The following is a 115,343-nucleotide window of genomic DNA, read 5'->3' on the forward strand; positions in this document are numbered from 1 at the left end:
AACCGATTCTCACGGTTAGCAAAGGGCTGGAAAATATTGCCCAAGGTGAAGGAGACCTAACCCAGCGGTTAGAGATAACAGGTAAGGATGAAACGGGGGCGCTCGCAGCCAATTTTAATGAGTTTCTAAACTCCATTTCAGAACTCGTAAATCAAATAAACGACACGGCTAACTCAGTAAATGAAGCAGCGGCACACTCAGTGTCGCTGTCTAGCAATTTAAACAGCAATACCGACCAGCAACAGCAGGCACTAAGCATGGCTGCAACTGCCATCAATGAAATGGCCGCCACAGCCAATGAGGTGGCGCAAAGCTGTGCAAATGCTGCAGATATCGCGCAGCAAACAAAAGATGCTTCGGAGCAGGGCGAGCTGGTGGTGACAAAAGCGGTGGCCAGTGTCACAGAGTTATCTGAGGCCATTACTTCAGCAGCGAGTGACATAGCGCAGCTGGCAAATGAAAGTGAAAATATCACGTCAATTTTGGATGTGATTAGAGCCATTGCAGAGCAAACAAATTTGCTCGCCCTCAATGCCGCCATCGAGGCAGCTAGAGCGGGTGAGCACGGACGTGGGTTTTCTGTCGTTGCCGATGAGGTCAGGGCATTGTCTCAGCGAACTTCTCAGTCTACGGAAGAAATTGCCAAGCAGTTGGATAAACTGCGCGCGATGAGTGAGCGAGTCGCTCAGGAAATGAATCAGAGTTTATCTCGCAGTGAACAAACCGTGTCACAAGCTAATGCGGCGCAACAACAGTTTGTTGGCATTAATCAATCGGTCATGACCATTAGTGACTTAAACACACAAATTGCGACTGCAGCAGAAGAGCAGCAACATGTAGCAGAAGATATCAATCGTAACGTGGTGGATATCAAAAATGCAGCGGATGAAGTCAATGAAGTCGCCACACAAACAGATGCAAGCGGACAACAACTAGAGGGTTTATCAAGACAATTATCAGGGTTAGTAGGGCGATTTAAAACACGCTGAAACGGTTGAGTAACACGCTGAAAATGAGATGAATTATTTTCGTGATAGGTTTACTTTTACCGCTCAATTTCGGTAAGGTGAGGCTGCATCTTTTCTATCAGTTAAGGATCTAAACATGCAGCTTTCCGAGAGTGTTTCTATTGCTCATTGTGATTCAGGGCTTGAGTACATCAATGTCGATTCGTCTCTGTGTCAGGCGCGTATTTTTTTGCAAGGCGCTCAACTCACTCAATACACTCCTGCTGGTGGAAAACCACTCATCTGGGTTTCTCAAGAAGAAGATTTTCAAGTTGGAAAAAGCATTCGTGGAGGGATCCCTATTTGTTGGCCATGGTTTGGTGTACACCAAAATCCAGAGTGGCCGATTCATGGTGTTGCGCGCGTATCATTATGGCGTGCGCAAGAAGTGAAAGAATCACATGATGAAATCCGCATTAGTTTATCCTTGCCTATGGCTCAAGTGGATGACACCTACTGGCCGCACAAAACGTCGTTGCAGGTAGAATATGTGCTGACGGCTAAGCAACTTGAAGTGCGCCTAACGAACACCAACCTGGACGCACAAGAAGTGCAATTGACACAGGCATTGCACACCTATTTCCCTACTCCAGATATCACACAAACTGAAGTAGATGGCCTACAAGGTGCGCAGTTTATCGAATTTGGCGAAGGTCCATTTGAGCAAACTGACGTGGTCAAGTTTGGCCGAGAGACAGATATGGTATACAGCGGCGCGAGTGAACTGCAGCGCATACGCACGCCCGATGGCACCATTGAAGTAGGCCGTGAAAATTCACGTTCATGCGTTCTGTGGAATCCATGGGTTGATAAATCAAAGCGCCTTTCAAACTTTGCTGATGACGAGTATCACACGATGTTGTGTCTTGAAGCCGCTAATGTACTGGATGATAAGGTAACGATTGCGCCAGGTGAGAGCCATACTCTGGCTACTATTGTTCGCTGGGGCTAGAGACGCGAAGTGAATACATTCAGTAATGAACAAATTACCGAGATGCCACACTATCAAAGCGTGGTGTTTCAGTCTTTGGAAAAAGAAGCGCTCTATCACCGCCTAGCAAGTGCCACCATTTGGTTACTCATACTGGCCTCAATTTGTGTGGCATTGGCATTTTTTAATGGCGAGTTATTTGCTTATGTGGCGCCCTATTTGCCGTTTTTGTTCCCAGCTTACGCAGTGATCTATGTGCTTTGGCAATACGTGAGTTTTCGCCGCACCGGGTTTGCGATTCGTCAACAAGATATTCTTTATCGTCGAGGTGTCTTTTGGCAGACCACGACCATCTTGCCGTTTTCTCGAATTCAACACAGCGAGATTCATCATGGACCGCTGCAGCGCTTATGGCAACTGAGCACTTTGCAGTTATTCACTGCGGGGGGTCATGGCGCTGATTTGGCGATAAATGGCTTTACTCAGGATCAAAGTCAGTCGTTAAGGGATGTTATTGGACAAGCCAATCGTGACCATAACCAACAATGAATTGCGCCAAGATACTTGGCATAGATTGAGCCCTTGGGCGATCGTCTATTTTATACTTATTTTTGGATATCGCTTTATTTTCAAGGGGCTACTAAATTTATTGCCTGTTGTGGTGGTCTTCATTGTTAACGTAGAACGTAAGCTTTTTTGGGGGTCGTTGGCGATTGCTGCAGGACTCATTTTTTTGGTTGGCTTTGGTGTTGCTTATTATCTCACGTTTCGTTTTCGTATCAGCAGCGATGGGCGTTTGCATGTACACAAAGGCGTCTTCACAAAAGAGCGTTTAGTGCTGCCCTTTGGTCGTATTCAGAACATTAACTTAACCACGCCGATTTATTTCGCACCATTTGCCCGTACCAACTGTCAAGTAGACGCGGCGGGCAGCTCCGGCAATGAAATTGTGTTGCCTGCTCTAGCAAAAGAAACTGCGCAGCAAATGCGCAGTTATATTCTTGCAGCAAAAGATGACCACGTTGAACCAGAACAAGAACTCGATAACGCAGCTGAATTTGATAATAGCCCTCACCTGACATTAAGTAACAGTGAAGTCGCTAAATTTGGATTGATGTCGAACATGGCACTACTAGCCTTGGCGACCATGATGCCGATTATCAATATGTTGGATGACGTATTTTCCGCCTATATGGTAGAACCCCTTGAAGCATTTTTTAAAGATTAAGCCGCGTTAGCTGCTCAAGCCAGCATGCTGACTATTGCAGTACTTGTTTTTGCAGCGATTTTTGTCACAGTTGGCGCATCGGTAATCATGGCCCTGTTGCGCTTTTTCAATTTTGAGTTTTATGTTGAAGCTGAGCGCTTCCGTCGTGTTGCAGGTTTGCTCGAGCGCCAACAACTCACCATGCGTTTCAATAAAGTACAAACCCTTACTCTCAAGCAAAACTGGGTGGGCGTATTACTCAAACGTTTTACCTTGGAAATTGCGCAGGTAGCGACCAATAAAGTGCCGCAAAAAGCGAGTAAAGATAAACAGTCTCTGCTGTTACCTGTGCTGACACAAGCGCAAGCAGATGATGTGATGCATACACTATACCCTTGGTTTGACTTCGAAAAACTAACATTCAATGGTGTGTCAAAACGCTATTTCTGGCATCGAATTTGGCTTCTTGGATTACTTCCAATTGGTGTGATTACGAGTGTATTAGTGACCATAAATGGCTGGCAATTTGCAGCGATATTACTTGGTTTAGTACCTTTGAGTTGCTATCACTATTACGTTTATAAGCGCTTAGGTTGGCAAATAGTCGAGTACGACGGGCGAGTATTCTTATGGCATCGTCAAGGACTTGCTGGTTGTCGCTACAGCGTGTGCGAACTGTATAAAGGTCAACAAGTGCACGTAACGCAAACGCTATTGATGGCGCGTGCCAACGTCGCGACCATCAGTATTCAAATGGCTTCAAAATCCTTGCACTTACCCTTTGTGCCTTTGGCTGACGCAACCTTGTTGGCTGACCGCATGATCTACCAAATAGAGCGCAACCGGCAGGCTTGGTTCTAGCCGGTGACGGCGCTCGCTCTCACTGAGCTTCGTTAGTGTGCTCAGTGAGATTGGAGCTTTTGCAACGCTTGATATTTAGCTTGATAACGCTCCCTGGTTTCATGCGCTCCTGATTTTTCAATCGCCACTTCCATTTCCCTCAATGCGTTATTGATATTACCTTGTTGATACTTTAGCAGCGCCATGTCTGCGTGCGTTTGTGGCAGATAAGGGGCTATTTCACGTGCCCGTAGAATATAGTTGGATGCTCTGTGATAGTGACCTTTTTGCGCTGAATTACGTGCTAATTGCAGCAAGTGAAACGGGTCTTTTGAGTCAAGAGAGTCAAGCCTACGTTGCAAGCTAGCCGCTAACGCATCATCACCCCTATTTCTCGCGAGTACCGCATAGTTGCTGATGGCGATGGCATGAGTTGGGTCTTGACCGAGGATATATTCATACAGCGCTTGGGCTGTTTCGTTGTCACCTGCACGCCTGTGTAATACGGCTGCGATGTTCAGTACCTCCAGACTATAAGGTGTGAAGCGCAGTGCTGCGTTCACGTAATTGAAGCTGGTATTAAGATCGTTAGCTATCAACGCTTGCGCGGCATGATTCGAGTAGTATTTGGCAATCAAATCATCGCGACTGGCACTGCCAGAGACGATTCCTGAGCTGGAAGGGAAGTAATCTACCAATGTGCCGGCACGTAAGGCATAAGTATTCTCAGGGAGATCGACTTTAGGTGCAAACAGCTTGGTACGAAAGTGACTGGCAAGTAGCACGACATCATTTTGTCCTGCAAAAACAGGTTCCTCGGTGATGACTTGGTAGCTCGTATCAACATCAATTAAATCGGCGTAAGCCTGAACAAGTAGGGCTAATGATATACAGTTACCTTCCTCGTGTTGCAGTGATTCTGACGCTGTGTATGTGGCTCCATCATAACGAAAATCACTCAATAAACTCTCTACGAAGTTGTAGACAATTTTGTCGTCGCGCATGCCCTGTTCCTTAGCATGCTGCACATAGGCATAAAAGGCAGTCTGTTGCTCCATATTTAACACAAACAACTGCGCATGAGGCTCAATATCGATAGGTTGAAATAAGCTGTGGTTGGAGGCTGGAGGGGGAAGTTTAACCGCGACGACTTTCTTATCGGTACTCGTGCACGCGCCAATCAAAGCGCACATAACCATTACTAGAAACCGCATATATTCTCCTTTTCCTTTATTCACACAGTGGAACGTTGCGTTGTAACCCAGTGTACATATTTTGGGTTCTCCGTATATGAATATTTACAGCTGATGACCAAGTTGATCACTTTTCACTCTTGCTATTTCAGGGGGTAAATATAAAATGCGCGCCCTAATTTTAAGCCTTTAAAATCAATAGTTTACATATTTTAAATTGGTTTTTAACGGGTTTGTTTACACATTAACGTTTTAATTACTAAAAGAGGTTGTTTTGGCTGAGTTATTGCCCATCTTGTCGTGTTTTATATTAGCTTTTAGCTTTTTGCCGATGCTGAAGAAGATACGTAAGAACCGCAGTGTTTCTGGGCTTTCTTTGCTTATGATGAGTTTCGGTGTGGCGCAAAGTGCCTACTTTATCTCGTTTAACCTCTTCTTTGAGCGTTACTATATGGTTTTGCCATTTGTTGTTACTGGGATGCTAAGTGGTTTAATTCTATATTATTTTGTCCGCTACAATGCGAGTGAGGCACAGCGGCGCCAGTTAATAAGCATGCTAGCATGCAGCATGTTGCCTTTCACTTTGCTCTTTAGTGACATGTTCAGCGTTGAACAGTTACTCAGTGGACTCACATACGTGGGCTTGGTGATGAGCTCGATTCGGGTGATGCCGCAAACCTATAAAACCTTGCGAAGTGGCGATGTATCAAACCTCAGTGCGCGCTATTTTATGTTGCAGTTTGTCGCAGGCCTATGTGGCTTAGCCGCGGAATTATCGATGGCTGTACCGAGCGTATCGCATGTTTTGACATTCGTTATGATTCTACTGACGAATGCTGCGCAGCTAGGCTGTATTCAGTACTATCGTCAACGACCTGTTATGGTTTAATAGGATTGGTATAACGCATAAAAAGGCCACTGTTGTAGTGGCCTTTTTTGTATATGTCTTATCGCTTATGCTTCTAAGGCTTTGTCGATTAACAAATCGATGTATTGTTTGTTCGCTTTAGCGGCATCACTGGAACCCCAAGATACTTTGCTGTCGCGAATGCTCGTTAACTGTGACAAAGCAGATGCCTTTGCAAGGTTGTCATGACTACTTGGCTTTTTCACGCCAGCAATACTAATGAGTTGCTTAACATATTCAATTTGTAGGTTGTGGCTAAGGCTGCTCGCTTCATCCGAATCTACAAATATTGCCGCCGTCAAATCTTGCATCATGCTGTTTAAATCGTACTCATTGCCGTATAGGCTTGAGTCTGAAATTCGTTGCAAAACATTAGGGTGCAGAAGCTGTTGTAGGACGGACGTTTGCATACCTAAGATCATCGCATGCGCTTTGGGGTCTTCATTTTTACCATAGTGGTTGAAGCCACGACGTTGTTGCTGCAAATAATTATATAGCGGCTTCATATCTGCCAATACGTTAGGCGCAAATACTTTGTCTGCGAGTACTTTCATTGCTTCTTTTTGACGCTCTATAGGAACAGGCGTAAACGGTGCTTTGTCGCTACTACTGCCTACCACATTGCGCTCAACGTACACCCCGCCGATCTGACGAGAGATGATGTTGGCTTGCTGTTTGTATTGGCCTGCCAAAATGTTTGCAGAGATAACCAGTTGTTGATAACTGCTCCCTTCTACCAGTGCCTTAGACTTCAGATCAGCCAGCAGTGTTTCGATTAATTCCATGCGGTCGGCGCCATAAGCAACAGGATTTGAAGACATGTCACCAATCATTACACGTGGGTCAATATGACGACCTGGCGCACGCATATCATCTGCGTCGTTACCAAACGCAAGTTGATGTTCCGTGGAGCGTGCTAGGATTTTCTCTAGACGCGCTTGTTCGGCCGCGTCGTCTGTCAAGGCCGTGCTATAGCCAAACTCAATCGCCCAGTCATCATACGGGCCTGGCTTGGTTTGGAAGAAATCGCCCTGAGTCATGCCCTTAGGTGCAATATTCGCTGGTGCGTAGTCCATTACTGAACCCGTAACAACGCCTTTCGTCAGGCTCTTGTCATGCACTTGTTTTTCATCCCACAAAATCGAAGACTTCATATTGTGGTTCAGACCCAAAGTGTGGCCGACTTCGTGCAACACTAATTGTGTCAGGCCTTGGTGAAGGATTTCTTTGTTATCTATGTCAGCGCCTGTCGCCAGTGTATTAGCAAGAATCATGTTTTGCTGTAATTCATGGCCAAGTGAGCAGTTGAGAGCATCTTGCGTTTGCATCGCAGAATTGCCCAAGCTCGATGCGCCTTGTGAGTAAAGCGTGTCATAAATCCAACGGTTTTTCATAAACACGTATTCCAACATGATGTCAGAGCCGAGGATTTCACCTGTTACAGGGCTAGCTAGTGCCGGGCCGTAGCCACCAAACGGAGGCGTTGGCGATGATGTCCAACGCAATACGTTGTAATTGATATCCCCCGCATCCCATTGTGCGTCATCAGGCTGAACTTTTACCACCAGTGCATTTTTGAAACCTGCTTTTTCAAATGCTGCATTCCACGCTAATACTCCTTTTTCGATGGTATCGCGCCACTCAACAGGGGTGGTATTTTCAATCCACCACACAATCGGTTCAACGGGTTCTGATACAGCCGCATTCGGATCTTTTTTCACCAGGTTCCAGCGCTTGATCACGTCTTTGTAGGGTGCCCAATCAGGCGAAGTCATGTCATCGAATTGGTTAGTGAAGAAGCCGATGCGGGCATCATCATAGCGAGGCTGGTAATTGTTTTGGGGTAAGGCAACGAATGAATGCTGTACCTTGATAGAAACCGAGCGAGGATCACTGATAGCCTCTGAACCTCTTACGCTTGGATTGTCATTATCGAATACATAGTCAACGACGATATCGATGTTATTTGGGTAAGGGCGGTGTTTGATGATGCGTGATTTTTTACCGTCAAGTTTACCGAGTTTAAAGCGCTTTTTCGCGTCTTTGTCATCTGGATTCGCCCACGGTGACACTTTGTGCAGTGCTTCGCTCAAGAAGAGTTTATCTACCTTAAACGCAATTTTGCCATCCTCTTCCACTTCAATCGGCAAACTGGCAAGTACCGCTTCGCTAATATTGGCATCCGCGGCACGAGAAATAGCGCTGTCGTCGTCAAATTGATAACGAGGTGTTTTGCTAACAATATCAACACGGTCAAAATAACGACGGAATTCAATGAGCTTAGTTTCACGGTATGCACCTCGGAAATGGCCCGCATCAGTGACGCCATCAACAGTGTGAGCAAAGTACACAAAAGGTTTGTTCAATTGCTCAGTGGTGATAACCATGAGGTTATCGCCGCTTTTTGGATCTTGGTAAAAATCAAAAACGCCATCGAAGAGTGTCTGATCAGCTGTCGTCTGTGCGAATGTTTTAGTCTTTTTTTCTTCTTCTTTATCTTTCGCGATGGTTAGCTGACTGCTCAGTGCAAGGCTCAATGCGAGCGTGAGGGTTGAAAATCTCATTTGTATTCCTTTGAGTTAGATTGTTAACAAAACAGTGTACTTAAACTTAACAGGGAATAAACGCTGGATGAGATAGATGTCAGAAAAGCGGTGTAAAAATGACTTAATCATCTGAAATATAGCGGTTTTTTCTTTGTAACAAAGTATGGCAAAAGCCATTGTCCGTAATTGACAACGTTTGTCTTACCATCCACAGCACGCTGATCTTTTTAGTGTGCGCAACAGTATCAGTAGTGGCTTTGTAAATTGGGTCTAAAATTTAAGCAATGTTGCTAATTTTAATACTTATTTACAAATGAATTCTTACCAAAATGCAGCAACTTGTTAATATAGGCTGAATATAGATTTATCAGGGTGAACAGACATGCATAGAGCATTGAAAAAATCGTTGGTTGTGGTCGCGATTCTTGTCGCAACAGGGGTTGTTGGGTCTGGAATTATGGCTACGGCAAAAAAGCCAGATGAGACGAAGCAAGTTGATACTCGTCCGATAGTGGAAGTGGAGTCACTGTCTGCTAGCGATCATCAGGTGTTGCTGACCAGCTACGGTGAGGTTCGCCCGCTGGAGAACACCATGCTTGCTGCACAAGTCAGTGGTGAAGTCGTGAGCTGGAATAAACGTTTTGTTGCCGGTGGCATTGTTGGTCGCGGTGAGATTCTGTTTACCATTGAAAAAGATAATTATGAAGCGGCTGTTTTGCAGTCCGAAGCAGAGCTTGCCCGTGCGCAAGCTGCGTTAATTGAAGAGCAAGCGCAACAGCAAGTCGCTAAAGACGAAGCTGCACGCACTCCGGGAGTTAAGCGCTCAGCGCTATTTCTGAGAGAACCCCAAGTTTTGAGTGCTCAAGCTGCTGTGAAATCTGCAGAGGCTGCCTTGAAACGTGCGCAGCGCGATTTAGACAATTGTGAAGTGCGTGCTCCTTACGATGCACTTATCGTGTCACGCGATGTAGGTAAGGGTCAATTCGTGAGCCCAGGTTCAAAAGTGGCGCAAATCAACAATATCGAAAATGCCGAAATTATTGTGCCAATTGCAGGTTTTGATAGCGCATTTTTACCCAACAATGTGAGCGGCATCACTGCAACAATCACGCAAGAAGGTTTGGGTGGGTTCACGCGCACTGCCGTGGTTGATAGAGATTTGGGTATCGTTGATAGTGCCACGCGTATGAGTAACTTGGTTATTCGTGTTGAAGACCCATATAGCGTTCATAATCAACAGCCTAAGGTAAAGTTTGGTAGTTATGTTCAGGTGCAATTTCCAGGACAAACACTCAAAGAAATTTTCCGTTTACCACAAGAACTGGTGAATAACAAAACCGTGTGGGTGGTCAACAATGACAACCTACTTGAGCCACGAAAAGTGCAAGTGGTGCGTGAAGAGAATGAGTTCTTCTTAATTAGCGATGGTTTGGATAGTGATGACCGTATCGTATTGACCCTACCTGAGTATCCTCAGCAAGGCATGGAAGTACGCATTGCGGGTCAAGTATCTAGCCCAACTGGCAACGATCAGCTGTAGGAGCGCGAACCATGCAACCGCAAAAGGAAACCGGCATTATCGCGTATTTTGCCAATAACTCAGTTGCTGCCAACTTAATGATGGTGTTCATCATCATCATGGGTATTGTGAGTTATTTCACTATTCAGCGCCAAATGTTCCCCAATGTTGAAGTCAATTACATCAACATTTCCGCTTATTATCCGGGCGCATCTCCGCAGGAAATCGAAGAAAGTATTCTGATAAAGATTGAAGAATCCCTCAAAGATATCACTGAGATTGAAAAGGGCGTGTATCGTGCATTTCGTAATTCAGGGCGAGCGTCTTTAGAAATCGATCCGGATGTTGAGCTGACTGATGTTCTCGATAAAGTAAAACTGCGCGTTGATGGTATCGCCACATTCCCTGCGGGAATGGAGCCGGTAACCATCAGCCAAGTTGAATTCCGCCAAGATGTAATCGGTATGTCACTGGTTGCGGATATTCCACTGACAGAACTAAAACCGATTGCCAATGAGATTGAAGATGAGCTGTTGCAACTCAACAACGTTTCTTTAGTGCAAAACGATGTGCCGCTTGATGAAATAGCGATTGAGATTAAGCCAGACACACTACGTCGTTACAACTTAACCTTGAACGATGTAGCCAGTGCGGTGCGCCGTTATTCCGCAAACTTCTCGGCAGGGCAGTTGCGCACCGACGCCGGTATTATTTCTGTGCGAGTTGAAGCGCAGTCCTACACCGGTGAAGAGTTCCGAAATATTCCTGTGAAAGTGGGTAATAACGGTGCCAAAGTGTTGCTTCAAGACGTGGCTGAAATCAAAGATGGTTTCACCGAAGGTGAGCGTTACTTTAAGTTTAATGGTAAGAACGCTGTCTATTTGAGCGTTAAAGCCACCAAAGAGCAAAACATGATTCCGGTAGCGGAATCGGTCAAAGCCTACATTGAGCAGAAGAATAAAACCCTACCAGCAGGGGTCACGATTGAGCCATTGATGGACATGACGTATTACCTCAATGCGCGTCTCGATATGATGCTTAAGAACCTACTGCAAGGTGCGATTTTAGTCGCCTTAATGTTGACCCTATTCTTGCGCTTCAAGCTCGCCCTGTGGGTAATGATTGGCTTACCTGTGTGCTTCTTGGGGGCGTTGATGATGATGCCTCTGCTAGGTATCAGTATCAATATCGTGTCCTTGTTCGCCTTCATTATGGTGTTGGGTATCGTGGTCGATGATGCCATCGTCATAGGGGAGAGCGCCTACACCGAAATTGAAAAGCATGGCGGTGGCGTAGAAACCGTGGTGCGTGGTGCGCGTCGCGTGGCGACTCCTGCCACCTTCGGGGTATTAACGACGATGGCGGTATTTGCGCCGTTTACGTTATCGAGTGGCCCTGAGCGTGCCTTCTTCTTCGGTATCGCCGCTGTGGTGATGGCATGTTTGGCATTTAGCTTAATTGAATCCAAGTTAATTTTGCCTGCGCACATTGCTCACACTAAGTTCGGACCTATCAGCTCAAGCGGCTTCAGAGCTCGCTTCAATGACCGCTTCTTTAAGTTCGTAAACGGGCCATACCGTCGTACGGTAGAGAAGTGTATTCAATGGCGCTGGACCGTTTTCTTGGGCTTTAGCTGTATGTTAGTCGTCAGCTTCATGTTGATTGCCAGCAATCATATTCGCATGGTACCGACGCCAAAAGTGCCTCATGACTTCCCGCAAATTCGTGTGGAGATGAACGATAATGCGTCTGACATTCAAACTATTAACGCGATAAAGCAAATCGAGAGCATGGTTATCGATATCGATAACAAGATTGAGCAAGAATTTGGGCAAAAAATGGTGCGCAGCCTGCTGGTGTTTAACCAAGGTCGTACCGAAGCACAAATTCTCGCGCCACTCGTTGATGAAGAAATTCGCCCATTTGATGCGTTTGAATTATCGCGTCGCTGGCGTGAAGCGATGCCAGAAATTGCCGGTGTGAAGTCGCTCACGATTTACGATGATGTAAATGGTAATCCAGGTGGTGATGGTGAATTTGGTTATCTGTTATTTGGCCCAGACATAGATACGCTTAATGCTGCTGGTCGACAGTTTATTTCGATGTTGCAGCAGCAAAAAGGCCTGTTCGACATCAGTTCGACTATCGACCCAGCAAGCAAAGAAGTGCGTATGAGCTTGAAGCCTGTGGCTTATGACCTTGGGTTGGACTTACAAAATGTGGCTAACCAAGTCGGTGCGAGTTTCTACGGCGGCGAAGCACAACGTGTTATCCGTGACGGTGAAGAAGTGCGCGTGATGGTGCGCTATCCAAAACTCACCCGTGAAGCATTTGCATCGCTGAAACACGCTGTTGTGATGACTCCTGCTGGTCAAGAAGTACTGCTTGGCGATGTCGTGGAGCTTGAAGAGCGCCCTGGCGTAAGTTATATCCGTCGCGAAAGTGGCTATCGCACTGTGTATATCTACGGCAGTATCGACGAAGAAATGGTTGAACCGACTGAAGTAGTCAAACGCATCAAAGAAGACTTACTGCCGCAGCTGAAAGAACAATATCCTTCAGTTAAAACTGAGTTGGGTGGGTCAATTGAAGAGCAACAAGCACAAGCAAATGAGCAAATCTTGTTCTTCCTTGCGGGTATGATCATTGTTTACATCTTGCTCGCTGTGCCGCTTAAGAGTTACAGCCAGCCGCTTATCGTCATGTCGGTGATTCCGTTTAGTTTAACCGGTGCTTTGTGGGGCCACTTTTGGTTTGGCTTGGATTTAAGCACGATGTCATTCTTCGGATTGATTGCGGCTGCGGGTGTGGTCATCAATGACTCATTGGTCATGACAGACTACGTTAACCAAGCACGTAGAGAAGGGTATAGCGTCAAGGATGCTGTGGTAGAGGGTGGTTGTGCCCGTTTTAGGGCAATTACTTTGACCTCGATCACGACATTCGCTGGAGTTTTGCCTATCATGTTTGAGACAAGCTTGCAGGCTAAGTTCGTAATTCCGATGGCCGTGGCGCTGGGCTTTGCTGTGATGTACGCAACGGTACTGACGTTGATCTTAGTACCTTGTTTGTACGTCATGTTGGGCGACATACGAGCAGGATTCCGTTGGTTGTGGCAACGAATTCGCGGCACTGTTGCCAAAGTAGGTTCGTCGAAAGCGAAAAACTCGGACAAAGTGAGTAACGCATAGAAAAATCATTGTCAGTTTAATTGTTTTTTTAATGCCAAAGTATGGGATTTGGTGACATCTTGTCGTAATAGGTTGCGTTCCTTTTTAAGGTGTCACTACAATAAGCTATACAACAACTTTGATGAGTCCTTTTTAGTCTGATGACGTGGGAAGGGGTATTAAGTGCAATTAGCTGACAAACCAGATTTATTTATGAGCATGGCAGCCACTCTACCAAAGAGCGACTGGATCAGTGTGGGCTCTTTGAGCAGCCACACGCAGCTATTCAGTGGTGATGTCGTTGAAGTTGAAGTTTATGATTCTGAAGGCCTTGTTAAGGGGTTGAGCTTTACGCTCGATATCGTCTCCGATCAACAAGGTGAGCCGCAAAACTGGTCACGGGAAGTGGCCCAGTATATCAACACTCATATTCCCCTTATGCAAGCTGGTAAGTTTACCGAGCATGGCCTAATCGTTGCCTATCGTGGTAATGAAATTTACGCGTGCTCACGCAGCGGCATTAACGAAGTGGTGATCAATTACAATTGTGTTGCTAAAAAGCAAGCGGATGAAAACCACAATGATCAGGGGTATGACTACATATTCCCAGTCAATCATGAGTCGTATCACGCGGGTGATCGAGTACTTCACTTGAGCACGGGCAAAGTGTACCGCTGCAAACCTTGGCCTTACACAGAACTGTGTCGACTCGGTGCAAAAAATCATGACCAATATGAGCCAGGAGTGGGTTTGAATTGGCAAACTGCGTGGCAAGAATTAGATTCGTAGTCGCGCTATAGCGCAAATGATACACTGGAGACTCAGAGTTTGAGTTTCGAGGTTGTTTGTGCAAGCCCCTATCGCTAAAAAAATCCCCTTTTTATTAGAAAATCACGGTCATCAACGCCAAGACAATTACTATTGGATGCGGGATGACGAGCGCCAAGATGAAGAGATTCTGGCCCATCTTCGAGCAGAAAATAGCTACTGCGAAGCTAAGTTGGCACCCACACAGCACAGACAAAAAGCCTTATTTGAAGAACTCAAATCGCGCATTAAAAAAGACGATAACACCGTACCTGTGCGCGATGGTCAATACTGGTACCACAGCGAAGTCTCGGGCGATTTAGAATACGCGAAGCATTTCCGCGCTGACACCTTTGATGGTCAAGGCAAAACCTTGTTGCTTGATGTGAATGAGCTTGCGCACGGACATGAGTTTTATGACTTAGCTGACATGGCGGTGAGCCCAAATGAGCAATGTTTGGCGTATTGCGAGGATTATAGCGGTCGTCGCATCTATCAAGTCAGATTTAAAGATTTATCAACCGGTCAGTTGCTCGAAGATGAGTTAAGTGACTGCGAAGGGCAAGTTGTTTGGGCGAACGATAATCGAACCGTTTATTACGTTAGAAAAGACCCACAAACCTTACTGGGTTACCAAGTATTCCGTCATCGCTTGGGCACAACACAAGATCACGATGAGCTTGTGTATGAAGAACAAGATCGCAGCTTCTATATGGGGTTGGGTAAAAGTCGCGATGAAAGTGTGATTTTCATCGACCTTGAAGCCACCGAAACCAGTCATACCTATGTGCTTGATGCGAATGACGCCAATGCGCAGGTGCATGAGCTCATGCCCAGAAAAGTCGGCCACCTGTATGATGTCGATAAACTGGGCGAGCAGTTCTATATCGTCAGTAATCTTGATGCTAAAAACTACCGTTTAATGCAGGCCACAGCGCAAACAATTTCCAACCCAGAGGCATGGCAACAAGTGATTGCTCATCGCGATTCAGTGCTGTTGGAGAGCGTCGAGTTGTTTAACACCTACTGGCTAGTGACTGAGCGTGAGCTTGGGCAAATTCGCTTTGTAGTCTACTCGCATGAACAAGGAAAAATGCAAGGTGAAAGTCAGATACTCGCATTTGATGATCCGTGCTATTTTGCTGGTGTCGGCATGAACCCAGAGCCGAATGTGAGCACCGCGCGTATCTATTACAGCAGCTTAACAACACCAGGCAGCTTGTATGAATTTGATTTAGCCAGTGGTGCGCGTACCTTGCTCAAGCAGCAGCAAGTACAGGGGGATTTTGACCCTACCTTTTATCAAAGTGAGCGCCTAATGATTACTGCTCGCGATGGTGTAGATGTGCCAGTATCACTTGTTTATCGTCGCGATAGCTTTAATAAAGATGGCACCAATCCACTGCTGCAGTACGGTTATGGTGCGTATGGCATCACCATCGACCCGAGTTTCTCCAGCGGCATTTTAAGCCTGTTAGACCGTGGCTTTGTTTATGCCATTGCCCATATTCGTGGTAGTGAAATGCTAGGTCGTGCGTGGTACGACGCGGGCAAACTTGCGCAAAAGCAAAATACCTTTAATGACTTTATCGATATCACCGAAGCCCTGATTGAGCAAGGATACGGCGACGCGAACAAAGTGTGTGCCAGTGGTGGTAGCGCCGGTGGCCTGCTGATGGGGGCTGTCGTTAACCAAACACCGCATCTTTACCGTGCAATCGGTTGTCATGTGCCATTTTTGGATGTGTTAACGACCATGCTCGACGAGTCTATTCCGTTAACGACGAACGAATATGACGAATGGGGTAACCCTAATAATGAACCTGATTATCACACCATTGCCGCCTATTCGCCGTATGACAACATCCAGTCGCAAGAATACCCGCATATCCTAGTGACAACGGGGTTGCATGACTCTCAAGTGCAATACTGGGAGCCAATGAAATGGGTTGCCAAGATGCGTGAGCATAAGACCGATGACAACCTATTGTTGTTTAAAACTGACTTAGAAAGTGGTCATGGCGGGGCATCTGGACGCTTCAAGAGCCTAGAAGAGAAAGCCCTGGAATTTAACTTCTTTCTTACGGCATTGAATTATGAAGATTAGTGGCTTGTCGCAAGCCTGCGAAAATAATAAGGAACCGATCGTTACCCAGCTTGAGCGCCTATTTGCAACAACAAACACGGTGCTCGAGATTGGCTCAGGGACGGGGCAGCATGCTGTGCATTTTGCCCCTAGGCTTCCTCATTTAACCTGGCAAACCAGTGATCTAGTCTACAACCATGCGCTCATTAACGAAGTGATAGGCTTTGCCGCCAGCGACAATATCGCACCACCATTGGCGTTAGATTTAGCTTCACCATGGCCTGTAGGGCAAGTCGACGGTATTTTCACCGCCAACACCTTGCACATCGTCAGTCGCGATTTAGTTGCAGCATTGTTTGATGGTGTTGCCACGCACCTTGAGGAAAATGGCGTGCTTTGTATCTATGGGCCTTTCAATTACCAGGGAGAATACACAAGCGAAAGCAATGCGCAATTTGATGCGCACTTACGTGCGCGTGACCCACAAAGCGGTATTCGCGACCAAGAGTGGATTGTTGAATTGGCTGCCGCTGCTGGGCTCGAACTTAAAGACGATGTAGCTATGCCAGCAAATAACCGCTTACTGCATTTTGTAAGGGGATAACTGCTCACAGTCTTGTATATACAAGTCGTGTTGCGCGTTTTCTCGGGCAAAAAAGTCGGCAATGGCAGCGGCGAATGGACTGCCTACTAAACGATGGCAAGAGTGGGTAAAAATGGGCTCAAAACCTCGAGCAATTTTGTGCTCACCTTGCGCTCCGCCGCTGAAATAGGTGAGTTTATTGTTGATACAATACTCAATGCCTTGGTAATAGCACAGTTCGAAATGCAGATGATCGAAGTGTTCGCTGCATCCCCAATAGCGGCCGTACAAAGTATCTTTATTTCGCAAAAATAAGCTCGCTGCAACAGGTTCATCTTCCTCTTTGAATGCACTGATCACTACCAAGTGCTCACGCATATGCTGCCACAGTAAGGTAAAAAATAAGGGGTTAAGGTAGCCAATATGACCAGAGCGTTTCAGGTAAGTGCGTTGGTAAAAACGACTCAGTAACTGCATTTGCTCTAACGTGATATGCTCGCCAGATGTCACCTCTATGCGTAAGCCCGCAGCACTCGTTGCTTGTCGCTCTTTGATTATGTTTTTACGCTTACGTGCTTTGAGTGCTTGGGTAAACGCGTCAAAGTTTCGATAGTCTCGATTTTGCCACTGAAACTGCACGGTTTTGCGTCGTAAACAAGGCAGTTTTTCGATTTCATCAGCAAGGTGTGGCTGGCAAAAGTTGATGTGCCAACCTGACCATTGCTGCAATTTAGCTTGATGATCCAATGCTGCCTCAATTGCAGGCAGCGCCTCATGCTCGGGTAAGCACTTAGCGATAGCAATTCGTTTGCCGGTAACAGGCGTAAAAGGTACTGCGCTGATCCACTTTGGGTAGTAGTCAAAGCCATGGGCTTCGTAAGCTTCTGCGATCGACCAATCGAATACATATTCGCCATACGAGTGACTTTTGAGGTAGCCGATGCATAGGGCCACAAGTTGGTCTTGTTGATACAAGCCCAAATGAAAAGGTTGCCAGCCTGTTTGCGCACTCACACAGCCACTTTGTTCAAGCGCATGGATAAACTCATAGCGTGAGAAAGGATCGTCATCACCACAAAACAACGATTGCCAATTGTCTTTGCCAATTTCGTCAGCTGATGTGAAAAACTGAGCACGCAATTGCGCCATGGTGTTATTTCACGCTCTCGATAAAACGAATCATGTCTTGTTTTAATTCACTGAAAAAGGGGTTGTAAGTTAAGCGCTTTAGCACACCTTTCGCTAAATTTTGCTCCGTACGTTCGCCAATCAGTACGCCATCATTGGTTTTACAAGCGCGATAAAGCGTGTCGTCCTCAAGGTATGAGCCGCAGTTACGATAGGTGCCTTGTTTACCGTAATACGGTTGCTCAGGCGAATTGACTACACTGATATGAGAAAGACTTATGACGTCGTTGCAAGGCGGCACTCCTTGTTGGCATGCGTAATTCGCTATGGTGTGTTGTTTGCCCAAAGCCTGGACGGCTCTACTTTTATCGCCGTAATAAACGAGCATATCATTGGCGGTGTTTGGGCGTTTTTCTGGATTGTGCCATAGCTTTGCTAAAGCCAAGGTTGCCCGTGCATCTATAGTGGTATCGACATCGCTTTGGGCTATGAATAAAGGCAGGTTTGGCAGTGCTTTTTTAGCCAACTTTTTTGGGTTTATTCGACGCATCGCCTCATGGGCGAGGGTTGCGGCAGCGAATGGAAATGACTCATATTTTGCAAAGTCGATGTCAGCATCTTCATCAATCCAATTCACAAATGGGATGCGATCTACCCATTTCGACATCCAGCCATTTTTATTATGCGGCTCAGTAGCCGGAGACCACAGCATCACTGCACGTACTTGTTTTGGAGCTGGGTGTTCTGCTAAATGAGCAATTGCAAGGGCTGCGCCTGTGGAATAGCCGCCGATAATAACGTTGTCAAAGTCTTTGCTGGTACGCGCGATGGCGTATTCAGTGAATTGTTGCCATTGCTTAAAGTCGACTTCGCGCAAGTCGCTGGCGGCTGTGCCGTGGCCAGGTAATAACACGGTACGCACGTTATAACCTTGGTTATAAAAGAATGCAGCCAAGGAATGATAGGTGAAAGGGGAATCTGTGAGACCATGAAACAGTAGGGCAACTTTGTTTGAATTTGCACGGCGCAGCTCAAACGGGCTCAATAGGTCGACTACGTTCAGTGTGTCTGGCAGTTGCTGTTGCGCTTGCAGCAATTTCACCGTGTTAGTCGTTACCGGGCATGGCCATGCAGCCCTTGGATTTCGAGTTGAAATTGTGTCGCGTGCATGTTGTAAATAGCGACTGAATTCAGGTAAGGCCGCTAAGTCGAGTTCCTGTACTTTTTTGTCATTAACCCAGCGATAAGTACCCTGCTCTTTAGCTGCCATAATAAAATCAATGTCATCAATATGACTCAGGCAGGTTTGCGCGAAGCTCAAAGAGCTAACGCAGCTCAACAGGGTAATTAAAAACAAACGCATCATCTTGATCCCCAAACGGTTGATAGTCGCCAGAATAGCAAAGACAGTGTATGACGACTAGTCGAGCGGTACTTGCCAGCGTGAGAAGGTTTGCTTGAGTACTACGGTAGATTCAATCGCACCAATATCTCCACAAGAGCCTAGTGAATGTTTTACGAATAGCTCATAGCTCGCCAAGTCTCGCGCGATGATCTTGAGTAAGTAATCGTATTCGCCAGTGATCACCGAACACTCCTGAATTTGTACGAAACCAGCAACATGATCTTCAAAGCGGTTTGCCGCTGAGGCAGAATTTTGAGTGAGTTTAACTAACGCATAAACACAAATGGTGTAGTCGAGGCGAGCAGCATCTAAACGTGCGTGATAGCCCTGAATATACCCTGCTTGCTGCAGCTTATTGATGCGGCGGATCACCGGAGTATCAGACAGATTAACGTGTTGGGCAAGTTCACTCACAGGCATACGACCGTCTTGCTGCAAAAGCCCAAGGAGTTGCAGATCCTTGCTATCAATTTTTATTTTTTGGCTATCATCACTCATAAAGTTTAATTTATTGCTGCATTTCACTAACTATAACTGTTTTTTGAGGTGGAAGTTAAGTAATTCCACTTACTACACTATGCTATGTTATTGCCATTAACAGGCTTACAAAGAGCAAGAAAATGACAACACATAGCCGAGCATTCGATAACTGGATGCGCACCGATTTCGTTGAGATTAACAATCAGCTTGAAGACCTCTATTGGCAACAAGGTGATAGAGCCAATGTTGAGGGAGTGGGTGAAGCACTCAAGCAACAATTAGTGGAGCAAGGCAATGCATTAATTAAACACCTTGTTGCTGAGGGCAACACTGATGAGGGTTTTGATAACGCCTTTGATTTGCTTGGCAATGTAGGATTATTTATGGCTGCATGTCGTCGTCATGAAATTACGGAACCATCGCGAGAAACTCATTCTCCATTGCTCGATGCCTCAACGCTCGCAATGCACATCGGTGCTTCTATTGGTGTGACACCACGTTTTGCAACTGCGCATTTGTGTACCCACAACAGTGCGGTCAATGGCCTATATAAGCGTTTCACAGATTTAGAAGATGAAAAGCTGTTTGTCGATTACAACACCAAGGCTATTCTTGCCTACAAACGTGCTGCAGATGCGTTGTTGCGCTTACAGCCTTTAGGTATTTCACACCCGATTGCAGCAGATTTACTTTCGGTAGTTGAGCAAGCTCTTAAAGATGTAATGCAGAGTAACAACTACTTGTTCCAGAACTTGGACACTGACCGCTTTTTCTATTGTGTACGTCCTTACTATAAGCCATACCGTGTGGGGAAAGAGGTGTATCGTGGTGCTAACGCCGGTGATTTTGCTGGTATCAACGTGATTGATATGTTGTTAGGTCTTTGCCAAGCAAACGAAACCAGCTATTCGCAAATGTTGGTGGATAAGTTTTTGTATATGATGCCAGAGGATCAAAAGGTGTTGCGTCATTGCATGCGTTTACCTTCGTTTATGGATGAGTTTTTAAACGTTGATGAGGTGCATCACAAGGCGCCATGGTTCCAAGACAACCTAAAAGCATTTTTGAAAGTATGTAAATTGCATGGGCAAACAGCAATTCAGCATCATAATCAGCTGGTAGAAAAGTATATTCGCATTCCAAACCAAGACTTGGGAGAGCCGCATCAAGAGAAAGTCACCGCGAGTGGACCGCCATTACCTGTGCTGTTAGCGCAGTTGGAGAGGTTACGTGACCGCCGCGCTGCGCGACCCAGAAATGATATTTTCACTCGTTATGATGATATTAACCGACTAACTGAGTTACTGGATTAAGGCATGAAAGAACAGTTTATTTTACCCGACAGTACGTACTTGCTGAGTCACTCAGTTGGTCGTCCGCTGAAAAGCGCTCAACAGCACTTTAGCGATACCTTCTTTGCTCCGTGGGAAAAGGGTCAGACGGAACCATGGCAGCAATGGATGTCGGGTGTGAATGACTTTACACAACAGCTTGCTAAGCTATTCAACAGTGATGCAATGTTGTTTTGCCCACAAGTCAATCTATCTAGCGCGCTCACAAAATTAGTGCATTCACACCCACGTTTGAATAAAGCGAAGAGTAAGGTACTGATGTCGGAGCAAGACTTTCCAAGTATGGGGTTTGCACTGCAAAAGTCTTTATCTGAAGACAGCGAGATTGTGTTTATTCCTGCTACACAAGACGTGTGTGACGCGAATGTGTGGGAACAATATTTAACGCCTGATATTGATTTGGTGTTTATCTCGCAGGTGTACTCCAATTCAGGAAAGCAAGCGCCAGTGGCTGACATCATTGATGTTGCCAAGCAACGCGGAGTACTGAGTCTCGTTGACGTGGCGCAAGCTGCGGGGATTATCCCTATCGATTTGGCCTCTTTACAGCCCGACTTTATGATAGGTTCAAGCGTCAAGTGGCTGTGTGGTGGACCAGGGGCTGCGTACATTTGGGTAAGCGACGCACAACTTCTTGCGTGCGAACCCAAAGATGTAGGGTGGTTTTCGCACGAAAATCCATTCGAATTTGATATTCACCATTTCGCTTATCACGACAGTGCGTTGCGCTTTTGGGGGGCACTCCCAGTGTTGCACCATACATTTTAGCGGCGCACAGCATTGCTTGGTTTAATAACTTCGGTGTAGAAAATGTGCGTAATCATAACTTGGCGATGCAACAAATAGTGATAGATGCGTTGGGAGAGATTATAGTTTCACCTAAACTGGCAGAACATCGCAGCGGTACGCTTATTTTGAACTTAGGTGAGCAGCAAGCACACCTTTTGCCTCGCTTGCAAAGTGCGGGAATAAGTGTCGATGAGCGTCACTTAGGTGCGCGCGTGTCGTTTCATCTTTACAACGATGCTAATGACGCTCTTCATTTAGTACACGAATTACAGCGGCTGATTTGATTCAGCTGCTTCATTGAGTTTAGCCTTTTCTTTTTCTAGCTTTTTAATGGATTCTCTTTCGTATTTTAGGCGTGCACTATAATTGGCATTAATTATGGCTGCTTGCTGTTTTTTAGCTTCATCGATAGAGTTGGCACCGAGATAATTTGCCGTAGCTTGATTTATATTGTTTATTAAAGCCAATTGCTCAACTTGTTCTTGTTCAAACTTCTGAATATTACGTTGGTGTTCGTTAATCTTACGATCGATATCTTGCGAAGCTAGATAGCCATCGATCTCATTCGGCTTAGTTTCAGGTTGTTTCTTTTCACCATCATCTTCATCGGCAGCTGAAGACTTGTAACTTCTAATATTGATGATCTGTGCATCATCACCACAAGGTAATTGGCTGAAAGTGACCACACCATTGATAGTGCATTTGTAAACAGCAGAGTGTGCTGGTAGGGCCAAAAGCGTAAGCAAAAATAGAGCTGGTGATATGACCTTCATTGGAGATGTCCGTAAGTCTTCGATATATCGATTCTAGAAGCTTGAAGATGGAAATCAATAAATTGTTGGAATTTCACAAATAACTATAAAAGATAAGTAGTTGAACTAACATTGTATAAAACGTAGCGAACTAATCAGAAAGAGTTTGGATTGGAGTGTCTAATTGCGTTTTTGTGTACTCATGCACTTGCAACCTCACTCGCCCCTTACGGGCGCGTACGCGGCTCAAAAAGTTCCAGACATTTTGTCGAACGAAGGGTTCAAACCAAGTCCACCTACTCAAAATTTAGTTATAAAAAAACCGCCATAAAGGCGGTTCTTTTAAAACTAATGGCGGAGAAGGGTCGAAGAAACCGAAGTAAAACTTCGCAGTTCTAAGACGCCGCAGGCTGGACGCTTGCGACTGAACGCCGAAAAGCAAAAAACCGCGACAACGCGCGGTTTTTTATCATAACTAATGGCTTCTATTCGGGATGAGCGCTCGTGTATCCTTACACTCGCCCCTGCGGGCGCGTACGCGGCTCAAAATGTTCCAGACATTTTGTCGAACGAAGGGTTCAAACCAAGACCGCCTACTCAAAATTTAGTTATAAAAAAACCGCCATAAAGGCGGTTCTTTTAAAACTAATGGCGGAGAAGGAGGGATTCGAACCCTCGATAGGGCTACAAACCCTATACTCCCTTAGCAGGGGAGCGCCTTCAGCCACTCGGCCACCTCTCCGGCGCGAATCAGTTTGTTAATTTGGCGGAGAGATAGGGATTTGAACCCTAGATACGCTATTAACGTATGCCGGTTTTCAAGACCGGTGCTTTCAACCACTCAGCCATCTCTCCATGGGGTAGGATAATACTGAGCGAAAAGGGCGGTGTAAATAGGAAACGGATCGTTTGCTTGATTTTTGTGCTAATTCAGGGGGGATAAGCGAATTTTAGCGAGATTGGGTGCTAAGTTGGTTGGTTCTTAGCACCGTCACAGGTAGAGCAAAGTAACATTAGAGTAATTAATTACTTGTAACGTACAACTCCGCTTAATGCTAACTCTTTACCGAAACGGTTTAGTTTAGCCATCATCTTTGCTCTGCGTTTGCTTGGTTTAACTGCTACGTGATTCGCTGCTGTTTGATTTAGTGTATTTACTGGGTTCATGGTGTCTGCTCCGCGTTGTGCCTATGGTTGAAAACAAGGCTATTTTGCAACCAGAGCGGTTGAAAATAAAACGATTTATTTTGGCCCATTCGAATAAGTAATTCTAATCCGATTAATGTTTTGTTAAGTTGGATTTTACGCCAAATATGCATGGATATGTCGTGGCTAATTTATCTAATTGTGCATGTACAAAGGTTTTTTAGCTTGTTAAGTCTATAGGATTGCAATAATGTGCATATTTATTCAGATGAATCATATTTGTTTTAGGTGTGCTTTTTGAGTCGTCCAAATACCTTTTTAATCCTGTATCATCCTTTGCAAACGAAATCGCAACTAAAAAATGTTTGTGAACAACTTGATGAGCGTGATTTCGACTATTGCGAAATGGCGACAAGTGGAGATTTTTGTGCGGACTTACAAAGCTTACAAAGTTATCACGGAACCGTCTCTCGGGTCGTCGTACTCGGTGGCGATGGTACCCTAAACTTAGCGGTCAATGCGTTTGCCAACTCAACGCTAGAGCTCGCCCTTGTTCCGTGCGGGAGTGGCAATGATTTCGCAAGGCAGTGGCGTTGTGATGAGCGTCAGTGGCTTGAAGCCGCGCTCTTTGGGAAAAGTAGCTATATTGACCTAGGCAAGGTGAATGAGCGTTACTTTATCAACATAGCTGGTGTGGGATACGATGCTGCGGTGGTCAAAGCTTGCTCGGGTAAACGCGGTCCTTGGGCGCATTTAAGTTATGCGTGGCAAGGCGTCAGAATGTTATATCGCTATGCCCCTTCAATGTTGGCTTTTTCATCCAAGCAAAGCCATCAAAAACAACTGCTTATGATGTGCCTAGCAAATGGACAGTTCTTTGGCGGAGGGATGCGCCTGGCACCGAGTGCAAAAATTGATGATGGCTTTTTACAATGTGTGCAAATTGGTGCGGCGCCGTTTTGGCGGCAATGCCAAGCGCTTATCTTGAGTTATCAGGGCAAGCATGTTCAACTTCCCCAAGTGGCTATATCTGCGACTGAACAGCTGCAGGTCCATACAGCAAATATAGGAATCGAGGCGGATGGTGAGTACATAGGTACAACCCCCGCCACATTTTCAGTGCAAAAATCAGCACTTCGGTTTGTTGTTCCTAAAGAACTAAACTAATGCTTTACGCTGCTTGTGTAGTTTGAATGCATTGGCAACTTTCTCAAATGGCGTCAATACGATGGCGTTACCCAGCAGTACAAAAATGAAGCCATACACGGTATTCAACTGCCAAATAAATCCTTCAAACAGTGTGCTCAGTATCACTGCAACAAGTGGGAACAAAACAATGACGTAGCTTGCCTTTTCTGGGCCAATATTACGTAACAACACAAAGTAGCAGGCGAATGCGATAACCGTCCCAAAGGTACTCAAATACAGCAGTGATAGCCAATAAGCAGCAGTGGTTGCGCTAAAATCAAGTGATGCGCCACTAACCAAAACGAAGACCGCTAAGCCAATCATACTGTACAACATGCCCCATGCATTACCTTGCATGATACCCACTTGTGCATTTGAATTACGCACACTCACCATATTGCCGATTGAGGCGACCAGCGTGCCACCCAAGCATAACAGCAGGCCGAACAGGATGTCGTTGCTCAAATCTAATGTGGCAATGGCTGGCCAGAATAAGATAACGATACCCACTACACCTAACACCGCGCCGAAATAGATGCGTTTGGCGATGGGCTTACCAAAAAACAAACGTGTGTTTACTATGTTCATCAATAATAACGTGCTGAAGGCAATAGAGCTCATAGCTGATGTGAGGTAGTGCTGCGCCCAGTAGAGAATAAGGTAGTTGGCGCCAAAATTACACAGCGCTAGGAGCACGAAGAAGCCGTGGTCACGCCGAGAAAAGCGCATTGGCAATTTTTTAAATAGCACAAAAGACCACATCAAAGCGGCAGCAATAGCGAAGCGCAGGAATAACGATACTTGAACCTCAACATCGCCGAGCTGAAATTCGATAGCGAGCCAAGTCGAACCCCAGATAAGAACAGTAAAAAAGTAAAGCATGGCATTTTTCATGGTGAGGCTCCGACATTTTTAAAGCTGGTATTTTAAGCTGATTCTGTATACTGTACATAAACAGAAAACAACAAAATGCACCTATACAGATTGTTATGTCACGGATCGTCAACAAGCAAGGTTCAGTCTACTTGTATCAACAAGTAATTGACTTGATAAAAGATATGCAAGCACACGGCACATTGAGTGCTGGAGAAAAGCTCCCGTCTCTGAGAAGTATGGCTAATAAGCTGTCTATTAGCATTCCCACAGTCCAACAAGCTTACCAAGAGCTTGAGCGCCAAGGGGTGATCAGCGCGCGTGAGAAGTCCGGGTTTTATCTAAACTTAGCCTGTAAGCCTTGCAATCAAGTGGGTCGCATCGCTTTGGCCAGACAACCTGTTGAGGTTAATAAACAAGAACTTATCGAGCAGGTTTTCGAAGGGTTACATCGACCAGGGGTCATTCCTTTGGGTATCGCAAATCCAGTATCAGTGAGTTCTACGGACAAAGTACTCAGCCGCACAATGCGCAGAGTGATGAATATTGCTGGTAAAAAAGCCATCAATTACGGCCCCCATGATGGATTCAGTGCGTTAAAGAAGCAAATCATTAATCGTTATCTCGATTTTGCTATTGGCGTAAACGGTGATGAGCTGATTATTACCAATGGTGCGCAAGAGGCGCTGCATATTGCCGTTCAATGCGTTACGCAAATAGGCGATATAGTTGCGGTGGAATCGCCCTGTTATTTCGGCATCATTGAAATGTTAGAAAGCTTGGGCTTGAAAGTTATTGAGATACCCATGTGTCCGCAAGAGGGGTTGTGTATTGAAGACCTTGAACGAGCGTTCGCAGAGCATGACATCAAAGCCTGTATTTTTTCAACGTGTATCAGTAATCCATTAGGCTCAAAAATGCCAAATGAGCGACGCCAACAGCTGGTGAACTTGGTTGAGCAGCGCGGCGCAGTGCTCATTGAGGATGATGTCTACGGTGAGCTGGCCTATGAAGCGGATGATGCGAAGCCAGCTCAGTACTTTTCGACCATGGGCAATGTGATCACCTGCTCTTCATTATCAAAAACGGCGGCGCCGAGCTATCGAGTCGGCTGGATGATCGCGGGGAAGTTTGCCCCTCAGGCAAGACGCCTGAAACGAGCCATGAGCTGCGCTTCGTCACTGATGAATCAATGGGCTTTATACGAGTTTATGAACAGTGGTGATTACGACAAAAACTTACGTGTTATGCGCCAACGTTTAGCGTTGAACAAAGAACGTATGCGAGCACTTGTTCAAAGGCATTTTCCTGAAGGAACCCGCATGAATAACCCTCAAGGAGGGTGCGTATTATGGATCCAGCTACCGTCACAATATGATGTGATAGCCCTCTTTCATAGGGCATTAGACAGCGGTATCAGTATAACGCCTGGCGCCGTTTTTAGCGCCACAGATAAATATCGCCAGTGTATGCGATTGAGTTATGGTGTGGAGTGGAATGAAAAAATAGAAAAGGCAGTAGCGATGTTGGGAGCGCTCTGCCTGCAAGTGCAAAAAGGGAGAAGCAGTTGAGCCAGTGGTCTGGCTCAACCGGCAAGGGTACTGATTAGTTACTGAGTAATTGGTAATCTTTTAGTTCTGGAACCATGCCAATTAGCTGTTGCTCTTGCGCCGCGAGTTCAGTGAAGGATACGCAAAGAGCATCTGCGCGCTTTTCAATATTTGCAGCTTGCAGTTCTACTCGTTGCTCAACTTGTTTGCCCAAACGCTCCATGCGCTGTTCAAACTCATCCATATCGCCACCAGAGCCAATAAGCTCAGAGCCTAGCGCTATGAAAACGCTCCCAATTGATTGAAGAACCGCTTGCTCCATTGCGCGTTCGAAGTCTTCATCAAATTGGTTTTCAATATCATCACCCAATTGCTCAAACGTTTGTTTACCCATCACAAAAGCGCCGTTTTGATAGAAGGTCTGCTCGATGTTCACACCAATTTGATCGACAAGATCAGTGAGTGCATCGCTGCTTTGGATCCCAAACGCTGTGCCTACTTCTTCGATAGCGACACCAGCAATTTTTACGCCATCCAACGCGATTTGAGCTACTTCAGGCATGTAAGTTCGCACATTATCGGCATAGTTTGCCAATGCTTGTTGCTGTTGACTGTTGAGATCGACCGATTTTCCGTCAATGCTAAGTTGGCCGTGCTCAAATACTAAATGCTGATTTTGTGCGTTAGTGATTTCAATGCGTTGTGGGTCAATACGTACATCATTTTTAAACTCAATATTGCACTGCTCTGAACCGAACGAAATGGAATTAGTTTCTTCAGCATAAGCTGCGCCTGATAGACCGATAGCTGAGATGATAGCAAGTGATGTAGTTTTCATTTTTAAATACCTGTTGAAAGAGTAACTTACTGAATAATTCAAATTCGATGCCAAAATACAAACTGTATTAATATCAAATAGTTAAAATTAACCAATCAAGAGCAGGCTGACTTTTTTAGTTAATTTGACCAACATTTAGCTGATTTGTAATGAACTAATGGTGTAAAAAATATGTAATTTCATTGGCGTTAACGACAGTGTGTAATTTCGACTAATTTGTTAATTAAATATGTTTGTCGATACGATAAAAAAATCTCACTTTTCAGTTTTCGGATTAGCAGCTATTTATTCACTCGAAGGCTCTACGCCCTTTATTCAATGAGCAACCTAGCTACATTGATCACTGTTTTGATTTTTTTGGAGTGTATTGTGGGTAAAACATATTCCTATGATGCGGTAGAAGACGATTTTGTTGAAGATGAATACGAAGCGATTGGACGCAATCAAAATGATCGTCGTAAACGCAAAGTGAAAAAGAAGCTTGATGATTATCTAGAGCAGCGAAAGCTCAGAAAGAATCTCGGCTACGATGATTTCGACGACATTACGGAATAAATAAAAAGGGGCCTTATGCCCCTTTTTTAGTTGTAACTAACGTAATACGAAAAATATCGCCATAGATAAAAATGTAGTGGCGTAGATGCTATGCGTTTTATACGCAGTGATAATAGCCACAACCGCCGCTACTAAGTACGGATTGGTATAACTAACTTGCCATTGCTCATCAGGGAGCAAGACAATAGGCACCCAGATAGCGGTTAGCACTGCAGGTGCGCTAAAGCTCAAAAAACGCTGCATCCTAGGGCCTACTCTGAACGGCAATGAGCGGTGCAAAAATAGATATCTGCTTGAAAACGTAATTGCGGCCATGACCAACAGCGTGGTAATCATTGTTTCACCTCGCGCGTCATAAAATATCCGCAGCCCATACCCAGTAAAGCGCTTGCTACAAGCCACATATCAAACCCCCACGATTTAAGTGCTGCCGCACTGATTCCTGAGACAATCACACAGAGTAGTGTTGCACGGTTTTTAATCGACGGAACAACCAAGGCAATAAACGTTGTCGCAATAGCGAAATCGAGACCTAAATTGGTTAAGTCAGGAAGCAATTGGCCCGCAACAATGCCAATTAACGTCCAAAGATTCCAAAATACGTAGAAGCTAAAACCTGCGCTGAGGGCATAAATTAGACGCGCCTTCGTTTGATACGCTTTTGGGTGGTGGGAAAACGCAAACAGCTCATCCGTCAAAACAAAACTCACAGGTAAGCGCCAACGCAAAGGTTGGGCAATAACTTTTTGCCGAACTGCCAATCCGTAAAGAAAATGGCGGGAGCTAATGATAAAAGTGGTGATTGCTATGGTAAGTAAAGAGGTGTTGTTGGCAATGAGCTCTATTGCCACAAGCTGCGCAGAACCTGCAAATACAAGCAGAGACATCAATTGAGCCTCTATGGCACTAAAACCATTCTGCATCGCCAATGAGCCACACAATATCCCCAAGGTAACACCGCTAAGTTAAGCGGCATCATATCTAGCTGGCCTTTGAAAAAGGCGGCTTTGTTTAAATTTTTCTTGTTTATTGGTGCTTTATTGCGGGTCATATCTAAATCTAATCGTGTAAAGTTCGCTCTGCACGAAGAGTTTGGCATAATCACCCTCATTGCAAAAGACGTGGAGCAGTTATGAAAGTTTGGGATGGATTTATTCGGTTTTTCCATTGGGCATTAGTCGCCTGTTTAGCTGGGTTGTATTTTTCTGCCGAAGAAGGAGCAATGGATCTGCATTTTGTGCTCGGTTATGTAACCTGTGCATTGCTCTTAACCCGTGTTGTATGGGGGCTGTTTGGCAGTGATACTGCGCGATTATCTGCGCTAATAAATGGGCCCAAAGCGGTCGTTGAGGCGTTTAAATCTCAGCGTCTAGGAGCTGGCCACAATGCCGCAGGCGGCTATATGGTATTAGCCTTTTTTATCTTGATAGCGTTGCAGTTGACCACAGGCTTGATGACAACGGACGACATCCTAACCGATGGTCCATTAGTTCAACATGTTCCCTACGAGTGGGTTGAGCTCGCATCATCATTACATCATCAAAATTTCGACTGGCTGCTCATCGCGATTGCGCTACACATTTTGGCGATAATTGTGTACGCCATTCGTGGAAAAAAGTTAGTTCCTGCTATGATCACTGGTCGTAATCAACAAGTTAATGAACTGGTGCAAGTGAAAGCGAGTTGGCCAGCATTTATTTTTTTCATGTTTGCATTAGCGTCGCTAATGTTGACGTGGGGTTACGAGCCATTCGTCGCACTCTTTACATAGAATTGTAAAGAATTGTTACAAATTTAATAAGTTATTGCTTCATAGTAGTTTTTTCACCAAGTAAACGCTTACATTGTATGTTAACTAGTCGTTTACAAGTGTGCCGGATTGTAACGTACCTGTTTTTAGTTATATTGTTCGACGCTTGGATAAAGCGTAACGGAACTATAAATAGGAAACCATCTATGAATAATAATAAAATTCGCCTGAGTGCACTCGCTCTCGGTATCTCTTCTGCGCTGGTCAGTGCCTCTGCAGCCAGCGCAAACCTAACAGCACAACCTAAGTTATTTGATGGCCAAAAAAAGCCGCTTGTTCAGCGTCAAGTAGCTGAATTAAAGCAACAAAAACAAGCCGTTGCCTGGTTGGTAGAATTAAATGGTCAACACCTTTACGGTGTAAGTAAAGCAAACCAAGCATCTGTAAGTGCAGAAATTTCTGATATCCAACAGCGTGTTATGAGCGACATGCAAAATATGGATTTGGGCCTTAACGTTCTGACTCGCACTTCTAAACTCGCCAATGCATTGGTAGTAGACGGTGAAGAAGCGCAAGTAAAGCAGTTAGAAAAACACCAAGACGTTAAAGCAATTTACCCAGTATACGACTATGAACTTGCTGTTGCAGACAGCGCTGATTACATCAACGCGACACCGCTAGTGGAAAATGAAATCGCTACGGGTGAAGGTGTCCGTGTAGCCGTTCTTGATACTGGTATCGATTACACTCATGCTGCCTTCGGCGGTGAGGGTACAGCAGAAGCGTATGCAGCGGCTATTGCCGATGAAACCGTGACATGGCCACAAGGTATTGTGAAAGGTGGTTATGATTTCTACAACATGGACCCGGACCCAATAGACAATGGTACCAACCACGGTACTCATGTATCGCATTCTGTAAGTGGTATTGCACCGAATGTTGATTTGTTTGTGTATTCAGTGTGTGCAGGTGGTTGTCCAGGTATTGCACAGCTGATGGCACTTGAAGCTGCTATGGATCCAAACGGCGATTTGGATATCGAAGACCGTGTAGACGTTGTTAACATGTCACTCGGTGGAGATTTTGGTGATGTGGCTCAAGATGCCGTGGGTCTATTTATTAACCGCGCTGTAACGCTAGGCACAAATGTGGTTGTCTCTGCTGGTAACGATAACAACATTCCATATATCGTAGGCGGCCCTAGTACATCAGAGAATGCGTTATCTGTGGGGGCGATGACACACCCGACCAATACGGCAAGCGTGGCTGCCGGCACAGTGGCTGGTGAGGAAGCTATTTTCCAAGGTGCAAGCTTTGGACCTACTGATTTTAGTTTTAGTAGCGATGACATTGAGCTGGTCTACCCAGATGCTAACCAAACAGCATGTGAAGCCTTTGCAGATGATGTTGATTTTACAGGCAAAGCTGTTCTTATTGACCGTGGTGGTTGTGCGTTCACTGAGAAAGTATTAGCTGCGCAAGCTAAAGGTGCAGCCTTTGTTATTATCGCCAACAACAATGATGATGGCACGCCAGCGCCAATGGGTGGTTTTGATGCGAACGTAACCATTCCTTCTGTAGGTACTACCTATGCGATAGGCATGCAGCTTAAAGAAGGCGCGAGCTTTAGCGTCAGCGTGAATACAGTAACCACAGATGGCGCAGTAGCGAGCTTTTCTTCACGTGGTCCATCAGTAAGCGGTTTACTTAAGCCAGAAATTACTGCGCCAGGTGTGAACATCATGACTGCTCATCCTGGCACAGGTACAGGCGAGTCTGGTGCATCTGGTACTTCTTTCTCTGGCCCAATCACAGCGGGTGCGATGAGTATTCTTAAAGAAGCTTTGCCTGAGCGTAACGCACATGAGCTTAAAGCAACGATCATGAATGCGGCTAACCTAGATGTGACCATGACCCCGCGTGCAGTAGACCCAGAGACAGAGCTTGCGCCTATCAGCTTAATTGGTTCGGGTCTTGTGGATGTTGAAAAAGCCGCAAATCTACCTGTTGCTGCATGGGCAAAAGACACTCGTCAAGCTGCATTGTCATTTGGTTTCCAGAGTCTTGCTGAAGCTACGACAATGACCAAAACGGTGCAGGTGAAGAACTTCTCTAACTCAGCGAAAACCTATGATCTTGCATGGCAGCAGCGCTTTGCTGATGATGCTGAATCAGGTGCAATTAGCGCTGAATATCCTGCATCAGTTACCATCCCTGCAGGTCAAACAGTTGAATTTGATGTGACCGTAACTGTTGACCCTACAAAATTGCCTGAGTGGAAAATCAATTACACCAATGCTTGGAAGTCAGAAGCGGGAGAATTTTTAACTAAGTCTGAATTAGACGGTGCACTGATCTTCAATGAAAGTGGTGAGGAAGCGTTGCACTTGGTGTATCACGTTCTACCACGCGCAGCTGCTAAGCCAGTTTTTGGGGCTGAGAAAACGGAAGAGGGTGTTGTATATACAATCACCAATGAAGGGGCTACGGACTTTGTTCCAGTAATTCTAGAGAATACGGCAGTAGACGAAGTGGGTGACTCTGAGCGCCTAGACATTGTTTCAGGTAGCGTAGAAACCTTGCAAGTACCTGCAAACTTCTGTGCATCTGGCTATGGTGTATTTACCACTATCGTGCTTGATCAGCCAATTACATCAAACTTTATCGGTAACTTCGCAGCGGAGTTCGATTTAGACAATGATGGTCGTTGGGATGTGCGTTCACACTCGCTGAGCTATCGCTCATTTGTTGATGGTGTACCACCGATTGCGGTGACTTACACTGTACCGACTTACTCACTGAACGACCTATTCTTTGACAGTGGTACTAACTTTGTCACGTTACAGAACTGTATTGAGGACTATGGCCTAACAGCTTCAGACCTTGGCACATTGAATGCGACCGTTCGTTTCCGTGTAGGTGAAGGATACTATGACAGCACAGGTGCTAGCGCGGTTGACTCGGTAATGGGTAGTTATGACTTTGCGCCAGCACAAACCGTGGCACTCGCTGTAGATGGACAGGGTGATGTGGTTGAAAGCCTAGCACCAGGAGAAACAGCTCAGTTCCTATTCGCTGATGCAAACTTCACTGTACTGTCAACGTCTGGTTCAGCTGCCGTTGTTACATCACCGCGCGCAGACATGGGTGTGGCACCAAGCCTAGCAGATGCTGAGTTTACCGTTGCAGAGAACTCTGCAAATGGCACAGTGATTGGTACCTTAGCTGCGATGCGTAATGCCCCGTTAGCTGGCGCAATTTCTGAATTCATCGTGACGAGTTCAACATCGACAGTATTTGATGTTACAGCGAACGGGGATGTTGTTGTTGCTAAGGGTGAGTTGTTGGACTTCGACGCGGGTCTTGAGCAGGCAACCTTGACAGTTGTTGCTACTGACTCAGTAGGTAACATCTCAAACGAAGCAACCGTTGTGGTTAAAGTGAAGAACTTACTTGATGAAGCTGCAGAGCAGCCAGCGCCTCAAGTTCAACCAAAAACAAGCACAAGTTCAGGTACTTGGGGTTGGTTAACTCTGCTAATGGCCCCTGCACTGTGGTTACGTCGCCGTCGCGGCTAATCCTGTTGCTTGTAGTATAAAAAAACGGCGCTTGTAGCGCCGTTTTTTATTATCCAAATGAGGATTAATCTTTGAATGACTTGTGGCAATCTTTACAGCCTTTCGCCCAGTTTTGGAACGCTGGAACGATTTGCTCTTTGTCGCCAGTCTGCGCTGCAACGGCAAGCTCTTGAGCGTATTTAGCAAATGCATCTGCTTTAGCATCAAAGGTTGCGCGGTCTTCCCAGATTGCAGGTAGTGCATCAGTTTCGCCTTTGTCGGAACCCGCTACAAATGCTTCCCACGGCATTTGAGACAGTGCAGCTGCATTGTTTGCACGTTGTTGGAAGCGCTCAGCGTCAAAAGGTATTTTACCTTTTAACATGTCGCCCATGTCGCCAATTTGTACACGGATCAAAGAAAATGCCGATTGACGGTAGTCAATTGCATCTTCTGGTTTTTCAAATACTGAGTTTGCGAGTGCTGATGTTGAGCCTGCAGCCAAGACTACTGCGGCGATAATTGCGTGAAGTTTCATTCCATTTGCCCCTTATAATAAATGATGTTCCTTTTTACCTAAGGGGCTGCTCAATGACAAGCTCTCTTCGGTAATAACTGCGCTAAACACTTGTTAGCACAGCTTTACATCGGATTATTCACCAATGTCTATATCAGCGAAGATCATGCCCCTACGCATGCTTCGAGTGGCCAAAAAGACTTCAGCTAACAGTGAGATAAATGCCAAAATCAACAGCAGCATCGCAATCATAAAACACAGTGCGATTGTGGTGCCTAAATTCACTGATTGAATGCTGGCCACGAATAGCAACATGACCACCGCACTCACTAAGGTCGCACTTAAGACACACAAACTAAAGGCTATGTGAATGCAACGCGCGCGTTTGAGTAACGCTCGTAATTCTGTAGTCAGTGAGCGATTAAAGTCCTCATCACTACTTATTTTTAGTTTGCGCTCCAACGTTCTAGCTCTGTCTGTGACGCGCGCTAGACGGCTCGAAAGAACACCAAGCGTTGCAGCAATACCGGTAATAAGAAAAACGGGAGCGACGGCTGTTTGGATGACCTTCGCCATAGTGAGAATATTTACGACGTCGTTGTTCACTGGTACTCCTTTTTGCTTGTTTGACATTGCAGTGTAACGGTTATGAAATATTTCGACTAGGGTGAGTGGCAGCAAAAGTGCGAAGACGCTGCACAGTTTGGCCCCGCAACCGACTAATTTTCACAATTGATATATATCTAAGCTCACACTACCTGGAGTATGGTATATATTTGTACTGAATGTGCGCTGAGAACCCCCGTTTTCGAAGTACAAGTTATGACATTATAAAAAATCACAGGAGTGAGCATGGAGCCGGTATTACCCGAAAATAAAAATAACACCAAAGGTGGTGATGAAAACACGATGGCAATGCTTTGTCATCTGGCAGCATTGGCCGGATTTATCGTGCCCTTTGGCTCAATTCTTGGGCCTTTAGTTGTGTGGTTGGTAAAGAAAGATGAAATGCCTATTGTTGACCGACACGGCCGCGATTCGCTTAACTTCCAATTGACTATGCTCATTGCGTACATTGTTAGCTTCATCCTTATATTCGCAGTAATAGGTGTGATATTGCTACCAATCGTTGCCCTGTTCTCATTTATCATGGTAATCGTTGCGTCAATTAAAGCGTACGAAGGCAAAGAGTTTAAGTACCCACTGAGCTTCAAATTCTTATAGAATACGCCCAGTTTTAATATCAAAAAAGAGGTGAATAAAGCTCTATGGCTTACTTGAGCTTGTTGTTGAGTGCATTCATCTCTGCCACCTTACTTCCGGGATCGTCCGAAGTCCTGCTCAGCACTTTGTTGTTAACAAGTGAGCATACATTATTCTTGCTGTGGCTCAGTGCCACGGTCGGTAATGTACTGGGTAGTTGCGTTAATTATGTTCTCGGGACTCAAGTAACCCGTTTCGCAGATAGAAAATGGTTCCCGGTGTCCAAGCAAGCGATGGATAAAGCGCAAACTCAATTCAACCGTTATGGTGCATTTAGTTTGTTGTTTGCGTGGTTGCCGGTCGTTGGTGACCCGCTTACGGTTGTAGGTGGGATATTTCGTGTGCCTTTCGGGCTATTTTTGCTATTAGTCACACTGGGTAAAGGGCTGCGATATGCAGCCGTAATCGTCATGACACTGGGTCTTGAGGCACTCTTACAGTAGTGCCTTACAATGAGTCATTTAGGGTGAACGATGCCAATCGAGCGTCAGCGACACTGAGTCGGCAAAGCGCAGTGCATGTGGCTTGTCTACGCGCACTTTAGCGTAATGCACGCTGTCATGAACGTGGCACAGCGCCAGTATTTCTGCGACCAGTTTTTCCAATAATAAAAATTGCCCTTGTTCAACAAGGCTGATCACCGCTTTGGTCACCGTTTTGTAGTTGAGCGCTTCGTTCACTTCATCTTGTTCGCATGCTCTATCAGCAGGGTAGTGAATCTCAATGTTAATCACGACGTCCTGTTTTTTTTCGCGCTCTTCAGGGTTGAAGCCGATGTAAGTACGTAATCTAAGATTGGTAACGTTTATGATGGCGTTAGTCATAGGCGCGCCTTAGTTTTTAACCAGTTGCAAGAATTCATTACGTGTTTTTGGATCGGTACGGAAGTTACCTAGCATCACTGACGTACGCATCTTAGAGTTTTGTTTTTCAACGCCACGCATCATCATGCACATATGTTTGGCTTCGACAATCACACCCACACCTTTCGCACCGGTGACTTCTTCAACTGCATGAGCGATTTGATGTGTTAACTGCTCTTGGATTTGGAAGCGACGCGCGTACATATCAACGATACGGGCAAATTTAGATAACCCCAGCACCTTGCCATTGGGGATGTAAGCAATGTGGGCTTTGCCGACAAAAGGTAATAAATGATGTTCGCACATGGAATAAAGCTCGATGTCTTGAACTAGCACCATGTCGTCTGCATCAGAAGTGAACACCGCATTGTTGGTGATTTCTTCTAACGTTTGGCGATAACCCTTGGTGAGGTATTCCATCGCTTTCGCAGCGCGTTTAGGTGTGTCTAGTAGGCCTTCACGCTTAGGATCTTCACCGACTGCGGAAATGATTTCTCGATAACTTTTTTTCAAATCGTCGTGCATAGTGTTCTCGTTTATTTTAAATGGCGGCCGCCGTCGATAGCTAGGCTGCGTCCAGTTATATAGTTGCTGTTGAGTAACATCTCAACGGCGGCGATAATATCTTGGCAACCAGGCTCAATACCCATGAGTGATTTGCGCAAGGTCTTTTCTTTGTACTGCTCATCGTCATCTTCGTTAAAAATAATCAATGAAGGAGCGATGGCATTCACTTTAATATGCGGTGCCCATTTGGCCGCAAAAGATAGCGTGAAGTTGTGCAACGCTGCTTTCGATGCGGCATAAGCTAGGTGTTTTGGGCTGCCTGTTTCGACGACATAATCGGTCAGGTGGATGACATCTGTGAACTCACCTTCTATTTTCAGCATGTCCTCGCAATACTGGTTTATTAAATAAGGTACTTTGGCGTGTATACGCATCATAGCGTCAAACAGTTGGGCATAATCTTTATTGGTTTTTTCGCAATCCCAACTCGAGGCGTTGTGGATGATAGCCCGTAACTTGGGTGTAGCTTGGCGTAATTCTTGGATGAAGCGTATGATGCTGTCATCGCAGCTGAAATCAGCTTGAATACAGGTTACCCCCGACGCCTCAAGCTCATCAACAGCCTGATGACGAGTACGATAGGTAATGATGACCGCTTGGCCTTGTTGAATAAAATGCTGTGCTAGGGCCAAACCAATGCGTTGACCTGCACCTGTTATCAAAATAGGAAAGGACATAACTTCCTAATAATAAGAGTGATTAACTCTAACTATAAACAAATGACAGAATGATTGCAGTGTTTACGAGCATAAAAGCGTTGGCGATCAGTATGGGAGGGGGATTAATGTGGCACTGGCTGACACCAGTGCCGCAGAGCTTAATCGTAAATGGTCGGGATAGGCTTGCGTTTGTGTTGGGTGCGCAAGTAAATACCGATGATTTTTTCTTCCACTTCTTGGCTCAGTGGTTTGCCTTCTAAGAAGTCGTCGATTTGGTCGTAACTCAGACCTAACGCATCTTCATCAGCTAAACCCGGACGGTCGCACTCGGAATCAGCCGTGGGGGTTTTATGCACCAAGCTTTGCGGTGCACCCAGTGCCTCAGCAAGGGCTCGCACTTGGCGTTTTGACAAGCCAAATAGCGGCGCTAAATCACAAGCGCCATCACCAAATTTGGTGTAAAAGCCCGTGATATTCTCGGCACTGTGATCGGTGCCCACAACTAAGCCTTGGTTGAGGCCCGCAAGTTCATACTGGGCAATCATGCGTTGGCGTGCTTTCACGTTGCCTTTTACAAAATCCACTTGTGCTTGAGCTGGGAGGCTCAAAGAGGTTTGCGCTAGGCCTGCCAGAACCTGCTCATGCATGTGGTCGCTGGCTGGTTTGATGTTCACGGTAACGCGCTGACTGGGTTTGATAAATTCAAGCGCTAGTTGCGCTTCGTCTTCATCGGCTTGAACACCATATGGAAGGCGTACAGCAATAAATTGGTACTGCGTGGTTTCATGCTCAGCATTGAGTTCATCAATTGCTAGCTGACACAAACGGCCACACGTTGAGGAATCTACACCGCCACTGATACCTAAAACCAAAGAATGGCAATGTGCGTGTTGCAAAGTGTGTTTAATAAATGCCACTCGGCGTGCGATTTCATGGTCTGTATCAATGCTAGGTTGCACCTTCATTTCGGCAACGATGTCGGCTCGCATAACTTCCTCATTCGAACTAAGTAGTAAGCGCTCATTATGTAAGTATTTAGGGAAAAGTTAAAGCTTGTCTTGTTGTCAGGCCCTAACTGGCCACATGCCACTGTATTAACTTGTCAATGAGGGTGTCTGGTTTGAGCGGTTTGGTCAGGTAATCGTTCATACCGGCGTCGAGGCACTTTTCTTTGTCTCCTTCCATGGCGTTGGCGGTGAGCGCGATAATAATAGCGCTGCTGTAATACTCGCCTGCAGCACCTTGGCGGATTTGAGTTGCGGCTTGATAACCATCCAATACCGGCATTTGGCAGTCCATTAAAATCACGTCAAACGGGCCATGATCAGGGTGTTTCAATAGATCGATGGCTTCTTGCCCGTTGTTCGCGACAGTGTATTTACATCCCTGTTTATCAAGCAAGGAGGTAGCAACGATCTGATTCACTTTGTTGTCTTCTACCAGCAAGCAGTTCATGCCCCGCAATGAGTTGGGGTCGGAGTCCTTGGTTTCTTTCTTTGGGGTAGCTTCGTTATAAATGTCATACGCTGTCAGAGGGTAAAAGACCAAGCGATAGTCACTAATCGTAATGTTTTTGTTCGCTTCTTTGGCCTCTTCTAGGTGTGTGACTATGAGCACTTTACTGCCTTTGGGAAGATGCTGTTCAAGCTTTTGTTGCAACGCATTATTGTGTGCAAACAAGCTGTTGCTATCGACGATTAATCTTACAGGCTGAGTGAGTGCGTCTATTAATTTGGCATCGTTATCAAAAGTGTGCACTTGAGCACCCATTGCTCGGCAATGTTTGGCGGTAAGGCTTTGCTGCGCGGTGTCATTGTCAATGATGAACACAGGCAGGCTTGTGAGCAGTGTAGAAATTGCGCTGTTTTTATTCACTTTGAGCGCAATAGAGAATGTGAATGCACTCCCTTTGCCGACCTCACTCGCGACGGACACTGAACCACCCATGAGTTCACATAATTGCTTCACAATCGCCAATCCCAACCCTGTGCCACCATATTCGCGGGTTGTGGAGCTATCAGCCTGAGTGAATGCATCAAATAACTGTGATTGTGCTGCCTCATTGATGCCAATGCCGGTGTCAATGACACTGCATGTAAGGCGTGCATCAGGGGTTATTCGTGCAACCACCGTAATGCTACCATTTTCTGTAAACTTAATGGCATTGGAGAGCAGGTTGGCAACCACCTGACGTAATCTGTTAGGGTCACCGTAAACCATCTGATACCCCGCAGCTTGCGTATCCAATAGTACTTGGTTGCCTTTTTGCTGTGCTTTAAGCGCCATCGATTCAACGGTTTGGCTCAATAGCTGGTGCAGGTCAAATTCCACCTCTTCAAGGTCAACTTTGCCAGCTTCTACTTTCGAAAAGTCGAGTATGTCATCGATAATGCTCAGTAAGGCCGTTGCTGACGTCCGTGCTAAATCTAATTGGTGTAGCTGCGAATCGTTTAGGTCGCTGTGACTGAGCAGCTCCATCATACCAATTACGCCATTCATAGGCGTTCGAATTTCATGGCTCATACTGGCAAGAAATTCGCTTTTTACTTTTGCTGCGTGTTCGGCATCTTCTTTTGCTTTGCGCAGCGCAAATTCAGTGAGCTGCCGCTCGTGGTTAGCGAACACTCCCCCAATGATACTGGCGACCGCGAGCAAGAAATTCTCGTCACTTTCACTCCAGATACGTGGTTCGTTACAGTGTTCTGCGCAGACGACGCCTACAATGCCATCACGGCCGGGAATTGCACAGTCGAGGATGGCATGGATATTCAGGGGCTTGAGATATTCTTGTAAAAAATCGGCGGTAATTTTGTCGTGTTGTGCATGTGAAATACTCAGCACAGCGCGGCGCTTTATCGCTGTAAAGTAAGCTGGATGTTCACCAGCTCTCAGTACAGCACCATCGCTGTGGCGATTGAGCTTCAAATCATACAAAGAAATGAGGTGGAGGTGCGATGATTTCTGATCGAATAGCCAAATGCTCGCTCTATCGACACGCAGAGTTTGGCTGATCATCCGAGTGATAGTGTGTTTGGCCATGCCCAAATTGCCGGCAATAACTGATTCATTGAGGGTCAGTGCAGCCAGTGCATTGTTGCGTTGCGACAACTGTTGTTGCGCGAGCTGTGCACGTTTTTCGAGGTCAATATCCTGAATGGAACCAAAAACGCGAACACATTGGTGATCTACAAATTCAGCCTCTCCACGTACGCGGACCCACTTCATTTCATCTTGGCCTGTTTTGATTTTTAACTCGACGTCGAAGTTTTCTTGTTCAGTGATAGCTTTGTTGACGAGAATTTCAATTTTCTTCTTCGATGCAGGGATATAAAAATCAAACAGGTTATCAGCTGTGATTTCAAAACGCTGATCAACATGGTGAATTGCTCGATTTACAGGCGACCAAAATGCTTTTTTGGTTTGTACATTTAACTCCCAAGCACCGATGTTTGCTTGTTCGCTCATAGCTTCAAGCATATGCTTATGGTGGATCAGTTGCTCGCTAATTTGTTGTTGTTGCGTGATATCGCTGGCCACCAAATAGATTTTGTCTTTATTACCATCTAGCGCCAAATTGATACGGCAAAAGACGCTTTTTCCTGAGTGGCGACGTAAGTAGGCTTCAAATTCAATCTCATTGCTCAGTACGCCAAGTTCATCAATGTGTCCTTGTACCGTTTCTTTGCTTTGCGTGCAGACGAAATCCAAGAAAGGGTTCGCGACCATTTCGCTGGCGACATAGCCGAGGCCAAAGTACATGCGGTTATTTACACGCTCGATAAAACCATGGAGGTTTAGAATGGCCATGAAGTTTGCGTTGAGTTCAAAGAAACTTTCTGTTTCTTGTTTAGCATGGATAAGCGCTAATTCGGTTGCCTTTTTCGTGCTGATGTCGATGTGAGTACCAATCATACGTTTCGGTTTACCGGTGTTCTCCCACTCGATTACCCGACCAGTATCAAGAACCCACACCCAATGTCCTTGCTTATGCTTGAGGCGAGTTTCACACACAAATAGATTTGCTTTGCCCTGCCAGTGTTGTTCTAAATGGCTATTACATTGGCTTAAGTCATCTGTGTGCATGTGATTAAGCCAAGTGTCTACATTGACTGGCTGTAGCTCAGCCAGGGAGTAGCCTATAATTTCACACCAGCGCTCATTGACGCGCAATTCGCCGCTACGAATATCCCAATCCCAAATCGCAACACCAATAGTATCAATCACTAAGGCAAGGCTTTGTGATTTCTCTAACAATGAGGCTTGGGTCGCCTTTTTCTCTCGTTGGTCTTCTACGAGTAACCAGAAATATCCTTTTTGCGACGACTTATCAAAACGTACACCAGAAATTTGTACCGGATAATTGGCGTCTTGATGCCAAAAAGTCTCGGTAGGCGCTAATCGCTCTTTGTGTTTAAACTCATGAAGGCGCAGATCTCCGTGTCGCTCAGGTGAAAATACGTCACTGAAGGTCATACGCTTGAGCTTTTCCTTGGAGATTTGCACGTTGTCGTACAAGGCATTATTGGCATGAATAAATTCACCTGTAGAAGCGTCACATAGCGCGATTCCTATTGGAGATAGATCATACAGAGCTTGCAGGCGCTGCTCATTGACTAACAACTGTTGCAATAACCTTTTGACCCAAAACAAAAAGAGTAAAATTAAGCAAGTAGCAGCAATGATGCCTATGCGAGGGTACAGGTAATGGCTTTTTGGCGGTTGCCACCCATGTTTGGGTCGCACCGATAAGTGCCATCTTTGCGAAGGCAATGTAATTGCCAAGCTGATTGCGTCATCAGCCAGAGCTTGGCGTTGACCATGTAAGTGGTGTTTTTGCTGATTCGCTAAGTCGCGATATAAGGCAACGTCATACTTGTTTGAAAACTCTGTGACACCACTGTTTCTAAACACTTTTTCAGCATCTAGGACGGCCGAAATAAGCCCCCAGAAAGGATTGTCATCGTTATCAATGAATACCGGTAAGCGGGCGATTATGCCGCTGCCTCCTTGCACTAACTCAAGTGGGCCGGCAATGGTAATATCGCCGCTTTCTTTCGCGCTTAATATCAATTCTCGCTGGCCGTCGGTCTTGAGATAGTCGAGCCCAATCGCTGCTTCGTTACCTTGCAGTGGATACATCATGGTGATAACCATATTTGGCGCGAGCGCGATATTTCTTAACTCCTTAGAGCTAGAAAAAATACTGCGCGCAATTGAATTAAACTGATGTTGATCCAAGTTGGGTTGCGCAGCTATTGCGGGCACGAGACCTCGCACCAATTGAATGTTGGCGGTCATGAGCGCTTGTAATTGTGAACTATATTGCTGCGCTTCTACACCTACATCTTGGCGATAGTTTTGTGCCGCCTGACGATAAATTACCTGGTCGATCGCAAAAGCAATCCCGAGGATCACAATCACTAAGGCATAGAAGGAACTGATGTAAAGTCGTGTTTGTGGCGAAGCACTCATTAATGCGTAATTGGTCAGAAAAAGCAGCTCTCTACACTATAGTTTATGAAGCCTTATTGTCTAATTTCCAAAGAGTTACTCACTGATTTTCCGAGAACAAAGAACGTCATTTTCATCTTTTCATTGGGTGATAGTTGGGTCATTGCCATCACTTATTTAAGCAATGAGATGCTTGTCTCTTATCGTGGCAAAGCCCTTAGCGCACCAACGCTATTGGTTGGGTTAACAAATTGCGCTGAGGTAATGCCAACAAACCACAAAAAATGTCATACAATAGTGCTCACAATAATAAAATCATAAAGATACGGATAAGTTAGCCATGTTCAAATGGGGAAAGCGCCTAGTCATCACCGCCATCGTTTTGTTGCTGTTTGCTACAGCTATAATCTACGGCGTTCTGTCATTGAGTTTACCAGCCCTAGATGGTCGCGGTAGTAGTAGCGCTATTGATAATGTCGTTACGATTAAACGAGATTCGCAGGGACAGGCCATTATAGACGCGCAAAGCATGGCTGATGCAGCTTATGGTTTGGGTTTTGTTCATGGCCAAGATCGCTTTTTCCAAATGGATTTATTGCGCCGTAACTCCGCCGGTGAGCTGAGCGAATTATTTGGTGAAGCGGCGTTGAAACTGGATAAGAAAATGCGCTTTCATCAACTTCGCAAACGCAGTGAGCGCATGTATGCGCAGTTGCCAGCTGAGCAGCAATTGCGTCTAGAGCGCTATGCGCAAGGGGTCAACGAAGCGTTGCAGGCACAGTCCATGAAAAGCTTCGAATATTTGCTCACGGGTGCAGATGTGCAGCTTTGGCAACCCGTGGATAGCTTACTGGTAATCTACAGCATGTATTTAGACTTGCAGGCGGGTACTTTTGAACGCGATATGGTGTTGGAGCAAATTGAGCAACTCTACTCTGTAGAGATGCGTGAATTCTTGACCCAACCTAGCGAATATCAAGCAGCACTTGATGGCAGTGAACTGCCGCTACGTGATTTACCTATCCCAGCTTTACCGACCACAGCAATGAGTGCGCAGATCACAGAAATCATCCCCAACGAAGAGGTGGGCAGCAACAACTGGGCCGTCTCAGGTGAGCTAACCGCAAGTGGTCAGCCTATGGTGTCCGACGACATGCACTTAGGCTTAGCGGTGCCGGTGATTTGGTATCGCGCACAATTGAATGTGGCGGGCATGCAGGTCACTGGCGTCTCCCTTCCCGGTGCCCCCGCCATTGTTGTCGGCAGTAACAATCATATCGCGTGGGGTTTTACCAACGCCTATGTAGACACTTCAGACTGGGTGCGTTTAAACGACAACGCCGATGTGGTCACTGAGGAAGAAACAATAAAAATAAAAGGTGGGGAAGCTTATTCATATACGTTCCCTACCAGCGATTATGGTCCGGTACGTAGTATTAATGGTCAGCGCTATGCCTTGAGTTGGGTGGGGCATTATGACTACGCACTTAACCTTGAGTTAGCCAACCTTGCTACGGCTAAATCAGTGACTGAGGCATTTAAGATAGCTGATAAAGCTGGAATGCCAGTGCAAAACTTGGTAGTAGTGGATAGCCAAGGGCAAATTGGTTGGCAACCTATGGGGGCCATTGCTGCGCGCACTAACCCCAGTGATGTGGCAATGAGTGAAGCCGATTTCCAACAAGCCTGGTTCGACAATGAGCCACAACGCCCGCGAGTAATGAATCCAATAGATGGTCGCCTTTGGACTGGCAATGCCCGCGTTATTTCGACACAAGAATTAGACCGTCTTGGCGATGGTGGCTATGCACTGGGCGCGAGACAGCAGCAAATTCGAGACCGCTTGTTTGAGAAATCACAATTTAATGAGCAAGATTTTCTTGCACTACAATTGGACAACGAAGCACGATTCCTGTCAAAGTGGCATGCTTTGTTGCAGGCAACACTCGAAGCACAAGGCAGTGAAAACAATATAAAACTCGTGCAGCAGTGGCAGGGTTGTGCCTGCGCTGATTCTGTCGGATATACCCTCGTGCGCTATTTCCGCAGTGCGGTGATTGATACTGTATTCGCGAGTATTGAGTCGCAACTCGGTGAGCATGACCTGACACTGGGTCCTATTCGTCGTAATTTAGAGCCAGCAACATGGCAGATCCTAGAAGAACCAAGTGTTTGGGGTCTTGCAGAGAGACAGCAGTTGCTGTCAAAAAGCGTTAACTTAGCGTTGGCAAGAATTCGTGAAAAGCACGGTGATGATATGGCCAATTGGCGATGGGGTAAGGTTAATGCCATGGCATTACAGCATCCATTTGCTAAACAAATTCCACAGCTAAGTCAGTGGCTTAATATGCCAGTCACCGAAGGTTTTGGTGATAGCTTTATGCCTGCAGTGCAGCGACCTGAATTTGGTGCATCGCAGCGCTTTATTGCTCAGCCGGGTCGCTTAGAGCACGCAATCATGGCTGTTCCGGGCGGGCAGTCTGCACATCCGTTGTCGCCGTTCTATCGAGAAGGTTATGAACAATATGCAACGCATCAGGCGGCACCATTATTACCAAGTGAAGCCACGCATCGTATTGAAATTCGCCCCACTAACTAGTTTGGGTAAATGAAGAGGTAGCTGCTGCGACCGTTGTTTGGTCGCGGCCGTTATACTTGCTTTTATACAATGCACCATCTGCTTTTGCTATCGCCGTGCTCAGTGAATCATTGCGTTGCCACTGCACAATACCAAAGCTGAGTGAGATTTTAAGTACGTCGGGCAGGTCATCAATTTGGATGTTTTTTACACTGTAACGTAAGGTTTCGATGCGCATTAACGCAGTTTCGATGGCGATATTGGGCAGCACAATAATGAACTCTTCTCCCCCCAGCGAGCAACAATGTCAGATGGTCGAGTTTGTGTGATAAGGAGCATACCCAATTCTCGCAACACCGCATCACCCACCTCATGACCATATTTATCATTAATTTCTTTGAAGTGATCGACATCCCCAATCGCAATGCAAATATCCTGATTATCCGCTAAGCAGCGCTTTTGCGCTCGGTAAATCAACTCTTTTGCGAAGCGGCGGTTATACAAATTAGTGAGGTAATCTTTGGTTGCCATCTCCGCAAGAACACCGCGTTGTTCTAGAGCTATACGGCGGATAAGTGCCAGCGTGTAGATCATAGGTATTCCCGCGATGAGAATATTTACGACCTCAATAAATTGCACGTAATCAGCAAGTGCATAGGTGTACGGCTTATTCGCAAAGAGTAAATACATCAACGCGAAAGTCACAATGAGCGAGCCGCTATATAAAATGGCGTTGCCCATTTTCATACTGTAATCAACGAGCAAAATGCAAGAGATGCTCCATAGATAGAACTGGAAGCCTGCTTCAGTGCCCATAAAATAACAGCAGGCCACTGAGTGAATGATAACCTCAGCGCTAAACAGCCTTAGTCCCAGACTGGGTTTTTTTTGAGCGATTAAATGGATGCCGAAAAACCATGCGAGGGTACTAAAAATGTTAAGTATGGCCAGTTCAGTGGCACCGATGAGATAAAATGTGGGTATTAACGTCGCGTGTATTACGCCAGCAAAATAAGCTACTTTGGTGATAACAGCAAATTTGAGCGTTTCGACTTTCTCAAAGATGCTTTCAGCCATGTAGTTATCAGTTGCCTGATCATTTGCTTGCGGCACTACGACACTCTCATTATTGCACCAAGTTAAAAAGTATAGTGCATGCGTAGAAGTTTGCGGAACGAGCTTCCTTAACGATGTTAATTCCAACGCATTGAAATATTGCAAGTTGCCAACGTAACACTTGATTGTGAGCTACACTGAGCATCGTTGCGTAAAAGTGAAGTAATCTCAATCGACAAGGGTAACGACAATGAAAAAGAACAAAACCTCCGTGCTTAAAAGTGTAATTGCGAGTGCCGCAATAACCTTTGGAATGGCAACAGCTCATGCTGACGAAGTCGAAATCAAAGCGCAAAAGCTCACGGACAGTCTCTACGTCTTATTTGGCCAAGGCGGTAATATCGCTGCGCATGTAGGCCAACAAGGCACTTACATTATTGATGACCAATTTGCCAAACTCGCCCCGCAAATCAAAGCTAAGCTCAAGGAACTGAACCCTGATGCTGCGGAATTTGTGATTAACACTCATTACCATGGCGACCACACGGGCGGCAACGAGGTGTTCGCAAAATCAGGCGCGCATGTGATAGCCCATCACAATGTGCATAAGCGTTTGCAAGCCAAGCATGGCGACGATTCAGATTTTCTGCCGAGACTCAGCTTCTCAGAAGATATGACACTGCATTTTAATGGCGAGCATGCGCGCTTACAGCACTTTGCGCACGCCCATACCGATGGTGATAGTGTGGTGTTCTTTGACAACGCCAATGTTGTGCATATGGGAGATATCTATTTTAATTTGGGCAGTTTGCCATTTGTCGACGTCGATGGCGGCGGCAGTGTGGATGGTATTCTCACGGCAGTCCAAACTGTGATGGATGCTATTGGTGATGACACTCAAGTCATTCCGGGCCATGGACCTATGAGCAACAAAGCAGGATTGCAGACCTATCACGACCTTGTAAGCAAAGCGAAAGGCATCATGCTAAAAGCCATTGCTGAGCACCAAACATTGGACGCTGTGTTAAAAGCCGACCCGTTAGCTCCGCTTGAATTGGAATATGCTAGTTGGCTCCCTAAAGAGCGCGTCACTACGTTGTTTTACCGCAGCCTAACTGGCGAGATTAATTAACATTTGTTACTGCTTAATTTATACTCGCTGTTTCTAGATGGATATGTTTAAGGCACAGCGAGTATGAATAACAATAATAACCTACCTGATATTTCAGCCACGGTCGGCAAAAAGAAAGGCTTAATAAGTACATTTTTTATCGTCCTTGTTATAGCGCTAATCGCATTTAAGAGTATGTATACGGTAGATGAAGGCCATGTGGGCATCATCAAGCGCTTCGGAGAAGCGACAGAGCAAGTTAACCCAGGTTTACATACGAAAATACCCTTTGTGGATACCGTCGAAATGCTCGAAATCCGCACCCGTAAAAATGTTGAAAAACTGCGTGCAGCAACGCACGAACAAATGCCTCTAGAGGCAGAAGTCAGTATCAACTGGACGGTAAACCGCGAAGAAGCCTTTGAGTTGTTTAAAAGTTACGGTGGCTTAACCCAATTTGAGAGTCGTATCCTCGACCCCAAATTACGTTCAGCAACCAAGGATGCGCTGGCGCGTTACAAAGCAGAAGAATTAATTCAAAACCGTTCTCAAGTAATTGCGCGTATCGAAGAGTTACTGTTAGAGGAAATGAAAACGTATCCTGTAAAACTCGACTCAGCACAAATCGAAGACTTGGTTTTACCTCCTAAATACATTCAATCGATTGAAACTAAACAAACTGAAAAGAACTTGGCAGCCGCAGAAAAGCACAAACTAGAGCGTCAAAACCTTCAAGCTCAACAAGAAGTAAATACCGCCAATGCACAACGAGATGCAGCAAAAGCAAAAGCGGATGGTTTAGCTTATGCCATTAAAGTTGAAGCCGAGGCGCAGGCTGAAGCAATTCGCTTAAAAGGTTTGGCTGAAGCCGAGGCGATGCAGAAAAAAGCAGAAGCCATTAAGAACAATGCCACCTTGGTAGAATACATTCGTGCTCAGCAATGGAATGGTCAAATGCCAACTACGGTTATGGGTTCTGACCAAGGTATTCTTTGGAATATGAAAGAAAAGTAACCACATAGTGGCCAACGTACCGGCAATCTATGAGCTGGTACGTTGCCTTTTCCTGCTTAAGCTGCGTTTCCAGTGGCATGCGAGCGAGACAGTAACCAAGTTTGGTTGTAGTAAACAACGACCAGTAAATTAGCTAAAAACCACATATCTTTAATAATAAACTGGCTAAGCCCAGTTAATAACGTCGCACTATCAAATGCCCCCGGTGTTGACAGCAAAAAGGTTTGTGTGACGATGAATACACTGGCGCAAAACACGATGGCAACCCATGCCAAAAATCGCTTCTTTGAGGCCACAGATATAATTAATAACAGTGCAAAGCTAATATCAAAAATACCAATTAGGTTTGACGTTGTTTGCACATCCCAAAATAAATACATCCAAGACATAAGCACTGAATTTTCTACAAGTGTAACGATAGCCTCAGCTTCGAGAGGCACGAACTTCATTCCACCAATCCAAAACAAGACCAAAGCAACTGGGAAAATATTTAGCCAAGTCAGAAAGTTGCTGCTAATACGATGATGACAAAACAGAAATAATGTCAGTGCCAGTAAGGCGAAGTATTTAATGATCCCTTGCCCGGACCCTATCACCGGAAACCCACCTTCACTGGCGATATAGCGAGTGTGACTGAGCAAGGTAAGCAATGGCACAAGGGCGATAATAACAAGAAGCCAAAATGCAGTGCGTTTGAACAGAGGCAGTCGATAATGCATGAATAGCGATCCTGCTGCCAGCAACATCACAACACCAATCAAACATGATCCAGTCTCAGGACTCATTAGGCCATCCGTTAGGTATACGGATAGTATGCCCGCAGCCGCACCAGGGTTTGCCCCCAACACAAAAGACAACCCGAGTGCTAACAAGGTGAGTGCACTTAGGAGTCGAACAACACACAAGGTTTTGTTTAAAGCCATCAATTGTTTCCGATAATCGTCAAATATTGACATACAAGACCGTGCAAACGCATTTTTATGCTCAGCAGCACAAAAAGTCTTCCCGCAGATAATGCACTCTTCATGATTCATCCAGATTACTAACGGGTGTTGTCAACGTTGCCTTGAGGCGATTCCATCATCGAGATTAGCTTGGCGAATCAGACTTTTTGTAAAATAAATCGAAAAATAAGATAAATTTTTGATCGCTTTTTGTCCTCCATTGCGTAAGTAACGAGGCTATCTTGTTACACATATGAGGGATTAACACGTGAATAACTTACTTAAATTACTGCTAATACCGAGTTTGTTGGTACTCACTTCGGCATGTAGTGACGACGATGATGATAAAAGCCCCACCGAGCCGCCATCGCTGCCTTTGACAACCGTCGTTGAAGTTGCATCTAGCTCAGATGACTTTGATACCTTGGTGGCAGCGCTTGAAGCGACAGGCTTAGATGCGACATTAAGTGACATGGATTCTCAGTTCACCGTGTTTGCGCCAACGGACGATGCGTTCGCACTGCTGGGTGAAGAGACCCTCAATGCGCTGTTAGAAGACCCTGACACACTGTCATCTATACTGACCTACCATGTTTTGGGGTCACGAGTAGAGTCCGGTGCTGCAATCGCTGCAGCAGGTTCAACTGTGGAGACCGTTAACGGTGCGTCTGTGGGCTTATCACTGTCTGGTGATGACTTGCTGGTGAATACCGCCACCGTCACCATGGTTGATATTTATGCATCTAACGGTGTCATTCACGTGATTGATGCCGTGCTCATGCCACCGATGCAAAGTGACGAGATGCCGACAATGAATATTGTCGAAACGGCTGTCGCCGCGGGCAATTTCACCACGCTCGCAGCTGCACTTGAAGCCGCTGATTTAGTCACTGCTTTGAGCGACGAAAGCCAAATGTACACCGTGTTCGCGCCAACCGACGATGCGTTCGCGGCTTTGGGTGAAGAAACCATAAATACGTTGCTTGCTAACACCGACGTGTTGAGTGAGATCCTATTACAACATGTGGTCAGCGGCAAAGTGGATGCGGTGACTGCTTTTAGCTTAAGCGGCATGCAAGCCGAGACGCTTTCAGGCAACATGATTGATATCATGATTGACCCAGAAACAGACACGCTCAAGTTTGGTGATGCAACGGTGACCATGACCGATATCATGACCACCAACGGTATCATTCATGTGCTCGATACTGTGGTCGTTGGCGATGTACAAGTGCCTGCACCTGCGCAGTCAATCGTCGATATCGCTGTGGCAGATGGTAACTTCACGTCGCTCGTTGCGGCACTGCAAACCACTGGCTTAGACATGGTGCTTGCTGACATGGACCGTGAATTCACCGTATTTGCGCCGAACGATGCGGCATTCGAAAAGTTAAACCAAGCGACGGTCGATGCGCTTTTTGCGGATGCCGAAGCGCTGTCAGACTTGCTGTTGTACCACGTATTACCAGATGCAACAGTGCAATCAGATGCCGCTATTGCAGTCGCGAACTCAGACAACCCGATGATCACCATGGCGAATGGCGATATGGCAACTCTATCAATTCAAGACAACATGCTATACATCGATGACTCACAGGTTATTGCAGCCAATGTGGCAGCGGAAAACGGTGTAATTCATGTGCTTGATACGGTATTGATGCCGCCGCAGCAATCAATTGTGGACGTTGCAGTAGGTGCTGGTAACTTCACGACCTTGGTCACTGCACTGCAGGTAACTGGTTTGGATGAGGTACTTGCGAATTTAGACAGACAGTTCACCGTGTTTGCGCCAACGGACGAAGCGTTTGCGAAATTAGATCAAGCGACCTTAGCCGCCTTACTAGCGGATCCTGATGCGCTTGCTAACATCCTGTTGTATCACGTGATTGCCGATACAACGGTGATGTCTGAGGCGGCAATCGCTGTTGCCAACTCAGCTAATCCAATGGTGGAGATGGCAAATGGTTCGATGGCTAGCTTGTCTATACAAGATGGCATGCTGTACATCGACGATGCATTGGTCTCGGCCGCGGATGTTGAAACAGACAATGGTGTTATTCATGTCATTGATACCGTGATAATACCGCAATAATCCTACTAAAAGACTCAAATAGACCATTTGATTCGACCACCCAAGCCCACGTTTCTGTGGGCTTTTTTATGGCTTAGAAAACGTCTTTTAAGGTGGCCATCATTTCTGCGACCGACAATTGCTGCGGCGTGTCGTAATCACTGAGTAGGCTGTCTGCCAACTCGCGTTTGTGTTGGTGCAGCGCGAGAATTTTCTCTTCGATGGTGCCTTTGGCGATGAGGCGATACACGGTCACAGGACGAGTTTGGCCGATGCGGTGGGCACGGTCGGAGGCTTGTTGTTCAACTGCGGGGTTCCACCATGGATCCATGTGAATCACATAGTCTGCTGCGGTTAGGTTTAGACCCGAGCCACCCGCTTTTAAACTGATCAGGAATACGTCACCCTCACCGCTTTGAAAGGCATCGATGCGGGCTTGTCGCGCTGCTGCGGGTGTTGAACCATCGAGGTATTGATAGCGTATTCCGAGCTCCTCAAGGTATGCGCGAATGAGCTGTAAATGACCTACGAACTGACTGAAAATCAGCGCCTTGTGTTGATTTTCTTGTAACTCTTCGAGCAAATGGCCGAGCGCATGTAACTTGCTGCTGGTGAGTAGGCTATTGGCGCTCACTAATTGAGGATGACAACATGCTTGACGTAATTTTGTGAGTTGCGCTAACAAGGCAATGCGCTGCTCACCTGGGTTATCGAGTTCCTGTAGCGCGCTCATTTGCTCAAGGGCATTTTGGCGCAGCGCTTCATACAAATGTTGTTCGTCGTCACTGAGTGTCACCAGCTGGTCAATGTCGGTTCGTGGCGGCAGTTCGGTCAGTACTTCTGATTTCAGGCGGCGCAGGATGAAAGGTTTGATTAACTCTTTGAGCGCGCGTTTGGCTTTGAGTGCTTTAGCGGGTTCTTGTTCGTGATTATCAATAGGTACTACAAAGCGTTGGCCGAAACGTTTTAAATTGCCCAGCAACCCAGGGTTCACAAACCTAAACAAGCTCCAAAGCTCTGTGAGGTTGTTTTCGATTGGCGTACCTGTGGTGATCAAGCGGAAATTGCCTTTGAGGGCGTATGCTGCTCGCGTACGCTTGGCGAGCGGATTTTTTAACGCTTGGGCCTCGTCAGCCACTATGGTGTGCCAACGTATTTTCTCAAGCGTTTCAATATGGCGTTGCATCTGTTGGTAGCTAATTACCAAGCAGTCAAAGGCGTTACTGCTCTCGATGGCCGCTTGTTGCGCCTCAAGGGTTTTAAGCTCACTGAATAACTGCATTTTGAGAGTGGGTGCAAATTTTTTGCTCTCGTTTTGCCAATTAAAGCACACCGACGTTGGCGCAATGATGAGTGCTGGCCCCTTGGCTGCGCGGGCAACGAGTACCGCCAATGCTTGCAGCGTTTTCCCTAAGCCCATGTCATCAGCCAAACAGCCGCCAGCTCCCCAGTGCGCCAAGCGCATGGCCCAATCAAAGCCATCCGCTTGGTAGTCGCGTAGTTGTGCTTGCAAGGTACTTGGTACCCTAATATTCAAGCTGTTGGCTTCACTCATGCGTTGGTGCAGCTGCTCCCAACCGGGCACGGTTTGCATGCGCATACCTGTGGTGTGGTCGCGGATAAGACGGCTGCTAAGGGGGTGGTATAAGCCTTTGTCTGCTGCTCCAGTGAGTACATCAAGTTGTTCTTTAAGTTGCTTACTCAACGCCACAATGCGGTTGTCTTCCAAGGTGATAAAACGCCCGCCGCTGGTGGCCAGAGCATCCAGTAATTGTCGTAACTCCAATACCTTACCATCGTCAAAGGTGGCGCTGCCGGTAATATCAAACCATTCATTATGCTGGTTGATACTGAGTTGAATGTTCTCACTTTTAAGCTGCTTGGCGATGTGCAGTGTTTTGCCGCGCGGCCAGCGCAGCTTAATAGGCAGTTCGCTATGCGGCGTTGCTAATAGCAGTTGTAACTGCTCTAACGTTGCTAGTGCGCCTTGCCAATCGCTTTGTGCTAAACGTGTATCTTGCATGGCTTGAAAGTCATGACAATGTAGGTCTAATTGTTCTAGTAACCTTTGCTCATACGCCAAATCACGCTCTAGCGCGATGCGTTTCCCTTTAATGTGAGCACTCACATGACGACTCCCCAAGCCGGGTTTCATCGCTGGGCCATGCTCGCCAAAGGGCATCACCACACATTCAAAGTTCAGGCCTTCTTTCAATGGGGTGATATTAATCACCAAGTGCTTATCAGGATCTGTTTGGCTGAGCGTTTCACCTATGCCATCAATATCCGATTCGATGTTAATGAGCGGCGCGATTGCCTTAATACTGTCTACCGCCTTGTGCTTCGCGTGCTTGGGGATAACCAGCCCAGATTCGCCGACAATTTTCGCAACCTTGAGGTGATTTGCATTAAATATGCTGAATTCTGCTAAGCCGTCTCGTATCAGCTTGATGCTTACGATAGGGGGCTCAGGTTCGCCATTGAGCGTCGGTAGATTAGCTATGCTCACGCTTAAATCGTCGCCATGAGCGACAATACGGATACTCGGTTCACGCTGCGTGAGTTCGAGTGCTCGGCCATCAGCGTCGATCAAGTTGTCGGCCCCCACCGCAGCAGGTAGGGCTTTAGTTAAATTCAGACGATATTCTTTGCTGCGGTAATAATCATTGCCGGTGAGGGTGTCGATATGCGCACAAATCGCCCGGTCTTGGTCGCTCAGTAAGAACGCCTCGGGCTCAGACAATAAGCGTTTTAAGCTCAATGCCTTGCCTTTGCTCCAGCCTTGCTTTGTGCGTTTTTGCTCTTTGGGTTTGAGACTGGCATCAAAGCGGCCAATTTCCAATTGCCACACAACGCGGCAGGGTTCCACGTGGGCAGTTTTGGCTGGCGAGTCCAGTGCCAATAGTTGTTCAAGGGCGAGATCCCAGCTTTCTTGAGCGCGCATAAGTTGGGTAATATTAAACGTAAAATTCAGCGAATCGCCCTCGATTTGCTTTAAAAAGTTTGCAAATAGCGGCCACTGAATGTGTTCGAAAAAGCGTGCCGCATCGGCTTTGAGGTTTAATAGCCAAGGCTCTGGTGTGCGCACTGTCCATGTGTAAGCAGCGAGTGCAAAACACACGTACAGGTAATAATTCAGTCCCTCGCGCTCGCAATAGCCCAAATAATCTTGGCGAAATAGGTAAGTATCGCGCCCTTGCAAGTGCAGTAATACGCGGCGCATGACCAAGTCAATAGACAGTGCAAAGTCACCACGGCGTTTATCTTGTTGTTGGTGATCCAGCTCCAGTAGCAGCGTGTGCCAGGTGGATTTGTCTTGTCCTTTGCCCATGGCCAGCAAAGTTAGCTGATAGAAAATGCCATAAACACCCTCTAAATAGGGCTTTTTGCGTTTTTGATAACGGTTTTTTTCATCTAGCGCCTGCTCGAACAGCCCTTTGGCTTTGGCAAAGTGTTGGTTTAACAGCGCGGCACAGCCTTGCAGTAATAAGCTATATGTCGAGGTGTCTTGGTCATTTAAGGTTTGTTCAAGTTTGCTAAGCTCACCGCTGAACAGGTACTGCTCGGCCTTTAAATACTGCAGCCACCTATTGTGTGGCAACGCATCACAGGCTTGGTGTAACCAATGCAGAAGTTGCGCTGTGCTTTGGCCTTTTTGCCGGTGTGCAGCGAGCAGCGTAGCAAACGCTTGATATTGTAAGCGTGCGTCGAGGGCTGCGAATTCCTCCAAGTTAAACGGATAAAACAACACGCTGCATAGCGCGGGTGTTTGCTGCCAATCAAGTGCCATGGGATTTTTAGGCAGACTGAGCAGCTCAACGACACGTTTTTGCTCTCCTAAAAAGTACATATCGCGCAGCAAGCGGCGCTTATCTGCGGTGTTGTCTTCCCACTGATAACTACTGAGCACAGGCGCGACTTTTTCTGCTGCGGTTAACAGTGCAACATAGAGGTTTTTAGCAAGACAACGCTTCACCAAGGTGTTGGCGATTAGGCGATTAATGATGAAGCCGTGGCGACTTTTTTGCACCAAATCGAGTTCACATAAATCGGCTATGAAATGCTTGATCGCTTTGGCATTCACTCCCTGTAATTCAGGCAAATCTAGGTTTTCTATCATGCGCGAGAGGGCATGTGCCTCAATGGGCTTATAGATCACCGCCAGCGCCAACGCGATATGCTGATGTTGAGAAGAGCATTCGTTAAAGCAATGCAACAGTGAGGCAATCGCATCGTTTTGTTCTGCTGTGACGGTAATAAAGTGCATGATGTAGGGGAGTTAAATTGGGTAGCCACACGCTACCAAAGAGGGCAATGATGGGCAAGGGTAATAAGGCCGCTATGCGGCCTTATTGATGTGGATTTATAGTGCTAGCTTGAGGATGTTGCTTGCTACATCCGGTGTGATGTCGCCATGCTCACCCAACGCTTGCAACCCGTTGCGCGTTAGATTGGCTATCGCTTCGTCTACAGCATGCTCGCCCAAGTCGTAATCCCCTAAACGCGTTTTAACACCCATCTGCTCGAAAAAGTCTTGAACGGCTTTGATTGTGGCATCAACCAGCGCATCTTCGTCGGCGTTTTCAATGGCAAACACGCGACGACCTAATTGCAGAATTTTTTCGCGTTTTTGCGCTTTTTTCTCGAACATCAACGCAGGTAGTACGATGGCGAGCGTTTGTGCGTGGTCTAAGTTATACAAGGCAGTGAGTTCGTGGCCAATCATATGCGTTGCCCAATCTTGTGGCACCCCTTTACCTATCAAGCCATTCAGCGCCATAGTTGCAGACCACATCACATTAGCGCGCACGTCATAGTTTTGTGGCTCTGTTAACGCTAATGGGCCTTGCTCAATCAGCGTTGAGAGAATGCCTTCAGCAAATCTATCTTGCAGAGGTGCATTCACAGGGTAGGTGAGGTATTGCTCAATCACATGCACAAACGCATCGACTACACCGTTAGCTACTTGGCGCTTGGGTAGTGAATAGGTGTAAGTTGGGTCAAGCACAGCAAAAACAGGTTGCACAATTGGCGAGCCAAAGGCACGCTTTTGTTGCGTTGCTTTCTTGGTAACTACTGAGTTGCCATTACTTTCAGAGCCTGTTGCTGGTAGCGTCAAGACGGCACCAATTGGCAGTGCACTTTTTACTTCTGCGCCATTAACTAGTATATCCCAACCATCGCCATCGTAATGCGCTGCAGCAGATATATATTTCGCGCCATCGATCACACTGCCACCGCCTACCGCGAGGATAAAGGTAACATTGCGTTCTTTAACCACACTCAGCGCTTCGCTCAGTGTTTCGTATGTTGGGTTCGGCTCCACACCGGCAAATTCAACATAGTTGAAGCCTTCTAGCGCGTTGATCACATCATCGTACACGCCATTTTTCTTGATTGAGCCGCCGCCATATAAAAATAAAATAGTGTCAGTTGGCTTTAAGCGCTCTTTAATTTGCTTGATTTGGCCTTCGCCAAATAGAATTTCTGTGGTGTTTTTAAATTCAAAATTCAACATAGTTATACCGCCTATTATTGACTGCGTTGGTTCAGCGCTGAAATAAGTTCTTTCGCTAATTGTTTGTCTGAAAAAGGATTTTGACCTGTAATAAGTTCGCGGTCTACGACTACATTCGGTTGCCATTCGCTCGCAAATGCCATATTGCCGCCCGCAGTTTTCATGGCTTTTGCTGGGTAATAACGTAGCTTCTTGCCGTTTAATGAACCTTCAAAAATGGCTTCTTCAGGGTTTGAGAAAATGGTCATCTTATAGCCATCATACAGCCAGTTTGTGGCCGTAGCGTCTGCCCCTTGAGCAATATTTTTCTCGTACTCAACAGGTGATTGCTGTGCTGACAACAAGGCGATAGGACCGTGGCAAATTGCGGCTGTTGGCTTACTCTGCTCATGAAAATGCTGCAAAATGGTGCGAACGTCCGTGTTGTTAGCTAAATCAATCAAAGGTGCATGACCGCCAGGGATAAACACCCCGCTGAATTTACCTAAGCCACTTTCTATGACTTCTGTGAGCGTATGAGTGTCGTCAATACCTTTTATGTTGGCAATCACATTTTTGATGCGTGCCATTTCTGCTTCATCACCACCAAAATACATGGCTTGCTCAGAGTTTTTGTCCACCGCAGGTGCATTGCCTTTGGGTGTTGCCAGTACCAGTTCGTATCCTGCTTTAATGAGTTCATCAGCTGGCACGCCGAACTCGTTAAGATAGTAGCCGGTTTCATATTGGCTGCCGTCGGCAAGTTGCATCTGAGTTTCACTTGAAAGCAGCACCAGCACTTGCTCTTTTTGCTGCTGGGCAAAGCTTGGGTTTGCGAAAGCCAGTACTGCCCCTAATAGGACTGTTAATTTTCCAAAGCGCATAGGTCGCTCCTTAGTTGACTGTGTTGATACCAATGCATAAACAATGTACACAGTGTAGCTAAGCTCTATAATAAGTAGAATTCAGTTTAATTTGGGTTAGGTATAATATATCTGATATCACTTTATGTCTTACTTTGTGCAATTACGAACCTTCGTTGAAGTTTACCGCTGTTTGAACATCTCACGTGCGGCGAAGAATCTTGGCCTTTCACAGCCCGCAGCGACCGCGCATATTCAAAGTGTGGAATCGACGGTTGGTAAAGCGCTGTTCACTCGTCGTCATCGTGGTGTGGAACCGACCAACCTTGCCCATGAACTGGCGGCGCAAATTGGCGGCCATTTTGATGCTATAGAACAAAAAATGGCCTCGACGCGCAGTCGTTCCAATGAAGTTCGAGGCACCATTACTTTAGCAGGTCCAGCGGAATACATCAGTTATGTGGCCTCTGCGCAGTTGGCGAATTTACTGCAAGGGGGTCACGTGGATGTGGTAATTCTGCCTGGCAACCGAGAGCAGATTTATTCTGCATTGGATAACGGCACCGCTGATTTGGCGATCACCGCGTCACTGCCTGATAGCACGATGTATGATTACCAAGTGCTCGATAGTGAGAGGCTTATGTTGGTAACACATAAGTTGTTAGCTGATTCACTGCCGAGCAAGGAGGTTGATGCTAACCTTCTCAATACCTTGCCTGTGGTGAGCTATAACACCCAATTGCCACTTATTCGTGAATACTTTGATGTGGTGTTTAAAGCACATTGTCGCTCGCAGATTATTGCGACGTGCCCAGATATTCGCGCGCTAGCGGGCATTGTGCGCACGGGCGTGGGTTACTCCGTATTGCCAGATTATTTGTGTTATGAAGATTTGCGCACCGGCCGCTTAGTAAGTTTAGGTCCTGAAGGGCCCGAGAATAATATTTACCTTGCCTGGCGCAAGGGGGCGTTAGCGCACCCGAGAGTGAATTACGCACGCGACATCATGATGGCGTTTTCGAATATTAATCGCTATGCCTTTCATCGCGAATAACTAAACACCCCTTTCGTTTTGTCATGATCATCGCCACAATGACAAGGAATCAAATTTTAGGAGGTCAGAATGTCCCTCGAGAAAACCCATTTAGCGATATGTAATTTATCGAAAGAGCAATATCCAGAAATCAAGCAGTTGATGGATGAGGCTTACCCTGAGTTGGGAGGGGCGTGGCCGAGTCATACAATTTTCAGGCTCATTGATCAGTTCCCCGAAGGGCAAATCGGCATTGTTGATGATGGCAAACTCGTTGGTTTAGCACTCAGTGTGCAAGTTGATTACAGTCGATTTTCTAACCCGCACACCTATGATGACATCGTTGATGCGCATGACCGCGTATTCAGTGACCCTAACGGTGATGCATTGTATGGACTGGATGTTGCCATTTCCTCAACACACCGAGGCATGCGCTTGGGTAGGCGTCTTTATGATGCTCGTAAGGAGTTGTGTCGCCAGTATAATCTGCGCGCCATTTTAGCGGGTGGGCGTATTCCCCAATACCACAACTACAGCAAGCAAATGTCGCCGATGGAGTACATCGAAAAGGTCGACCGTAAGGAAGTGTATGACCCTATTCTCACATTTCAATTATCGAATGATTTTCAGGTCAAGCGACTACTTAAAAAATACCTGCCAGAAGACGAGGAATCGGTTGGCTATGCGACCTTGCTAGAATGGAACAACATTCTTTTTGAACCGACTGACACTGTAATAGAAAGCACTAAATCGATTGTGCGTGTTGGTGCCGTGCAGTGGCAAATGCGTCTAGTCGACAGTGTTGATGAGTTGCTAAAGCAGGTGGAGTATTTTGTTGATACCGTCTCTGATTACCAAAGTGACTTTATTCTTTTCCCAGAGTTTTTTAATGCGCCTTTAATGGGCTTGCAAGAGCATCGCAGTCAAACCGAAGCAATTCGTTTCCTCGCTGAATACACCGAAACTTTTGTGCAGGCGATGTCGCGTATGGCCATTGAATACAATGCCAACATTATTACTGGATCGATGCCTGTAGCCGAAAACGACATCATTTATAACGTCAGTTACTTGTGCCACCGCAGTGGTAAGGTGGATGAGCAACGTAAAATACATATCACTCCGCATGAAGCCAATGATTGGGTTATTCAAGGCGGCGACAGTGTCGCTGTGTTCGAAACGGATGCTGGGCGCGTGGGTATTCAGATTTGTTACGATGTGGAGTTTCCCGAGTTGTCGCGTATTCTCGCTGAGCAGGGGTTGGATATTTTATTCGTACCATTTTGGACTGACACCAAGAATAGCTATCTGCGTGTGCGCCATTGCGCCCAAGCGCGTGCCATCGAAAACGAATGTTATGTGGTGCTTGCTGGCAGTGTAGGAAACTTGCCAGAAGTGGAAAGTTTGGATGTGCAGTACTCACAAGCCGCGGTACTCACGCCGTCGGATTTTTCATTCCCCCATGATGCTTGTTTAAATGAAGCAACACCGAATACCGAGATGCTGCTATTTTCTGATTTAGACATGGATAAATTGAAAATTCTCCACAGTGAGGGGACGGTGCGTAACCTCAAAGATCGCCGCAACGATTTATACAGTGTGAATCTCATTAGAGGGAAGAACTAATGGCGTGGGTATACCTTATTTTCGCTGGCCTATTTGAAATTGGTTGGCCGGTTGGCTTAAAGCTCGCGCAGGAGCCACAAACTCGTTGGTTGGGCATCGTTATGGCGGTGGTGTTCATGGCAATCAGCGGCTTTTTACTCTGGCTTGCACAAAAGACGATTCCTATGGGGACGTCTTATGCAGTATGGACGGGCATCGGCGCCGCAGGTACCTTTTTAGTAGGGGTATTCTTTTATGGGGATAGCAGTTCACTGATGCGTTATTTCGGGGTGTTACTTATTATTGCTGGAGTGATCACGCTAAAGCTGGCGCATTAATAGATATTGTATATACAAGTTTGCATCACACATTTAATGGCGCCAAATTCTCTTTTTTAATACCAACATCATTAAGATTAAACATGCTGTGATAACAAACAATATTGTGCTCAAAGCATATAACCAGCGGTTTTCATCTCGGCTAATGTTGCGCTCACCAACAAATTGGTAGTGGGTACTGTTGTCTTCACTCATTGCGGCTTCCCCCAAGTATTCTTGAGTAAGGTGATAGCCACTTAGGGTCTGGTGTTGATGATTACTTTTGAATTGGTATGTGTAATAGGTTTGTGGGTAAACAATCTCGAATTTAGCACAGGCCCACATTGAAACAGAGCATACAAACAACACAAAACTGACAATCAATAATAGGGTAGGAAATTCTGCCTCAGGGACCTCAGCTGTTGGGAGCAGGGTGTTCGCTGTAACACCGTAAGCCTGAGCTAACTTCTCCAACACTTCAGGCGAAGGTATTACTTTATCGTTTTCCAACTTGGATAAATAAGACTGTTGAATACCTATTTCTCGTGCAGCAAATGCTTGTGTCCATTGTTGCTCTTTGCGTAGTTTTAAAAGTTGCTTGGCTAGTTCCACGTTCGCGCCTACTTTTTCTTTTATTGTGACCTAGTAGCCTATGAATGCATAGACGGGAATACAAATTCATAGGTAAGAATATTAGGAATATTATATGGTTAGGTGGAAAGCGTGCGGTAAATAGCATTAGCATTAGAAACTTGATAAGCCTACAAGGATGAAAAATGAAAAAGCACGTGTTAACCCTACTCTTTACCTTGATAGCGTTACCGGCGTTCGCAGACGCACCTCTGGTCGCTATTAAGGTTGATATATATCGAACACAATCAAGTCAATCGACCCCGAATATGATTGAAGCTTTCGCTGGGGCAAAGTTGGAGCACCAACCTAAGCTCATCACTGAAGGTGGTAAGCAGGCAATGATCGAAATTGGTGAGCAAGATAAGCACATGCTCTCAATTACTTTTATGCCAACAGAAGATGGTGCGCACTACAGTGCGAATATGAAATACAAGAATCAAAAAACAAGACTGGCTTCAGGCAAGTAGTGAAAGCGATAAGATACCAGAAGACCAAGGTTTGTTTATGAGTAGCCAAGTAGGTGATCAACTCGTGTTTATGCAGTTAATTGGTAAACGTTTCGACAATATTGAAGCTGCGCGAGCTTGGTTGGCTAGCGAATAGCTCTTATCCCCACATCACCGCGATGGCGGCTAAGGCGATAAGCACTAGGCCTGCGCTGTCGCGGCGTTTTACCGGTTGTTTTAACCACAGGTAGGAAATGGCTATGGTGAAGAACACCTCTATTTGCCCCAGCGTCTTTACATAAGCCACATGCTGTAAACTCATAGCACTAAACCAACCAATCGAGCCAATACAGCTGGTCAGGCTTATCCACAAGGTTAAGCCTTTATGATGCCACAGGCTCACAAGAGCTGCTCTGTTTTTAATGCCAAGATAAAGAAGCAACATCAAGGTTTGCAAACTGATCACCAGTAGCAATACCCAAGCGGCACTGTGCGGAAACATCAATCCAGAGGATAAGCTTGCCTCGCGCACCCACAATGAAGTCAGGGCGAAGCTGGTACCACAGGCCAAACCCATCAACACCGTTTTTAAATTCAAACCACGAATACTCGGCCCACTGAGCAGCATAACGGCAATTGCACCCAAGATAACACCGAACCATCCGAGTAAACTCAGGGCAGAACCAAAAAACAACATCCCCAGAATTGCAGCAACGAGCGCTTCGCTTTTGGCCAGTCCGGCGCCGACGGCATAGTTGTTCATCTTGAACAGTCTCACCATCAAAGCGGTGGCGATGATTTGCATAACAGCAGCGCCGACAATGTAAAAAGCAAAGGAGTTAGAGGGTTGTAAAGCAGGTGCTGGATTAAAGTGATACAGCGCAGCGAGGTACACAGCTGCAATAGGGCCAGCCAGGATAAAGCGCGCTAGAGTGACCGCAAGACTGGCGGTGTGTTGGCTTAATTTACTTTGTAGGGCATTTCGCCAGCTTTGGCTAAAAGCCGCCAAAAAAGTGAATAAGATCCAAGCCATATAAGTTTTTGAAGAATGAAAATCCCAACATACCATGGTAGTAAAACACTGGCGAATGAGGATTTTACATATTCATTATTCACTTGAAATATTAATCGTCGTTGTTGGTGTCTGTTTTGAAGGCAATAAACGCCGTAATAGCGACAACAAGGCTTGGGATAACGAGTAAGGATACGTAAAACTCTGTACCACCATGAATTTTATCCACTAAGTAGGCGAATGGGACAACAGACACTCCTGCCGTAAATCCGAGTACGTATTTATCCATTTTAAAAAAACCTGATGTTCAGCTTGCGGTCATTTAAATTTGTACCCTATATTAATACAGTTAAGCAACTATATTTTTGATTGTATTATAAAAAATGGACGTGAATATGCGAAAAAGTAATAAATATGCAGGCGTAATGGCTCTCAAGAATTCCTTATTTCGGATGATCAGTTTGCTGTGTATTGTTGTACTTAGCCTGCAAGCGCAAGCTGGAGAAAATAGTGCTGAGGAGTTGGTAAAAGAGCTGATCAGCGCTATGAATGTGCACGATGCCAAACGGATCAGAGCTGTGTTCGCTGACGATGCCACACAAGAATATCAACGTTGGTACGCACGCAAAAAAACAGGGGACGCTTTTTGGAGTTGGCTGCAGTCAGACATCATCGACCTTGAAGGCCATGTTATTGAGCCTGAATACAGTGTTGATGGTAATAACGTGGTGGTAAAAGGTGTGTATGAAAACAATGATGGTTACAGTAGTGCCGCCAATTTTCTGATTGTGGTAAAAGATAACAAGATCGCCAGTTGGACAATGCGGTACTAACTGATAACTGCTCAATTTATTTATAAGGTGTGTGTTCATGATGGAAATAAAACTAGACGACCTTAGCACAGGGGAAGTGATCGCCTTATTACATGAGCACCTTGCAGATATGCATGCTACTTCGCCACCTGAGAGTGTTCACGCATTGGATGTGGATGCGCTTAAATCGCCGGATATCACTTTTTTCAGTGCGTGGAGTGGTGATGAACTGGCGGGGTGTGTCGCGCTCAAACGTTTAAGCGATTCTGAAGCGGAACTCAAATCAATGCGCACTGCAACAGAGCACAGAAACAAAGGGGTAGGTTCGTTATTATTGCGCCACATCTATGCCTTCGCAACAGCGCAAGGGTTCAACACCATTAGTTTGGAAACGGGTACGCAGGATTATTTTGTGCCCGCGCATCAGCTGTATAAAAAGTTTGGCTTTGTCGACTGCGCGCCGTTTGCGGATTATCAACTCGATCCAAACAGTCGCTTTATGCGTCTTGAGTTACAATAAAAAAGCCGGCGATTTAGGCCGGCTTTAAGGTTGGTCACAACCACGAAATGTTATTGCCCAGGTGCAAACTTCAACATTCGCGTTTGGTCTGTTAATTCGATATCAACGAGCTCAAACGGCGCCTTTGCAGCGGTTGAGGCGGTGAAAGGCATGACGAATGTGTCACTGCCGCTCATTGCTTTTGCCACTTCCACTGTCGCCAACCGAACACGTTCACCGTTATCGCTACGCCCAGTGAGCGTTGCGCGGATGGCATAGCGGCCATCATCTTCGACTACAACTGGCACGCTTGCTTGATAACGGTTTTTGCCGAGCGACTGCACCTTGGCGTTTTGCATAGTGATGGTTTGCTCTGATTGCACAAAGGGCATTTTCACCGAACGCTTCACTGCTTGACCATTGATAACGGTATCCACTGTGGCTTCGAGTTCATAGTAGCCTTGGGCTGCGCCAACATAGCTAAGCGGTTGTGCAAAGATGGCTTCACCATTTTGATAGCTAGCCGCAATGTGTTCACCTTCAGGGCTAAGCAGCGTGAGCTGTACGTCTTTGTTTTTAAAACGCTGTTGTCCCATGCTTAAGTGCATCGCTAGTTTTTGTTGGTGCTGCTGCAATTTGAACGCTGTTCTGGCGTTCAAGGCGTTACTCGAGCCCTTTTCAATTACGTGTACGAGATACATATCGTTGTCATTGAGTGCTTGACTGGTTTGCAGCATGGGTTTGCCTTTGCCATTCACTTGCCCAAGTTTTAAGCCCACGCTGCCATCACTAAAACCCGCTTCTTGCATCTGCTGACGAGCCGCAAGCGCTTGCATAGGCAACTGTTTTTGGCTGTTCGCATCACGCACAGAGAACTTATCCAGCTGCAGATCATAAGGCTTGATCACTTCGCCGTTTTCAAAGCGTGCTTTAGGGGCAACGCGAATAAGGTGGTCAGCTTGGTGCACAAACACTGGCACACCGCGCTTGAGCTCTTTACCCGATACCTGCTGCCAATACTCTACACTGTCTTTTTCCAATGTTTGTAATTGTGTTGCCGGTGCCGTTTGCACTTGTGGGAATTGATAGACGGTTTGTTCATCTACGTTGGCAAGTGCGCCTGTGCTGGTCAGCATCATAGCAGCGCACAAAGTGGTTATTTTATTATTCATTATTGGGCTCCTAGATTCGGTTCTTCAGCATATCTGCTAAGCCAAAGCAGTTGCGGCGGCTTTGCTGGTGGCTCAGTGGTTCACTACCACGAGTGCGTGACTTGTCTTTAAACCACAGTACACCCGCGAGTGATTGCGAGCTGCAATTTAGGAAGCCATCGGAACAGCTATCTAGCCAATTTTGGGTGACTTCGAGCGCCACCTGGTTTTGATAGCCACCACAGTAGCTGTCGCTATCCCAGATTGCAGAGTCTACGTCACTGCCCACCACCGTTTCGAAGTGAGAAGGTAAGCTAGGGCGATTCGGCGTGCCATACAACCACTGCGCGTTATAGGATGCCATCCACGATACTTGTTGTTGTTTTACCGCGTCGTTGCCATAGCCCAAAAGCCAGCCCAAGCTTTGTTCGAACGAATTACCTGCAACTACAGCATCAGCCAAAGGGGTACCGCCACTTGATGGTGCTAATGCGATGGTGCGAGTGACTTTATTGATGATATTGGGGTAACGGCTATCCCAAGTCGGGTTAGATAATATCCAACGCACCACGTTGCCGCCGTTTGAGTGGGTGATCAATGTGAGCTCAGTGATATTTTTATTGTTGATAAAGGACGTGAGCTGACTCGCTAAACAACCTGCGGCGCCACTGGTCCACATGTATTGTTCGAAATCGCAGTTAATCACGGTGTAGTTACTGGTGTTGGGCAGTCCTTGGCGTACGGTATTAACGAAACTTCCTGTCCAATAGTCGTTATAGGCGTCAGTTTGTTGGCCAGTGCCATGGACAAAGGCGACCCCTTGAGCCGCAATCGCACTTTGACTTAAGCCTAGTGCCAGAAGGGTTGAGAGTAATTTAAATTTCATGTGTGTTCCTGTTGATTGTAATTATATCTATCAGGTTGGAGGAGTGACCTCCGATCAGAAAATAGACCAAATAGGTACAAATGCAAGAAATAATTTACAAATATTTAACCTTTGTGTCGTTTTTAATACCAAGTCATTGGTTTTTGGCGAAAATATAAATAATGAAGATAAGGGCATTGAGCTTGGTAAAAAACGCACGCACAATGACAAAAACAATAAGGAAAGTGAACAATGAGTACAGTGGTAATTTGCGCCTTAATTGCGTGTTTAATCCCCTTCATTGCTAAGGCGCCTTTGGCGTGGGCACAAAATGCTCAAGGAGGTTATGACAACCGTCATCCTCGAGCACAGCAGCAGGCATTAACCGGCTTCGGCGCGCGCGCGTTAGCTGCGCACCAAAATAGTTTTGAGTCGTTAATTGTATTTGGTGTGGCTATTGCGGTCGTGCTCGGTACGAATACGCAGGGAAGTGTTATCGATATGCTCGCTATCACTTACTTGGTCTCTCGAGCGCTGTATTGTGTGTGTTATTGGTATAACTGGCATGCGCTGCGCTCACTCATTTGGGCAGTGTCGCTGGCCTGCCCAATTGCGATGATTGCGTTGAGTATTTAACGCCCGTTGTTGCTGGCAATCATTTCCTCAACAAGAGCTAAGCGCAGTTGTATGTCTTGCAAAGACGCGCTGCGCTGGCGAACTAGCACGATGACAGTGGTCAGTGCAGCTACCATCATTGAAATGCCCAGAGCGACATAGCCTAAACTTGCAAGCGCGGCATTAACGTCGGCTTTTTTTGCCATCCCAACGCTAAACCCGCTTTGTATACGCAGATATTCAAGGTATTCAGTGTAGCCAATAAATAGCATGCACCCCAACGTACTTAGCCAAGCAATGAAGCTAATGCCCAGCATGGTGACGTAAATTTTCTTATCGCGATTAATTTGTTGTAGTAACGGATTGAGTTGGTTCGTCATGAGAACGCTCCTGTTTTAGATGTTTGATGTGTGCCGAATCGGCTAATTTATTTCGGGCATGAAAGAGGCGCGACTTAACTGTATTCGTGGGTAAATCGCAGATCATTGCAATTTCAGCACAGCTCAGGTCTAGCCAATAAAATAAGTAAATTGCTTCCCTGAAATGTCGCGGTAACACGTCGAGCATATCAAGGCTATATTCGTTATCTAAGTGCTCGTCTTGGAAAGTGAATGTGGCCATTAAGTCTTCTGTAATTTCACTCTCTTTAGGCTCTTTAAATTTTTTATAGGCACAGTGATGGGCAATACGAAGTAGCCATCGCTTGAAAGCGTAGGGTGAGGATAAAGTGTGTAGCTGTTTATACACACTCAGCCATATGTGTTGTTGCACATCATCAAGATCTTGCCGCTGCACACCTAATTGAGAAAGATAACTCAGGGTTGTTGCGCTGAAGATTTCATAGACTTGAGTAAAGGCTTTTTCACATCCCGCTTGGGCGCGAATTATTGTTAGATTTAGCTGCATCCGTGCTCAAAAAATGATTGTGTATTAACGATAAAGAGTGTGCATGTGTCGATTCGGTTTAAACTTTTTTAAAAACACAAAGCAAGCGCCTTAAAAAAGGAGCTTGCTTTGTACTCTTAAGCGCAGTGAATTAGTGCGATGTCACATTAATGCGCTCTGTGAGTTCAGGTAGTTTTACATCTTCACTCAATTTGAAATCGAGCTGAACTAATTGCTCTTGTGCTGGGTTAGCAACGGGTTTGTACTTCCATTTTTCTAATGCCTGAATGGCCGCTTTGTCGAACACCGATTCAGGTGTGGATTGAACCACAGCAACATTGGTAACTGAGCCATCATTGGCAATTTGAAAACGCAGTACAACGGAACCGGAAATACCTTGTTTTGCTGCTTCAATTGGGTATTTAGGTTCAATGCGAATAATCGGCGATACATCACTTTGCGATCCTTTTTGTGCCTTGTGGCCATCACCAGCGTGTACTGTTGCAATCAGGGTTAAACTGCCTACAGCCAGTAAGACACTCAGCATTTTTGCGACAATGTGGCCTTTATTGGCTGATTGCATGTTATATAAGCGTTGTAACATCATGTTTTTATCTCCGTAGTATGAATAAGCCAAGCTGTGCAGTTGTGAACGACTCGCACATTCGACCATAGACTTGCCGTACAGCAGGCGCTGTCCAGCAGATTTACTTGCCAACACCTGCTCGTCACAGGCGAGTTCTTGAGTACGTCTTAAGCTCAAGTAACCGAACCAAGCCACTGGGTTGAACCACATTAACGTCACCGCAATCATGGCCAATGCGTTGATGATGTTGTCGTGGCGTTTTAAGTGCACATATTCGTGTTCAATCATCATGGCGATAGCCTCAGCAGAGCTGTGCTCGACCAACTGAGTGGGTAATACGATGCGCGGGCGAATAAAGCCGACCAGCATAGGGGAATTGATGTGGTTGCTTTCATAAATTGGCACTGCTTTATCTGCGGTTGTCAGTGCGGCCACTGTTAACTTGGCATCGATACGGCGTTGGAATAGCATGTGTTGGTAGCTCACCGAGACTAACAAGACGCTTACGACCAACCAATACACTCCTTCCCAATTTAATGTCAGTGCCGAGGAGGCTTGTTGTAGCGGCGTGACAAGATACTGACTTACAGCGATCGGTGAGGTCATTGTTTGCGACAGTTCCAGGCTTTGTGCGACTAGTGCTGCTGGCACTAGCAACCACAGACAATAAATAAAACGGGCGCTGAGTGATTTTAGTGCGCAGCGCTCAACAACGATGAGTGCGAGTAAAACAGCGCAAATCAGAACTTGTTGTGAAATGATCCATGCGAACATATTACTTTCCTTGTTTGTCTTCCCACTCTTTGATTACGGCTTTGAGTTCATTGATGTCTTGCTGCGACAGTTGTTCCGTTTTCGCAAAGCCACTGACAAGCGGCGCGATACGACCACTGAAGAAACGTTGAATCAAGTTTTGGCTTTGTTTCAGAGTGTAATCTTCACGGCCTATGGTTGGACGGTAGTTGTATATACGACCTTCTTTTTCAAAGCTAACCGCTTGTTTTTTAACGAGCCTACCTAGAAGGGTTTTGATGGTTTTTTCATGCCACTCGGTGTCGTCGCTTAAGCGTTCGATGATTTCGCTCGATTTAGCTGGATAGCCTTGCCAAAGCGCTTCCATGACTTCAAATTCAGCTTTTGATAATTCGATCATAACTTTGCTCACAAATGTAATCCTTGAAATTAAGATTACACTTGTAGTCCATATGTGCAAGTTATTTTTTCAATAAATCTACTTCTGATGCGGTGAGCTCTCGATATTGTCCTTGTGGAATGCGGCCCGTATCTAATTGGTACTCGCCAACACGTACCCTAAATAAATCAATGACCCTGTAGCCACAATGGCGCGCCATTTTGCGGATCTGTCTGTTTAAGCCTTGGGTGAGAACGATTCTGAATCGTGTGTTTGACACAGGCGTGCATTCACAGGAGTTGGTGATTTGCCCATCAACGGGCACGCCTTGGCTCATTTGTGCAAAGAAATCATTATCAAGCGGTTTATCCACTTCGACCCAATACTCTTTTTCATGCTGGTGATCTGGATGAGCGAGTAAGTTACATAACTCACCATCGTTTGTAAGGATCAACAAGCCGCGGGAGTCTTTATCGAGCCTGCCAATGGGGTAGGTACGCCCTTGAGTTGGCAAGTGATGAATGAGACTTGCAGGGTCATCTGCTTTGAGTTTGCAATCAATGCCAACGGGTTTGTGATAGGCAAAGTAATATTTCGGCGCCAAGCCCTGAACCAGTTGACCTTCCACCTCCACCTGATCTTGCTCAGTGATATGGTCGATGTGATTAGCTAATCGCCCGTTAACCGTGACCACGCCAGCATCAATGAGTCGAGACGCTTGACGGCGAGAGCACACTCCAGCATGCGACAGGTATTTAGCGAGGCGAATTGGTTCACTCATAATAGGAGATCGTGATTGCGGTGGCTGCAGTATATCACTTCGAAAGTTGCGCGGGATAATGATCGTATTTCTTGTGCTTGGCGTAAAAAAACAAAGTGACATTGAGGAGGTAAACATGGGCATTACACTCACGCAGCTTGTCGAGCTGCAACCACTGCAAAGAGTTATTATTCACTCTTTAGATTGCGCCTTGTACCAAGTGTCGGTGGTCATTAACAACGTTGAATATTACGTCAAAGACCATGAAGGCAGTTGTTTGAAAGCGCACAGCCCGTTGCACATTCAAAAACTGTTTGATCACATTTCCTATCACCATATGGTATTGCGTCAAAACAGTGCGTACGACGAAATGTGTGGGCAACCGATTCGTCAAGGCAGTAACACATTAGAAGTCTCGTACGGTAATAACGAGTATTATTAGATTGAGCGCAAAATAACCGTTACTTAGCGATCACTTTGCTCTGGCTAAATTCCCGATCTTATGTAAATCTGCTTTTAAACAGGGACACATAAGTGATTGAGCATGAGCGATTTCTTTATTTACGGTATCAACCTTCTCGCTAGTATCTTCTTGTTAGCCGTTAGTTTTGTGGTGTTGGCGGTTATCTATATGTACCTCATCGACGTAAACCAAAACAAGCACTCCATCAGGCGCAACTATCCCGTTATCGGTCGGTTTAGGTATTTCTTCGAGCGCCAAGGTGAATTCTTTAGGCAATATTTCTTCGCTATGGATCGAGAGGAAATGCCGTTTAATAGAGCGGAGCGTAGTTGGGTGTACAAGGCAGCGAAAAATGTGGACCGCACCTCCGCGTTTGGCTCCACGCAAAGCTTAGACCCCACCGGCACCATCATGTTTATGAATACCGCATTCCCGACGCTAGAAGAAGATGCGATTGAACCGGAACCTGTCACCATAGGTGAAAATTGCCGCCACCCTTATGAAGCACGCAAAGTCTTTAATATCTCTGGCATGAGCTATGGCGCGTTATCAAAAAGAGCTGTGTTAGCGCTCTCTCGTGGCGCGCGTCAAGCTGGGTGCTGGATGAATACTGGCGAAGGTGGTTTGAGTCCTTATCACTTGGAAGGTGGTGCAGATATCGTGTTTCAAATTGGCACCGCTAAATACGGCGTGCGTGATGAGCACGGTAAATTGAGCGAAAGCAAGCTCATGGAAATCGCCTCGCACGACCAAGTTAAAATGTTTGAAATTAAGATGAGCCAAGGTGCCAAACCAGGCAAAGGTGGCATGTTACCAGGCGTAAAGGTCAATGCTGAAATTGCCAAAATTAGGGGTATCCCTGAGGGTAAAGATTCCATCAGTCCAAATGGCCATCACGACATTAAGAGCGTAGCTGACTTGCTGGACATGATTAACTACGTACGTGAAATCACGGGAAAACCTACCGGTTTTAAAGCAGTGATTGGTGAAACTGCGTGGCTTGAAGAGCTGGCGGCGCTGATTAATCAGCGTGGTAAAGAGTGCGCCCCGGACTTCATCACCATTGACAGTGCCGATGGCGGCACCGGTGCAGCGCCACAGCCGCTGCTTGATTCAGTGGGGTTGCCGCTGAAAGAAAGCCTGCCGTGGGTAGTGCATTTATTGGAAAGGCATGGTTTGCGAGAGCGTATTCGTATCGTTGCATCCGGTAAATTAATTGTGCCCTCAAAAGTGGCTTGGGCGGTGGCGTTAGGTGCTGACTTTGTCGTCTCCGCACGCGGACACATGTTCTCGCTAGGCTGTATTCAAGCGCTGCAATGCAATAAAGACACCTGCCCAACCGGCATAACAACCCATAATCCTAAATTGATGAAAGGATTGGACGTGGTCGATAAAACCCAGCGGGTGGCAAACTACAATAAGTATATCCATTACGGTGTGGGGTTGATTGCGCATTCATGCGGGGTCACTAATATTCGTGGGTTAAGCCGCAAACACGTGCGCGTAGTGCAAGAAGATGGGTTGTCGCAAACCTTGGACGAAATGTACTCTATGTACAAGTAAAGGTTAGTTGGGGTAAGACGCACATGACGCGGGCTAGCTAACTAAGTTAAAATGCTCGCTACTCATTGTTTCGAGGCAATTTCATGCATCATGAACAACCCAAAAATCCGCTGCATGGCGTAAAACTAGAGGAAATAGTGAACCGCCTTGTGGAGCACTATGGCTGGCAAACGCTTTCTGAGCACGTCAATATCAACTGCTTTAAAAAAGATCCATCGGTTAAATCATCGTTGAAATTTTTGCGTCGCACCCCTTGGGCGCGAGACCAAGTTGAGCAGTTATACATCAAAACGTTCAGTACTTGGCCTTACAATGCAGGTTTAAATTAATCACTCATGGGTACGTTGAAAGTCGCCCTCATCCAACATGATATTGCTTGGCTAAATGCACAGGCTAATCTGACGGGTCTGCAAACAAAGCTGGGCGACATAAAGTCAGTTGATTTAATCCTACTCCCCGAGACGTTCGCCACCGGATTTGCCGTTGATTGCGAAAACGTTACCAGCAGTGCCACAGCCATTGTGCAATGGTTAATCGCGCAGGCAAAACGCAGCAATGCCGTCATTGCTGCCAGTGTGTTAGTCGAACAAGACCTGCAGAAATTTAACCGCATGTACTGGGTCAGTCCAAATGGTGACATTCAGCACTACGACAAGCGTCATTTATTCTGTTTAGGCCAAGAAGGTGAACACATTCAAGCAGGTAGACACCGAGTGGTGTTTGAACTGAATGGCTTTCGAATTCTGCCGCAAATTTGTTATGACCTGCGTTTCCCCGTCTTTGCACGCAATCGCAATGATTATGACGTGATGATCAATATCGCCAATTGGCCAGCCGCTCGCCGCGATGCTTGGGATACCTTGTTGAAAGCCCGTGCTATTGAAAATCAGAGCTATGTGTTGGGCGTGAACCGTGTTGGCAAGGATGGCAACAACATTGCTCACAACGGTGGCACAGCGGTCTATCGATTTGATGGCAAAACATTGGCGTTCTCTCAAGATGATCATCAAGAGGTGTTGGTGGTTACTTTAAACAAAGCGAACTTAGAGGCCTACAGACAAGCCTTTCCTGCATGGCAAGACAGTGACCCTTTCACATTAGATATCAGCCAGTAGCTCTACGATGCTACAATTGCCCTACTAACCTTTTGATTAGAGCTGACTCTTGATTTTACCTGTTTTGCTCGCTGGTGGCAGTGGCACGCGATTATGGCCACTGTCGCGCCAAGATAGACCCAAGCAATTTATTCAATTAGCTGGACAGCACTCCTTGCTTCAAAAGGCCGCGCTGCGTTTTGCTGCTAACAATTGCTTGCCACCTGTGGTGGTATGCAGTGAGCAGCACCGTTTTATGGTGGCACAACAGTTACTCGAAATTGGCATTGAAGCGAGTGCGATAATTCTTGAACCTAGCGGAAAAAACACCGCGCCAGCGGCATTGATAGCGGCTTTATGGGCGCAGCAGCATCAGCCTGATGCGCAATTATTTTTTGCCCCCGCCGATCATGCTATTTCCGACTTCGAGAGGTTGCTAAATCGCCTGCAAGCGTTAGTGCCGAGCGTACACACTAACCTTTTAGTATTTGGTATCACCCCTTCTCATGCCGAAACGGGCTTTGGTTACATCCATTACGGCGAACACTCAGGAATACCTGATGATGATGTCTACCATGTTGAATCATTTACGGAAAAGCCAGATCTAGTCCGTGCGCAACAATACCTTGAACAGGGTTGTTATGTGTGGAATTCAGGGATGTTAATGGCGGCAGTAGAGGCCTTCCTCACGGAATTTAAACACCACCGGCCAAAGATGTATATACAAGTCGAGAAGGCTGCAAATTTCAGTGCTGATTCTTGATTTTATCCGTTTGGATAAAGATATGTGGCAGCAAGTCGCCAGTGAATCACTCGACTATGCACTATTAGAAAACAGCGACAAACTGTTAGTGTGTTTAAGTACGTTGCATTGGTTTGATTTGGGTAGTTATGAGCAGCTCAGCCGCTTCTATAGCGCTGACAACTACAACAATGTGGTGTTGGGTGATGCTGTAGTTGTTGATGGTAAAGACAATTTCATCTACACAGAAGATAATCATCTGGTCACCACCTTGGGCATTGAGGGGGCGGTGGTTATCCACAGTGGTGATACGACCTTGGTTGCCAGTAAAACAGGTCTCGAGCAAATGCCAAAATTACTTGAGCAAGTTTCAGCGCGCTATCCCGAGCGACGAGAGTTTCATAAACGAACGTTTCGCCCCTGGGGGCAATATGAAGTGCTCAATGAAGCACATAATTACAAGGTTAAGCGCATCACCTTGAATGCGCGCACGCGGTTATCCTTGCAAGCGCATCAGCATCGTTCTGAACACTGGGTAGTGGTTCAAGGTAGGGTAACTGTTACCGTCGATGAGCAACAGCACACATTGCAAAGTGGTCAATCTATCTATATTCAGGCAGGTCAACGTCATCGCTTGGCAAATACCACTGATGACATTGCTGTGGTGATTGAAGTGCAAAACGGAGAATACCTTGGTGAAGATGATATTGTCCGTTTTGAGGATGATTATGGCCGCTAACGTGTCGCTTGCTGGCGCATATACATAAGGTACTGCTCCAGACTTTGCTGCCATAAATCAAGACAATCACTTAATTGCACATCGATGGGTTTGTCCTCAAGTAAGCGTCGCTCTAATTTTTTCAAGGCCATGCCATAGCGGTTAAAGCCTAGCTGCAAAGCGGTGCTGGCTTGGCGGTGCAGTATTTTGATGCACTGTTCAGGATCTTGGGAGATAAGCTGTTGGCAACGCAGTAACTTGTTTCGCGCTGACAGCACAAACTCATTGTAGATTGAGCTTAGCTCTTGCTCTTCAAAGGTATGGGTCATCAGCTCAATAGCGGTTTCATCGTAGAGCACATCTTTCAACGCGACACTCAGGTTGGCCGCTTGGGTTGATTGTGAGTCACTGAGCGCTTGGCGCAGTTTTTCCTGTTTTATCGGCTTCGCAACGATATCTTTAATACCCAAGGCCAGATATTCCTTCACTTCATCAGGGCTCAAACTCGCAGTGAAGGCCAAAAATGGCGTCCGATGATTACGATGATCGATGCTTTTGAGGCGCTTCATTACTTCTTGGCCATTAAAATCTGGGAGGTTCATGTCTAGCAGCACCACATCAAAATGGTATTGTTGTAGCAGCTCAATAGCACTTTGCCCATCTACGGCGAGCTTCACGCGGTGCTCGTCTTCTGCCATAAACTCAATCGCTATTTTTTGGTTGAGCTCCAAGTCCTCAACTAACAGCACGTCTAAACCTGTTCGATATTCACTGCTTTGCGGGCGCTTTTCCACTAAGCTCAGCTCACCCACGGTCAAGCGCATGTCAAAACCAAAGGTACTGCCATTGCCGAGCTCACTGGTGATATTCAACTGGCTGTCCAAATGTTCCAATAGTCGGCTGGTTATAGCTAAGCCAAGGCCAATCCTCCTTTGATTTTACCTGCGCTACTTTGCACATATGGCTCGGTCAAAAATTGAATTTCATCTTCTTCAATGCCGGGGCCTGAATCAATAACACTAAAGCGCAACGTATGTGCTTCTTGGCCTTCACGGATTTGCTCAACTTGCAGCGTGACCGTGCCTTTGTCGGTAAATTTAATGGCGTTGCCTACTAAATTGATTAGGATTTGTCGCAACTTTTGGTGGTCGCAGTAATAACACGCCTGTTTAGATAAGTGGTATTTGAGCTCAAACTTCACCCCTTTTTGTTCTGCTAATGGACTCAGAAGTAGGCACAAATTATTCAACCACGTATGAAGTTCAACGTCCTCTTCATACAGCGCTTCGTCGCTTTGGTCTAAGCTTGCGTATTCCAATACTTTATCAATAAGTAAGGTAAGTGATTCTGCAGAGTTAATAATTGCCTCGCAATAGGGTTTATTTTTTGGGGTGGTTGTTTGGTTCATAATAAGCTGTGCACTGCCTAGAATACCGTTTAGAGGCGTGCGAATTTCATGACTCACAGTGGATAAAAATAGGCCGCGAATTTCCAAATCTTTTTGGGTCTTGGCGGTCAACTGATTGAGGTTAAGTTCGCGACGTTCGTTACAAAACAGGGCCAAACCTGCCGCGAAGAGCATGGGAGTAACTACGCCTTTTACTAATAGGGCCACGCTGAACCAGTCACTTTGCAGGTATTCAGCATTTTCCATTTGCCCCATCAATACCACACGGCCACCAAACATGACGAGGGTGAGCACGAGGGCGATCAGGTAAACCAAGCTGGCGCTAGGGTATTTGTTTCTGGCGTAGTAACCAATGATCAAAATTAAGCAAAACGCTTCAACTACGCGATGGATGTCTATCAACATGATACGCATGCGTAGATTGCTATCCACAAACAAGAAATAAATCATGCACATAAAGATTATTAGACTGATGCTAATAAACACAGATGTGATGAGGCCCTTATGGTCCAAAAAGCGGTTGAGTGCCAATACATGGATCACAGAAGCGAGGATTAAACAGGCATAACCCAAGGCGTTAATGATCATGTTTTGCTCGGTGGGAAACGTTGCAAATAAGCAAGCACCGATGAGCAGAAACACAGGATAAAACACATATAAACCAATGCCGACAAAGTTACGGTTGGCTCGCCAAGTGATGCAATTGAGCATGGCCATAACGAAGATAGCAGTGGCACTGGTAATAAAGAGAGTGGTGGCGTCGAGCATCCTAGAGCTATCTGAATTTACAGGTAATACTCAATACTATACGCAAGTTTTGACATTAGAGCATGCGAAACTGTCTGCACATTGGGTAAAAATAGACACAAAAAAGCCAGCTTAAAGCTGGCTTTTGAATTAGCGAAGTTCGTTGGGGATATTGTTTTGTGCCCACGATAACAACTCGATACGGTTGCGGCATTTGGTTTTTCTAAATGCGCTGTATAAGTGTGTTTTTACGGTGTGTGGACTGATGCTTAAATCGTCGGCTATTTCTTTATTTTTTGCGCCTTTACTCATCAAAGCCACGATTGCTTTTTCACGTTTAGTGAGTTTAACCGGCTCAATGTCGCCCTCGGTTAATTTGTGCAGTGAATCTTTGTTAAAGTGCAGCATACGGTTAAGCACGTTACACATCACATCACGACGATACCAAAGTTGGTTTTCTTGCAGAAGACGAATGCCTTTAACCATTACATCAGCATTGTCTGAGGTGTAGAACACACCGCGGATGCCGCTCAATAGCGCACGATTTGCAAGCTCTGGGTTTTCGTCGAGATTGAAAAGAACGATGTCGCAATCAACATTAAGGTTCGTCAAATGCTCTTTAAGGCGATTCCATGCATCATCATTCGGTGTTTCGATAAATAAGTAAGCCGTACCTGGCTGAACTTGGGATACATCAGTGCCTTTATGCACTTCAAGTCCTTGCGTACGTAATAAAGGCTCTAATACATTCACGCCAATTTGGTTAATTGGTTCTTTTTCAAGCAATAAAAATACAGTCTTACTCATGATTTGCTCAGTTTTTATCTCTGTTTGCAACATCCTAACACGCTGTTCACTTCTTTTGTATTAGAAAAATAGCTTTTATTAGTCATAAAAGATTAATTCTTAAGGGTTTCATACAATTGTAAATAAATGGTTACGAAAAAAAGAGCGATAGATGCACAGGTGGCACTTTCGCTCACGGAAAAGTGTGTAGAGGTAGGTAAGAAGTATGGCGAACTATACTTTCAGTTTATCTTGGTAAGGAGGCCAACCCATCGCTTTACCGGCAAGCATGTGTAAGTGAATGTGGTAAACCGTTTGACCGCCATGATCGTTGCAATTCATTACCACACGATAGCCATCTTCAGCAAAACCGTGCTCTTTAGCGAGCTTTGCTGCAACGACATAGAGATGGCCGACCAAAGCAGCATTACTATCATCGATGTCATTAATCGTTGCTATAGTGGTCTTCGGGATAATTAACACATGGAATGGCGCCTGCGGGTTGATGTCTCGAAATGCGAGGGCTTTTTCGTCTTCGTAGACGATGTCGGCAGGGATTTCGCGGTTGATAATTTTAGTAAAAATAGTTTCTGTGCTCACACTGAGCTCCTTGTTTATGCTATTTATGAGCAAGTAATGACAAAGAAAATCTGACGTGTCAAACATATAACGAAGGAAGGTATCCAATGTGGAAAAAAGTCACCAGTGTCGCGACACTGTCGTTTGCTTTAATGAGTGCAGCGCATGCTGAAATGGTTTCATTCCCCGCAGAAATACTGCCATTACAGGTAAATGATAAGGCCGTTGAGCATTCGTTCTTTAACACCGTGGATGAACTTGAGTTACAGCCGGGCAGTTATAACCTCAAGTTGAAATACAGTGATTTATATGAATCTGGTTATGATGCTCATGAGGTAATTGAATCAGAACCATTTTGGGTCACTCTCACGGTTGTTGCTGGAAACGACTATGAAGTGGTGTTTGCTCGCGCTAAAAACCTAGACGCAGCAAAAGTCTATGCAAAAAGCCCATTTGTGAGCGTTAAAGTTAAAGGCAAGCAAGCGGCAACGACTCTGCCCGCAGTTGCACCCGCAGTTGCACCCGCAGTTGCACCCGTGACCCAGTATACGCCGAACCCTGTTACACCTGCTGCGCCTGCAGTCACGGCGGTTGCTCCCGCAGTTGCACCCGCAGTTGCACCCGCTGCTCCTACTGCACCTAGCGCTGTGAGTGCAGCAGCCATGCTCGAATTTTGGTGGCAACAAGCCACAGTGGAAGAACGCAACGCGTTTTTGCAAAAAGTAAAAAAATAACGCCATTAAAAAAGGGTGCTTACTGCACCCTTTTTTGATTCTAATGACCGCTTAGTTAAATAACGCGTCAATCGTACCTTGTGCCAGAGGGTGATAACCCGCACGTGCACCTTGGTAAACTTCATAGGCCCAGTCACGCTTGCCATTAACAATGAGTGATTTGTATAAAGGCACAATCAGTTTACGTCGACCAATACCCGTTAGGTGCTTATCAAGCGCAGGGTAGATAGCGTCGTAACCGTTGCCTACACCCAACATGAACCAAGCAAATGCCACTTCTTTGTTAGTTGAAGCTGTCAGGTTGAATTGCGTGTCCAGCTCAACCATTTTGTCATTGCCTAAATCGCGCGGTAGGTTGTTGATGAAGTGTAGCCACTCGTGCACCGTCCAATTCGCAGTTGGCAGTTCAGCGGCGGTCATATCACCTTTTAACCAAGTTGCAGTGAGCGTATCTACTTTCTCAAATGCATCTGAAGTTGGGTTTGGTGCGTCACTTGGTAGGCCTGGCGCGAAGATCCACTCATTGACTTTATCCATACTGACAACGCCAGGATGTTTGTCGATTAGGTTTGCTTGTAAATAAGTCACAAACTGAGCGGTAGTCAGTGATTTAAACGAGAACTCTTTGAAATAGCCTTTGACGAACTCATCAAATACATCACGACCATACTTCTCTTCAAGATAGATTAAGAACAGTTGGCCTTTGGTGTATGGCACAGAGCTAAAGGCATCGTCTGGGTCGCGGCCATTAAGCTTTAAGTTCAAACGTGTATCTGGCGCATCGATAGTTTTAAGTTGAGCACGCAGACCCGCAGCATCTAAAGATTGTTCCATCACTGCACGATCGCGGCCGAATACTTCTTCCATGATGCGGTTTTCAACGTAAGACGTGAAACCTTCGTTTAACCACAAGTCTTCCCATGTTGCGTTAGTTACAAGGTTGCCCGACCAAGAGTGCGCAAGTTCATGTGCAATCAGGTTGACTAAGCTCTTATCGCCAGCAACAACGGTGGGGGTAATGAAGCTCAAACGCGGGTTTTCCATGCCACCAAATGGGAAGCTTGGCGGCAGCATAAGCAAGTCATAACGACCCCATGCATATTCACCATACATCGCATTGGTTTTGTCGATCATTGCTTGGGTGTCGTTGAATTCAGCAACAGAGGCATCGAGAATTTGTGGTTCAGCGAAAATCGCTGTTTGATGCGACATTTCCTTGTATTCCAAGTTACCCGCACCAATGGCGATGAGGTAAGGTGGAATGGCCTGTGGCATATCAAAGAAGTAGTCACCGTCTTTGATGAATGCACCGGTGTTGTCGGCGCTCATTACTGCACGCACATTTTTTGGTGTTTCTATGCGGGCATTATAGGTTACACGCATGGCCGGTGTGTCTTGTACTGGGATCCAGCTACGCGCATGAATTGCTTGCGATTGGCTGTACATAAACGGCTGCGTCTTGCTTGCTGTCTGCTCTGGCGTTAACCATTGCAAGCCAGATGCTTGAGGTAAGCTGTTGTAGTAAATACGAACTTTAGGCGCTTGTTGATTGAACTTAATCGTTAGTTTGGCGCCCTTAACGTCGTCGCGAGGAGCTAAATCAAATTTTGCTTCATGCCACTTGCCGTTCTTACCTTGGTAAATAACACGGTCAATTTCTAGGTCGCGCGTGTCTAATACAAGCGTGCGAGCATTGGCATCTTGCCAGTCTAGGGTGTGCTCAACAAAACCCTCTAATTGCTTGTCATCAAAATCAACATCAAGGTCTAGATACAAGTGAGTTGAAACAACTTCATCAAGATTGGCATAGGTATGCTCATCGTTAGCGGCCACAGCATGTAGGCTCATACCGCTAAGTGCGAGTGCTAAAGCAACAGGTTTTAACTTCATAGCTTCCTCAGAACGGGGGAAATAAGAAGAAGCTTTTATACCAGATCTCTATGAGAACTGATACCAAAGGCGCAGAACGGTTGCGTTGATGCGTCATAAAATCATGACACTAGGTCCGAAGTTCAGCTTAGGTTACACTTAGGTTTTAGAGCATATTCAAAAATTTTCAGAGAGCACCACTTTGCCTGCATTACAGAGCCATCACACTTTTGCGTTGGACACCCACTGCGACAAGATGATGATAATTACTGACCCATCAGAATTAAAACAGGTCGATTTTACACAACCGTTTTGTGTTTTAGGTGAAGGCAGCAACACTATTTTTACTGCTTCGTATCACGGAACCGTGCTGGTTATTGCCAATAAAGGTATGCGCGTTGAAGAACGTGAAGACGCCTGGTTACTGCATTGTGAGGCAGGTGAAAATTGGCACGAGTTGGTGAAAAAAACCTTGGTATTAGACATGCCGGGTTTAGAAAACTTAGCGTTAATCCCTGGCAATGTGGGAGCTGCCCCTGTGCAAAACATCGGCGCTTATGGTGTCGAACTCGCGCAGTTCGTCAATTACGTTAAAGGGTATAACTTAGCAACAGGCAAGCTTGAGAAGCTCAGTGCCGAGCAATGTGGTTTTGGTTATCGTGATTCTGTGTTTAAACACCAACTCAAAGGGCAATTTATTATCACCCGCGTGGGCTTACGCTTGCCAAAAGTATGGCAACCGAATTTAAGTTATGGCCCATTGCAGCAGTTAGACAAGCCAACACCGCAACAGGTGTTTGATGCCGTTGTTGCTGTGCGCCAGTCCAAATTGCCCGACCCAGCGATACTTGCCAATTGCGGTAGCTTCTTTAAAAACCCCATTCTGCGTAGCGCTCACGTTGAGAAACTGCTCAGTGAATACCCTACTATGCCAAGCTACGACGTTGATAAAGCCAATAAAAAAGTGGCTGCAGGTTGGTTGATTGAGCAAGCAGGGCTAAAAGGGTTTGCTATTGGTGATATTGCTGTGCATGACAAGCAAGCATTAGTACTGGTGAATCGGGGTGCTGGCACTGCGCAGCAGTTGCTCGATATGGTTGAGCACATTCAACAAACCATCAATGAGAAATTTGGGGTGCATTTAGAACATGAAGTGCGATTGATGGGTGAGCAGGGCGAATTCCATGTGAGGGCGAATCATGAAAGCGCCTGACGGTAACAAACTCGCCATACTGCATGCACTTAACCAGGGCGACTTCATCTCGGGACAAGTCATGGGTGAGCAACTCGGTATTAGTCGTGCAGCCGTGGGTAAGCACATTACGTCACTGCAAGAAATGGGCTTAGATATCTACAAAGTGAACGGTAAGGGGTATCGCTTGAGTCGCCCATTAAGTTTGCTTGAACAATCAGATATTGAATCCGCTTATCAGCAGCTTGATGGTTCGGGCTGTGAATTTGAAGTGCAACCTATTATAGATTCCACCAACACTGAGCTGATGCGCCGTTTGCAGCAAGGTAAAGTGCGTAATAATTCTGTGCTCGTTGCGGAAATGCAAAAGCAGGGAAAAGGGCGTCGTGGTCGGGTGTGGCAGTCGCCTTTTGCGGCAAACCTTTATTACAGTTATTACTGGCGATTAGACGACGGTATGCACGCAGCGATGGGATTATCCATTGCTGTGGGTTTGGCGGTATACGATAGTTTAAAGGCATTGTATGACCTCGATGTGCAGCTCAAATGGCCGAATGATGTGCTAGTCAATGGCCGTAAACTCGCAGGCGTATTGGTTGAACTCGATGGCACTGCCGAGGGGCCGTGTCATTTAGTAATTGGTATTGGTCTTAACGTGGCGATGCCACAAACCAGCGCCGATAATATTGATCAACCTTGGTGCGACCTCAGTGAGTTTAGCGATGACATTGACAAGAATCAGCTGGTGGCGGTGTTGACTTGCTTCTTACAAAAACGCCTCGCTCAATACCAACAACATGGCTTGCAGGGCATGTATCAGCAATGGAATAACGTCCATGCCTTTGCTGGACAATGTGTAGAGCTTAGCTCTGGTACCAGCAGTTGGCGCGGGATTTGTGAAGGCATCGATGAGCAAGGAGCTGTCGTGCTTCGCATTGATGGTCAGAGCAAACGATACTTTGGTGGCGAAATTAGTCTGCGAGTGAAGTCATGAAACTGTTAGTGGATGCGGGCAACACCGCGGTGAAAATGTTGTTGGCGAATGAAAGTGGGCAATTGCATGCCGTCGGCTTGCAAGAGGTGCCTTGGCAGCATGTCGATGAGGTACTCATTTCCGCTGTCGCTGATTCGAGTAGTTTGACTCAAGTACTCGCGATTGCTGCAGCTCATGGGAAAACGGTTCATCGTGCGCGTACAAGCAGTCATTGGCGTGAACTTGAGTGTGCGTATCCAAACTTTCAAACCTTAGGTATTGACCGCTGGCTGGCCGTTATTGCCGGATACAGTGAAAATCCAAACGGCCATACGGTAGTCGTAGACGCGGGCACTGCACTGACGATAGACGTGATCAACGATAATAATCAGCACATTGGCGGTTACATTCTCAGTGGTTTGAAACTCAGTGAGCAAAGCATCGTCAACCGAGCGCAGAATGTGTTTAGTGTGGATGGGCTATCCGCAAAACCTCATCCGGGAAATTCAACGCCAGCAGCTGTGAAAAACGGTGCGTTTGTCGGTGCCTTAGGCGCCATTGAATATACATTGAACCAATGTGGTGGGAGTCACGACGCCAAACTTCTTATCACTGGAGGTGATGGTCTATCGTTACACATGCATTTACCTCACAGTATTTATCGTCCGCATTTGGTACTGGAAGGGCTACTAAAATGGCGAGAAGCAGGCGAAATCGCTTAAAAAAACACTGTATTGCACGATAATTGAACGTTTGTGAGCGAATCCTACACTTTTTTTGATTTTATAGTTGCATCGCATAAAACCATGCCTTAGAATCTCGCCCCGTACTAAAGCAGTGCCGACTTAGCTCAGTTGGTAGAGCAACTGACTTGTAATCAGTAGGTCATCCGTTCGACTCGGATAGTCGGCACCATTTTCCTTACCCTTGGAAAGCTTTAGATAAGAATTTTGCGTGGAGGGGTTCCCGAGCGGCCAAAGGGATCAGACTGTAAATCTGACGGCACTGCCTTCGCTGGTTCGAATCCAGCTCCCTCCACCACTTTATTCTTGACGGTTAGAGGTAGTTAAGAACAGGTTCCTTAAAGCGGGCATCGTATAATGGCTATTACCTCAGCCTTCCAAGCTGATGATGCGGGTTCGATTCCCGCTGCCCGCTCCAGTTTTCTGGTGTGCTGATATAGCTCAGTTGGTAGAGCGCACCCTTGGTAAGGGTGAGGTCGGCAGTTCAAATCTGCCTATCAGCACCAGTCCTGACTTTCCTGAAATACTTCCTTTGATTTGTCTAAAAAATATTCAATAATTGAAGAATTGAATTGATTGTCGTTTTTTGTCGATCGTTTGATATGTAATCTAGATACACAAAAACTGATAGGTTCCGTCATGGCAAAAGAAAAGTTTGAACGCGTAAAACCGCACGTAAACGTAGGTACAATCGGCCACGTTGACCACGGTAAAACAACTCTAACTGCAGCAATCACAAACGTACTTGCAAAAGTATACGGTGGTACAGCTAAAGATTTCGCATCGATCGATAACGCTCCAGAAGAGCGTGAGCGTGGTATCACAATCTCAACTTCACACGTTGAGTACGACACACCAACTCGTCACTACGCACACGTAGACTGTCCTGGACACGCTGACTATGTTAAAAACATGATCACTGGTGCTGCACAGATGGACGGCGCGATCCTAGTAGTAGCTGCGACTGACGGCCCAATGCCACAGACTCGTGAGCACATCCTTCTTTCACGTCAGGTTGGTGTACCTTACATCATCGTATTCATGAACAAATGTGACATGGTTGACGACGAAGAACTACTAGAGCTAGTAGAGATGGAAGTTCGTGAACTTCTTTCTGAGTATGACTTCCCAGGTGATGACCTACCACTAATCCAAGGTTCAGCTCTTAAAGCGCTTGAAGGCGAGAAAGAGTGGGAAGACAAGATTGTTGAACTAGCAGACGCGCTAGACACATACATCCCAGAGCCAGAGCGTGACATCGATAAGCCATTCATCATGCCTATCGAAGACGTATTCTCAATCCAGGGTCGTGGTACAGTAGTAACTGGCCGTGTTGAAGCTGGTATCATCAACGTGAACGACGAAGTTGAAATCGTAGGTATCAAAGATACAACGAAGACAACTTGTACAGGTGTTGAGATGTTCCGTAAGCTTCTAGACGAAGGTCGTGCGGGTGAGAACATCGGTGCCCTTCTACGTGGTACTAAGCGTGACGAAGTTGAGCGTGGTCAAGTACTAGCGAAGCCTGGTTCAATCACTCCTCACACGAAGTTTGAAGCAGAAGTATACGTACTATCAAAAGATGAAGGTGGTCGTCACACGCCATTCTTCAAAGGTTACCGTCCACAGTTCTACTTCCGTACAACTGACGTAACTGGTGACATCCAGTTACCAGAAGGCGTAGAAATGGTAATGCCTGGTGACAACATCAAGATGGTAGTAGAGCTAATCTGCCCAATCGCGATGGACGAAGGTCTACGTTTCGCAATCCGTGAAGGTGGCCGAACTGTAGGTGCTGGTGTTGTAGCTTCTATCGTTGAGTAATCAACGATATAGCTAAAATGCTAAAAAAGAGGTCGCTTAGGCGGCCTTTTTTTATGCCAGCAGCAAAGTTGGCCAGCTTCACGGCCGTGAAGGGCGACGAGCGACCGAAGCCCAGCTTCGCAGCGCTCGGAGGTGGAGGCATGGATGCCGACAGGAACCCAGCTTCAGGGATGAATTACTTGCACTATAGTGATGCAGGCATACTCGCGCCGCTTGAAGGTGACGAGCTCTGCGAGGGCGAAGAACGACCGAAGCCTAGCTTCGCAGCGTTCTGAGGTGGACGCATGGATGCCGACAGGAACCAGCCTACATGGATGTATTACTAAAACCTCGCTCACTTCGGACACCAAAGGCCGCTACGCGGCCTTTTAAACACTCTTCTTTTATTATCTGTCTCTATACTTACTTCTTCCGTTAAAACTCCCCACAGCTTTCCAGAGTAAGTTCTTGTCGGGTCGCCGACGACGAGTCAGAGGAAATGCTTGCCCATTTCCTCTAAGAACTCCTAGGGCGCCCCGACATTGCATTTTTCCTCAACGCGCCACGAGAAATGAACGTAACCACTAGGCACAGCGCGTCCCTGCACTGGGCCTGTTTTCGCCCGCTATCCCTGCGGACGATTACTCTTCTCGTATCTCGTTTCGGATGCAATGCAAGGGGAATTAGGCTGATACAGCGGTGTTGTTGAGCGACTGAAGTTATGTGGGTAGCTCTTGCCTCGTTGGTGACGACAACCAAAAAGGGGGTGATTCGACTCCCTCTTTGGAAACTCCGCGAACCCGTAATTTGCTTATGCCCCCGAACTCAGGTTTTTGCTAAACGCTCCGCTTAGGCCGCAAGAGGATTCTCTCCGCTACGTTAAAAAATTCGTCCATGAAGCCGTGTCCCTGTCGGCATCAATTTCTCCAGCGCGAATCAAATGGGAAGTGAGATAAGATACCTCAACAATTTAGATTTAGTATATGTAGCGGTGGCAACTAAGAGAAATTAGAGTGATACTTGCTAGCTTTGAACTGCTATTAATGCGTACAAAGCATATTGGTTATTCGCTATATTAAAAGCATGTATGGATTGTCAGGGCCTGCATAGTCGGAAGTGCTGCGGACCTGCCAAATTTCAATTTTTCCACGAATCAATAATTTTCTTTTGTGTTCTCATGCTATACACCCACTCCCTTCCTATCTTGGCTTTGTCGAATAACTTTAGCTCTACAAGCCCATTCAATGCGTTTGCAGCAGTGTTATAAGCGCACCCAAGATTCTCTTTGACGTTAGTTGCTGTGAAGTGCTTTGCAACACCGCTCTTAGCAACTTGGAATAATGTCTGTTGTTTATCATTAAGCTTTTTATACAGGCCAGATTCCCACAGCCATTTATTGAAAGCCTCTGTTTCTTCCAGTGTTTTCAGGTATGACTCTTTGAATGAATTAATGGCTCTAATAATGACACTACACTGATAGTCTAAAAAGTAAGTCAAGTCCATGTCATCTGTTTCAGTATATAGATAGCTCTTGCCATACTTAATTGGTGCGGACTTAAGGAGGACACTAATTGCTATATACCTAAAGGCAGCAAAGTCACTTTTGAACATATACCAGTAGAATAAGGCTCTAGCAACACGACCATTACCATCTCGAAAAGGGTGCTCATAACCAATAGCAAAGTGCAGAGCTATTGCTTTGACAAGTGGGTGCAGGTAATTTTTATTGTCAATATCGTGATGACAAATGTTAACCCATTTTGATAACTCTTTTATCCTTTTAGTCAATCCTGCTGCTGGCGGAGGCGTGTGTACAGTATTTCCCTCAGCGTCTACAACGGCTACATCGTCAGTTTTCCTAAAAACTCCAGGGGTGTAGTTATCGTTATCAATGCTTTCAACACCAATTTGATGCAGGCTTAAGATTAACTCGACTGACAAATCTTGATCTCTATTTTCCCATGCAAACTTCATCATTTTGAAGTTACCAATTATCATCTTTTCATCAGGTGACCTGGGCTTTCTTTTTCGCTTTAATAAATCTTTTGCTACCTTTGTTGTTGTTGCTGCACCTTCTAATTGGCTGCTGCTTATAGCTTCATCTTCTATGAGGTCGTTTAGTAGGTACTGAAGGTGCTTTTGTTCTCCAATCTTGCTACACATCCACTCTAAGTTAGCGCTGGTGGCATTTCTATCTGTTTCTGAAATAGCTTTTTGTATTGAAGGCGATAAATAGAATTTGAAGTGCTGCTTAGGCTCACCAAGGGTATACATACCCTGTAGCTGTCTATCTCTTGCCATTTTGACTATTGACCAAGCAACACCAGAATCAAGGCCCGTTGGCAGCCTATACTTGAGTTCTTCAAAATGCAAATATCTGCCTTTGGAGTCTATTGGAGAAAATAGTGATAAGTAATCATCAATTTTTGACGGATCATTTTCTGCAATATATTTGAAAGGGCTTCCTAAAAACTTAGGTGGTTTAGATACCATTTTAATCTCAAAATTTATCTTTATTGAAATTAATGTATAACATTTATCTCAAAGCTCTTCAATTTTGAGATGAAAATATCCGAAAAATTCATGAGGGTGCTCAGGATGACTATTCCAACTATATCTTTTAGAGTCGTCGGCGACCCGACAATACCTCAATAACTTCCCCCCCCATGCTATGATAAACCCGAATCAACAAGACAACTCAACAATGATCAAAATCCTGTTTCTCTGTAGCAAAAACAAATTAAGAAGCCCAACTGCTGAGGCGGTATTCAGCGATGTTGATGGGTGGGAAGTGTATTCGGCGGGTATCAGTAATGATGCCGAAGTGCATGTGAGCCTTGAGGACATTGAATGGGCTGACTACATCTTCGTTATGGAAAAAGTGCATAAGAAGAAACTGATGAATAAGTTTGGCTCTGCGCTTCAACAAAAAAATGTGATTTCATTGGGCATACCGGACGACTATGAATATATGGATACGACCTTAGTGAACATCCTCACAAATAAAGTCCCTCAACTTATCCACTGATTTGCCAATTCACACAGCCCAGATTCAGCCCTCTATAAGGCTTCTGGGTGCGCGATGATGAGCATTATCATGTTGATTTTAATGTACCCTGCCAGTAAATGTCGTCAAAAAACAGCAAATTTGAATGTCTGCTAAAAATAAAGCCTGTCGCTTAAAGTTGTGGCTTTCTATAAATTAAGGTGACATTGGTTTAGTGTCACTTTTAACGTGACTTTTTGATAGCTAACCCTATAATTTTTAACAGTTTGCCTTGAGTTGGATGTATATAAACCAATTTTTTACGTAGTGGGTGAGCAAATTAGAATGTCTTTTTTAAATTGGCGATGTCATCTAAATTTTGTCACTCTCCAATTTTAAGTGGACATTCTAATTTGCTCGAACGTGCCAGTACGCCAGACTCAAGAGCTGAATAAAATTGACTAAACAGGTACTTAGCGCCAATCTAACAAGATTACCAACTATGCCCCTGTTAATTTATGGATAAGCTGATAATCCCAGAACACATCCCTCGCACCCACAGTCGATTCGGCCAATGGCTGGGCACGAAAGTGTTAAATTGGTTTGGCTGGCAAGTGGTGGGTGAGTTTCCTGAGCAGGGTAAATTCGTTGCTGCGGTAGCGCCGCATACATCGAATTGGGATTTCATTATCGCCATTGCGGTGAAAATGCACTTGCAAGTGCGTATTCGTTATCTCGGTAAGCACAGTATCTTCATTTGGCCGCTGAGCATTTTATTGCGCAAGTGGGGTGGCATACCTGTGGATAGGCGCTCATCGCATGGTGTGGTAGGACAGGTAAAAGAACTATTTGATAACTCTGATAGCCTTATTCTTGGGCTGGCTCCTGAAGGAACACGCAAATACACGCCACAATGGAAAAGTGGCTTTTTACACATTGCCAAGGCGGCTAATGTGCCAGTTGTGCCCATGGCTTTGGACTACAGCACAAAGCAGTTTATCGTGATGCCCGCTATCGTGGTGACAGACATTGAGGAGACGTTGCTCAAGGTGCAGCACAAGTTCTCACCCACAATGGCGAAATACCCAGAGCAGTTATCAGGTACGGCGCACAAGGCCAACCGTACCTAATTTTGTCATTAGCGTTGCTCTCGCCAGCGGCGCTTCATCTCTTGTACAAAGGTGTGGTCGCCTTCTTCTTCTGCCGATAATATCAACCGGAAACTTGTGCCATCGGTGCGTTCTATGTCGACCAAGGTGTAACCTGATTCGCTGTCGTCGAATGTGGGTTTTATATCGCTAATGTCTTCATAATTAGCATGTTCGGTAAATAGTTGACCGTCTTCACGATAGTAGCTAAATACGCCGTTGTCGGTAATGCCATTACCATCTTCGCGGATATTCCATGTAGCGTCGGAATAGAAGTAGATAATTTTCTCGTTTTGATTCAATAAGCCTTTGCGGATCATAAATCGCTTGTCGTGCTGCCAGACTTTTTCGCCAGAAACAACGGCGTAGTGAGGTGTGAGCCCTAAGTCTGAAATCGATACATAAACCAAAAGAGGGGCCAAAGCGATTGAGATCGCAACCTGATGCGCACGCCATTTGCTGTGATAGGGCAGTGCGTCATTGTGCCTGTTCAAATAAGCGGTGTAGTTTACCAAAGGTACCCAAGGCAGCGGCAACAACAATAAAATGAGAGTGAATTGGTCGATAAACTCGCCAGCAACATTGGCAGCAACAACCGCAATTGCCAACATCACAGCGACCCATTTTGCGGGAAGGTGTTTGCGACTCCCAAGTTCTTCGCTCTCATTAGCAAAACGATTGAACAGGGGATAGAACCAGATAACACCAAAAAAGCCTCTGGCAATAGGCATCATCGACTCATCATTGGCTTCTTTAATTGCGCGCCAGTTTCGGTAACTCCAGTAGAAAGGATAAAAGCCAAAACTCAATATTGAGTACACGTAAAACTTGACCACAGTCACTGGAAAATAGCACTGCTCCTCAAAGTGAGGACGCTTTCCTGATTCAATGCGCCATAGTGTGATGAATATAGTGAACGCACCAATAACAGCTAATACGTATATGCCAATCGCAGTGGCTAAATCAAACTCTTCATCTACCTCTTGTGTATTCGTAACAGCATTACTTCCTTGGCGAATACCATAGTTTGTTGCGTCTTGAAGAGCTTCCTGTTCTTTTAAGTAATCACCAATACGCTCTGGGGTAATATGGTCTGTTTTACTTCGGTATTTATAATTCAGCGTGAGTAACTTTTCAGCAAAATGCACCGAGTAGTCGAGCGTAAAAAAGTCGTTGTCTATCTGTGATTCCTCGTTGTTGAAATGCCAGTTCCGATCGTTTAACTCTACCTCAATCGTGTAATCAACATTAAAAGGGTGGCGCAAAGACATAGGGCTGATACGGTTCGTGACGTCGGGTTTGTATACTGCATCGCGAATGTCATCTGCGTAAAAATAGGCGTGTAACTCTTTTTCGTTTGCAGTCCAAAAGTCTTTAATGACGTAACTTTCTTTGGTGATTATCTCCCCTTTTTTAGGGCCTTCTTCAATACTCAACAAACCGGTGTGTTCAGTGCCTGCAAAGTAGTCTTGATAGTAATTTGTGTAGCCTTCCTGCGCTTTTTGTAGGCCTTTATTTGCTATCTCACGGCGTTTATCAATGGCGTCTTTATCCAGAAAATGGGAGTGAACGCTGAACGTGGCTTCTGTTTCTCCGACGCTGGGTATTTTATATCGCTCAACAATGGCCCGATGAATGAGTGGCTCCTCTTTGAACATGGGAGTGAGTGATGTCTCACCTTGCTCCACAACCAGCGCATAGCCAAAATCAGGTTCGCTCAGGTTGGTGAGTGAGCCTGTTTGATAACTGTTGGTCGGATCGAGCCAAAAACGTTCTCCATCGTGTTCAAGCGTAACTAAAACGTGATCAAAGCGATTGGATGCAGGCGCTAGATTTATAAGCCCTTTTGTGACTTCGGTATTCACCAACGCTGGGTGCGATTCAATCCCCAAGGCCGATAAGATACTCATCAATAACACCGTTTTGTCTTTACAATCGCCATAGCGTAAGCGCAAAGTTTCATCGGCAGGGGTAGGTTGGTGTGAATTGCCGCCCATCTCCAAGCCAAGGTAACGAATTTCGTCTTGGGTGTATTTAAGAGCGGCGCCAATTTGTGAATCTATGTCGTTATGCTCATTGCGTATTTGCGTCGCGATGTCTTGGATGTTAGCGCTATTCGATAGGGCACTTTCGTACAGGGGTAATGCCCAATTCACCACTTGTTGCCATGAATCAAACTCTGACAAAAAGACGAGATGGTATGGGTCATACCATGTTGGCGTTTGTGAGTCGTAGGTTTTAGTTGGCAAAGTGCGCGCATTGACCGTGTACTCTATGCCATCGGGTGTGTGTTCCGTGCGTACGTCTAACTCGCCGTTAAGTTGAGTAATATTTAAAGGTGCTTGCTTTGCCCACAGCATACGTACATTCTGTTCGCCCACCGGTACGCTCCAGTCAAACTGGGCCGTATAACCAAACAACCCTTGGTAAATTGGGTTTCTGCCTATTCGTGTAAACGCATAATCAAGTGAATCACCGGGGCGCACGTCATCCAGAATAATATTGAGGGTTTGGCTGCCATCGTAAATGAGTTGCTCAGCTTCTTGCTCGCGCTGGATCACCTGCATGCGTGCGGTGGGCAGTTTGTCTATCACTTGACCATCGCGAATGATGCGCAGATGGTGCAGCTCTAGTTGCTCATACGTTGGGTCGAAACTTAAATTGAGTTGAGAGATATCCTCCACACCCGTTTGGTTCGTTGCCAGCATTGCATAGCGGATATAGTGCTTGGCTTTATCAGCATCATTTACTTTGAACTGGTCGTCAACAAGGCGGTAATACACACCGTCGGAGAGCTGTTCATGAGGAACTGTTTCTTTGTCTAATTGCTCTAAGGTGACTGGCTTAACCCACGCCGGCGTAGGCACAATTTGGTAGCTCGCACTCGCTGAATGACAGACAAACAGGAAAAGTGCTGTGAAGAATAAGAGAGTATTTTTGATCATAATTATTGCTCTATAACATCCGTGTGACTGAGTACCCGGGCGGGGTAACACTAAAGTCAGTGGTGTTTTTATATCCACCACACGTTATGCTAACAGGAAAATAACAATAAATCGTGTGCTTATGTTCTCAATTGGAGTGATAAGTCTTATCGCATTGGCTTATCTTGGGGTCTTGTTTGCAGTCGCATGGTATGCCGATAAATTCAGTAAAAATCGCTCGAGCGGTTGGGTGTATGGCTTGTCGCTGGGGGTGTATTGTACTTCTTGGGCATTCTATGGAACCACAGCGCAGGCCGCGAATAATGGTTGGTGGCTGGCTCCCACTTATGCAGGTACCATTTTATTGTTTATCTTCGGTTGGCAAATTTACACGCGCATTGCACGGGTCTGTCGCCAACAGCAACTCACCTCTTTAGCGGATTTTATAGCGACTCGCTATGGGCAGTCTTCGCGCTTGTCTGGCCTTGTTTCGTTTATTTCGGTTATCGCAATTGTTCCTTACATTGCCCTGCAGCTCAATGCGACCAGTGCCAGCATCACCATGCTCACTGATATGCAGCGTGGGCAAAGTGATTATTTTTGGCAAGACAGTACGTTTTACATCACCCTCACATTGGCGTTATTCGCCATTTTGTTCGGCGCGCGCAGGGTTCGTCCCAGTGAGCATAATCCGGGTTTGATGACCTCCATCGCATTTGAATCTGTGGTTAAACTTCTGGCTTTTATCGCTGTGGGACTCTTCATTTGTTTTGGTGTGTTTGAGTCCCCCAAAGAAATCTTTTTAGCGGCGCAACAACCTGAAATCGCGGCGCAAGTACAAGCAACTGCCAGCCCCACTTACGTTTATTGGGTGCATGTGTTGTTAGGCCTACTGGCAACCTTGTGTTTACCGCGCCAATTCCACACGGCGTTTATCGAGCACGACAATGAAAAGCAACTGGCAACCGCACGCTGGTTGTTTCCGCTCTACCTGATTCTTATTAACCTCTTTATTCTACCAATTGCGTATGCGGGCCTGGTGTATTTTCAAGGTCAGGATGTGGGCTACGACACCTTTGTGCTGGCCCTGCCCATTGCCGCCGACGCGCCAGCTATGTCTTTATTGGCCTTCTTGGGTGGCTTTTCAGCAGCCACCAGTATGGTGATTGTCTCCACCATCGTGTTGTCGATCATGATCACCAATGACTTTATTAACCAGTTTTTATTGCGCCGTTCACAGCTCAGTTCTTCGCACCGCGGCTTGTCTAAATTCAAGTTGTTGAATGCACGTCGCGCCGTGATCGTTGCTATCTTACTACTCAGTTATGCCAGTCACCGTGTACTTGCAGAAGGCAACACGCTCGCCAACATGGGCCTTATGTCGTTTACGCTTGTAGCGCAATTCGCGCCAGCGATGATCATCGGCTTGTGGTGGTCAAAAGCATCTTGTCGCGGTGCACAGCTCGGTATTTTGAGCGGTTTTGCTATTTGGTTTTACACCTTGCTATTGCCTGCGTTGCTCGGCGACGTCTCATGGTTGCATGAAGGTCCATGGCACATAGCTTGGTTGGCACCCACCGATCTCTTTGCCCTTGGGCTTGATCCTTTAACTCAGGCGGTGTTGCTGTCTCTTGGGGTGAATACCTTGGTGTATTTGGCCGTGCCATTTGTAAGTTCAGCGCAGCTGGCGGAGCGCTTGCAAAGTAACAAGTTCATTCTGCGCAGCGTTGAAGAGCGTGATACCAATATAGCCCTCAGTTATCAGGACCTTGCATTGTTGCTGCAACGATTTAGTGAGCCAGAACGCGCGACTGAACTGGTGGAGAAGTACTTTCCAGTTGCTCGAAACCGCTGGAAAGAACAAGCTCCGGTCAGTGTCGAAGAGCGCGTTGAACGCGAAATGTCAGCGCTCATCGGCGGTGCATCCGCACGTTTGATTCTCGATGTTGCCAAAGACGAAAAACGTCAACCGTTCGAGCAAGTCGCTGAGTTTGTGGATGAAGCCTCGCAGGTTCTGCGCTTTAACCGCGACTTGCTGCAAGCCACCATAGAAAACATTGAGCAAGGCATCAGTGTAGTGGACAGCGACCTTAAACTGGTGGCATGGAATCAAGGTTACCAGGAGATGTTTGGCTACCCGCAAGATGTGCTTGCTGTGGGCCGGCCCGTGGCAGAGTTAATTCGTTTAAACGCGCAGCGCGGTATGTTCGAGCACCAAGATATCGATGTGGAGGTGAACAAACGGATTGAACACTTGCGCCGTGGTACAGCCTATAAATATCGCCGTGAGCACAACGATGGACGGGTCTTTGAAATGCAAGGCAATCCGCTGCCTGGCGGCGGTTTCGTAACGACCTACACGGATATCACCGACTTTGTGCGCCAGCAACGCGAACTCGAACAAGCCAATATGAACCTTGAAGAGAAAATTGCGGCGCGCACCTCAGAACTCGTTACTACCAACCATGCTCTTGCGGCGGCTAAACGCCAAGCTGAATTTGCCACAGAAAGTAAAACACGTTTTTTCGCTGCCGCCAGCCACGACCTGTTGCAGCCATTCAATGCGGCGAGTTTATTTTGCTCATTGATGAGTGAAAAGGCACAAGGCACTGAGTTAGCCGAGTTAGCGAATAACATTCGCAATTCACTGGCCAGTGCAGAAGACTTGCTCTCCAGTATTTTGCAACTGACGAAGCTGGAATCAGGCTCATTTAAAGTTAATTGCAGCGACTTCGCACTCGCGAGCTTGTTAGAACCATTAGCCAGTGAATATGGCGCCCTTGCGCAAGAAAAAGGCCTCGCTTTCAAGATGCAAGGCTGCGAAGTATTGCTCAAAACAGACAAAGCTTTACTTAAGCGTGTGCTGAGTAACCTGCTGAGTAATGCTATTCGTTACACAGAGCAAGGTGAAATTCGCGTGCTGTGTGAGTGCCACGACAATCAATTGTCAATCATGGTTGAAGACACTGGAGCCGGTATTGCCAAGCAAGATCAAGAGCTTATCTTTGAAGAGTTCAAACAGTTGCATGGCAAAGAGCAAGCGCAGGGCCTGGGCTTGGGCCTAGCCATCAGTCAGCGTATTTGTAATGCCCTCGACATCACCATGACTCTGGGCTCACAGCTGGGTAAAGGCACTCAATTTACGCTTACCCTGCCGTATTTTGAGCAAACGGTCGCAGATGTGGCTGCGCCAATCGAGCAACGTAATGCAGATAACCAACTTGCGGGTATTCATATTTGGTTGTTGGACAACGATGAAAATGTACTTTCAGCGCTGTCGCAGGTGCTTAAGAACTGGGGCTGTCAAATTGACATTGCCCGTAATGAAAATGAACTGCGGGAGCTCAAAGCAAAGGGCTTGGCTGATATTCTGATTGCTGACTATCAGCTCGATGATGGCGTGACAGGTCTGGAAGTTATAGATGCGCTGGAAATCGGGGATATGGCGATTATGATCAACACCGCTAATCACGATGAGGCCATTCGTGAGCGCGTGAGTGATTGTGGCTATCCACTGCTTTATAAGCCACTTAAAACGCCTGCCCTCAAGCGTATGCTCAAGCGCTTAAAACCAAAATAACGGTAATAAAAGTGAGCCAAGAGTTATAACTCTTGGCTCATACAGGCTTCATCATTCGCGTCACAAATTAGGCCAAAGGTAGCGATGTCAGCGGCATCGGGTTCTTTACCTAGTAGGTTTGCAGCAAAAGTCAAAAACAAATCTTTTTGTAACAGGGTGACCATCTCAAGGTGATTCAACCCTGCATATTCATGAAACTGCCAAGCGTTGGATTCAATGCCCTGCCAATTTTGTGCGGGCGTGACTGAATCGCTGGATGATATATAAATATGAGCAGGCGTTGATGAGCTCGGTGCAGCGCGTGTGATATCAATGTCTTGTGCTGAGAACTGTGCTCTTTCATGCACGAGCCCAACCGCGTCTTTTAACGTCTCTTGCGAAACAAAGAATCTGTATAACGAGTCTCGTGCCAAAAAGTCCCATATCCCCAAAGTCGATTGCTCAAAGTTAGTCATTGGGGCCACAAGGTGCAGCTCGGCATTCCCTACCCGACGTGCAACAGCATGTGCAGCCACGGCCCCCATTGAAAAACCGATCAGTTTTACATTTTTTGGCTGTTCTCGGTTAATCAGGGAAACGATGGGAGAGACACTATCGAGACCAAATTGAAAGTGCTCTGCTCTATTTGCACTTTGGATGACATACACTTTGGCACCTGTTGTAAAATGGAGCCATTTTTGCAGGAAAAACAGTATGTTTTCACTGTGCCCGTAACCTGGGAATAGCACAATCAGATTGTTATCGGCTTCTTTAGCGTCATCATCTCCAGAATCTCTGAATTCGTATCGCCAAATCTTATGGTTGTTGTTCACTTTACCATCGAAAGACAATGAAAATGTGGGGGTGTCCACTGGGTGAGCCAACTCAATAGCGTTGATACATTCGCCAGTTTCACCACACAGCGCTGTGATGTTGGCGAATCCCGAAAACATATCTACTGAAGACATTTCCTTTGGGCGAGTAATTTCATCAGCAACATACGATGCGCAGCCGCTTAGGCACACTAGGGCGAGCGGGACGAAAAGATTTATCCGTAACGTCATGATCTAATTCCATTTATTAGGTGTTGTGTATTTTTTTAGTACAGCCCAGATTAACGTACTGTTAACGATGCAGACAAGTGCTTTGTTGCGAGAAGTGTGATGGTTAGAAGAGGAGCTTAACTGTGTAAGCTCCGTTTAATGAGGAGTATAAAACTTAAGGTAGTAGGTTTTCAGGTATATCCCAACTGATGGTCTCGACACTGCCATCCCATTGCTGCAGCGTAAGCCAGATCTTGTCGCTAGCGCGCAAAGATTCACTCGTCAGCGCATGCACATGCTGGCCATGAGGCGTGCCATGAAGAATTCCCATTTCTTCATGTTCTAGCTTGTTCAGTGGCAGAGGTTGCGCTGCGATATTCAGGTACGCTTGGCGAATATTGGCAACATCGCCTTCTTCAAACATCAATAAGAAGTCTTTTACATACACGCCGTCGTGTTGGTAAGGCGCAGTTTCCGTGTAAGGCATTGGCGTGATGCTGTACTCGCCTAAAGTCTTGGTTTCAAGCACAGGTGGGAACACTGGATTCAATGATTGATACAAATAAATCACAGGTAAAATCAGCACTAAGGCGTTAATCACATACTTGTATTTTTTAACGACAGTGACTTTTTTACGGCTCATGACAAGGTCTCCTGTAAAGTGGTTTCGGTGGTGCTAATTGCTTTGTTGCGTGTCGGTTTTTTAATGACGCGCAAATACCACATATAGAAGCCCGTGATAGACATACCGCTGAGAATGAGGCCAAAGATAAACCAAATAACTTTAGTCCAAATGCCGCCCAAGGTGCCAAAGTGTAATGGGTCAGCAATGTGCATAAAGGTTTGCAACGTGCCCATGGTTTGGGGGGAAAACGAATCCTCAACATCAGCATTCCACGGGTTAACCGCTACCATGTAGCTGTATTGGTCGTAAAACACTTCACCACCGCTTCCTGCCAATTTATAGGTATCGCGGTGGTGCTCAGGCATCGCAATATAGCTGGGATTGAACTCTGGGTAAGTGAGTTTGGCTACGTCTAGCGCCTGTTTTAACTCCACTGAGTATTTCACTGACCCTGCATTGTTCAAAGGCACATCGCTAATGGCAATGGGCTCGGGGTGCGGCTCAAATTCGGTTTCTGTGTGCCACAAAATCGCCTGAGTTAAATACCACATTCCGGTAATGCCCATCACCGCTAAAAACCAGATAGACCAAACGCCGCCGAGTTTGTGCAAGTCACTCAAGGTGGTTCGGCTACCTTGGCCAGTGCGTAATTTAGGGCGAGTGAAAGACTGCCAAAACTTCTTATACACCATTAAGCCGGTTACTAGGGCGCCCAAGACTAAAATCGACATCAAACTGACTAGGTAATAGCCGATACTGTAGCCCTGTTGCCACGGAAACAGTAACCAGCCATGCAGTGCGCGCATAAAGTCGATAAAGGTCATATCCGTAACGATTTGCTGTATTTCGCCTGTGTATTGGTTCACGTAGGCTTGCGCGATGGGCTTGTCGGTATCGGTGAAATTAATCACTTTCACGAGGTAAGGTTCGCGGCTAATTATCGAGGTAACGTGGGCGCTGGGATACTGGGTTTCAAAGCGGGCCACTAATTCGTCTATGCTTTTTTGCGGCACGTTATTAGGGTTAACGGCGCGTGCGTGTTCATTGGTGAGCCAAGTCAGTTCATGACTCAATACGGCCAATGTGCCCGTGATACAAATAAAACAAAACAATACCCAGACAGGCAGAGAAAACCAGCCGTGCAATTGAAACCAAAAGCGATTCGATATTTTCTTTTTGCCCATGTCGGCGTTTAACTCCGGTTGAACTATTGATTATTGGGTAACAGTAATATTGAAACTGATAACGAGAATGATTCCTATTATATTATAAGTAAAAGGAAAGATTATGAAACATTTTTGGGCTTTTTAGGGGAAGTGTCTGGCGAGTGTGACAGCGCACTCTACATGCAGGAGAGCAGCTTGATACATTATCGTTATTAGGAGACTAGCTTTGCTCGCTTTCTGCGACCGTGGCCATTTGATTAAATAAAATGCCCGCTTGAGTGCGGTTATACACGTTAAGCTTTTTCAAAATTGCTGATACATGCTGTTTAATCGTGGTTTCTTGAATCGACATAGCATAGGCAATTTGTTTATTGAGCATGCCATCGGCAATCATACTCAAAACGCGATATTGCTGTGGTGTGAGTTTTTCTAGGTTGCGGGCAAACTGTGCTTGTTCACTGTCATCGTCAGTGCAGATGTCGGTTTGAGGAGGCAACCAGTTTTCACCTTCAATGACTTGAGCAATCGCTTCACTGATCACATCCAAAGAAGACGATTTTGGAATATAGGCACTGGCACCGAGCGCCATTGATTGTTCAATAATGCTGGGGTGCTCATTGGCAGAGACCATGATCACCAGAATGTCAGGGTGTTGGTTTCGCAGCCTTGCAAGTCCTTCCAAGCCCTTCGCACCGGGAATGGTTAAATCAAGGAAGACCAGTTCAATTTCAGGGTGTTGTTCAAGTGCGTTGAAGAGTTCCTCCAGATCACTGGCCTCTAAAATGGGTTCATCGGCCATCGCTTGCGCTGCGGCTTGTTTCAAGGCACTTCTGAATAGCGGGTGATCGTCGGCAATGATTGCTTGCACACTTGGCATCCTAATTAAACTCCTAGCTCCACGTTATAGGGGATTTTGCTTTGTGCGGCAAGGGTCTGCGTTGAGTTGCACAAAAAGCGGTGTAAAGGAGGAGAAAAGGTGGCCCGTAATGGCGGGGGGAAGCCAAGCCACCTTTGTTCCCGTTCTAGTTAGAAGCTGTAACCAACCGTGAGTGAGATAGTGCGCGGGTCACCGTAGTAACCAATCAACGTATTATCACCACCTAGGCCCGGTGTGTATTTACTTACATCGCTCGGATCTGAAGGATCAGGAGTTACGAACTGGTAACCACCAATCATGTATTCTTCATCCGTTAAGTTCTTCGCATGCACGCCCACACGCCATTTGCCGTCTGTGCTGTACCAGTTAGCACTGAAGTTAAGTAGGCCATAGCTGTCTTGGGTTAACAGGCTGTCTTCTTCAAACAGTACATAGTCGCCACGGTAGTAGTAGTTACCGTTGAATACCCAATCACCGTGGTCAGTGTATAAGCGATAAGTCGCACCTAGGTTGAAGGTTAGCTCTGGCGTATTTGAAATGGTGAATCGGTCCGATTTATCAAACGCCACGCCGGCGCTGTCATAATCAATTACTTCTTCGAAGTCTGAATCGATGTAACCTAAGGATGCATCAAAGCTCAATGCGTCAGTAGCGACATAATTAAGTTCTACTTCCACACCATTTGCTGTTGATTTACCGATGTTACCCAAGCGCTGATTCAAATCCGCAGAGCTGTCACCCGGTAATACAGAAATGTACTGACGGTCTTTGTGATCCAGTGAGAATAAGGTCACGTTCGCACGTAGGTTGTCGTTCCACTCGCTCTTCATACCTAATTCAAACGAGTCAACAATCTCAGGGTTGGCTGCTGGCTCAGCTGTTTGGGCGCGCGGGTTAAACGTACCTGACTTGAAGCCCTGCGCGTAGCTTGCGAAGAACATCAGGTCGTTGCTGTGTTGGTATTCAACCCCCACGCGAGGCGTGAAGCGTGACCAATCTTTTTCATCATCAAGTACGGTAGGAACAAGCTGTCCTTCAGGGCGAACATAGCCAGGTACCCAACCTGATTCAGGGTACACGGTGTCGAAGATTAGGCCGTTATTAACCACAGCTTCTTTACTGTCGCGGGTATAACGAGCGCCTAGGGTCATTGACCACTGTTCAGATAAATCCACACTACCTTGAATGTAAGCAGCTTTACTAGTTGAGTTACTGCAACCGCTTACTTCACGTGTGAGGCCCGGTGCGCCAAGTACTTTACCCAGCTCTTCCAAGATAGCTTGGAACTGACCACATGACTCACCATCGTAGTAATACAAACCAGAGACAAACTTGTAGTTGTCGCCTTGGTGGTTTAACTGCAATTCATGAGTTGTTTGTTCATCGTCGTAGATTGCTGGTACGTCGAAGATGCGAATAGAAGTGTTATCGAAGTCGATGTTTGTCGGTGAGTAGCTCTCGCGCTTAGCACCGATATATTTCACTGAGGTTGAATCGCTCATGTCCCAGCGTGCTGTTAGGCTCAAGCCTTCAAGTTCAACTTTGTTCCACGTTGGCAAGCTGGTGTATGAGTCATACACGCTGTCTGGCACGGGTGCGTCAGTGAGCAAACTTGGTAGCAAGCGATAGCCGCCTTTTGAGTTTGAGTCATCGTCTGTTTTATCCCAGCCTAGGCGGAAAAACAGGTTGTCTGTTGGACGGTACTCAAGGGTAACGCGTGCAGCTGTGAGGTCTTTGTTGTAGTTTTCGCGGTCTTGATTGTCTAAATCAGACGTAATGAAATCACCAAAACCATCACGGTTGAGCGTCGCGAAGCCGTAACCCACGTAAAGTTGTTCATCAATCAGGGGGATTTGACCGGTGATTTTTAAATCACGTTGGTTATAGCTGCCAACCGTGCCTTCAACGTTGAAAGTCGTGTCACCCGACATTTCTTTAGTAACGTATTTAATCGCACCACCGATAGTGTTTTTACCGTAAAGCGTACCTTGTGGACCACGAAGTACTTCAATTTGTTGTACATCCAGTAGGTCAAGCACCGCACCTTGAGGGCGCGCTACGTATACATCATCAATGTAGATACCGACACCAGGCTCATAACCCCATAGCGGGTCTTGCTGGCCTACACCACGGATAAACGCTGTGATAGTTGAGTTGGTACCGCGGCTCGCTTGTAGCGTCGTGTTAGGTGAAAACTGTTGCACTTCAGTCATCACTGAGATGCCGTTTTCTTGTAGTTGCGCTTCACCAATTGAGGTAACGGCAACCGGTACTTCTTGCAAATTTTCTACGGTTTTACGAGCGGTGACTTCAATACGCTCTAGTTCTGCTTTTTTTACCGCCTCTTCAGCGAATGCTGTTGAGCTTGCAAGTGCACTTGTGAGTGCCGCACCAATCGCTAAGGCTAGACTAGAGCGGCGTAAGGTTAGTGTGTTCATCCTGTATCCCCTGTTATTTTCATTATCCGAGTACGCTATCACAGAGATTGTCACGATAGGGTGTCACGGTATGGGTTTGTTTTAAAAACATTAATTAATTGTGACTTTAGGGCAAAAACACAGTGAGGGGGTTAGTACCTTAGTACTATCGTCGCTGAAGCCCTTTAAATACGGGGTTTAGCGCGGTTCTATAACCTTAGTACTATGTATTTTAACGCCAACCAGAGCCAGACTGGTTGCATGTGTTGTTAACAGAAACAGCTGCTATGCTGTGCCTGCTAACTAAAAAAATAATAATTCAAGGAGCACACTATGCTCAGTATGTTTGGTCTCATTGGCGGCCTAGTACTACTCATTATCCTCACTCTGCGTGGTGTTAACTTATTTATCGCAGCCCCAGCCTGTGCGTTGCTCGTTGCCCTTAGTGGCAACATGGCATTGTTTCCGGGTGAGGGTGTGACGCTGGACTTTGTAAGTACCTACATGAATGGTTTTGCTGGATTCCTCAGTGCGTGGTTCTTCATGTTCTTACTTGGTTCCTTGTTCGGTAAATTCATGGAAGACAGTGGTGCAGCAGACAGTGTGGCGCGTACCATCGTTAATAAGTTGGGCATGAAGCATGCGGTTCTGGCGGTGGTGATTGCGTGTGCGGTGCTGACCTACGGCGGTGTAAGTGTGTTTATCGTCGCGTTTTCTGTGTATCCCATGGCGCTGAGCTTGTTTAAAGATGCCAATTTACCGCGTCGCTTTATTCCTGCAACGCTGGCCTTTGGCTCTGTAACCTTCACCATGACCTCTGCAGGTTCACCAGAAATTCAAAACTGGATCCCGATTAAATACTTAGGCACTTCACCTTACGCAGCGTGGGAAGTGAGTTTGTTTGTTGCCGTGTTTATGGCGATTGCGGGTTACTGGTGGCTGAAGAAGATGATCACTAAAGCGGTTGCTAACGGCGAGTGTTTCGAAGCACGTGAAGATGACCCAGAAATTCCAGAGCGTGATTACCCGCACCCAATCACAGGTGTTATACCATTGTTGGTGGTACTGCTTTTATCTTTCACTTTGCATGATGTATTTCAGCAAAGTGCGTTGATTGTGGCGCTATTAGGTGGCGTTCTGACGCTATTGGTCATCAACTTCAAGCATTTCCATAATCTAGCTGGCGCTATTAACGAAGGCACAACTGGCGCGTTGGTGGCTATCGGTAATACCAGTGCGGTGGTCGGTTTTGGTGCGGTCGCCAAGAACACCGAAGCATTCCAAGTGGCTGTGCAAGTGATGACTAATATGCCGGGCAACGAATTACTCGGTGCTGCGGTTGCAGTAAGTGTGATAGCCGGTTTAACGGGGTCGGCTTCAGGCGGCCAGGCAATTGCTCTGCCATTGGTTGCACCGCACTACCTTGATGCGGGTGTAAATCCTGAACAATTACACCGTGTAGTGGCAATCAGCTCCGGCGCATTAGACACCTTGCCGCATAACGGTTATGTGGTCACCACGATTCGTGCAATCTGTAAAGAAACACACCAGCGTGCTTATTGGTCAATGGCTGCATTAACCGCTGTCGTGCCGCTTATTGGTGTGGCGCTAGCGCTAGCCCTATTTATCTTATTTTAAGGAATGAACAACATGTCTATGTTACGAGTTTTTAGTGTTGTCTTAATTGTTGTTAGCCAGTGGGCGTGTGCTCAAAGCGAGCCCATGCTGGTGGAAAAACAACGTTTTGCTTTTGAAAACTACACCACAGAATCCGGTGTGACCTTGCCCCAAGTACAAGTGGGCTGGGAGAGCTATGGCAAACTCAACGACGCCAAAGACAATGTGATTTTAATTACGCATTTCTTCTCAGGCACGTCGCACGCAGCAGGTAAGTACAACACGGAGGATGCCTTGCCTGGTTATTGGGACGCGATCATTGGCCCGGGTAAAGCTATTGATACCAATAAATATTATGTGATCAGTTCAGACACCTTAGTGAACGCCAACTGGCATGACAAAAACGTGATCACCACAGGTCCTGCATCTATTAACCCTAAAACGGGCAAGCCATATGGCTTGGACTTCCCAGTGGTGACCATTGGCGACTTTGTTGAAGTGCAAAAGCGTTTACTTGATAGCCTTGGTATCGACAAGTTGCATGCAGTGATTGGTGCGTCAATGGGCTCATTCCAAGCATTGGAGTGGTCAGTGCGTTACCCAGACATGGTTGAGCGCTTAGTGCATGTAATTGGCGCAGCGAAAATGGATGCGTGGACAGTGCCTGCACTAGAGAAGTGGGCGATGCCGATTCGCTTAGATGCAAACTGGAACAATGGTAACTACTACGAAGGTGAGCGCCCACTAGCAGGTGTGACTGCGACCATGCTGAACATCACCCAAGACGCGATGCACCCTGAAATCTACAAGGCCAGTTTCCCGGACTTCAAAGTACAGGATGAAGGCGCGAAGAAAGATATTCGTACGCTTCCTGCAATAAACCAAGTGCTTAAGCAGCGCGCGCTAGCTCGTGCACAAACACAAGACGCTAACCACATCTTATATCTTGTGCGTGCATCTCAGCTATACAGCGCAGGCATGCAAGAAGATTTAGCCGATGCGGCACAAAAAATTAAAGCGGACATTCTATTGATGCCGGCAAGTAATGATTTACTGCTGCGTCCTGGTCCAGTTCGCGAGTTTGCAAAGCTACTTAAAGAGCAAGGAAAGAACGTAAAAATCGAGGAAATACAAGGTATTTGGGGTCATCTTGACGGCATCTTCTCAATTCAAACTAAAGCGCCCGTCATTGCAGAGTTTTTAGCGGAGTAAACATGAGTAAGCGTATTTTAATTACCGGCGCAGCCAGTGGCATTGGTCGCTACGTGGCTGAGCACCTTGGCAAGCAAGGCCATGAGATCTTATTAACTGATCTTGATGGCGAGCGTGCAGCTAGCGAAGCCGCCATCCTTAAAGAGCAAGGCATTCGTGCTCAAGGATTCGCATTGAATGTGGCCGACTTAGCCTCGCTAGGCGAATTTGTGGCAAGCCAGCCCACCATTGATGTGCTTATTAACAATGCGGGCATTCAACACGTTGAGCGTTTGGATGAGTACCCTTTGGATAAATGGCAGCTACTGCAAGATGTGTTGCTCAATGGCCCTGCCATGCTCACCAAAGCGGTACTTCCTGCGATGCGCGAGCAAAATTTTGGTCGCATCATCAACATTGGCTCTATTCACGCGCAGGTAGCGTCGAAATATAAGTCAGCGTACGTCTCAGCGAAGCACGGTTTGATTGGTCTTGGCAAAGTGCTGGCGTTAGAAACCGGTGATGTTGATATCACCGTAAACACCATTTGCCCAGCGTATGTGAAAACCCCGCTGGTGGAGGCGCAAATTGCCAGCCAAGCAAAGCAACATGGTATTTCTGAGCAACAAGTTATCGACACCATTATGCTCGCGCCGATGCCGAAAAAAGCCTTTATTGGTTTGGATGAAATTGCACACACCGTTGACTTTTTAATGGCGGATGCCGCGCGCAACATCACCGCCCAAGCCATCGCCCTTGATGGCGGTTGGACTGCGCAATAGGAGAGAACATGGCAGGTTTTAATAAAGTAGTAAGCAGCTACGAAGAGGCGCTGGCGGGATTAGCGGATAACATGACCGTGATTGCCGGTGGGTTTGGTTTGTGTGGCATCCCTGAGGGCCTGATCAAAGAAATTAAACACAAAGGCACCACGGGTCTCACAGTAGTGTCAAACAACTGCGGCGTAGATGGCTTTGGTTTGGGGATTTTGCTTGAAGACAAGCAAATCAAAAAAATGGTGGCGTCTTACGTGGGTGAGAACGCGCTATTTGAACAGCAGTTGTTGAATGGTGAGTTGGAAGTGGAGCTCACCCCACAAGGCACCTTAGCGGAAAAAATGCGTGCTGGTGGTGCGGGTATTCCTGCGTTTTATACCGCAACAGGTGTGGGTACTGTGGTTGCTGATGGCAAAGACATTAAGCAATTTGACGGTCGTGATTATGTGCTTGAGCCAAGCATTGTGGGTGACTTTGCCATTGTTAAAGCATGGAAAGCTGACCGCTTTGGCAACTGTGTGTATCGCCACACAGCGATGAACTTCAACCCCATGGCGGCTACGGCAGGCAAGATCACCGTGGTTGAAGCGGAAGAGATTGTTGAACCGGGTGAGCTTGAGCCCAGCCAAATTCACACCCCAGGTATTTATGTGCAGCGCGTCATCAAAGGGCAATTTGAAAAGCGCATTGAAAAACGCACAGTGCGAGGAGCATAAATCATGGCACTTACACGAGAGCAAATGGCTCAGCGCGTAGCGCAAGAATTACATGATGGTTACTACGTTAACCTAGGCATTGGTATTCCTACTTTGGTAGCTAACTATGTGCCGCAAGGCATCGATGTGATGTTGCAATCTGAAAACGGTTTGCTGGGAATGGGTGAATACCCAACCGAGGCCGAAGTAGACGCTGACATGATTAACGCCGGCAAAGAAACCGTGACAGCACGCACAGGCGCAGCGATTTTTAGCTCAGCAGAGAGCTTTGCCATGATCCGCGGTGGTCACGTCGACCTTACCGTATTAGGCGCATTTGAAGTGGACCAAAACGGCAATATCGCCAGCTGGATGATCCCCGGTAAGCTCGTCAAAGGGATGGGCGGCGCCATGGATTTGGTGGCAGGTGCGAAGAACATTATTTGCACCATGACTCATGCAAGTAAGCACGGCGACTCAAAATTGTTGACCCAATGCTCACTACCACTGACGGGCGTAGGGTGTATAAACAAGGTGATCACCGATCTCGCATTGCTAGAAATAAAAGACGGTGCCTTCCACTTACTTGAGCGCGCACCGGGTGTGAGTGTGGAAGAAATTAAAGAAAAAACACAGGGCAAACTTGTTTGCCCCGATCAGGTTCCTGAAATGCAGTTTTAGTTCCAATTTGGCCAACGCCTTATCCTAAATTGCACGACCAAACACCCAGCTAGTCCAAGGCATAGCTGGGTGTTTTTTTACAACAGATTTTTTCTAATTGCTTTGCCCGCTAACACCTCAGTGGGCGTGCCAGCAGCAATCGCCACCTCACCGTTAACAAATAGCCATTGTACTCCAGAGCTGAGTGCCTGAGGGTTGAGATAGTCGGCATGCGGGCGAAATGTCTCGGGATTGAAGATGGCAATATCGGCCACATTGCCCTCTTTAATTTCTCCATAGCCTATTAATCCCAAAGTTTGCGCAGTGAGCGTGGTGCTGTTGTGAATGTATTGTTCAACGCTCAGAACTGGACGCTCTACAACATACTCAGCAAATTTTTTAGGAAAGCTTGCGAACTTGCGTGGGTGACCCACACTGCCGTCGGAGGAAGTCATGACCCACGCTTGCTGCATGAATTGGTCAATATCGTGCTGATTCATGTTGAAGCTGGCGACGCGCGCGTTTTCACCTTCAACGATGATCTTCTTTGCTGCATCAATTGCATCTATCTGCCATTGGCTGGCCAATTGCGCCAAGGTTTTGCCGCGCCATTGCGGGTGTTTAGGGTCAGTAATGAGTAACGATTCAGCGCCGCCACGACGGCGTAAATTATCGCCCATTGCGGCGCGAATTGCAGGCCACTGCTGGGTATCGTTAAGGCGAGCAATGTAGTCAGCGTGTGAGCCCGCCATTAACTTACGTGGTATTAAGCTCCCAGCAATGCTGGTGCCTGATGCACGCCAAGGATATTGATCAGCGGTGACGGCTAACCCCCTAGCGCGCGCTGCATCGATGCGCTCAACGATAACGTCGCTTTGGCCCCACACATCTACGCCAAGGGCTTTGATATGTGCAATGTGCGCAGGAATCTTTGCGCCTTGGGCGATAGCGATAACTTCATCCACTGCTGCTACTAAGCCGATTGAGTAGGAGCTTTCATCACGAATATGGCTATCGTAATAACCGCCATATTGAGCAGCCACTGTTGCTAATTCAATCACTTCATTGGTTTGTGCATAATTACCGGGCACATAGTAAAGGCCTGTAGATAAACCTAATGCCCCTGCCTGCATGGCTTCTTCGACTAAGTCCTTCATGGCGCTCATCTCTGCCGCGTTTGGCGCCCGATTTTCCCGGCCCATTACGGCGCGACGTACTGCACCATGACCAATATGTACGGCCACATTGCTACCGATGCCTTGGTTTTGCAAACGGCTAAGCATGGCATCAACATCTATTTCACCGCCGCCGTCCACATTGCACACCACCGTTGTAACCCCTTGTGTAAGGTAATTGAGGTTGGTGTTGGCAGTGGTGTCTTTGAAGTCGTCGCAGGCATGGGTATGCGGGTCAATAAAGCCTGGAACAACGTAGTCATTGCCCGCATCTAATACATTACTGGCGCTGTATTGCGAAGGTGCGTGTGTGCCGACAAATACTATTTTACCATCATTGATCCCCAACACGCCGGGTTGCAATTGACCATCGTAGTAAAGGTTGTTTGCCGTTATTTGCGTATCAATCTGGATGCGCGAATTGCTTGCGCACCCGCTTAGGGAGGCCGCCCATATCATAACGCCCATCATGCGCAATTTAAACTGGGGGGATTGTGACATGAACATTCCTTATGATTGATTTACATGCGCTTTATTTGCCTACCAGTTAACCGCGATGCGCAAAAAATAACAACTCAGAATACGATGAACGAATGTATTGCGCTGACAAAGAGCACAGGTGTCTTTGAAAAAGCTGCTTACATTTTATTCGGTGCAACCTTTGTTCAATTCCGTCATGCTAAGCTCATCAAGAAAAAGGAGACAGCACAATGCGATGTCATGAAGTGGATTATGAAATTATCGGCCATTCAATGCAGATGGTGGAAGTGGAACTAGACCCAGGTGAAGCGGTGATAGCTGAAGCTGGGGCGATGAACTACCTAGAAGACGGCATTCAATTTGAAGCCAAAATGGGGGATGGTTCACAGGTTAATCAAGGCTTTATGAGTAAGCTATTCAGTGCGGGTAAGCGCATGATCACCGGTGAATCGCTGTTTATGACGCACTTTACCAATCAGGGCATGGGCAAGAAACGCGTCGCCTTTGCAGCACCTTTCCCCGGTACCATAGTGCCGTTAAACATGGCGCAATTGGGCGAACAAGTATTCCTGCAAAAAGACTCGTTTTTGTGTGCCGCTTTGGGCACGGAAGTGAACATTGCTTTTCAACGTAAATTAGGTGCGGGCTTCTTCGGCGGTGAAGGTTTTATCTTGCAGCGCTTGGAAGGTGACGGTATGGCCTTCGCACATGCAGGTGGCACTGTGGTAGAGAAGCAGCTCAACGGTGAAACACTGCGCCTAGACACAGGTTGTGTGGTGGGCTTCACTGGCGGTATCGAGTTTGATATCGAACGGGTCAAAGGGCTGCGTTCTATGTTCTTTGGCGGTGAAGGGTTGTTCCTGACCACGCTTCGTGGCCACGGCACCGTGTGGATTCAAAGTCTACCATTCTCGCGCTTGGCGGACCGTGTACTTGAACATGCGCCGCGAGCAGGTGGCTCACGCCAAGGTGAAGGCTCTATCCTTGGCGGCATAGGTGATTTCATCGACGGCGATTAATTTCCGTCGTATTCTCTTACTTGCTGGCAATGCCATACAGGTATTGCCACTCTTCTTCGGTGACTGGCATCACAGAGAGTCGTCCCGACTTTTTCAGTGCCAGCTCCACAATCGCTGGGTCCGCCTTTATCTGCTGCAAGGTAATTGGCTTGGCAAATGTCTCGGCGTATTTTACATCCACACTAAACCAACGCGGCGCATCAGCTGTTGCTTTTGGATCATAGTAATCGCTGCTGGCATCGTATTGTGCTGGATCTGCAAAAGGCCCTTTAGAAATCGTAGCAACACCAACGATAGCAGGCACTTTACAACTGGAGTGATAGATAAAGGCTTTGTCACCCACCTGCATACCATCACGAATAAAATTGCGCGCTTGATAATTACGCACACCGTCCCAAACTGTGGTGCTGTTTGGCGCTGCTTGCAAGTCGGCCAATGAAAACGCGTCGGGTTCTGTTTTTAATAACCAATAAGCCATTTTCTATCCTGCTCTGAACTATGTGAACAAGGCTATTGTATAGTATTATCATTGTATTAGCTGCAATGTGGTAATGAGGACACAATGAGCCAAGCATTAGATAATTTACTGTCGCTTTTAAAGTTAGAAGAAATCGAACTCGGTTTGTATCGTGGTGCCAGCCAAGACCTCGGTTTTAAAGCCGTATTTGGTGGCCAAGTTATGGGGCAAGCGCTGTCAGCCGCAAAGGAAACCTTGCCTGAAGGGCGTGTGGTTCACTCATTGCACTCATACTTTTTACGCCCAGGCGATGCCTCAAGACCGATTGTGTATGATGTTGAAAATATCCGCGACGGCAAAAGCCTCAGCACGCGTCGTGTCAGTGCGATTCAATACGGTAAACCGATTTTCTACATGACGGCGTCATTCTCGGGTGAGTCACAAGGCCTTGAACATCAAAGCCCAATGCCGGATGTGCCTGCTCCCGAGGGGCTACGTTCCGCGCTGGATTTCTATCGCGAACACGCGCACCAAATCCCCGAGCCTATTCGCAATAAGTTTATTAGCGAAAAAGCCATTGATATGCGCCCTGTGGTATTTCAAAACCCGTTTGCCCCGCAAGTGGCCGAACCAACGAAGCATATCTGGTTTAAGACCAATGGTGACATGCCAGACGACCAGCGTATTCACAACTACCTGCTCGCGTACGCATCCGATTTCGAATTTTTACCTACGGCTCTGCAACCACACGGTAAATCGTTTATGCATCCGAACATGCAAGTCGCGACTATTGATCACTCAATGTGGTTTCACCGCCCATTCCGCATGGATGAATGGATGCTCTACAGTGTGGACAGCCCCAGTGCCAGCGGCGGTCGTGGCTTGGTGCGCGGACAGTTCTTTAACCGCGCGGGGGAGTTAGTCGCTTCTACCATTCAAGAAGGTGTTATGCGCGAAAGGTAGGCTTAAAACTGCTACGCTCATCATTACGGCGTTAAAAATCGCTTCAAAGTCCTCATTTACGGCCAGTAAACTGCGGCTTTTCAGCGATTTTTGCCTTGTACTGACTTCGCTCGCGACGTTTTTAGTAGATTCTAGAATCGCACCGACAAAAAAGCCCACATTTAAGAATGTAGGCTCAGCTTTTTAAGCTTCTTTTTCATCAACTCGATTGGATTTACGTTTGTCCAAACCGAATTCAAATTTTAGAAACCAAGCATGAAATGCTGCGGAAATACTAAAATGAATTTTCATAGCCAACACCTATAGAGGGTTAGTGACTATCAGGCTTACAGGTATATTTTTAGTTGTCTGGTATATTGAAAGCTATATTTTCTGCGTGAATTAAAGTGAGCACTTTTTCGTGGAGTTTCATTAATGGGGTGAGCTTTAGTCTATGTAATATTGGCTTAAACGTTTGTATTTCGTTTGCTCGACACTTTAACTTAAATTTAGTTTGTTCGTTTCGGTATCTTAGTGAAGTATTATTCTGCCCTAATTTTGCCTGACACCTCGCGGGTAACCGCTTGCAATTGATAATATGCTTTTAGGTAAATAATTCAAGGTAAATATAATCAATACACCTCCTCACCTTTTATTCGCTGTTGGTTCATGTCGCGGTAGCGACAGCACACGAAAGGGGATGATACGATTCCCCCTTTGAAATCCCCCCCGTCCCCGTGATTCGCAAAAGCTTGCGAACTCAGGTTTTTGTTAAACGTTTCGTTTAGTCGTTGATGCGATTTACCAGCACATTCATGTGCTGGTAAATCTAGCTCGGCGTCGCGCCTTGCTATCAACAACACACTCCACAACAAAATCTGAGATCGAAAGCGCGAATCAAAACGGAAAGGGCAATACCTGTTAGTTTGGCGTAACTTTCCATGCAAAGTACAGCTGTAATTGCTTGTAATCAAAACCACTGGTAACTTATTGTTGTTATTAGTTTTAGCTTGGCTAGGTGGGTTGCTCTAAATTATGACAAAGGAGTTAGCTAGGCTTGACTCTTGTATTGTCTTTGCCCCCTATACATTCTTCCAGAAAAAATGAATTTAAAACATGTCCGAAAATAGTTCAGCAGAAAGAATATATAAGCTTGCTCTGTGGCTTTTAGTAATACTAATCCCATTAATTGTATTTTTTCTTTGGAAAAACAATTACTCTATTTCAGCGCCAATTGATGATGGAAAATTTGGTACTTTTGGAGATTTTGTCGGCGGAGTTTTGGGATCGGTTTGGTCTCTTTGTGGGGTGTTACTTTTTTACAATGCTCTGAAAGAGCAGCGAGCTGACTTCCAAACGAATAGAACCGCACTGGACAAACAGGTAGATGCGTTAAAAACACAATCAGAAGAGTTCAAGTTGCAAAGGCAAGAGTTTTCGCTGCAACGAGAAGAATTAAAGCAATCAAGAAACGTTTTTAAAGAGCAATCAAAGACCCTCATGCAACAAAGGCTCGATTCTATTTATTTTTCATTACTTGATTTGTACAACACCGTGGTTAGTGAGCTTAATAATAACTGTTCAAGCGGCAACTACTTTAAAGAGCTTAGAAGCGAACTTTACGCTCAAACACTTGGAAACGCCCACCCAATTAATGACTACAAAACTTCAAATGACATATACCTAGGAGTTTTCTATTCAAAAAAAGAAGAGCTAACTCATTACTTCAGGCTTGTTTATAGGATCATAAAAACTATTGATGACTCTGAAATTGACGATGAAGAAAAGTTCATTTATATCAAAATCCTACGATCTCAGCTAAGTGAAAATGAGTTACTTGCTTTATACTACAACTCTCACTCTTACTACAGTGAAAACTCGTACAAGCTAATTTTAAAGTACAACCTATTAAAACATCTACCTTCAATGTCAAAACTAGAAGTTTATAAATTTTTAGTTCCTAAAAATAGTGATGGAAAGCCGAAAATATTAGATGGTGCAAACAAAAAAGATTTTGATACTAAAAATGCATTTAGATTACGATTTAATAATGAACTTTTTACTTTAATTCAGAGTTTTATTGATTGACTGGAAAGGGAATATTATGCTGATGACTTTGACGAATCTCGGATTTCCGTTCCTCTCCCCCTCCATGAAGATATTTTGATATCAATTGAATCATCTGACTTGAATGAAATGAAAATTGAAATTTCTTCTTTTCGTGATTTAGAAAACATTGACCTCGCAAAGTTTGATGTAGAGAGTTTTCAGAAGTATCTAGAGTTGATTCTTTTTGATAGGTTTATATATGCCATGTATGTACCTTCAGAGCAACTAGCAGGGTTCATAGATGTCAGAAAAACGAGTAAGTCAGTAGTATTTGAATTACGTTCCCCGAAAAAATTACAGCTAAATAAAGACATGGTTTAGAGAGAGCCAATAATGAGTTTATATTTAAATCAAGAAGATTTTGAAAACATTTTCAAAAACCATATAACAACAAAAGTTTATTCACTTTCTCTAAAAACCCTTTTTAGCAAAAGAAGAGTCGAAAAGATAAAATATGATCCCTACTATCAACGGAACTATGTATGGGACAACAGTAAAGCAACTTTCTTCATTGAAAGTATTCTGTTGGGAACCGATGTTCCTCCATTAATTTTCTTCAATACAGGCTCTACAATTGAGGTAATTGATGGTAGGCAACGTTATGAAACCATCAAGAAGTTTCGTAACGGTGAACTTAAATTAAGCATTAAAGGGCTCACAAAGCTCACTCAGCTACAGAACAGACAATTCAGTACTCTAAATCCTGAAATTCAGGGGCTACTCGATGATGCAAAAATTCGTATTTTTGAATTTGAAATATTTAATGAACCAAGGCTAGATGCAACCCTAGAAGACAAAATAAAGAAAGAAATTTTCAGAAGATATAACTCCGGTATCACCCCACTAAACAGCGCAGAAATTGACAATGCAACTTATGATGATGACTCTATAACAAACGAATTAAAAGCACGTATTGTTAATAATCCAGAATTCGTTTCATTGGTTGAAAAGCACTTTCTTGGTAAAGTTTTTAAGAATGATGATACGTCAAAAGTGCTACAGTTTATGAGGAGATATTTAGTTCTATCATCTTTCCCTATAAGCACATACGCTAGCGGTAGTAATAGAACTGAGATAATGGATTTCTCTACGGCGTTAAGTC

Annotated in this window: 98 protein-coding genes, 6 tRNA genes and 4 pseudogenes (2 of these 108 only partly in view); 60 read left to right on the forward strand and 48 right to left on the reverse strand. The window is 46.0% G+C overall.

What is annotated here, in order from left to right; translation table 11 throughout:
- From ACH19P_RS02180 to ACH19P_RS02200, 5 genes are all read left to right on the forward strand, one after another.
- Positions 1-989, forward strand: partial view of a methyl-accepting chemotaxis protein gene (locus ACH19P_RS02180; protein WP_462156888.1) — the 3' portion only. Its footprint begins 949 nt before the window's first position; only the last 989 of its 1,938 coding nucleotides appear in the window; the start codon falls outside the window, past its left edge; its stop codon occupies positions 987-989.
- 115 nt (positions 990-1,104) lie between these two features.
- The gene (locus tag ACH19P_RS02185; RefSeq protein ID WP_462156889.1) at positions 1,105-1,959 is read left to right on the forward strand and encodes a D-hexose-6-phosphate mutarotase; all 855 of its coding nucleotides are present in this window, start codon (positions 1,105-1,107) and stop codon (positions 1,957-1,959) included.
- Positions 1,960-1,968: 9 nt separating this feature from the next.
- Positions 1,969-2,487, forward strand: coding sequence for a PH domain-containing protein (locus ACH19P_RS02190; RefSeq protein ID WP_462156890.1), 519 nt, complete (start codon positions 1,969-1,971; stop codon positions 2,485-2,487).
- A complete protein-coding gene (locus ACH19P_RS02195) occupies positions 2,453-3,166 on the forward strand; it encodes a PH domain-containing protein (RefSeq protein ID WP_462156891.1) in 714 nt (237 codons plus the stop codon). Before ACH19P_RS02190 ends, ACH19P_RS02195 begins: the two co-directional genes overlap by 35 nt.
- 24 nt (positions 3,167-3,190) lie before the next feature.
- Positions 3,191-4,006 (forward strand): PH domain-containing protein, encoded by an 816-nt coding sequence (locus ACH19P_RS02200; RefSeq protein WP_462156892.1) that lies wholly within the window; start codon positions 3,191-3,193, stop codon positions 4,004-4,006.
- 41 nt (positions 4,007-4,047) lie between these two features.
- On the opposite strand, the gene ACH19P_RS02205 is transcribed toward ACH19P_RS02200, so the two are convergent.
- The gene (locus tag ACH19P_RS02205; protein WP_462156894.1) at positions 4,048-5,199 is read right to left on the reverse strand and encodes a tetratricopeptide repeat protein; all 1,152 of its coding nucleotides are present in this window, start codon (positions 5,197-5,199) and stop codon (positions 4,048-4,050) included.
- Positions 5,200-5,452: 253 nt separating this feature from the next.
- Here ACH19P_RS02205 and ACH19P_RS02210 point away from each other — a divergent pair, with 253 nt between their 5' ends.
- Positions 5,453-6,067 (forward strand): PQ-loop domain-containing transporter, encoded by a 615-nt coding sequence (locus tag ACH19P_RS02210; protein ID WP_462156895.1) that lies wholly within the window; start codon positions 5,453-5,455, stop codon positions 6,065-6,067.
- Positions 6,068-6,132: 65 nt separating this feature from the next.
- Here the strand turns inward: ACH19P_RS02210 and ACH19P_RS02215 are convergent, their stop codons facing one another.
- Positions 6,133-8,649 carry a zinc-dependent metalloprotease gene (locus ACH19P_RS02215; RefSeq protein WP_462156896.1) on the reverse strand — a complete coding sequence of 839 codons (2,517 nt, stop codon included), beginning with the start codon at positions 8,647-8,649 and terminating at the stop codon, positions 6,133-6,135.
- Positions 8,650-9,013: 364 nt separating this feature from the next.
- On the opposite strand from ACH19P_RS02215, the gene ACH19P_RS02220 reads away from it, so the two are divergent.
- The 5 genes from ACH19P_RS02220 (at position 9,014) to ACH19P_RS02240 (ending at position 16,817) form a co-directional block, all read left to right on the forward strand.
- Positions 9,014-10,171, forward strand: coding sequence for an efflux RND transporter periplasmic adaptor subunit (locus ACH19P_RS02220; RefSeq protein WP_462156897.1), 1,158 nt, complete (start codon positions 9,014-9,016; stop codon positions 10,169-10,171).
- An 11-nt stretch (positions 10,172-10,182) separates the two neighbouring features.
- A complete protein-coding gene (locus ACH19P_RS02225) occupies positions 10,183-13,341 on the forward strand; it encodes an efflux RND transporter permease subunit (RefSeq protein ID WP_462156898.1) in 3,159 nt (1,052 codons plus the stop codon).
- Between the two features lie 162 nt (positions 13,342-13,503).
- Positions 13,504-14,109: a chitin-binding protein gene (locus ACH19P_RS02230; RefSeq protein WP_462156899.1), complete on the forward strand. Its 606-nt coding sequence runs from the start codon at positions 13,504-13,506 to the stop codon at positions 14,107-14,109.
- A gap of 58 nt (positions 14,110-14,167) precedes the next feature.
- The gene (locus tag ACH19P_RS02235; RefSeq protein WP_462156900.1) at positions 14,168-16,234 is read left to right on the forward strand and encodes a S9 family peptidase; all 2,067 of its coding nucleotides are present in this window, start codon (positions 14,168-14,170) and stop codon (positions 16,232-16,234) included.
- Positions 16,224-16,817, forward strand: coding sequence for a DUF938 domain-containing protein (locus ACH19P_RS02240; RefSeq protein WP_462156901.1), 594 nt, complete (start codon positions 16,224-16,226; stop codon positions 16,815-16,817). Before ACH19P_RS02235 ends, ACH19P_RS02240 begins: the two co-directional genes overlap by 11 nt.
- Here the strand turns inward: ACH19P_RS02240 and ACH19P_RS02245 are convergent.
- The 3 genes from ACH19P_RS02245 to ACH19P_RS02255 are packed head-to-tail and all read right to left on the reverse strand — an operon-like array spanning position 16,794 to position 19,827.
- Complete coding sequence (locus ACH19P_RS02245; RefSeq protein ID WP_462156902.1) at positions 16,794-17,945, reverse strand: GNAT family N-acetyltransferase; 1,152 nt, start codon at positions 17,943-17,945, stop codon at positions 16,794-16,796. The two genes, ACH19P_RS02240 and ACH19P_RS02245, sit on opposite strands and share 24 nt — an antisense overlap.
- A 4-nt stretch (positions 17,946-17,949) precedes the next feature.
- Positions 17,950-19,290, reverse strand: a complete 1,341-nt coding sequence (locus ACH19P_RS02250) for an alpha/beta hydrolase (RefSeq protein WP_462156903.1) — start codon at positions 19,288-19,290, stop codon at positions 17,950-17,952.
- A 54-nt stretch (positions 19,291-19,344) separates the two neighbouring features.
- Positions 19,345-19,827, reverse strand: a complete 483-nt coding sequence (locus tag ACH19P_RS02255; protein ID WP_462156904.1) for an Lrp/AsnC family transcriptional regulator — start codon at positions 19,825-19,827, stop codon at positions 19,345-19,347.
- A 122-nt stretch (positions 19,828-19,949) separates the two neighbouring features.
- On the opposite strand from ACH19P_RS02255, the gene ACH19P_RS02260 reads away from it, so the two are divergent.
- Together ACH19P_RS02260 and ACH19P_RS02265 are read left to right on the forward strand one after the other, a co-directional pair.
- Complete coding sequence (locus ACH19P_RS02260) at positions 19,950-21,122, forward strand: PrnB family protein (RefSeq protein WP_462156905.1); 1,173 nt, start codon at positions 19,950-19,952, stop codon at positions 21,120-21,122.
- A gap of 3 nt (positions 21,123-21,125) precedes the next feature.
- A pseudogene (locus ACH19P_RS02265) lies at positions 21,126-22,234 on the forward strand (aminotransferase class V-fold PLP-dependent enzyme).
- Here ACH19P_RS02265 and ACH19P_RS02270 read toward each other — a convergent pair.
- From ACH19P_RS02270 to ACH19P_RS02285, 4 genes are all read right to left on the reverse strand, one after another.
- On the reverse strand, positions 22,217-22,723 hold the full coding sequence (locus ACH19P_RS02270) for a DUF4124 domain-containing protein (RefSeq protein ID WP_462156906.1): 507 nt from the start codon (positions 22,721-22,723) through the stop codon (positions 22,217-22,219). The pseudogene ACH19P_RS02265 and the gene ACH19P_RS02270 overlap by 18 nt on opposite strands.
- A 628-nt stretch (positions 22,724-23,351) precedes the next feature.
- Positions 23,352-23,444 (reverse strand) — tRNA-Ser (locus tag ACH19P_RS02275).
- A 22-nt stretch (positions 23,445-23,466) separates the two neighbouring features.
- Positions 23,467-23,557, reverse strand: a tRNA-Ser gene (locus ACH19P_RS02280).
- A gap of 171 nt (positions 23,558-23,728) precedes the next feature.
- Positions 23,729-23,869 carry a hypothetical protein gene (locus tag ACH19P_RS02285; protein ID WP_347391491.1) on the reverse strand — a complete coding sequence of 47 codons (141 nt, stop codon included), beginning with the start codon at positions 23,867-23,869 and terminating at the stop codon, positions 23,729-23,731.
- Positions 23,870-24,145: 276 nt separating this feature from the next.
- Between ACH19P_RS02285 and ACH19P_RS02290 the strand changes: the two genes are divergently transcribed.
- Positions 24,146-25,015 carry a diacylglycerol/lipid kinase family protein gene (locus tag ACH19P_RS02290; RefSeq protein WP_462156907.1) on the forward strand — a complete coding sequence of 290 codons (870 nt, stop codon included), beginning with the start codon at positions 24,146-24,148 and terminating at the stop codon, positions 25,013-25,015.
- Here ACH19P_RS02290 and ACH19P_RS02295 read toward each other — a convergent pair.
- Positions 25,007-25,930: a DMT family transporter gene (locus tag ACH19P_RS02295; protein ID WP_462156909.1), complete on the reverse strand. Its 924-nt coding sequence runs from the start codon at positions 25,928-25,930 to the stop codon at positions 25,007-25,009. The two genes, ACH19P_RS02290 and ACH19P_RS02295, sit on opposite strands and share 9 nt — an antisense overlap.
- A 95-nt stretch (positions 25,931-26,025) precedes the next feature.
- On the opposite strand from ACH19P_RS02295, the gene ACH19P_RS02300 reads away from it, so the two are divergent.
- Positions 26,026-27,480 carry an aminotransferase-like domain-containing protein gene (locus ACH19P_RS02300; protein WP_462156911.1) on the forward strand — a complete coding sequence of 485 codons (1,455 nt, stop codon included), beginning with the start codon at positions 26,026-26,028 and terminating at the stop codon, positions 27,478-27,480.
- 34 nt (positions 27,481-27,514) lie between these two features.
- Here ACH19P_RS02300 and ACH19P_RS02305 read toward each other — a convergent pair whose 3' ends face one another.
- A complete protein-coding gene (locus tag ACH19P_RS02305; protein ID WP_462156913.1) occupies positions 27,515-28,297 on the reverse strand; it encodes a YggN family protein in 783 nt (260 codons plus the stop codon).
- A 369-nt stretch (positions 28,298-28,666) separates the two neighbouring features.
- Between ACH19P_RS02305 and ACH19P_RS02310 the strand changes: the two genes are divergently transcribed.
- Positions 28,667-28,852, forward strand: a complete 186-nt coding sequence (locus ACH19P_RS02310; protein WP_462156914.1) for a PA3496 family putative envelope integrity protein — start codon at positions 28,667-28,669, stop codon at positions 28,850-28,852.
- Between the two features lie 36 nt (positions 28,853-28,888).
- On the opposite strand, the gene ACH19P_RS02315 is transcribed toward ACH19P_RS02310, so the two are convergent.
- The gene (locus ACH19P_RS02315) at positions 28,889-29,188 is read right to left on the reverse strand and encodes an AzlD domain-containing protein (RefSeq protein ID WP_462156915.1); all 300 of its coding nucleotides are present in this window, start codon (positions 29,186-29,188) and stop codon (positions 28,889-28,891) included.
- A pseudogene (locus ACH19P_RS02320) lies at positions 29,185-29,903 on the reverse strand (AzlC family ABC transporter permease). The gene ACH19P_RS02315 and the pseudogene ACH19P_RS02320 overlap by 4 nt, the downstream one beginning before the upstream one ends.
- Positions 29,904-29,984: 81 nt before the next feature.
- On the opposite strand from ACH19P_RS02320, the gene ACH19P_RS02325 reads away from it, so the two are divergent.
- Together ACH19P_RS02325 and ACH19P_RS02330 are read left to right on the forward strand one after the other, a co-directional pair.
- The gene (locus tag ACH19P_RS02325; protein WP_462156916.1) at positions 29,985-30,623 is read left to right on the forward strand and encodes a cytochrome b/b6 domain-containing protein; all 639 of its coding nucleotides are present in this window, start codon (positions 29,985-29,987) and stop codon (positions 30,621-30,623) included.
- Positions 30,624-30,808: 185 nt separating this feature from the next.
- Entirely contained in the window at positions 30,809-34,180 is a 3,372-nt protein-coding gene (locus ACH19P_RS02330) for a S8 family serine peptidase (RefSeq protein WP_462156918.1), read from the forward strand.
- Positions 34,181-34,244: 64 nt separating this feature from the next.
- On the opposite strand, the gene ACH19P_RS02335 is transcribed toward ACH19P_RS02330, so the two are convergent.
- A complete protein-coding gene (locus tag ACH19P_RS02335; protein WP_462156919.1) occupies positions 34,245-34,697 on the reverse strand; it encodes a c-type cytochrome in 453 nt (150 codons plus the stop codon).
- Between the two features lie 114 nt (positions 34,698-34,811).
- On the reverse strand, positions 34,812-35,282 hold the full coding sequence (locus tag ACH19P_RS02340; protein ID WP_462156920.1) for a DUF2721 domain-containing protein: 471 nt from the start codon (positions 35,280-35,282) through the stop codon (positions 34,812-34,814).
- A gap of 246 nt (positions 35,283-35,528) precedes the next feature.
- Between ACH19P_RS02340 and ACH19P_RS02345 the strand changes: the two genes are divergently transcribed.
- Positions 35,529-35,900, forward strand: coding sequence for a DUF4870 domain-containing protein (locus tag ACH19P_RS02345; protein ID WP_462156921.1), 372 nt, complete (start codon positions 35,529-35,531; stop codon positions 35,898-35,900).
- A gap of 44 nt (positions 35,901-35,944) precedes the next feature.
- Positions 35,945-36,382 (forward strand): YqaA family protein, encoded by a 438-nt coding sequence (locus ACH19P_RS02350; protein ID WP_462156922.1) that lies wholly within the window; start codon positions 35,945-35,947, stop codon positions 36,380-36,382.
- Positions 36,383-36,400: 18 nt separating this feature from the next.
- Here the strand turns inward: ACH19P_RS02350 and folX are convergent, their stop codons facing one another.
- The 5 genes from folX to ACH19P_RS02375 form a co-directional block, all read right to left on the reverse strand.
- Positions 36,401-36,763: a dihydroneopterin triphosphate 2'-epimerase gene (gene folX / locus ACH19P_RS02355; protein WP_462156923.1), complete on the reverse strand. Its 363-nt coding sequence runs from the start codon at positions 36,761-36,763 to the stop codon at positions 36,401-36,403.
- 9 nt (positions 36,764-36,772) lie between these two features.
- Positions 36,773-37,327 carry a GTP cyclohydrolase I FolE gene (gene folE / locus ACH19P_RS02360; RefSeq protein ID WP_462156924.1) on the reverse strand — a complete coding sequence of 185 codons (555 nt, stop codon included), beginning with the start codon at positions 37,325-37,327 and terminating at the stop codon, positions 36,773-36,775.
- A gap of 11 nt (positions 37,328-37,338) precedes the next feature.
- On the reverse strand, positions 37,339-38,046 hold the full coding sequence (gene folM, locus ACH19P_RS02365; RefSeq protein WP_462156925.1) for a dihydromonapterin reductase: 708 nt from the start codon (positions 38,044-38,046) through the stop codon (positions 37,339-37,341).
- A 140-nt stretch (positions 38,047-38,186) separates the two neighbouring features.
- Positions 38,187-39,017, reverse strand: coding sequence for an ammonia-dependent NAD(+) synthetase (gene nadE / locus ACH19P_RS02370; protein ID WP_462156926.1), 831 nt, complete (start codon positions 39,015-39,017; stop codon positions 38,187-38,189).
- Positions 39,018-39,099: 82 nt separating this feature from the next.
- The gene (locus ACH19P_RS02375) at positions 39,100-43,500 is read right to left on the reverse strand and encodes an ATP-binding protein (protein ID WP_462156927.1); all 4,401 of its coding nucleotides are present in this window, start codon (positions 43,498-43,500) and stop codon (positions 39,100-39,102) included.
- 319 nt (positions 43,501-43,819) lie between these two features.
- Between ACH19P_RS02375 and ACH19P_RS02380 the strand changes: the two genes are divergently transcribed.
- The gene (locus ACH19P_RS02380; RefSeq protein ID WP_462156928.1) at positions 43,820-46,078 is read left to right on the forward strand and encodes a penicillin acylase family protein; all 2,259 of its coding nucleotides are present in this window, start codon (positions 43,820-43,822) and stop codon (positions 46,076-46,078) included.
- Here the strand turns inward: ACH19P_RS02380 and ACH19P_RS02385 are convergent.
- Positions 46,071-47,134 (reverse strand): annotated as a pseudogene (locus ACH19P_RS02385) (GGDEF domain-containing protein). The gene ACH19P_RS02380 and the pseudogene ACH19P_RS02385 sit on opposite strands and share 8 nt — an antisense overlap.
- Before the next feature lie 229 nt (positions 47,135-47,363).
- Between ACH19P_RS02385 and ACH19P_RS02390 the strand changes: the two are divergent.
- On the forward strand, positions 47,364-48,245 hold the full coding sequence (locus ACH19P_RS02390) for an MBL fold metallo-hydrolase (protein ID WP_462156929.1): 882 nt from the start codon (positions 47,364-47,366) through the stop codon (positions 48,243-48,245).
- Between the two features lie 63 nt (positions 48,246-48,308).
- Positions 48,309-49,238, forward strand: a complete 930-nt coding sequence (locus tag ACH19P_RS02395; protein ID WP_462156930.1) for an SPFH domain-containing protein — start codon at positions 48,309-48,311, stop codon at positions 49,236-49,238.
- Positions 49,239-49,294: 56 nt separating this feature from the next.
- Here ACH19P_RS02395 and ACH19P_RS02400 read toward each other — a convergent pair whose 3' ends face one another.
- On the reverse strand, positions 49,295-50,161 hold the full coding sequence (locus ACH19P_RS02400) for a DUF417 family protein (RefSeq protein ID WP_462156931.1): 867 nt from the start codon (positions 50,159-50,161) through the stop codon (positions 49,295-49,297).
- A gap of 289 nt (positions 50,162-50,450) precedes the next feature.
- Here ACH19P_RS02400 and ACH19P_RS02405 point away from each other — a divergent pair, with 289 nt between their 5' ends.
- Entirely contained in the window at positions 50,451-52,274 is a 1,824-nt protein-coding gene (locus ACH19P_RS02405; RefSeq protein WP_462156932.1) for a fasciclin domain-containing protein, read from the forward strand.
- Between the two features lie 73 nt (positions 52,275-52,347).
- On the opposite strand, the gene ACH19P_RS02410 is transcribed toward ACH19P_RS02405, so the two are convergent.
- The 3 genes from ACH19P_RS02410 to ACH19P_RS02420 form a co-directional block, all read right to left on the reverse strand.
- Complete coding sequence (locus ACH19P_RS02410) at positions 52,348-56,520, reverse strand: DEAD/DEAH box helicase (protein ID WP_462156933.1); 4,173 nt, start codon at positions 56,518-56,520, stop codon at positions 52,348-52,350.
- Between the two features lie 96 nt (positions 56,521-56,616).
- A complete protein-coding gene (locus ACH19P_RS02415) occupies positions 56,617-57,771 on the reverse strand; it encodes an iron-containing alcohol dehydrogenase (protein WP_462156935.1) in 1,155 nt (384 codons plus the stop codon).
- Between the two features lie 14 nt (positions 57,772-57,785).
- The gene (locus tag ACH19P_RS02420; RefSeq protein WP_462156937.1) at positions 57,786-58,634 is read right to left on the reverse strand and encodes a type 1 glutamine amidotransferase domain-containing protein; all 849 of its coding nucleotides are present in this window, start codon (positions 58,632-58,634) and stop codon (positions 57,786-57,788) included.
- Positions 58,635-58,758: 124 nt separating this feature from the next.
- Between ACH19P_RS02420 and ACH19P_RS02425 the strand changes: the two genes are divergently transcribed.
- The 3 genes from ACH19P_RS02425 (at position 58,759) to ACH19P_RS02435 (ending at position 61,586) form a co-directional block, all read left to right on the forward strand.
- Positions 58,759-59,667, forward strand: coding sequence for a LysR family transcriptional regulator (locus ACH19P_RS02425; protein WP_462156938.1), 909 nt, complete (start codon positions 58,759-58,761; stop codon positions 59,665-59,667).
- Positions 59,668-59,736: 69 nt separating this feature from the next.
- Positions 59,737-61,269, forward strand: a complete 1,533-nt coding sequence (locus ACH19P_RS02430; RefSeq protein ID WP_462156939.1) for a GNAT family N-acetyltransferase — start codon at positions 59,737-59,739, stop codon at positions 61,267-61,269.
- Complete coding sequence (locus tag ACH19P_RS02435; protein WP_347391520.1) at positions 61,269-61,586, forward strand: DMT family transporter; 318 nt, start codon at positions 61,269-61,271, stop codon at positions 61,584-61,586. Before ACH19P_RS02430 ends, ACH19P_RS02435 begins: the two co-directional genes overlap by 1 nt.
- A 33-nt stretch (positions 61,587-61,619) precedes the next feature.
- Here the strand turns inward: ACH19P_RS02435 and ACH19P_RS02440 are convergent, their stop codons facing one another.
- A complete protein-coding gene (locus ACH19P_RS02440) occupies positions 61,620-62,177 on the reverse strand; it encodes a helix-turn-helix domain-containing protein (RefSeq protein WP_462156940.1) in 558 nt (185 codons plus the stop codon).
- Positions 62,178-62,341: 164 nt separating this feature from the next.
- Here ACH19P_RS02440 and ACH19P_RS02445 point away from each other — a divergent pair, with 164 nt between their 5' ends.
- Positions 62,342-62,665, forward strand: coding sequence for a hypothetical protein (locus ACH19P_RS02445; protein ID WP_462156941.1), 324 nt, complete (start codon positions 62,342-62,344; stop codon positions 62,663-62,665).
- Between the two features lie 139 nt (positions 62,666-62,804).
- Here the strand turns inward: ACH19P_RS02445 and ACH19P_RS02450 are convergent, their stop codons facing one another.
- Both ACH19P_RS02450 and ACH19P_RS02455 read right to left on the reverse strand, forming a co-directional pair.
- Complete coding sequence (locus tag ACH19P_RS02450; RefSeq protein WP_462156942.1) at positions 62,805-63,677, reverse strand: multidrug transporter; 873 nt, start codon at positions 63,675-63,677, stop codon at positions 62,805-62,807.
- A 91-nt stretch (positions 63,678-63,768) separates the two neighbouring features.
- Entirely contained in the window at positions 63,769-63,945 is a 177-nt protein-coding gene (locus tag ACH19P_RS02455; protein WP_462156943.1) for a hypothetical protein, read from the reverse strand.
- A gap of 106 nt (positions 63,946-64,051) precedes the next feature.
- Between ACH19P_RS02455 and ACH19P_RS02460 the strand changes: the two genes are divergently transcribed.
- Entirely contained in the window at positions 64,052-64,489 is a 438-nt protein-coding gene (locus ACH19P_RS02460; RefSeq protein WP_462156944.1) for a nuclear transport factor 2 family protein, read from the forward strand.
- 40 nt (positions 64,490-64,529) lie between these two features.
- The gene (locus ACH19P_RS02465) at positions 64,530-64,988 is read left to right on the forward strand and encodes a GNAT family N-acetyltransferase (protein WP_462159297.1); all 459 of its coding nucleotides are present in this window, start codon (positions 64,530-64,532) and stop codon (positions 64,986-64,988) included.
- A gap of 50 nt (positions 64,989-65,038) precedes the next feature.
- On the opposite strand, the gene ACH19P_RS02470 is transcribed toward ACH19P_RS02465, so the two are convergent.
- Together ACH19P_RS02470 and ACH19P_RS02475 are read right to left on the reverse strand one after the other, a co-directional pair.
- On the reverse strand, positions 65,039-66,139 hold the full coding sequence (locus ACH19P_RS02470; RefSeq protein ID WP_462156945.1) for a DUF4785 domain-containing protein: 1,101 nt from the start codon (positions 66,137-66,139) through the stop codon (positions 65,039-65,041).
- A gap of 10 nt (positions 66,140-66,149) precedes the next feature.
- The gene (locus ACH19P_RS02475) at positions 66,150-67,004 is read right to left on the reverse strand and encodes a lipase family protein (protein WP_462156946.1); all 855 of its coding nucleotides are present in this window, start codon (positions 67,002-67,004) and stop codon (positions 66,150-66,152) included.
- 43 nt (positions 67,005-67,047) lie between these two features.
- On the opposite strand from ACH19P_RS02475, the gene ACH19P_RS02480 reads away from it, so the two are divergent.
- Both ACH19P_RS02480 and ACH19P_RS02485 read left to right on the forward strand, forming a co-directional pair.
- Entirely contained in the window at positions 67,048-67,239 is a 192-nt protein-coding gene (locus ACH19P_RS02480; protein WP_462156947.1) for a hypothetical protein, read from the forward strand.
- Positions 67,236-67,619 (forward strand): MAPEG family protein, encoded by a 384-nt coding sequence (locus ACH19P_RS02485; RefSeq protein WP_462156948.1) that lies wholly within the window; start codon positions 67,236-67,238, stop codon positions 67,617-67,619. Before ACH19P_RS02480 ends, ACH19P_RS02485 begins: the two co-directional genes overlap by 4 nt.
- Here the strand turns inward: ACH19P_RS02485 and ACH19P_RS02490 are convergent.
- The 5 genes from ACH19P_RS02490 to ACH19P_RS02510 form a co-directional block, all read right to left on the reverse strand.
- Positions 67,616-67,978, reverse strand: coding sequence for a hypothetical protein (locus ACH19P_RS02490; RefSeq protein WP_462156949.1), 363 nt, complete (start codon positions 67,976-67,978; stop codon positions 67,616-67,618). The two genes, ACH19P_RS02485 and ACH19P_RS02490, sit on opposite strands and share 4 nt — an antisense overlap.
- Positions 67,941-68,504: an RNA polymerase sigma factor gene (locus tag ACH19P_RS02495; RefSeq protein ID WP_462156950.1), complete on the reverse strand. Its 564-nt coding sequence runs from the start codon at positions 68,502-68,504 to the stop codon at positions 67,941-67,943. Before ACH19P_RS02495 ends, ACH19P_RS02490 begins: the two co-directional genes overlap by 38 nt.
- Before the next feature lie 130 nt (positions 68,505-68,634).
- Positions 68,635-69,843, reverse strand: a complete 1,209-nt coding sequence (locus ACH19P_RS02500; protein ID WP_462156951.1) for a TonB family protein — start codon at positions 69,841-69,843, stop codon at positions 68,635-68,637.
- A 1-nt stretch (position 69,844) separates the two neighbouring features.
- Entirely contained in the window at positions 69,845-70,222 is a 378-nt protein-coding gene (locus ACH19P_RS02505; RefSeq protein WP_462159298.1) for a BlaI/MecI/CopY family transcriptional regulator, read from the reverse strand.
- Between the two features lie 61 nt (positions 70,223-70,283).
- The gene (locus tag ACH19P_RS02510) at positions 70,284-70,982 is read right to left on the reverse strand and encodes a pseudouridine synthase (RefSeq protein WP_462156952.1); all 699 of its coding nucleotides are present in this window, start codon (positions 70,980-70,982) and stop codon (positions 70,284-70,286) included.
- Between the two features lie 115 nt (positions 70,983-71,097).
- On the opposite strand from ACH19P_RS02510, the gene ACH19P_RS02515 reads away from it, so the two are divergent.
- From ACH19P_RS02515 to ACH19P_RS02540, 6 genes are all read left to right on the forward strand, one after another.
- Positions 71,098-71,403: a DUF6482 family protein gene (locus tag ACH19P_RS02515; RefSeq protein ID WP_462156953.1), complete on the forward strand. Its 306-nt coding sequence runs from the start codon at positions 71,098-71,100 to the stop codon at positions 71,401-71,403.
- A gap of 102 nt (positions 71,404-71,505) precedes the next feature.
- Positions 71,506-72,987: an FMN-binding glutamate synthase family protein gene (locus ACH19P_RS02520; RefSeq protein WP_462156955.1), complete on the forward strand. Its 1,482-nt coding sequence runs from the start codon at positions 71,506-71,508 to the stop codon at positions 72,985-72,987.
- Positions 72,988-73,070: 83 nt separating this feature from the next.
- Entirely contained in the window at positions 73,071-73,316 is a 246-nt protein-coding gene (locus ACH19P_RS02525) for a VF530 family protein (RefSeq protein ID WP_462156956.1), read from the forward strand.
- A gap of 6 nt (positions 73,317-73,322) precedes the next feature.
- A complete protein-coding gene (locus tag ACH19P_RS02530; RefSeq protein ID WP_462156957.1) occupies positions 73,323-74,102 on the forward strand; it encodes an amidohydrolase in 780 nt (259 codons plus the stop codon).
- A gap of 49 nt (positions 74,103-74,151) precedes the next feature.
- Positions 74,152-74,844 carry a mannose-1-phosphate guanylyltransferase gene (locus ACH19P_RS02535; RefSeq protein ID WP_462156958.1) on the forward strand — a complete coding sequence of 231 codons (693 nt, stop codon included), beginning with the start codon at positions 74,152-74,154 and terminating at the stop codon, positions 74,842-74,844.
- Positions 74,831-75,562 (forward strand): cupin domain-containing protein, encoded by a 732-nt coding sequence (locus ACH19P_RS02540; RefSeq protein WP_462156959.1) that lies wholly within the window; start codon positions 74,831-74,833, stop codon positions 75,560-75,562. Before ACH19P_RS02535 ends, ACH19P_RS02540 begins: the two co-directional genes overlap by 14 nt.
- Here ACH19P_RS02540 and ACH19P_RS02545 read toward each other — a convergent pair.
- From ACH19P_RS02545 to ACH19P_RS02555, 3 genes and pseudogenes are all read right to left on the reverse strand, one after another.
- Positions 75,559-77,717 (reverse strand): annotated as a pseudogene (locus ACH19P_RS02545) (response regulator). The gene ACH19P_RS02540 and the pseudogene ACH19P_RS02545 overlap by 4 nt on opposite strands.
- A 129-nt stretch (positions 77,718-77,846) precedes the next feature.
- The gene (locus tag ACH19P_RS02550) at positions 77,847-78,503 is read right to left on the reverse strand and encodes a helix-turn-helix transcriptional regulator (RefSeq protein WP_462156960.1); all 657 of its coding nucleotides are present in this window, start codon (positions 78,501-78,503) and stop codon (positions 77,847-77,849) included.
- A 213-nt stretch (positions 78,504-78,716) separates the two neighbouring features.
- Entirely contained in the window at positions 78,717-79,082 is a 366-nt protein-coding gene (locus tag ACH19P_RS02555) for a histidine triad nucleotide-binding protein (RefSeq protein WP_462156961.1), read from the reverse strand.
- 86 nt (positions 79,083-79,168) lie between these two features.
- Between ACH19P_RS02555 and ACH19P_RS02560 the strand changes: the two genes are divergently transcribed.
- Positions 79,169-79,795 (forward strand): DUF2057 family protein, encoded by a 627-nt coding sequence (locus ACH19P_RS02560; protein WP_462156962.1) that lies wholly within the window; start codon positions 79,169-79,171, stop codon positions 79,793-79,795.
- A 51-nt stretch (positions 79,796-79,846) separates the two neighbouring features.
- Here ACH19P_RS02560 and ACH19P_RS02565 read toward each other — a convergent pair whose 3' ends face one another.
- Positions 79,847-81,685: a M1 family metallopeptidase gene (locus tag ACH19P_RS02565; RefSeq protein ID WP_462156963.1), complete on the reverse strand. Its 1,839-nt coding sequence runs from the start codon at positions 81,683-81,685 to the stop codon at positions 79,847-79,849.
- Between the two features lie 181 nt (positions 81,686-81,866).
- On the opposite strand from ACH19P_RS02565, the gene murB reads away from it, so the two are divergent.
- From murB to ACH19P_RS02610, 9 genes are all read left to right on the forward strand, one after another.
- Positions 81,867-82,877 carry a UDP-N-acetylmuramate dehydrogenase gene (murB, locus tag ACH19P_RS02570; RefSeq protein WP_462156964.1) on the forward strand — a complete coding sequence of 337 codons (1,011 nt, stop codon included), beginning with the start codon at positions 81,867-81,869 and terminating at the stop codon, positions 82,875-82,877.
- Positions 82,864-83,850 carry a bifunctional biotin--[acetyl-CoA-carboxylase] ligase/biotin operon repressor BirA gene (gene birA, locus ACH19P_RS02575; protein WP_462156965.1) on the forward strand — a complete coding sequence of 329 codons (987 nt, stop codon included), beginning with the start codon at positions 82,864-82,866 and terminating at the stop codon, positions 83,848-83,850. The genes murB and birA overlap by 14 nt, the downstream gene beginning before the upstream one ends.
- Positions 83,847-84,551, forward strand: coding sequence for a type III pantothenate kinase (locus tag ACH19P_RS02580; RefSeq protein ID WP_462156966.1), 705 nt, complete (start codon positions 83,847-83,849; stop codon positions 84,549-84,551). The genes birA and ACH19P_RS02580 overlap by 4 nt, the downstream gene beginning before the upstream one ends.
- Positions 84,552-84,668: 117 nt before the next feature.
- Positions 84,669-84,744: transfer RNA gene (locus ACH19P_RS02585), tRNA-Thr, on the forward strand.
- Positions 84,745-84,785: 41 nt separating this feature from the next.
- A tRNA-Tyr gene (locus ACH19P_RS02590) sits at positions 84,786-84,870 on the forward strand.
- 45 nt (positions 84,871-84,915) lie between these two features.
- Positions 84,916-84,990 (forward strand) — tRNA-Gly (locus ACH19P_RS02595).
- Between the two features lie 12 nt (positions 84,991-85,002).
- A tRNA-Thr gene (locus tag ACH19P_RS02600) sits at positions 85,003-85,078 on the forward strand.
- A 133-nt stretch (positions 85,079-85,211) separates the two neighbouring features.
- Complete coding sequence (gene tuf, locus ACH19P_RS02605) at positions 85,212-86,396, forward strand: elongation factor Tu (protein WP_347391331.1); 1,185 nt, start codon at positions 85,212-85,214, stop codon at positions 86,394-86,396.
- Positions 86,397-86,536: 140 nt separating this feature from the next.
- Positions 86,537-86,671 carry a hypothetical protein gene (locus ACH19P_RS02610; protein WP_462156967.1) on the forward strand — a complete coding sequence of 45 codons (135 nt, stop codon included), beginning with the start codon at positions 86,537-86,539 and terminating at the stop codon, positions 86,669-86,671.
- Positions 86,672-87,512: 841 nt separating this feature from the next.
- On the opposite strand, the gene ACH19P_RS02615 is transcribed toward ACH19P_RS02610, so the two are convergent.
- Positions 87,513-88,868, reverse strand: a complete 1,356-nt coding sequence (locus ACH19P_RS02615; protein ID WP_462156968.1) for a Fic family protein — start codon at positions 88,866-88,868, stop codon at positions 87,513-87,515.
- Positions 88,869-89,079: 211 nt separating this feature from the next.
- Between ACH19P_RS02615 and ACH19P_RS02620 the strand changes: the two genes are divergently transcribed.
- Together ACH19P_RS02620 and ACH19P_RS02625 are read left to right on the forward strand one after the other, a co-directional pair.
- Entirely contained in the window at positions 89,080-89,403 is a 324-nt protein-coding gene (locus tag ACH19P_RS02620) for a low molecular weight protein tyrosine phosphatase family protein (RefSeq protein ID WP_462156969.1), read from the forward strand.
- A gap of 476 nt (positions 89,404-89,879) precedes the next feature.
- Complete coding sequence (locus tag ACH19P_RS02625) at positions 89,880-90,491, forward strand: 1-acyl-sn-glycerol-3-phosphate acyltransferase (protein WP_462156971.1); 612 nt, start codon at positions 89,880-89,882, stop codon at positions 90,489-90,491.
- Between the two features lie 8 nt (positions 90,492-90,499).
- On the opposite strand, the gene ACH19P_RS02630 is transcribed toward ACH19P_RS02625, so the two are convergent.
- Positions 90,500-93,454, reverse strand: coding sequence for a DUF3857 domain-containing transglutaminase family protein (locus tag ACH19P_RS02630; protein WP_462156972.1), 2,955 nt, complete (start codon positions 93,452-93,454; stop codon positions 90,500-90,502).
- A gap of 121 nt (positions 93,455-93,575) precedes the next feature.
- On the opposite strand from ACH19P_RS02630, the gene ACH19P_RS02635 reads away from it, so the two are divergent.
- Positions 93,576-97,013, forward strand: coding sequence for a PAS domain-containing hybrid sensor histidine kinase/response regulator (locus ACH19P_RS02635; RefSeq protein WP_462156973.1), 3,438 nt, complete (start codon positions 93,576-93,578; stop codon positions 97,011-97,013).
- 23 nt (positions 97,014-97,036) lie between these two features.
- Here ACH19P_RS02635 and ACH19P_RS02640 read toward each other — a convergent pair whose 3' ends face one another.
- The 5 genes from ACH19P_RS02640 to ACH19P_RS02660 all read right to left on the reverse strand — a co-directional run bounded on the left by ACH19P_RS02640 (position 97,037) and on the right by ACH19P_RS02660 (position 103,141).
- Positions 97,037-98,056, reverse strand: coding sequence for a hypothetical protein (locus ACH19P_RS02640; RefSeq protein ID WP_462156974.1), 1,020 nt, complete (start codon positions 98,054-98,056; stop codon positions 97,037-97,039).
- Positions 98,057-98,210: 154 nt separating this feature from the next.
- Positions 98,211-98,678 carry a hypothetical protein gene (locus ACH19P_RS02645; RefSeq protein WP_462156975.1) on the reverse strand — a complete coding sequence of 156 codons (468 nt, stop codon included), beginning with the start codon at positions 98,676-98,678 and terminating at the stop codon, positions 98,211-98,213.
- The gene (locus ACH19P_RS02650; RefSeq protein ID WP_462156976.1) at positions 98,675-99,844 is read right to left on the reverse strand and encodes a PepSY-associated TM helix domain-containing protein; all 1,170 of its coding nucleotides are present in this window, start codon (positions 99,842-99,844) and stop codon (positions 98,675-98,677) included. Before ACH19P_RS02650 ends, ACH19P_RS02645 begins: the two co-directional genes overlap by 4 nt.
- 202 nt (positions 99,845-100,046) lie before the next feature.
- Entirely contained in the window at positions 100,047-100,703 is a 657-nt protein-coding gene (locus ACH19P_RS02655; RefSeq protein WP_462156977.1) for a response regulator, read from the reverse strand.
- Between the two features lie 149 nt (positions 100,704-100,852).
- Complete coding sequence (locus ACH19P_RS02660) at positions 100,853-103,141, reverse strand: TonB-dependent receptor (RefSeq protein WP_462156978.1); 2,289 nt, start codon at positions 103,139-103,141, stop codon at positions 100,853-100,855.
- Positions 103,142-103,453: 312 nt separating this feature from the next.
- On the opposite strand from ACH19P_RS02660, the gene ACH19P_RS02665 reads away from it, so the two are divergent.
- Genes ACH19P_RS02665 through ACH19P_RS02685 form a run of 5 tightly spaced genes read left to right on the forward strand, consistent with a single transcriptional unit; the run spans position 103,454 to position 108,080 of the window.
- Complete coding sequence (locus ACH19P_RS02665) at positions 103,454-104,758, forward strand: GntP family permease (RefSeq protein WP_462156979.1); 1,305 nt, start codon at positions 103,454-103,456, stop codon at positions 104,756-104,758.
- An 18-nt stretch (positions 104,759-104,776) separates the two neighbouring features.
- Complete coding sequence (locus ACH19P_RS02670) at positions 104,777-105,949, forward strand: E22 family MetX-like putative esterase (RefSeq protein WP_462159299.1); 1,173 nt, start codon at positions 104,777-104,779, stop codon at positions 105,947-105,949.
- A gap of 2 nt (positions 105,950-105,951) precedes the next feature.
- The gene (locus tag ACH19P_RS02675; protein ID WP_347391369.1) at positions 105,952-106,710 is read left to right on the forward strand and encodes a 3-hydroxybutyrate dehydrogenase; all 759 of its coding nucleotides are present in this window, start codon (positions 105,952-105,954) and stop codon (positions 106,708-106,710) included.
- Between the two features lie 8 nt (positions 106,711-106,718).
- Complete coding sequence (locus ACH19P_RS02680) at positions 106,719-107,420, forward strand: CoA transferase subunit A (RefSeq protein ID WP_462156980.1); 702 nt, start codon at positions 106,719-106,721, stop codon at positions 107,418-107,420.
- Between the two features lie 3 nt (positions 107,421-107,423).
- Positions 107,424-108,080, forward strand: a complete 657-nt coding sequence (locus ACH19P_RS02685; RefSeq protein ID WP_347393502.1) for a CoA transferase subunit B — start codon at positions 107,424-107,426, stop codon at positions 108,078-108,080.
- A gap of 77 nt (positions 108,081-108,157) precedes the next feature.
- Here ACH19P_RS02685 and ACH19P_RS02690 read toward each other — a convergent pair whose 3' ends face one another.
- The gene (locus ACH19P_RS02690; RefSeq protein WP_462156981.1) at positions 108,158-109,735 is read right to left on the reverse strand and encodes an N-acyl-D-amino-acid deacylase family protein; all 1,578 of its coding nucleotides are present in this window, start codon (positions 109,733-109,735) and stop codon (positions 108,158-108,160) included.
- Between the two features lie 209 nt (positions 109,736-109,944).
- Here ACH19P_RS02690 and ACH19P_RS02695 point away from each other — a divergent pair, with 209 nt between their 5' ends.
- The gene (locus ACH19P_RS02695) at positions 109,945-110,733 is read left to right on the forward strand and encodes a TIGR00266 family protein (RefSeq protein WP_347391365.1); all 789 of its coding nucleotides are present in this window, start codon (positions 109,945-109,947) and stop codon (positions 110,731-110,733) included.
- A gap of 16 nt (positions 110,734-110,749) precedes the next feature.
- Here the strand turns inward: ACH19P_RS02695 and ACH19P_RS02700 are convergent, their stop codons facing one another.
- Positions 110,750-111,211, reverse strand: a complete 462-nt coding sequence (locus tag ACH19P_RS02700; protein ID WP_462156982.1) for an EVE domain-containing protein — start codon at positions 111,209-111,211, stop codon at positions 110,750-110,752.
- Between the two features lie 84 nt (positions 111,212-111,295).
- Between ACH19P_RS02700 and tesB the strand changes: the two genes are divergently transcribed.
- From tesB to ACH19P_RS02715, 3 genes are all read left to right on the forward strand, one after another.
- On the forward strand, positions 111,296-112,153 hold the full coding sequence (gene tesB / locus ACH19P_RS02705) for an acyl-CoA thioesterase II (protein WP_462156983.1): 858 nt from the start codon (positions 111,296-111,298) through the stop codon (positions 112,151-112,153).
- A gap of 1,095 nt (positions 112,154-113,248) precedes the next feature.
- A complete protein-coding gene (locus tag ACH19P_RS02710) occupies positions 113,249-114,220 on the forward strand; it encodes a putative phage abortive infection protein (RefSeq protein ID WP_462156984.1) in 972 nt (323 codons plus the stop codon).
- 354 nt (positions 114,221-114,574) lie between these two features.
- Positions 114,575-115,343: the 5' portion of a DUF262 domain-containing protein gene (locus ACH19P_RS02715; protein ID WP_462156985.1), read on the forward strand. 53 nt of this gene lie beyond the right edge of the window; only the first 769 of its 822 coding nucleotides appear in the window; it begins with the start codon at positions 114,575-114,577; its stop codon lies beyond the right edge, outside the window.

This window comes from Pseudoalteromonas sp. GB56, from assembly GCF_054923835.1.

Coding starts and splice junctions, on each gene's coding strand:
- ACH19P_RS02185 (WP_462156889.1), top strand. CDS start 1,105: ATGCAGCTTTCCGAGAGTGTTTCTATTGCTCATTGTGATTCAGGGCTT.
- ACH19P_RS02200 (WP_462156892.1), top strand. CDS start 3,191: ATGCTGACTATTGCAGTACTTGTTTTTGCAGCGATTTTTGTCACAGTT.
- ACH19P_RS02205 (WP_462156894.1), bottom strand. CDS start 5,199: ATGCGGTTTCTAGTAATGGTTATGTGCGCTTTGATTGGCGCGTGCACG.
- ACH19P_RS02215 (WP_462156896.1), bottom strand. CDS start 8,649: ATGAGATTTTCAACCCTCACGCTCGCATTGAGCCTTGCACTGAGCAGT.
- ACH19P_RS02220 (WP_462156897.1), top strand. CDS start 9,014: ATGCATAGAGCATTGAAAAAATCGTTGGTTGTGGTCGCGATTCTTGTC.
- ACH19P_RS02225 (WP_462156898.1), top strand. CDS start 10,183: ATGCAACCGCAAAAGGAAACCGGCATTATCGCGTATTTTGCCAATAAC.
- ACH19P_RS02240 (WP_462156901.1), top strand. CDS start 16,224: ATGAAGATTAGTGGCTTGTCGCAAGCCTGCGAAAATAATAAGGAACCG.
- ACH19P_RS02245 (WP_462156902.1), bottom strand. CDS start 17,945: ATGGCGCAATTGCGTGCTCAGTTTTTCACATCAGCTGACGAAATTGGC.
- ACH19P_RS02250 (WP_462156903.1), bottom strand. CDS start 19,290: ATGATGCGTTTGTTTTTAATTACCCTGTTGAGCTGCGTTAGCTCTTTG.
- ACH19P_RS02255 (WP_462156904.1), bottom strand. CDS start 19,827: ATGAGTGATGATAGCCAAAAAATAAAAATTGATAGCAAGGATCTGCAA.
- ACH19P_RS02260 (WP_462156905.1), top strand. CDS start 19,950: ATGACAACACATAGCCGAGCATTCGATAACTGGATGCGCACCGATTTC.
- ACH19P_RS02270 (WP_462156906.1), bottom strand. CDS start 22,723: ATGAAGGTCATATCACCAGCTCTATTTTTGCTTACGCTTTTGGCCCTA.
- ACH19P_RS02285 (WP_347391491.1), bottom strand. CDS start 23,869: ATGAACCCAGTAAATACACTAAATCAAACAGCAGCGAATCACGTAGCA.
- ACH19P_RS02295 (WP_462156909.1), bottom strand. CDS start 25,930: ATGAAAAATGCCATGCTTTACTTTTTTACTGTTCTTATCTGGGGTTCG.
- ACH19P_RS02300 (WP_462156911.1), top strand. CDS start 26,026: ATGTCACGGATCGTCAACAAGCAAGGTTCAGTCTACTTGTATCAACAA.
- ACH19P_RS02305 (WP_462156913.1), bottom strand. CDS start 28,297: ATGAAAACTACATCACTTGCTATCATCTCAGCTATCGGTCTATCAGGC.
- ACH19P_RS02315 (WP_462156915.1), bottom strand. CDS start 29,188: ATGATTACCACGCTGTTGGTCATGGCCGCAATTACGTTTTCAAGCAGA.
- ACH19P_RS02325 (WP_462156916.1), top strand. CDS start 29,985: ATGAAAGTTTGGGATGGATTTATTCGGTTTTTCCATTGGGCATTAGTC.
- ACH19P_RS02330 (WP_462156918.1), top strand. CDS start 30,809: ATGAATAATAATAAAATTCGCCTGAGTGCACTCGCTCTCGGTATCTCT.
- ACH19P_RS02335 (WP_462156919.1), bottom strand. CDS start 34,697: ATGAAACTTCACGCAATTATCGCCGCAGTAGTCTTGGCTGCAGGCTCA.
- ACH19P_RS02345 (WP_462156921.1), top strand. CDS start 35,529: ATGGAGCCGGTATTACCCGAAAATAAAAATAACACCAAAGGTGGTGAT.
- ACH19P_RS02350 (WP_462156922.1), top strand. CDS start 35,945: ATGGCTTACTTGAGCTTGTTGTTGAGTGCATTCATCTCTGCCACCTTA.
- folX (WP_462156923.1), bottom strand. CDS start 36,763: ATGACTAACGCCATCATAAACGTTACCAATCTTAGATTACGTACTTAC.
- folE (WP_462156924.1), bottom strand. CDS start 37,327: ATGCACGACGATTTGAAAAAAAGTTATCGAGAAATCATTTCCGCAGTC.
- folM (WP_462156925.1), bottom strand. CDS start 38,046: ATGTCCTTTCCTATTTTGATAACAGGTGCAGGTCAACGCATTGGTTTG.
- nadE (WP_462156926.1), bottom strand. CDS start 39,017: ATGCGAGCCGACATCGTTGCCGAAATGAAGGTGCAACCTAGCATTGAT.
- ACH19P_RS02375 (WP_462156927.1), bottom strand. CDS start 43,500: ATGAGTGCTTCGCCACAAACACGACTTTACATCAGTTCCTTCTATGCC.
- ACH19P_RS02380 (WP_462156928.1), top strand. CDS start 43,820: ATGTTCAAATGGGGAAAGCGCCTAGTCATCACCGCCATCGTTTTGTTG.
- ACH19P_RS02390 (WP_462156929.1), top strand. CDS start 47,364: ATGAAAAAGAACAAAACCTCCGTGCTTAAAAGTGTAATTGCGAGTGCC.
- ACH19P_RS02395 (WP_462156930.1), top strand. CDS start 48,309: ATGAATAACAATAATAACCTACCTGATATTTCAGCCACGGTCGGCAAA.
- ACH19P_RS02400 (WP_462156931.1), bottom strand. CDS start 50,161: ATGGCTTTAAACAAAACCTTGTGTGTTGTTCGACTCCTAAGTGCACTC.
- ACH19P_RS02410 (WP_462156933.1), bottom strand. CDS start 56,520: ATGCACTTTATTACCGTCACAGCAGAACAAAACGATGCGATTGCCTCA.
- ACH19P_RS02415 (WP_462156935.1), bottom strand. CDS start 57,771: ATGTTGAATTTTGAATTTAAAAACACCACAGAAATTCTATTTGGCGAA.
- ACH19P_RS02420 (WP_462156937.1), bottom strand. CDS start 58,634: ATGCGCTTTGGAAAATTAACAGTCCTATTAGGGGCAGTACTGGCTTTC.
- ACH19P_RS02425 (WP_462156938.1), top strand. CDS start 58,759: ATGTCTTACTTTGTGCAATTACGAACCTTCGTTGAAGTTTACCGCTGT.
- ACH19P_RS02430 (WP_462156939.1), top strand. CDS start 59,737: ATGTCCCTCGAGAAAACCCATTTAGCGATATGTAATTTATCGAAAGAG.
- ACH19P_RS02435 (WP_347391520.1), top strand. CDS start 61,269: ATGGCGTGGGTATACCTTATTTTCGCTGGCCTATTTGAAATTGGTTGG.
- ACH19P_RS02445 (WP_462156941.1), top strand. CDS start 62,342: ATGAAAAAGCACGTGTTAACCCTACTCTTTACCTTGATAGCGTTACCG.
- ACH19P_RS02450 (WP_462156942.1), bottom strand. CDS start 63,677: ATGGCTTGGATCTTATTCACTTTTTTGGCGGCTTTTAGCCAAAGCTGG.
- ACH19P_RS02455 (WP_462156943.1), bottom strand. CDS start 63,945: ATGGATAAATACGTACTCGGATTTACGGCAGGAGTGTCTGTTGTCCCA.
- ACH19P_RS02460 (WP_462156944.1), top strand. CDS start 64,052: ATGCGAAAAAGTAATAAATATGCAGGCGTAATGGCTCTCAAGAATTCC.
- ACH19P_RS02465 (WP_462159297.1), top strand. CDS start 64,530: ATGGAAATAAAACTAGACGACCTTAGCACAGGGGAAGTGATCGCCTTA.
- ACH19P_RS02470 (WP_462156945.1), bottom strand. CDS start 66,139: ATGAATAATAAAATAACCACTTTGTGCGCTGCTATGATGCTGACCAGC.
- ACH19P_RS02475 (WP_462156946.1), bottom strand. CDS start 67,004: ATGAAATTTAAATTACTCTCAACCCTTCTGGCACTAGGCTTAAGTCAA.
- ACH19P_RS02485 (WP_462156948.1), top strand. CDS start 67,236: ATGAGTACAGTGGTAATTTGCGCCTTAATTGCGTGTTTAATCCCCTTC.
- ACH19P_RS02490 (WP_462156949.1), bottom strand. CDS start 67,978: ATGACGAACCAACTCAATCCGTTACTACAACAAATTAATCGCGATAAG.
- ACH19P_RS02495 (WP_462156950.1), bottom strand. CDS start 68,504: ATGCAGCTAAATCTAACAATAATTCGCGCCCAAGCGGGATGTGAAAAA.
- ACH19P_RS02500 (WP_462156951.1), bottom strand. CDS start 69,843: ATGTTCGCATGGATCATTTCACAACAAGTTCTGATTTGCGCTGTTTTA.
- ACH19P_RS02505 (WP_462159298.1), bottom strand. CDS start 70,222: ATGATCGAATTATCAAAAGCTGAATTTGAAGTCATGGAAGCGCTTTGG.
- ACH19P_RS02510 (WP_462156952.1), bottom strand. CDS start 70,982: ATGAGTGAACCAATTCGCCTCGCTAAATACCTGTCGCATGCTGGAGTG.
- ACH19P_RS02515 (WP_462156953.1), top strand. CDS start 71,098: ATGGGCATTACACTCACGCAGCTTGTCGAGCTGCAACCACTGCAAAGA.
- ACH19P_RS02520 (WP_462156955.1), top strand. CDS start 71,506: ATGAGCGATTTCTTTATTTACGGTATCAACCTTCTCGCTAGTATCTTC.
- ACH19P_RS02525 (WP_462156956.1), top strand. CDS start 73,071: ATGCATCATGAACAACCCAAAAATCCGCTGCATGGCGTAAAACTAGAG.
- ACH19P_RS02530 (WP_462156957.1), top strand. CDS start 73,323: ATGGGTACGTTGAAAGTCGCCCTCATCCAACATGATATTGCTTGGCTA.
- ACH19P_RS02550 (WP_462156960.1), bottom strand. CDS start 78,503: ATGAGTAAGACTGTATTTTTATTGCTTGAAAAAGAACCAATTAACCAA.
- ACH19P_RS02560 (WP_462156962.1), top strand. CDS start 79,169: ATGTGGAAAAAAGTCACCAGTGTCGCGACACTGTCGTTTGCTTTAATG.
- ACH19P_RS02565 (WP_462156963.1), bottom strand. CDS start 81,685: ATGAAGTTAAAACCTGTTGCTTTAGCACTCGCACTTAGCGGTATGAGC.
- birA (WP_462156965.1), top strand. CDS start 82,864: ATGAAAGCGCCTGACGGTAACAAACTCGCCATACTGCATGCACTTAAC.
- ACH19P_RS02580 (WP_462156966.1), top strand. CDS start 83,847: ATGAAACTGTTAGTGGATGCGGGCAACACCGCGGTGAAAATGTTGTTG.
- tuf (WP_347391331.1), top strand. CDS start 85,212: ATGGCAAAAGAAAAGTTTGAACGCGTAAAACCGCACGTAAACGTAGGT.
- ACH19P_RS02610 (WP_462156967.1), top strand. CDS start 86,537: ATGGATGCCGACAGGAACCCAGCTTCAGGGATGAATTACTTGCACTAT.
- ACH19P_RS02615 (WP_462156968.1), bottom strand. CDS start 88,868: ATGGTATCTAAACCACCTAAGTTTTTAGGAAGCCCTTTCAAATATATT.
- ACH19P_RS02620 (WP_462156969.1), top strand. CDS start 89,080: ATGATCAAAATCCTGTTTCTCTGTAGCAAAAACAAATTAAGAAGCCCA.
- ACH19P_RS02625 (WP_462156971.1), top strand. CDS start 89,880: ATGGATAAGCTGATAATCCCAGAACACATCCCTCGCACCCACAGTCGA.
- ACH19P_RS02630 (WP_462156972.1), bottom strand. CDS start 93,454: ATGATCAAAAATACTCTCTTATTCTTCACAGCACTTTTCCTGTTTGTC.
- ACH19P_RS02635 (WP_462156973.1), top strand. CDS start 93,576: ATGTTCTCAATTGGAGTGATAAGTCTTATCGCATTGGCTTATCTTGGG.
- ACH19P_RS02640 (WP_462156974.1), bottom strand. CDS start 98,056: ATGACGTTACGGATAAATCTTTTCGTCCCGCTCGCCCTAGTGTGCCTA.
- ACH19P_RS02645 (WP_462156975.1), bottom strand. CDS start 98,678: ATGAGCCGTAAAAAAGTCACTGTCGTTAAAAAATACAAGTATGTGATT.
- ACH19P_RS02650 (WP_462156976.1), bottom strand. CDS start 99,844: ATGGGCAAAAAGAAAATATCGAATCGCTTTTGGTTTCAATTGCACGGC.
- ACH19P_RS02655 (WP_462156977.1), bottom strand. CDS start 100,703: ATGCCAAGTGTGCAAGCAATCATTGCCGACGATCACCCGCTATTCAGA.
- ACH19P_RS02660 (WP_462156978.1), bottom strand. CDS start 103,141: ATGAACACACTAACCTTACGCCGCTCTAGTCTAGCCTTAGCGATTGGT.
- ACH19P_RS02665 (WP_462156979.1), top strand. CDS start 103,454: ATGCTCAGTATGTTTGGTCTCATTGGCGGCCTAGTACTACTCATTATC.
- ACH19P_RS02670 (WP_462159299.1), top strand. CDS start 104,777: ATGTTACGAGTTTTTAGTGTTGTCTTAATTGTTGTTAGCCAGTGGGCG.
- ACH19P_RS02675 (WP_347391369.1), top strand. CDS start 105,952: ATGAGTAAGCGTATTTTAATTACCGGCGCAGCCAGTGGCATTGGTCGC.
- ACH19P_RS02680 (WP_462156980.1), top strand. CDS start 106,719: ATGGCAGGTTTTAATAAAGTAGTAAGCAGCTACGAAGAGGCGCTGGCG.
- ACH19P_RS02685 (WP_347393502.1), top strand. CDS start 107,424: ATGGCACTTACACGAGAGCAAATGGCTCAGCGCGTAGCGCAAGAATTA.
- ACH19P_RS02690 (WP_462156981.1), bottom strand. CDS start 109,735: ATGTCACAATCCCCCCAGTTTAAATTGCGCATGATGGGCGTTATGATA.
- ACH19P_RS02695 (WP_347391365.1), top strand. CDS start 109,945: ATGCGATGTCATGAAGTGGATTATGAAATTATCGGCCATTCAATGCAG.
- ACH19P_RS02700 (WP_462156982.1), bottom strand. CDS start 111,211: ATGGCTTATTGGTTATTAAAAACAGAACCCGACGCGTTTTCATTGGCC.
- tesB (WP_462156983.1), top strand. CDS start 111,296: ATGAGCCAAGCATTAGATAATTTACTGTCGCTTTTAAAGTTAGAAGAA.
- ACH19P_RS02710 (WP_462156984.1), top strand. CDS start 113,249: ATGTCCGAAAATAGTTCAGCAGAAAGAATATATAAGCTTGCTCTGTGG.